Origin of the sequence: Variovorax ureilyticus, from assembly GCF_037889935.1 — a bacterium.
Classification (GTDB): domain Bacteria; phylum Pseudomonadota; class Gammaproteobacteria; order Burkholderiales; family Burkholderiaceae_C; genus Variovorax; species Variovorax ureilyticus.
The window spans coordinates 275,875-388,668 of record NZ_JBBKZU010000004.1; the positions used below are offsets into that span (position 1 = coordinate 275,875).

105 protein-coding genes and 1 riboswitch (2 of these 106 cut by a window edge) are annotated in these 112,794 nt (G+C 64.7%); of the genes, 59 read left to right on the plus strand and 46 right to left on the minus strand.

The window, feature by feature from the left end:
- Positions 1–255, plus strand: the final stretch of a protein-coding gene (locus tag WKW77_RS11515) for an ArsR/SmtB family transcription factor (RefSeq protein WP_340356969.1). Its footprint begins 432 nt before the window's first position; 255 of the gene's 687 nt are visible here — the last part of the coding sequence; its start codon lies beyond the left edge, outside the window; the stop codon is at positions 253–255.
- Between the two features lie 104 nt (positions 256–359).
- Here WKW77_RS11515 and WKW77_RS11520 read toward each other — a convergent pair whose 3' ends face one another.
- The 4 genes from WKW77_RS11520 to WKW77_RS11535 all read right to left on the minus strand — a co-directional run bounded on the left by WKW77_RS11520 (position 360) and on the right by WKW77_RS11535 (position 6,571).
- Complete coding sequence (locus WKW77_RS11520) at positions 360–1,877, minus strand: AMP nucleosidase (RefSeq protein ID WP_340356970.1); 1,518 nt, start codon at positions 1,875–1,877, stop codon at positions 360–362.
- 29 nt (positions 1,878–1,906) lie between these two features.
- Complete coding sequence (gene gorA, locus WKW77_RS11525) at positions 1,907–3,262, minus strand: glutathione-disulfide reductase (RefSeq protein WP_340356971.1); 1,356 nt, start codon at positions 3,260–3,262, stop codon at positions 1,907–1,909.
- Between the two features lie 59 nt (positions 3,263–3,321).
- A complete protein-coding gene (locus WKW77_RS11530) occupies positions 3,322–5,460 on the minus strand; it encodes a DUF6600 domain-containing protein (protein ID WP_340356972.1) in 2,139 nt (712 codons plus the stop codon).
- Positions 5,461–5,608: 148 nt separating this feature from the next.
- Complete coding sequence (locus WKW77_RS11535) at positions 5,609–6,571, minus strand: extracellular catalytic domain type 1 short-chain-length polyhydroxyalkanoate depolymerase (protein WP_340356973.1); 963 nt, start codon at positions 6,569–6,571, stop codon at positions 5,609–5,611.
- 192 nt (positions 6,572–6,763) lie between these two features.
- Here WKW77_RS11535 and WKW77_RS11540 point away from each other — a divergent pair, with 192 nt between their 5' ends.
- Entirely contained in the window at positions 6,764–7,198 is a 435-nt protein-coding gene (locus tag WKW77_RS11540) for a rhodanese-like domain-containing protein (RefSeq protein ID WP_340357158.1), read from the plus strand.
- Here the strand turns inward: WKW77_RS11540 and lysM are convergent.
- Positions 7,195–7,662, minus strand: a complete 468-nt coding sequence (gene lysM / locus WKW77_RS11545) for a peptidoglycan-binding protein LysM (RefSeq protein ID WP_340356974.1) — start codon at positions 7,660–7,662, stop codon at positions 7,195–7,197. The two genes, WKW77_RS11540 and lysM, sit on opposite strands and share 4 nt — an antisense overlap.
- Before the next feature lie 125 nt (positions 7,663–7,787).
- On the opposite strand from lysM, the gene WKW77_RS11550 reads away from it, so the two are divergent.
- Complete coding sequence (locus tag WKW77_RS11550; protein WP_340356975.1) at positions 7,788–8,561, plus strand: type III pantothenate kinase; 774 nt, start codon at positions 7,788–7,790, stop codon at positions 8,559–8,561.
- Positions 8,562–8,626: 65 nt separating this feature from the next.
- Here WKW77_RS11550 and WKW77_RS11555 read toward each other — a convergent pair whose 3' ends face one another.
- Together WKW77_RS11555 and WKW77_RS11560 are read right to left on the minus strand one after the other, a co-directional pair.
- Positions 8,627–9,727: a M14 family metallopeptidase gene (locus WKW77_RS11555; RefSeq protein ID WP_340356976.1), complete on the minus strand. Its 1,101-nt coding sequence runs from the start codon at positions 9,725–9,727 to the stop codon at positions 8,627–8,629.
- Entirely contained in the window at positions 9,724–10,938 is a 1,215-nt protein-coding gene (locus WKW77_RS11560; RefSeq protein WP_340356977.1) for a M20 aminoacylase family protein, read from the minus strand. Before WKW77_RS11560 ends, WKW77_RS11555 begins: the two co-directional genes overlap by 4 nt.
- A gap of 84 nt (positions 10,939–11,022) precedes the next feature.
- On the opposite strand from WKW77_RS11560, the gene argE reads away from it, so the two are divergent.
- Both argE and WKW77_RS11570 read left to right on the plus strand, forming a co-directional pair.
- Complete coding sequence (argE, locus tag WKW77_RS11565; protein WP_340356978.1) at positions 11,023–12,231, plus strand: acetylornithine deacetylase; 1,209 nt, start codon at positions 11,023–11,025, stop codon at positions 12,229–12,231.
- Positions 12,232–12,244: 13 nt separating this feature from the next.
- On the plus strand, positions 12,245–13,468 hold the full coding sequence (locus tag WKW77_RS11570; protein WP_340356979.1) for a DUF445 domain-containing protein: 1,224 nt from the start codon (positions 12,245–12,247) through the stop codon (positions 13,466–13,468).
- 15 nt (positions 13,469–13,483) lie between these two features.
- On the opposite strand, the gene WKW77_RS11575 is transcribed toward WKW77_RS11570, so the two are convergent.
- On the minus strand, positions 13,484–14,605 hold the full coding sequence (locus tag WKW77_RS11575; RefSeq protein WP_340356980.1) for an ABC transporter substrate-binding protein: 1,122 nt from the start codon (positions 14,603–14,605) through the stop codon (positions 13,484–13,486).
- Between the two features lie 75 nt (positions 14,606–14,680).
- On the opposite strand from WKW77_RS11575, the gene WKW77_RS11580 reads away from it, so the two are divergent.
- The 3 genes from WKW77_RS11580 to WKW77_RS11590 are packed head-to-tail and all read left to right on the plus strand — an operon-like array spanning position 14,681 to position 18,187.
- Positions 14,681–16,726, plus strand: coding sequence for a molybdopterin-containing oxidoreductase family protein (locus WKW77_RS11580; protein ID WP_340357159.1), 2,046 nt, complete (start codon positions 14,681–14,683; stop codon positions 16,724–16,726).
- Positions 16,723–17,880 (plus strand): aminopeptidase, encoded by a 1,158-nt coding sequence (locus WKW77_RS11585; RefSeq protein WP_340356981.1) that lies wholly within the window; start codon positions 16,723–16,725, stop codon positions 17,878–17,880. Before WKW77_RS11580 ends, WKW77_RS11585 begins: the two co-directional genes overlap by 4 nt.
- Entirely contained in the window at positions 17,873–18,187 is a 315-nt protein-coding gene (locus WKW77_RS11590) for a polyhydroxyalkanoic acid system family protein (protein WP_340356982.1), read from the plus strand. The genes WKW77_RS11585 and WKW77_RS11590 overlap by 8 nt, the downstream gene beginning before the upstream one ends.
- 21 nt (positions 18,188–18,208) lie before the next feature.
- Here WKW77_RS11590 and WKW77_RS11595 read toward each other — a convergent pair whose 3' ends face one another.
- Positions 18,209–18,463, minus strand: coding sequence for an acyl-CoA-binding protein (locus WKW77_RS11595; protein WP_340356983.1), 255 nt, complete (start codon positions 18,461–18,463; stop codon positions 18,209–18,211).
- 93 nt (positions 18,464–18,556) lie between these two features.
- On the opposite strand from WKW77_RS11595, the gene WKW77_RS11600 reads away from it, so the two are divergent.
- Positions 18,557–19,852: an O-antigen ligase family protein gene (locus tag WKW77_RS11600; RefSeq protein WP_340356984.1), complete on the plus strand. Its 1,296-nt coding sequence runs from the start codon at positions 18,557–18,559 to the stop codon at positions 19,850–19,852.
- Here WKW77_RS11600 and WKW77_RS11605 read toward each other — a convergent pair whose 3' ends face one another.
- The 9 genes from WKW77_RS11605 to WKW77_RS11645 form a co-directional block, all read right to left on the minus strand.
- Positions 19,853–20,770: a polysaccharide deacetylase family protein gene (locus WKW77_RS11605; RefSeq protein WP_340356985.1), complete on the minus strand. Its 918-nt coding sequence runs from the start codon at positions 20,768–20,770 to the stop codon at positions 19,853–19,855. It abuts the gene before it with no gap.
- A 5-nt stretch (positions 20,771–20,775) separates the two neighbouring features.
- On the minus strand, positions 20,776–21,816 hold the full coding sequence (locus WKW77_RS11610) for a bifunctional UDP-4-keto-pentose/UDP-xylose synthase (protein WP_340356986.1): 1,041 nt from the start codon (positions 21,814–21,816) through the stop codon (positions 20,776–20,778).
- Positions 21,817–21,845: 29 nt separating this feature from the next.
- Positions 21,846–22,787, minus strand: coding sequence for a formyltransferase (locus tag WKW77_RS11615; protein ID WP_340356987.1), 942 nt, complete (start codon positions 22,785–22,787; stop codon positions 21,846–21,848).
- A complete protein-coding gene (locus WKW77_RS11620) occupies positions 22,784–23,767 on the minus strand; it encodes a glycosyltransferase (RefSeq protein WP_340356988.1) in 984 nt (327 codons plus the stop codon). Before WKW77_RS11620 ends, WKW77_RS11615 begins: the two co-directional genes overlap by 4 nt.
- Before the next feature lie 18 nt (positions 23,768–23,785).
- Entirely contained in the window at positions 23,786–24,916 is a 1,131-nt protein-coding gene (locus tag WKW77_RS11625; RefSeq protein WP_340356989.1) for a DegT/DnrJ/EryC1/StrS family aminotransferase, read from the minus strand.
- On the minus strand, positions 24,913–26,643 hold the full coding sequence (locus WKW77_RS11630) for a glycosyltransferase family 39 protein (RefSeq protein ID WP_340356990.1): 1,731 nt from the start codon (positions 26,641–26,643) through the stop codon (positions 24,913–24,915). The genes WKW77_RS11625 and WKW77_RS11630 overlap by 4 nt, the downstream gene beginning before the upstream one ends.
- A 130-nt stretch (positions 26,644–26,773) precedes the next feature.
- Positions 26,774–27,604 carry a tetratricopeptide repeat protein gene (locus WKW77_RS11635; RefSeq protein WP_340356991.1) on the minus strand — a complete coding sequence of 277 codons (831 nt, stop codon included), beginning with the start codon at positions 27,602–27,604 and terminating at the stop codon, positions 26,774–26,776.
- 16 nt (positions 27,605–27,620) lie between these two features.
- The gene (locus WKW77_RS11640) at positions 27,621–28,295 is read right to left on the minus strand and encodes a TetR/AcrR family transcriptional regulator (protein ID WP_340356992.1); all 675 of its coding nucleotides are present in this window, start codon (positions 28,293–28,295) and stop codon (positions 27,621–27,623) included.
- A gap of 115 nt (positions 28,296–28,410) precedes the next feature.
- Complete coding sequence (locus tag WKW77_RS11645) at positions 28,411–28,914, minus strand: phasin family protein (RefSeq protein WP_340356993.1); 504 nt, start codon at positions 28,912–28,914, stop codon at positions 28,411–28,413.
- Between the two features lie 376 nt (positions 28,915–29,290).
- Between WKW77_RS11645 and WKW77_RS11650 the strand changes: the two genes are divergently transcribed.
- From WKW77_RS11650 to WKW77_RS11680, 7 genes are all read left to right on the plus strand, one after another.
- Positions 29,291–30,919, plus strand: a complete 1,629-nt coding sequence (locus tag WKW77_RS11650) for a DUF7024 domain-containing protein (protein WP_340356994.1) — start codon at positions 29,291–29,293, stop codon at positions 30,917–30,919.
- A gap of 100 nt (positions 30,920–31,019) precedes the next feature.
- The gene (gene rfbB, locus WKW77_RS11655; protein WP_340356995.1) at positions 31,020–32,096 is read left to right on the plus strand and encodes a dTDP-glucose 4,6-dehydratase; all 1,077 of its coding nucleotides are present in this window, start codon (positions 31,020–31,022) and stop codon (positions 32,094–32,096) included.
- Positions 32,093–32,983: a dTDP-4-dehydrorhamnose reductase gene (rfbD, locus tag WKW77_RS11660; protein WP_340356996.1), complete on the plus strand. Its 891-nt coding sequence runs from the start codon at positions 32,093–32,095 to the stop codon at positions 32,981–32,983. Before rfbB ends, rfbD begins: the two co-directional genes overlap by 4 nt.
- A gap of 20 nt (positions 32,984–33,003) precedes the next feature.
- Positions 33,004–33,891: a glucose-1-phosphate thymidylyltransferase RfbA gene (gene rfbA, locus WKW77_RS11665; RefSeq protein WP_340356997.1), complete on the plus strand. Its 888-nt coding sequence runs from the start codon at positions 33,004–33,006 to the stop codon at positions 33,889–33,891.
- Positions 33,888–34,436: a dTDP-4-dehydrorhamnose 3,5-epimerase gene (rfbC, locus tag WKW77_RS11670; protein ID WP_340356998.1), complete on the plus strand. Its 549-nt coding sequence runs from the start codon at positions 33,888–33,890 to the stop codon at positions 34,434–34,436. Before rfbA ends, rfbC begins: the two co-directional genes overlap by 4 nt.
- A 154-nt stretch (positions 34,437–34,590) precedes the next feature.
- Positions 34,591–36,165: a hypothetical protein gene (locus tag WKW77_RS11675; protein ID WP_340356999.1), complete on the plus strand. Its 1,575-nt coding sequence runs from the start codon at positions 34,591–34,593 to the stop codon at positions 36,163–36,165.
- 138 nt (positions 36,166–36,303) lie between these two features.
- The gene (locus WKW77_RS11680) at positions 36,304–37,293 is read left to right on the plus strand and encodes a glycosyltransferase family 2 protein (RefSeq protein ID WP_340357000.1); all 990 of its coding nucleotides are present in this window, start codon (positions 36,304–36,306) and stop codon (positions 37,291–37,293) included.
- Between the two features lie 16 nt (positions 37,294–37,309).
- On the opposite strand, the gene WKW77_RS11685 is transcribed toward WKW77_RS11680, so the two are convergent.
- The 3 genes from WKW77_RS11685 to gmd (WKW77_RS11695) are packed head-to-tail and all read right to left on the minus strand — an operon-like array spanning position 37,310 to position 40,092.
- Positions 37,310–38,122: a DUF4214 domain-containing protein gene (locus WKW77_RS11685; protein WP_340357001.1), complete on the minus strand. Its 813-nt coding sequence runs from the start codon at positions 38,120–38,122 to the stop codon at positions 37,310–37,312.
- Between the two features lie 51 nt (positions 38,123–38,173).
- On the minus strand, positions 38,174–39,058 hold the full coding sequence (locus tag WKW77_RS11690; RefSeq protein ID WP_340357002.1) for a GDP-mannose 4,6-dehydratase: 885 nt from the start codon (positions 39,056–39,058) through the stop codon (positions 38,174–38,176).
- Complete coding sequence (gene gmd, locus WKW77_RS11695; protein WP_340357003.1) at positions 39,055–40,092, minus strand: GDP-mannose 4,6-dehydratase; 1,038 nt, start codon at positions 40,090–40,092, stop codon at positions 39,055–39,057. Before gmd (WKW77_RS11695) ends, WKW77_RS11690 begins: the two co-directional genes overlap by 4 nt.
- Positions 40,093–40,259: 167 nt before the next feature.
- On the opposite strand from gmd (WKW77_RS11695), the gene WKW77_RS11700 reads away from it, so the two are divergent.
- Entirely contained in the window at positions 40,260–41,342 is a 1,083-nt protein-coding gene (locus WKW77_RS11700; protein ID WP_340357004.1) for an FkbM family methyltransferase, read from the plus strand.
- Here the strand turns inward: WKW77_RS11700 and WKW77_RS11705 are convergent.
- Together WKW77_RS11705 and WKW77_RS11710 are read right to left on the minus strand one after the other, a co-directional pair.
- Positions 41,339–42,808, minus strand: a complete 1,470-nt coding sequence (locus tag WKW77_RS11705) for a glycosyltransferase family 4 protein (protein WP_340357005.1) — start codon at positions 42,806–42,808, stop codon at positions 41,339–41,341. The two genes, WKW77_RS11700 and WKW77_RS11705, sit on opposite strands and share 4 nt — an antisense overlap.
- On the minus strand, positions 42,786–44,036 hold the full coding sequence (locus tag WKW77_RS11710) for a glycosyltransferase family protein (protein WP_340357006.1): 1,251 nt from the start codon (positions 44,034–44,036) through the stop codon (positions 42,786–42,788). Before WKW77_RS11710 ends, WKW77_RS11705 begins: the two co-directional genes overlap by 23 nt.
- A gap of 207 nt (positions 44,037–44,243) precedes the next feature.
- On the opposite strand from WKW77_RS11710, the gene WKW77_RS11715 reads away from it, so the two are divergent.
- Genes WKW77_RS11715 through WKW77_RS11725 form a run of 3 tightly spaced genes read left to right on the plus strand, consistent with a single transcriptional unit; the run spans position 44,244 to position 48,251 of the window.
- Entirely contained in the window at positions 44,244–46,070 is a 1,827-nt protein-coding gene (locus WKW77_RS11715) for a glycosyltransferase family 2 protein (RefSeq protein WP_340357007.1), read from the plus strand.
- Positions 46,071–46,076: 6 nt separating this feature from the next.
- Positions 46,077–47,255 (plus strand): glycosyltransferase family 4 protein, encoded by a 1,179-nt coding sequence (locus WKW77_RS11720; protein WP_340357008.1) that lies wholly within the window; start codon positions 46,077–46,079, stop codon positions 47,253–47,255.
- Positions 47,256–47,294: 39 nt separating this feature from the next.
- Positions 47,295–48,251 (plus strand): GDP-L-fucose synthase family protein, encoded by a 957-nt coding sequence (locus WKW77_RS11725; protein ID WP_340357009.1) that lies wholly within the window; start codon positions 47,295–47,297, stop codon positions 48,249–48,251.
- A gap of 99 nt (positions 48,252–48,350) precedes the next feature.
- Here WKW77_RS11725 and gmd (WKW77_RS11730) read toward each other — a convergent pair whose 3' ends face one another.
- Both gmd (WKW77_RS11730) and WKW77_RS11735 read right to left on the minus strand, forming a co-directional pair.
- Positions 48,351–49,388 carry a GDP-mannose 4,6-dehydratase gene (gene gmd / locus WKW77_RS11730; RefSeq protein WP_340357010.1) on the minus strand — a complete coding sequence of 346 codons (1,038 nt, stop codon included), beginning with the start codon at positions 49,386–49,388 and terminating at the stop codon, positions 48,351–48,353.
- A gap of 57 nt (positions 49,389–49,445) precedes the next feature.
- Positions 49,446–52,526, minus strand: coding sequence for a glycosyltransferase (locus WKW77_RS11735; protein ID WP_340357011.1), 3,081 nt, complete (start codon positions 52,524–52,526; stop codon positions 49,446–49,448).
- A gap of 545 nt (positions 52,527–53,071) precedes the next feature.
- Here WKW77_RS11735 and WKW77_RS11740 point away from each other — a divergent pair.
- A complete protein-coding gene (locus WKW77_RS11740) occupies positions 53,072–55,165 on the plus strand; it encodes a glycosyltransferase family 4 protein (RefSeq protein ID WP_340357012.1) in 2,094 nt (697 codons plus the stop codon).
- A gap of 12 nt (positions 55,166–55,177) precedes the next feature.
- On the opposite strand, the gene WKW77_RS11745 is transcribed toward WKW77_RS11740, so the two are convergent.
- Genes WKW77_RS11745 through WKW77_RS11755 form a run of 3 tightly spaced genes read right to left on the minus strand, consistent with a single transcriptional unit; the run spans position 55,178 to position 58,107 of the window.
- Positions 55,178–55,882, minus strand: a complete 705-nt coding sequence (locus WKW77_RS11745) for an ABC transporter ATP-binding protein (protein ID WP_340357013.1) — start codon at positions 55,880–55,882, stop codon at positions 55,178–55,180.
- A 6-nt stretch (positions 55,883–55,888) separates the two neighbouring features.
- A complete protein-coding gene (locus tag WKW77_RS11750) occupies positions 55,889–56,671 on the minus strand; it encodes an ABC transporter permease (protein WP_340357014.1) in 783 nt (260 codons plus the stop codon).
- Positions 56,672–56,688: 17 nt separating this feature from the next.
- Positions 56,689–58,107, minus strand: a complete 1,419-nt coding sequence (locus WKW77_RS11755) for a mannose-1-phosphate guanylyltransferase/mannose-6-phosphate isomerase (protein WP_340357160.1) — start codon at positions 58,105–58,107, stop codon at positions 56,689–56,691.
- Positions 58,108–58,194: 87 nt separating this feature from the next.
- Between WKW77_RS11755 and WKW77_RS11760 the strand changes: the two genes are divergently transcribed.
- A complete protein-coding gene (locus tag WKW77_RS11760; protein ID WP_340357015.1) occupies positions 58,195–59,250 on the plus strand; it encodes a glycosyltransferase family 2 protein in 1,056 nt (351 codons plus the stop codon).
- A gap of 2 nt (positions 59,251–59,252) precedes the next feature.
- Here WKW77_RS11760 and WKW77_RS11765 read toward each other — a convergent pair whose 3' ends face one another.
- Complete coding sequence (locus WKW77_RS11765; RefSeq protein ID WP_340357016.1) at positions 59,253–60,005, minus strand: glycosyltransferase family 2 protein; 753 nt, start codon at positions 60,003–60,005, stop codon at positions 59,253–59,255.
- Positions 60,006–60,049: 44 nt separating this feature from the next.
- Between WKW77_RS11765 and WKW77_RS11770 the strand changes: the two genes are divergently transcribed.
- Positions 60,050–61,144, plus strand: a complete 1,095-nt coding sequence (locus WKW77_RS11770; RefSeq protein WP_340357017.1) for a glycosyltransferase family 4 protein — start codon at positions 60,050–60,052, stop codon at positions 61,142–61,144.
- A gap of 50 nt (positions 61,145–61,194) precedes the next feature.
- The gene (argB, locus tag WKW77_RS11775; protein ID WP_340357018.1) at positions 61,195–62,088 is read left to right on the plus strand and encodes an acetylglutamate kinase; all 894 of its coding nucleotides are present in this window, start codon (positions 61,195–61,197) and stop codon (positions 62,086–62,088) included.
- A gap of 127 nt (positions 62,089–62,215) precedes the next feature.
- Here argB and galE read toward each other — a convergent pair whose 3' ends face one another.
- Positions 62,216–63,235, minus strand: a complete 1,020-nt coding sequence (gene galE / locus WKW77_RS11780) for a UDP-glucose 4-epimerase GalE (RefSeq protein ID WP_340357019.1) — start codon at positions 63,233–63,235, stop codon at positions 62,216–62,218.
- A gap of 121 nt (positions 63,236–63,356) precedes the next feature.
- Here galE and slmA point away from each other — a divergent pair, with 121 nt between their 5' ends.
- The gene (slmA, locus tag WKW77_RS11785; RefSeq protein WP_340357161.1) at positions 63,357–64,001 is read left to right on the plus strand and encodes a nucleoid occlusion factor SlmA; all 645 of its coding nucleotides are present in this window, start codon (positions 63,357–63,359) and stop codon (positions 63,999–64,001) included.
- A 149-nt stretch (positions 64,002–64,150) separates the two neighbouring features.
- On the opposite strand, the gene WKW77_RS11790 is transcribed toward slmA, so the two are convergent.
- Both WKW77_RS11790 and WKW77_RS11795 read right to left on the minus strand, forming a co-directional pair.
- Complete coding sequence (locus WKW77_RS11790) at positions 64,151–65,446, minus strand: hypothetical protein (RefSeq protein WP_340357020.1); 1,296 nt, start codon at positions 65,444–65,446, stop codon at positions 64,151–64,153.
- A gap of 943 nt (positions 65,447–66,389) precedes the next feature.
- The gene (locus WKW77_RS11795; RefSeq protein WP_340357021.1) at positions 66,390–66,791 is read right to left on the minus strand and encodes a DUF2501 domain-containing protein; all 402 of its coding nucleotides are present in this window, start codon (positions 66,789–66,791) and stop codon (positions 66,390–66,392) included.
- 137 nt (positions 66,792–66,928) lie between these two features.
- Between WKW77_RS11795 and WKW77_RS11800 the strand changes: the two genes are divergently transcribed.
- Positions 66,929–68,290, plus strand: coding sequence for a TAXI family TRAP transporter solute-binding subunit (locus WKW77_RS11800; RefSeq protein ID WP_340357022.1), 1,362 nt, complete (start codon positions 66,929–66,931; stop codon positions 68,288–68,290).
- Positions 68,291–68,354: 64 nt separating this feature from the next.
- Here the strand turns inward: WKW77_RS11800 and WKW77_RS11805 are convergent, their stop codons facing one another.
- From WKW77_RS11805 to WKW77_RS11820, 4 genes are all read right to left on the minus strand, one after another.
- Entirely contained in the window at positions 68,355–68,705 is a 351-nt protein-coding gene (locus WKW77_RS11805) for an alpha/beta hydrolase (RefSeq protein ID WP_340357023.1), read from the minus strand.
- A gap of 248 nt (positions 68,706–68,953) precedes the next feature.
- The gene (locus WKW77_RS11810) at positions 68,954–70,012 is read right to left on the minus strand and encodes a malate/lactate/ureidoglycolate dehydrogenase (RefSeq protein ID WP_340357024.1); all 1,059 of its coding nucleotides are present in this window, start codon (positions 70,010–70,012) and stop codon (positions 68,954–68,956) included.
- Between the two features lie 12 nt (positions 70,013–70,024).
- Positions 70,025–71,551 (minus strand): UxaA family hydrolase, encoded by a 1,527-nt coding sequence (locus tag WKW77_RS11815; protein WP_340357025.1) that lies wholly within the window; start codon positions 71,549–71,551, stop codon positions 70,025–70,027.
- A gap of 82 nt (positions 71,552–71,633) precedes the next feature.
- On the minus strand, positions 71,634–72,335 hold the full coding sequence (locus tag WKW77_RS11820) for a FadR/GntR family transcriptional regulator (protein ID WP_340357026.1): 702 nt from the start codon (positions 72,333–72,335) through the stop codon (positions 71,634–71,636).
- 163 nt (positions 72,336–72,498) lie between these two features.
- On the opposite strand from WKW77_RS11820, the gene WKW77_RS11825 reads away from it, so the two are divergent.
- Positions 72,499–73,233 (plus strand): SDR family oxidoreductase, encoded by a 735-nt coding sequence (locus tag WKW77_RS11825; RefSeq protein WP_340357027.1) that lies wholly within the window; start codon positions 72,499–72,501, stop codon positions 73,231–73,233.
- Here the strand turns inward: WKW77_RS11825 and WKW77_RS11830 are convergent.
- On the minus strand, positions 73,203–74,306 hold the full coding sequence (locus WKW77_RS11830) for an RNA-guided endonuclease InsQ/TnpB family protein (RefSeq protein ID WP_422823175.1): 1,104 nt from the start codon (positions 74,304–74,306) through the stop codon (positions 73,203–73,205). The two genes, WKW77_RS11825 and WKW77_RS11830, sit on opposite strands and share 31 nt — an antisense overlap.
- A gap of 22 nt (positions 74,307–74,328) precedes the next feature.
- Here WKW77_RS11830 and tnpA point away from each other — a divergent pair, with 22 nt between their 5' ends.
- From tnpA to WKW77_RS11845, 3 genes are all read left to right on the plus strand, one after another.
- Positions 74,329–74,745, plus strand: a complete 417-nt coding sequence (gene tnpA / locus WKW77_RS11835; RefSeq protein ID WP_340357029.1) for an IS200/IS605 family transposase — start codon at positions 74,329–74,331, stop codon at positions 74,743–74,745.
- Positions 74,746–74,806: 61 nt separating this feature from the next.
- Positions 74,807–75,553, plus strand: a complete 747-nt coding sequence (locus WKW77_RS11840; protein WP_340357030.1) for an SDR family NAD(P)-dependent oxidoreductase — start codon at positions 74,807–74,809, stop codon at positions 75,551–75,553.
- A gap of 33 nt (positions 75,554–75,586) precedes the next feature.
- Positions 75,587–76,435 carry a fumarylacetoacetate hydrolase family protein gene (locus tag WKW77_RS11845; protein WP_340357031.1) on the plus strand — a complete coding sequence of 283 codons (849 nt, stop codon included), beginning with the start codon at positions 75,587–75,589 and terminating at the stop codon, positions 76,433–76,435.
- Here WKW77_RS11845 and WKW77_RS11850 read toward each other — a convergent pair.
- Positions 76,425–76,733, minus strand: coding sequence for a hypothetical protein (locus WKW77_RS11850; RefSeq protein WP_340357032.1), 309 nt, complete (start codon positions 76,731–76,733; stop codon positions 76,425–76,427). The genes WKW77_RS11845 and WKW77_RS11850 overlap by 11 nt on opposite strands.
- A gap of 66 nt (positions 76,734–76,799) precedes the next feature.
- Positions 76,800–77,030, minus strand: coding sequence for a hypothetical protein (locus WKW77_RS11855; protein ID WP_340357033.1), 231 nt, complete (start codon positions 77,028–77,030; stop codon positions 76,800–76,802).
- 48 nt (positions 77,031–77,078) lie between these two features.
- Between WKW77_RS11855 and WKW77_RS11860 the strand changes: the two genes are divergently transcribed.
- The 13 genes from WKW77_RS11860 to WKW77_RS11920 all read left to right on the plus strand — a co-directional run bounded on the left by WKW77_RS11860 (position 77,079) and on the right by WKW77_RS11920 (position 90,379).
- On the plus strand, positions 77,079–78,449 hold the full coding sequence (locus tag WKW77_RS11860) for an AAA family ATPase (protein ID WP_340357034.1): 1,371 nt from the start codon (positions 77,079–77,081) through the stop codon (positions 78,447–78,449).
- A 6-nt stretch (positions 78,450–78,455) separates the two neighbouring features.
- Positions 78,456–78,977 carry a hypothetical protein gene (locus tag WKW77_RS11865; RefSeq protein ID WP_340357035.1) on the plus strand — a complete coding sequence of 174 codons (522 nt, stop codon included), beginning with the start codon at positions 78,456–78,458 and terminating at the stop codon, positions 78,975–78,977.
- On the plus strand, positions 78,974–79,825 hold the full coding sequence (locus WKW77_RS11870) for a metallophosphoesterase (RefSeq protein WP_340357036.1): 852 nt from the start codon (positions 78,974–78,976) through the stop codon (positions 79,823–79,825). Before WKW77_RS11865 ends, WKW77_RS11870 begins: the two co-directional genes overlap by 4 nt.
- Entirely contained in the window at positions 79,822–80,232 is a 411-nt protein-coding gene (locus tag WKW77_RS11875) for a hypothetical protein (RefSeq protein WP_340357037.1), read from the plus strand. The genes WKW77_RS11870 and WKW77_RS11875 overlap by 4 nt, the downstream gene beginning before the upstream one ends.
- Before the next feature lie 368 nt (positions 80,233–80,600).
- Positions 80,601–81,284, plus strand: a complete 684-nt coding sequence (locus WKW77_RS11880; RefSeq protein ID WP_340357038.1) for a TetR/AcrR family transcriptional regulator — start codon at positions 80,601–80,603, stop codon at positions 81,282–81,284.
- Positions 81,285–81,344: 60 nt separating this feature from the next.
- Positions 81,345–83,141 carry an acyl-CoA dehydrogenase C-terminal domain-containing protein gene (locus WKW77_RS11885; RefSeq protein ID WP_340357039.1) on the plus strand — a complete coding sequence of 599 codons (1,797 nt, stop codon included), beginning with the start codon at positions 81,345–81,347 and terminating at the stop codon, positions 83,139–83,141.
- Positions 83,142–83,146: 5 nt separating this feature from the next.
- Entirely contained in the window at positions 83,147–83,581 is a 435-nt protein-coding gene (locus tag WKW77_RS11890) for a DUF2147 domain-containing protein (RefSeq protein WP_340357040.1), read from the plus strand.
- A gap of 127 nt (positions 83,582–83,708) precedes the next feature.
- Positions 83,709–86,108: a 3-hydroxyacyl-CoA dehydrogenase/enoyl-CoA hydratase family protein gene (locus WKW77_RS11895; protein WP_340357041.1), complete on the plus strand. Its 2,400-nt coding sequence runs from the start codon at positions 83,709–83,711 to the stop codon at positions 86,106–86,108.
- A gap of 11 nt (positions 86,109–86,119) precedes the next feature.
- The gene (locus tag WKW77_RS11900) at positions 86,120–87,319 is read left to right on the plus strand and encodes an acetyl-CoA C-acyltransferase (protein ID WP_340357042.1); all 1,200 of its coding nucleotides are present in this window, start codon (positions 86,120–86,122) and stop codon (positions 87,317–87,319) included.
- 77 nt (positions 87,320–87,396) lie between these two features.
- Positions 87,397–88,230, plus strand: coding sequence for an acyl-CoA thioesterase (locus tag WKW77_RS11905; RefSeq protein ID WP_340357043.1), 834 nt, complete (start codon positions 87,397–87,399; stop codon positions 88,228–88,230).
- A gap of 5 nt (positions 88,231–88,235) precedes the next feature.
- Complete coding sequence (locus tag WKW77_RS11910) at positions 88,236–88,982, plus strand: SDR family oxidoreductase (protein ID WP_340357044.1); 747 nt, start codon at positions 88,236–88,238, stop codon at positions 88,980–88,982.
- 12 nt (positions 88,983–88,994) lie between these two features.
- A complete protein-coding gene (locus tag WKW77_RS11915; RefSeq protein WP_340357045.1) occupies positions 88,995–89,588 on the plus strand; it encodes a 2-hydroxychromene-2-carboxylate isomerase in 594 nt (197 codons plus the stop codon).
- Between the two features lie 26 nt (positions 89,589–89,614).
- On the plus strand, positions 89,615–90,379 hold the full coding sequence (locus WKW77_RS11920) for an enoyl-CoA hydratase (RefSeq protein ID WP_340357046.1): 765 nt from the start codon (positions 89,615–89,617) through the stop codon (positions 90,377–90,379).
- A gap of 109 nt (positions 90,380–90,488) precedes the next feature.
- Here WKW77_RS11920 and WKW77_RS11925 read toward each other — a convergent pair whose 3' ends face one another.
- On the minus strand, positions 90,489–90,911 hold the full coding sequence (locus WKW77_RS11925) for an acyl-CoA thioesterase (RefSeq protein ID WP_340357047.1): 423 nt from the start codon (positions 90,909–90,911) through the stop codon (positions 90,489–90,491).
- Between the two features lie 40 nt (positions 90,912–90,951).
- Here WKW77_RS11925 and WKW77_RS11930 point away from each other — a divergent pair, with 40 nt between their 5' ends.
- Both WKW77_RS11930 and WKW77_RS11935 read left to right on the plus strand, forming a co-directional pair.
- Positions 90,952–92,784, plus strand: coding sequence for an ABCB family ABC transporter ATP-binding protein/permease (locus tag WKW77_RS11930; protein WP_340357048.1), 1,833 nt, complete (start codon positions 90,952–90,954; stop codon positions 92,782–92,784).
- A 19-nt stretch (positions 92,785–92,803) separates the two neighbouring features.
- Positions 92,804–93,742 (plus strand): 2-hydroxyacid dehydrogenase, encoded by a 939-nt coding sequence (locus WKW77_RS11935; protein WP_340357049.1) that lies wholly within the window; start codon positions 92,804–92,806, stop codon positions 93,740–93,742.
- Here WKW77_RS11935 and WKW77_RS11940 read toward each other — a convergent pair.
- The gene (locus WKW77_RS11940; RefSeq protein ID WP_340357050.1) at positions 93,739–95,193 is read right to left on the minus strand and encodes an amidase; all 1,455 of its coding nucleotides are present in this window, start codon (positions 95,191–95,193) and stop codon (positions 93,739–93,741) included. The genes WKW77_RS11935 and WKW77_RS11940 overlap by 4 nt on opposite strands.
- A 38-nt stretch (positions 95,194–95,231) precedes the next feature.
- Between WKW77_RS11940 and WKW77_RS11945 the strand changes: the two genes are divergently transcribed.
- The 5 genes from WKW77_RS11945 to WKW77_RS11965 all read left to right on the plus strand — a co-directional run bounded on the left by WKW77_RS11945 (position 95,232) and on the right by WKW77_RS11965 (position 99,708).
- On the plus strand, positions 95,232–96,206 hold the full coding sequence (locus WKW77_RS11945) for a LysR substrate-binding domain-containing protein (RefSeq protein ID WP_340357051.1): 975 nt from the start codon (positions 95,232–95,234) through the stop codon (positions 96,204–96,206).
- A gap of 349 nt (positions 96,207–96,555) precedes the next feature.
- A complete protein-coding gene (locus WKW77_RS11950; protein WP_340357052.1) occupies positions 96,556–97,458 on the plus strand; it encodes a transporter substrate-binding domain-containing protein in 903 nt (300 codons plus the stop codon).
- 89 nt (positions 97,459–97,547) lie between these two features.
- A complete protein-coding gene (locus WKW77_RS11955; RefSeq protein ID WP_340357053.1) occupies positions 97,548–98,273 on the plus strand; it encodes an amino acid ABC transporter permease in 726 nt (241 codons plus the stop codon).
- A gap of 1 nt (position 98,274) precedes the next feature.
- Positions 98,275–98,940 (plus strand): amino acid ABC transporter permease, encoded by a 666-nt coding sequence (locus WKW77_RS11960; protein WP_340357054.1) that lies wholly within the window; start codon positions 98,275–98,277, stop codon positions 98,938–98,940.
- 30 nt (positions 98,941–98,970) lie between these two features.
- Positions 98,971–99,708, plus strand: coding sequence for an amino acid ABC transporter ATP-binding protein (locus WKW77_RS11965; RefSeq protein WP_340357162.1), 738 nt, complete (start codon positions 98,971–98,973; stop codon positions 99,706–99,708).
- Between the two features lie 139 nt (positions 99,709–99,847).
- Here WKW77_RS11965 and WKW77_RS11970 read toward each other — a convergent pair whose 3' ends face one another.
- Positions 99,848–100,690 carry a GNAT family N-acetyltransferase gene (locus tag WKW77_RS11970; RefSeq protein ID WP_340357055.1) on the minus strand — a complete coding sequence of 281 codons (843 nt, stop codon included), beginning with the start codon at positions 100,688–100,690 and terminating at the stop codon, positions 99,848–99,850.
- 118 nt (positions 100,691–100,808) lie between these two features.
- On the opposite strand from WKW77_RS11970, the gene WKW77_RS11975 reads away from it, so the two are divergent.
- Positions 100,809–101,636 (plus strand): DUF4399 domain-containing protein, encoded by an 828-nt coding sequence (locus WKW77_RS11975; protein WP_340357056.1) that lies wholly within the window; start codon positions 100,809–100,811, stop codon positions 101,634–101,636.
- On the opposite strand, the gene WKW77_RS11980 is transcribed toward WKW77_RS11975, so the two are convergent.
- The 3 genes from WKW77_RS11980 to WKW77_RS11990 form a co-directional block, all read right to left on the minus strand.
- Positions 101,623–102,429 (minus strand): HAD-IIB family hydrolase, encoded by an 807-nt coding sequence (locus tag WKW77_RS11980; protein ID WP_340357163.1) that lies wholly within the window; start codon positions 102,427–102,429, stop codon positions 101,623–101,625. The two genes, WKW77_RS11975 and WKW77_RS11980, sit on opposite strands and share 14 nt — an antisense overlap.
- Positions 102,430–102,461: 32 nt before the next feature.
- Positions 102,462–104,093 carry a peptide chain release factor 3 gene (locus tag WKW77_RS11985; RefSeq protein ID WP_340357057.1) on the minus strand — a complete coding sequence of 544 codons (1,632 nt, stop codon included), beginning with the start codon at positions 104,091–104,093 and terminating at the stop codon, positions 102,462–102,464.
- A 121-nt stretch (positions 104,094–104,214) separates the two neighbouring features.
- The gene (locus WKW77_RS11990; RefSeq protein ID WP_340357058.1) at positions 104,215–105,156 is read right to left on the minus strand and encodes a hypothetical protein; all 942 of its coding nucleotides are present in this window, start codon (positions 105,154–105,156) and stop codon (positions 104,215–104,217) included.
- Between the two features lie 264 nt (positions 105,157–105,420).
- Positions 105,421–105,490, plus strand: a riboswitch (S-adenosyl-L-homocysteine riboswitch).
- Positions 105,491–105,552: 62 nt separating this feature from the next.
- On the opposite strand from WKW77_RS11990, the gene ahcY reads away from it, so the two are divergent.
- Genes ahcY through WKW77_RS12010 form a run of 4 tightly spaced genes read left to right on the plus strand, consistent with a single transcriptional unit; the run spans position 105,553 to position 109,258 of the window.
- Positions 105,553–106,980 (plus strand): adenosylhomocysteinase, encoded by a 1,428-nt coding sequence (ahcY, locus tag WKW77_RS11995; protein WP_340357059.1) that lies wholly within the window; start codon positions 105,553–105,555, stop codon positions 106,978–106,980.
- Positions 106,981–106,999: 19 nt separating this feature from the next.
- Positions 107,000–107,797 (plus strand): TlyA family RNA methyltransferase, encoded by a 798-nt coding sequence (locus tag WKW77_RS12000; protein WP_340357060.1) that lies wholly within the window; start codon positions 107,000–107,002, stop codon positions 107,795–107,797.
- The gene (gene metF, locus WKW77_RS12005; RefSeq protein ID WP_340357164.1) at positions 107,775–108,608 is read left to right on the plus strand and encodes a methylenetetrahydrofolate reductase [NAD(P)H]; all 834 of its coding nucleotides are present in this window, start codon (positions 107,775–107,777) and stop codon (positions 108,606–108,608) included. Before WKW77_RS12000 ends, metF begins: the two co-directional genes overlap by 23 nt.
- Complete coding sequence (locus WKW77_RS12010; RefSeq protein ID WP_340357061.1) at positions 108,605–109,258, plus strand: septal ring lytic transglycosylase RlpA family protein; 654 nt, start codon at positions 108,605–108,607, stop codon at positions 109,256–109,258. Before metF ends, WKW77_RS12010 begins: the two co-directional genes overlap by 4 nt.
- Before the next feature lie 13 nt (positions 109,259–109,271).
- Here the strand turns inward: WKW77_RS12010 and WKW77_RS12015 are convergent, their stop codons facing one another.
- Entirely contained in the window at positions 109,272–110,165 is an 894-nt protein-coding gene (locus tag WKW77_RS12015; protein ID WP_340357062.1) for a 23S rRNA (adenine(2030)-N(6))-methyltransferase RlmJ, read from the minus strand.
- A gap of 195 nt (positions 110,166–110,360) precedes the next feature.
- Here WKW77_RS12015 and rplM point away from each other — a divergent pair, with 195 nt between their 5' ends.
- The 4 genes from rplM to mdtD form a co-directional block, all read left to right on the plus strand.
- On the plus strand, positions 110,361–110,792 hold the full coding sequence (gene rplM / locus WKW77_RS12020) for a 50S ribosomal protein L13 (protein ID WP_340357063.1): 432 nt from the start codon (positions 110,361–110,363) through the stop codon (positions 110,790–110,792).
- Positions 110,793–110,804: 12 nt separating this feature from the next.
- A complete protein-coding gene (gene rpsI / locus WKW77_RS12025) occupies positions 110,805–111,197 on the plus strand; it encodes a 30S ribosomal protein S9 (protein ID WP_340357064.1) in 393 nt (130 codons plus the stop codon).
- A 121-nt stretch (positions 111,198–111,318) separates the two neighbouring features.
- Positions 111,319–111,684 (plus strand): iron-sulfur cluster insertion protein ErpA, encoded by a 366-nt coding sequence (gene erpA / locus WKW77_RS12030; RefSeq protein WP_340357065.1) that lies wholly within the window; start codon positions 111,319–111,321, stop codon positions 111,682–111,684.
- A 79-nt stretch (positions 111,685–111,763) separates the two neighbouring features.
- Positions 111,764–112,794: the 5' portion of a multidrug transporter subunit MdtD gene (mdtD, locus tag WKW77_RS12035; protein ID WP_340357066.1), read on the plus strand. The gene runs 388 nt beyond the window's last position; only the first 1,031 of its 1,419 coding nucleotides appear in the window; its start codon is at positions 111,764–111,766; its stop codon lies off the right edge, out of view.

Here is a 112,794-nt window from a genome sequence, read left to right on the forward strand (position 1 = left end):
GCCCTGACCCCCGAAGGCGCCGTGGCCCTGGAGACCTTGGGCATCGACGTCGACGCCTTGCGCACATCCCGTCGCCGCTTCGCCTGCGCCTGCCTCGACTGGAGCGAAAGGCGCCCGCACCTCGGCGGCGCGCTAGGCGCCGCATGGCTGCAACTCGCACTGCGCCGCGACTGGGTTCGTCAGGCTCTCGACGACCGCGCCCTCTCAGTCACCTCCAAGGCCCAACGAGAAATCCCCGAACTCTTCAAGCCCTGAGCGCGAATGCCAGAGACCCCGTGGAACCGGCTTCGCCGGGCCACCGGGGTCGCCCCCGGAGAGGGGGTGCAGAGCCACACGAAGTGGGCGAGGCTGGGGGAGATCTATTGGAAGGCCACTTCCGCAAAACTCCGCAGCTTGCGGCTATGCAACCGGCTCGACCCCTCCTTGCGCAGCACCTCGATCGCCGCCATGCCGATGCGCAGATGCTGCTCGACGCGCTCGCGGTAGAACTGGTTGGCCATGCCCGGCAGCTTGATCTCGCCATGCAGCGGCTTGTCGCTCACGCACAGCAGCGTGCCGTAGGGCACGCGGAAGCGGAACCCGTTGGCCGCGATGGTGGCGCTTTCCATGTCGAGCGCCACCGCGCGGCTCTGGCTGAAGCGGCGCTGCGGCTGGTTGCCGGGCAGCAGTTCCCAGTTGCGGTTGTCCGTGCTGGCGACCGTGCCGGTGCGCATGATCTTCTTGAGCTCGGTGCCCTGCATGCCGGTGACATCGGCCACCGCCTTTTCGAGCGCGAGCTGGATTTCGGACAGCGCGGGAATCGGCACCCACAACGGAAGCTCTTCGTCGAGCACATGGTCCTCGCGCACGTAAGCGTGCGCCAGCACGTAGTCGCCGAGCTGCTGCCCCTGCCGCAGTCCGGCACAGTGGCCGAGCATCATCCAGGCGTGCGGGCGCAGCACCGCGACGTGGTCGGTGATGGTCTTCGCGTTGGCCGGCCCCACGCCGATGTTGACCATCGTGATGCCGGTGCAGTCCTCGCGCACGAGGTGGTAGCCCGGCATCTGCGGCAGGCGCGAAGGCGGCGTGCCTTGCGTGCCGTCGAGCAGGCTGCCGTACAGCTCGCTCGCGCCGGCAGCGAGCCCCCGGCGCCGCGTGATCACGTTGCCCGGCTCGATGAAGGCGATGTATTCGCTGTTCTCGTCCGCCATCGCCTCGTGGCCGAGACGCACGAATTCGTCGATGTAGAACTGGTAGTTGGTGAAGAGCACGAAGTTCTGGAACCAGTCCGGCGCCGTGCCGCTGTAGTGCCGCAGGCGATGCAGCGAGTAGTCGACCCGCGCGGCGGTGAAGAGCGACAGCGGCTGCGCCTCGCCGGGCTTGGCTTCGAAGGTGCCGTTGGCGATGCCGTCATCCATCGCGCCGAGATCCGGCAGGTCGAACACGTCGCGCATGAGGGCCCGGCGCTCGGCGCTCATGGTGCCTTCGATGTGGTCGTTCTCGGCAAAGGAGAAGTGGATCGGGATCGGCTGCGTGCTGGTGCCGACCTCGAGTTCGACCTGATGGTTCTCGAGCAGCAGCCTGAACTGCTCGCGGTAGTAGCGCTGGAAGAGGTCCGGCCGGGTCAGCGTGGTCTCGAAGCGGCCCGGCCCCGACACGAAGCCGTAGCTCAGCCCCGCGTTGGCCGCGGGGGTCTGCCGCGACGCCGTGTGCGTGTGCACGCGCACGAAGGGGTAGCAGGCCCGCACCCGCCCGGGCAGGCTCTCGCCGGCAACGAAGCGCTGCATCGCGTCGCGCAGATGCTGCAGCCCGCCGGCGTAGATCTGGCGAACCTGTTCGAGGGCAGCGTCCGGGTCGGTGAAGCGAGCAGGCGCGATGAAGGCGGGCATGTAGGGCATCGCAGCATTGTGCAGCGAGCCGATGTCAGTCAGCCGGGCATCGGTTCGCGCATCGTTACGAATTCTTCGGCGACTGTCGGGTGGATGCCGATGGTGCTGTCGAACATCGCCTTGGTGGCGCCCGCGCGAATCGCGACCGCGAAGCCCTGCACCACCTCGCCGGCATCGGGGCCGACCATGTGCAGGCCGACCACGCGGTCGCTCGCGGTATCGACGATCAGCTTCATGAAGGTGCGCTCCTTGCTTCCCGAAATCGTGTGCCGCAGCGCGCGGAATTCGCTGGAAAAGATCGTGACCTCGCCGAACTTCATCCGCGCGCCGGCCTCCGTGTAGCCGCAGGTGCCGACGTTGGGGTGCGTGAACACGGCGGTCGGGGTGAACTCGTAGTCGAGCCGTCGCTTGCCCCGGCCGAAGAGGGTGTCCACCACCACCATGCCCTCGGCCAGCGCCACCGGCGTGAGCTGCTGCCGGGTGGACACATCGCCCACCGCGAAGACCGAGGGCACCGAGGTGCGGTAGTGCGCATCGACGACCACGCTGCCGCGCTGGTCGAGCGTCACGCCCGCCGCTTCGAGGCCCAGGCCCTGCGTGTTTGGCACGCGGCCGGTCGCGAACAGGATGGCGTCGGCTTCCACCCGCTGGCCGCGCGAGAGCAGGGCGCACAGGCCGCCATCGAGGCGGTTGACCATCGTCACTTCGCTGTTGTAGTGGATGTCGATGCCGCTGCGCAGCATCTCGCGCCCGAGGAAATCGCGCACGTCCTCGTCGAAGCCGTTGAGCAGGTGCGCGCCGCGCTGCACCTGCGTGACCTTGGCGCCGAGGCCGTTGAAGATCGAGGCGAACTCGCACGCGATGTAGCCGCCGCCGACGACCACGAGCCGTTTCGGGAAGGGGTCGAGGTCGAACATCGCGTCGGACACCAGCACGTGTTCGCGTCCCGGCAGATCGGGGACGAAGGGCATGCCGCCGGTCGCGACCAGCACGTGCTTCGCGGTGCATCGCCGCTCGCCCGCCTGCACCGTGTGTGCGTCCGCGAGCTGCGCCCAGGCCTGGATCAACGTCACGCCTGCGCCTTCGAGCAGGCTGCGATAGACGCCGTTGAGCCGCTGGATCTCCTGCGCGCGATTGGCCTTCAGGCGGGCCCAGTCGAAGCGCGTTTCGCCCACGCGCCAGCCGTAGCCTGCCGCTTCCTCGAAGGATTCGGCATAGCCGGCTGCGTAGCTGTAGAGCTTCTTGGGAATGCAGCCCACGTTGACGCAGGTGCCGCCGAGCTCGGCGCATTCGGCGAGCGCCACGCGGGCGCCGCGCTGCGCGGCCATGCGCGCCGCGCGCACGCCGCCGCTGCCGCCGCCGATCACGAAAAGGTCGAAGTCGAAGGTGCGCATCGGGAACTCCTTGGTGGCGGGACTTTAGCCCGCCCCGGCACGCCCCGATGCGCGGATCTTCAGGGCCGGTCCGGCTGACCCTGATCCTGGCCCGGACGGCCCGGGCCGCGCGGCCGCGCTTCCTGCGCCTGGCGCATCGCCTGTTGCTGCTGCGCCTGCTGCTGCTGCTGGGCGCGCATGGCGGCCTGCTGTTGCTGCTGCATCTGCTGGGCTTGGGCCTGGGCCGCGCGCTGCTGCATCTCCATCTGCTGGCGCTGCATCTGCATCTGCTGCGCTTGCTGCGCCTGCATGGCTTGAGCGGCTGCGCGCTGCTGGGCCTCTGCCTGCGCACGCTGTGCTTGCTGGACCTGCTGCGCCTGCGCGGCGGCCCGTTGCTGCGCTTCCTGCTGCTGGCGTTGCGCCTGCATGGCTTGCGCGGCGGCGCGCTCCTGTGCCTCCGCCTGCGCTCGTTGCGCCTGCTGAACCTGTTGCGCTTGCTGTGCCTGTTGAGCTTGCATGGCCTGTGCGGCCGCGCGTTGCTGCGCCTCCTGCTGCTGGCGTTGCCCCTGCAAGGCCTGCGCCGCGGCGCGTTGCTGGGCTTCCGCCTGCGCGCGCTGTGCCTGCTGGATCTGCTGCGCCTGTTGCGCTTGCTGGTGCTGTTGTGCCTGCACCGCCTGCGCGGCGGCGCGCTGCTGCGCTTCGAGCATCTGCCGCTGGGCCTGCTGCATCTGCTGCGTTTGGGCCTGCATGGCTTGCGCCGTGGCGCGCTGCTGCATCTCCGTCTGCTGTCGCTGATGCTGCTGTGCCTGCTGGATCTGCAAGGCCTGTTGGAACTGCTGCTGCTGCGCTGCCTGGATCGCCGCCGGCGGAGGTGCTGCCGGCCGGCCGAAGCCGAATCGGCCACCTGGCGACCGGTCGCTGCCACCGTGCGGTGGAATCGGCGCGCCCATGCCGACGGGGACGCCCGCCAGCCGGTCATGCGGGATTTGAACGAAGTCGCGTCGCCCCACCGGGGCGCGCCCGAATGCATCCACCGGCACGATCGTCGTCGCGCCCGGCAACTGCCGGTTGGCGAAGGCGACGTGCGTCGATGGCATGCGCGGGCCGAGCGCTGCGTGGTTGGCGGCGTCGATATAGCGTTGGCTCGCCCGATATCCCGGCCGCCAGGCTTCGCCCGGTGCGAGCGGGAACCAGCCCACACCCTGCCGGCCGCCGCTGATCGCGAGTTGGCCACCGGCGATGCCGCCGCCGACGAATCCCACCAGCGCAGGCGCATACACCGGCCGGGTATGCGGACGGCCCGGGACCCAGCCCCAGCGCGGCCCGATGCGCGCCCAGCGGCCGTAGTGCATGGGCGCGAAACCCCACGGCGCCGCGTCGATCCAGGTCCAGCCCCAGGGGGCGATGTCGACCCACTGCCCGTACTGGTACGGCGCCCAGCCCGCATCCACGTCCCGTGGATACCAGACCTGGCCATAGGTCGGGTCGCTCTGCCAGTCGCCGTAGGCGTCGAGCTGCTGGTAGCCGAGCATGTCGCGCGACACATAGCGCGCCGATGTGGATTGATCGTCGAGGCGATCCCGCTCCGCGACCCAGCGATCGAAGTCGCTCGCACCGCGCGGCGGCGCGCCAGTGTCCTGGGCGAGATTGCGGCCGGACACCGTCAGCTGCTGGTGCGCGTCCAGCCGCATCGATTCGCCGTTCTCTCCGAACAGCGTGACGCCACCGGCCGCGACGGCCACGCGGGTCGTTCCGGCGACCGGGTCGGAGTCGAGGCGCAAGTCGCCGGGCCGTTCGATGATGGTCGCGAGGTTGGCGGTGTCGATCTCGATGCGCTGGCCGGCCAGTTCGTCGCGCACGCGCATCTGCACGTCGCCCTGGGTGGCGGTGACGCGAAGGGTCTGGTCGTCGAGTTCGGACAGGGTGATGGCGGTCTGCTCATCGAGCCGGACCGCGGTCGATCCGACATAGATCTCGGCGCGCGAGTTGCGATCGGTCCACACGCGGTCGCCGGCAATGAGGGGGCGGTTCGGGTCCGCCTGGTACCAGTTGTCGTCGCCTGCCGGCGACACGCTCACGGTGCCTTGCTGGAAGTTGATTCGACCCACACGGCCCGGCGGGTCCTGCTGCGCTGCGGCGTTCAGGCCGACGAAGAGCATGAGAAGCCCCAGCAGCCAGCCGGCTGCGCTGCGTTTGGGGAGGAGACTGCGAGGATTCATGGTGGCGCTCCCTTGGGATCTGGGTGCTCAACGCGCCAGGGCCGCCCGGCGCTGTCGTCTGCACTGCAAACCAAGATGAATATCTCGCGTAGGACGAAACCGTATGTAAGCCCAGTGCGCGCCCGCGCGTGGGCTGAGCCGCAGCGTTTCAGACCGTATTGGCGCTGCGCGGGTGGTCCAGGAAGAAGCGCAGCATCTCGGCGCTCGCGTCGGGTCCCGCCGGATCGGTGAACGAGCCTTCCGGACTTCCGCCGGCCCATGCATGGCCGCCGTCGTGCAGCAGCCAGTGCTCGACGGCCGCACGGCCGCGCGCGTCGGGATAGGTGCGGCGCGTCACGTCGCGGCCGTTGAAGGACTGCGTGCGCGAAGCGCCGGCGCTCGATTCGCCGCCATGCCCCGCCAGCGCGGCGGCGACCACGTGCTCGCCGTTGCGTGGATGGACGACTTGATCGGCATCGCCATGGAACACGATCGTCGGCATCCGGGGGCGCGGGCCCGCGCCGACGCGTCCGGCCTTCATCGCCCCCAGGGCCGATGCGATATCGCTCGCAGCCCCCGCCGGCACGCCGGAATGGATGCCGACCGCGGCGAAGATATCCGGGTACGCGCGCCCGAGGATGTCGGCCATCGCGCCACCCGCCGAAAGACCCGCCACGTAGACGCGCGCCGGATCGACGTCGTGCTGCGACATCACGAATCGGGTGAGCGCCGCGAGCAGTGCCGGCTCGCCGCGATCGCGCTGCTGGTGCTGGGGCTTGAACCAGTTCCAGCAGCGATGCGCGTTGGCGTGCCGCGTCTGCGCCGGGTAGAGCACCAGAAAGCCGTGCGCATGCGCAAGCCGGTTCATCTGCGTGCCGGCCGCGAAGTCGTCCGGGTTCTGGTTGCAGCCGTGCAGCATGAGCACGAGCGGTCGACGCCGGCCCGTATTCCGCTGCGGCACGAAGAGCTTGAAGGCGAGCGAGCGATGCTGGTGCGCGAAGAGGCCGTCGGCCCATTCGTCGCCTGCGGCTTCGTGCGCGACGTCCGGCGCCCGCGACAGGCCCAAGCCGCGAAGCGCCCGTTCGGCAAGGTGGCGCGCACCGTGCACCAGTCGGTCGAGAAACGAATTCACCGCCCCATGCTAGCGGGATTGCATTGCACGAACTGGACGCGCGAATCCTGCGTTCTTGTAGGCGAACATTTGCGACCGCAGGGGTCTTCGTGAACCGGTGAAAATCCAGGCCGAGCGACTGCAGTCGCGTCAGTACCCCTCGAGGATTCAAAGGAACGCATCAAGATGACCAAGCCGGAATCGAACACGCCAATGGCCCATGCACCCGCCGCCGAGCGATTCGGCGTCAAGCCCGCCACAGGCTATGCCGGCGACGTGACGCCCGAGCAGGCCGCGCAGTGGATCGACAGCGGCGAGGGCGTGCTCGTCGATGTGCGTACCGACGCGGAGCGCGAGTGGGTCGGCTATGTGCCCGGCGCCGTCGGCCTGGCATGGAAGCAGTGGCCCGGCATGGCGCTCAACAGTGGCTTCGACGAAGGCGTGCGCGTGTCGGTGCCGGCAGGCAAGAAGGCGTTGATGCTGTGCCGCAGCGGCGTCCGCTCGATCGCCGCCGCCAGGCGCGCGACCGAACTCGGCATCGAGGCCTACAACATTCTCGAAGGCTTCGAAGGCGATCCCGACGAGCAAGGCCAGCGCGGCCGCAAAGGAGGCTGGCGCCTTCGCGGCCTCCCCTGGAAGCAGAACTAGAGCTTCGGGATGCGTAGCTTCTGGCCCGGGTAGATCTTGTCCGGGTGCGTCAGCATGGGCTTGTTGGCCTCGAAGATCGCGTTGTACTTGTTGGCGTCGCCGTAGTACTTCTTCGAGATGGCCGAGAGCGTGTCGCCCTTCACCACGTCGTGGTATTGCGCCGGCTCTGCGGCCGGTGCGGCGAGCTTGTTGTCGACCTGCGTGACGTTCGCCACGTTGCCCGCGGCGAGCGAGGCCTTCTCGCTCGCTTCCTGCGAAGGTGCATCGCCCGACAGCGTCACGACGCCGTTCGCAGCCGCATAGGTCACCGCGAGATTCGTGAGCCCGAGATTCTGGGACTCGATGTAGGTCTTGATCGCCGCGGCCGCGGCCTGCTCAGCATCCGGCGTCGGGGTGGCCGCCTGCGCCGACGAACCGCCGAACAGCTTTTCTCCTGCTTCCTTGATGAAACTCAGCAAACCCATGGTGCGCTCCTTCGGCTGCAGTGGTGAAAACGGGCACTTTAACGGTGGTGCAAGGCAGTGCGACGTAGGCCGGCGCCGGATGTGCAAGCGGCCGTAAACCCGACGCGCAGGCAATAATGCCGCGCATGGCATTCCTTGCGATCGACATCGGCAACACCCGTCTCAAGTGGTCACTCTATGACGCGGCGCGACCCGGCGCCGGTCTGCTGGCCCACGGCGCGGAGTTCCTGGACCACATCGAGCGCCTGGCCGAAGGGCCGTGGGCCGAAATCGAAGCACCCGCGTCGATGCTCGGCTGCGTGGTTGCCGGTGACGCGGTGCGACGACGCGCCGAAGAGCAGGTGGTCGAGCGCTTCGACTGTTCGCCGCGCTGGGTGGTGTCGAGCGCGGCGGAAGCCGGCATCGTCAACGGCTACGACCATCCGACGCGCCTGGGCGCCGATCGCTGGGTCGCGATGATCGGCGCGCGGCATCGCATGCTGTCGCAAGGCCCGGTGCGGCCGATGGTGGTGGTGATGATCGGCACCGCGGTGACGGTCGAAGCGGTCGATGCGAACGGAAAGTTCCTCGGCGGCCTGATCCTTCCGGGCCACGGGATCATGCTGCGCGCGCTCGAATCGGGCACCGCCGGGCTGCATGTGCCTACGGGCGAGGTGCGCGAGTTCCCGACCAATACGAGCGATGCGCTCACCAGCGGCGGCACCTATGCGATCGCGGGCGCGGTCGACCGCATGGTGCAGCACGTCCGCGCGCACTGCCACGCGGAGCCGGCCTGCTACATGACCGGCGGCGCGGGGTGGAAGATGGCCCCGAGCATGAACGGCGAGTTCGAACTGGTCGACAGCCTCATCATGGATGGGCTGCTCGTGATCGCGGAAGAACGGATGCTCCCCGGCTGACAAGGCCCACCCCCAGCCTTCCGGCCCGGCGGAGCCGTTCCGGGGGAGCTCCCGCATCTCGCGTTTCAGGCGTTTGCGGTCAATCCGTCTATCGCCTGGAACATCGACTGCCGGGCCTGGCTGACGATCTGGCCGCGCCAGGCGTCGGTGTCGGTGTAGAAGGCCGAGAGCATCGCGCCGCGGATCGGGTTCGCGAGTTCTTCCGGCGCCTCCGGATGGTTGTGCAGCCAGTGGTCGCCGCGCAATGCGGCCATCACTTCCAGCAGCGGCTGCGTGCCGAATTCGAGCGCCATGCCGGTGTATTCGGCCTTCGGGCACTCTTCGTAGATCGCGCTCCAGTTGAGCCCCGTGAGGAAGGCGGAAGCGGACGAGCCGTCGTAGATCGAGGTCACCGGCGTGCCCGGCGAACCCCACCACGCATCGGCGCGCGCGAAGGCCTGCTTGTCGTCCCGACACGCGAAGATGCGTTCGCCGATGCCGTTGGGCCCGAGGCCGGTGTGGATGTCGATCCATGCGAGGCGGCGTGCGCGCTGGCCGTGCGTGCGCAGCACGTCGCGGAAGGTCTTGTTGCTCCAGGTCGGCGCGATGCCGCCGAAGAACATGCCGTCCTCGAACTGGTATTGCCCGCGCGTGACCGCCGCCTGGTACGCCTGGGCGCCGTTCTGCGCGATCCAGGCCGCGATCGCCGCGTTGTTCTCGTCGGTCGGCGGCCAGGTGTCGGGCAGCAGCAGCGGATGCAGGCTCGCATAGGCTTCGTTCACCGGCAACGGCTGCTCGAAGTCGAAGAAGTTGCGGTTGAGGTCGACGTTCTCGTTGGTCACCCGCCGTCCATGCGAGAAGCCATGCGGGTTGAGCGCGTGGATGTAGAGCACCGCCACCCCCTGGGAGCGTGCCTTCTCGCGCCATTCGTCGTCGTGCAGCGCGAAGACCTGCACGCCGCTGCCGCAATGGCCCTCGACGCCGTGGCAGCCGCTGGTCACGAGCAGCATGTGCTCGGCATTCGGATTACCGTCGAGCGCCACGTCCATCGCGAGTTCTTCTCCGTCGCGGCCCTTCAGCGGATGCACATGCGATCGCACCGCGAGCCCCGCACTCGCGCAGGCCTGCAGGAACTTCTGCCGCGCGAGGAAGTAGCGCGAAGAGAAGGCTTCGCCGATGCCGATCATGCTGCCTTTCCTTCCGATGCCCTGGGCGTATTGAGGAACTGCTCCGCCAGTTGCACCCACATGGTGGCGCCGAGCGGGATGAGGTTGTCGTTGAAGTCGTAGCTCGCGTTGTGCAGCGTGCAGGGGCCGGCGCCGTGGTGCATGTCGCGGTGCATGCCGTCGCCGTTCCCGATGAAGGCGTAGGCGCCGGGCTTGGCCTGCAGCATGAAGGAGAAGTCCTCGGCGGTCATCGCGGGTTCCTGGACCAGCACGTTCTCGGCGCCGACGATACCGGACATCACGCGCCGCGCGAAGTCGGCTTCGGCCGGCGTGTTGATCGTCGGCGGATAGGTGCGGACGAACTCGAAATCCACCTGCGCGCCGTGGGCCGCGCAAATGTTCTCGGCGATCTGCTTCATGCGCGATTCGATGAGGTCGAGCACCTCGATCGTGAAGGTGCGCACCGTGCCGCGCAGCTCGGCGTCGTTCGGCGTCACGGTCGGCGCTTCGCCGGCATGGAACATCGTCACCGAGATCACGCCCGCGTCCACCGGCTTCATGTTTCGCGTGAGGATGGTCTGGAAGGCCTGCACCATCTCGCAGGCGATCGGCACCGGGTCGATGCTGGTGTGCGGCAGCGCTGCATGGCCGCCCTTGCCGCGCACGACGATGTGGAACTGGTTGCTCGATGCCATCACCGGCCCGGGGCTCACCGCGAACTGGCCGGCCTTCATGCCGGGCCAGTTGTGCATTCCGAAGACGGCCTCCATGGGGAACTGCTCGAAGAGCCCCTCCTTGATCATCTCGCGCGCGCCGCCGCCGCCTTCCTCGGCCGGCTGGAAGATCAGGTAGACGGTGCCGTCGAAGTTGCGGTGCTTCGCGAGATGCTGCGCAGCGGCGAGCAGCATCGTGGTGTGGCCGTCGTGGCCGCAGGCGTGCATCTTGCCGTGGTGCTTGCTCGCGTGCGCGAAGGTGTTGAGCTCGGTGACCGGCAGCGCATCCATGTCCGCGCGCAGGCCGACCGCGCGCTCGCTCGTGCCGTTCTTCACGATGCCCACCACCCCGGTGGTGCCCAGACCCCGGTGGATGGGGATGCCCCATTCGGTCAGCTTGGCCGCGACGACGTCGGCGGTGCGGACCTCCTGAAAGCAGAGTTCGGGGTGGGCGTGCAGATCGCGCCGCACCGCGGCCATGCCAGGCGCCTGCGCGACGAGGGAGTCGAGAAGTTTCATGGTTGGGAGTCTAGGCTTTGCCGTCGACGCCCGCAAAGATCGTGCCCTGCCAGACATTCCGGGACTTTCCCGGACAATGCCCTTATGTCGCATGTGCTTTCCACCCGTAGCCTCGAACTCGCGCAGACGCTCGTGCGCATGAACACCGTGAGCAACCACAGCAACCTGGAGCTCGTCGATTTCGTGCGCGATCACCTCGCGGGCCTGGGCGTCCGCAGCCGCCTCACCTACAACGCCGACAAGACCAAGGCCAATCTCTTCGCCACGCTTGGCGCGGGCAAGAAGGCGGGCGTGATCCTCTCGGGCCACACCGACACGGTGCCGTGGGACGGCCAGGCGTGGAGCGTGGACCCACTCTCGGCCATCGTGCAGGACTGGCCGCAGACCGACGCGGATGCCGAGCGCGTCATCGATGAGCCGCGGCTCTACGGGCGCGGGTCGGCCGACATGAAGAGCTTCATCGCGGTGGCGCTCGCCAATGCCGAGCGCTTCATCGAGAGCGAGTCGCCCTTCGCGGTGCACTTTGCCTTCAGCTACGACGAAGAAGTCGGCTGTTTCGGCGTGCGCGAGCTGATCGCCGACATGAAGGACCAGGGCATCAAGCCGCTGGCCTGCATCGTCGGCGAGCCGACGATGATGGTCCCGGCGATCGCGCACAAGGGCGTCTATCGCTTCAAGTGCTGCGTGCGCGGCAAGGAGGCGCATTCCTCGCTCACCCCGCAGTCGGTCAATGCGATCGAGATGGCGGCGCGCGTGATCGGCAAGCTGCGCGACATGGCCGACGGCTTCGAGCGCGACGAGCCGCGCTACGAGGGCTTCGACGTGCCCTTCAGCACCGCGAGCGTGGGCCAGTTCCACGGCGGTATCGCGGACAACGTGGTGCCGCGGGATGCCGAGTTCCGCTACGAGTTTCGCAACCTGCCGACCAGCGACGTGGCGAAGATGCAGAAGGAAGTCGTTGCCTACGCCCAGCGCGCCGAGGTGGCGATGAAGAAGGTCGCGCCCGATGCGGGCTTCCGCTTCGAGCCGATCTGCGAAGTGCCGAGCTTCCTCGGCTCGGCCCACGACGCGGTCACGCGTCTCGCTCAGCGGCTGGCGGGCGAACCGCGCACCACGCTCGTCGGCTTCGGGACCGAAGCGGGCATCTTCAAGAACGCGGGCATCCCGACGGTGGTCTGCGGCCCCGGGAGCATCACGCAGGCACACCAGCCGGACGAGTACGTGACGCTCGAACAACTCGCGCGCTGCGAGGACTTCCTGCGCGGCCTGGCCGCCACGAAGGAGATCCGCTGAGTCCTCCGGCACCATGAAGCGGATCGCCCTCGGCCTGCTCTGCGCCGCCGCGCTGCTCTATGCGGTCGCTACGATGCTCGAAGCCAGGCACCCGGCCTGGGGCTATGTCGCCGCCTTCGCGGAGGCGGCCATGGTGGGCGCGATCGCGGACTGGTTCGCGGTGGTGGCGCTGTTCCGCCATCCGCTGGGCCTTCCGATTCCGCACACCGCGATCATCCCGGCCAACAAGGACCGCATCGGCGCGAAGCTCGCGGGCTTCATCTGCAACAACTTCCTGAGCACGCCGCAGGTGCTCGCGAAGCTCGGGGAATTCGATCCGTCCGCGCGGCTCGCGGACTGGCTCTCGCGGCCGGATCGCGCGGAGAAGCTCGGCGAGCACCTCGTGGCCGCCGCGCGCTACGGGCTCACCGCTTTCGACGATGCCCGGGTGCGCGACTTCCTCGGTCGCATGGCGTCGGCCGGGCTCGCGCAGGTCGACATGTCGCGTCTCGCCGGACAGGCGCTGGACGCCTTGACGGCGGGCGGCCGCCACCAGGCGCTGCTCGACGACGTCCTGGCGCAGGTCGCGCATGTCGTCGAGGGCGACGAAGTGCAGGAGCGCATCACCGAAGCCATCGCCCGCGAGATCAAGGCGCTGCGCTACGTGGGGCTGGACCAGGTGGCGGCGCGGGTGGCGACCCGCAAGATCGTCGACGCGGTCGCGCGCACCATCGGCGAGCTGGCCTCGGACCCGGCGCATCCGCTGCGGCTGCGCTTCGACCAGTTCATGACGGGCTTCGTCGAGCGGCTCAGGAACGATCCGGACTTCCGGCGCCGTGGCGAGGCGATCCGCGAGGAGCTCCTGGCGCATCCCGCGCTGGGCGACTACCTGCACGGCCTGTGGAGCGAACTGCTCGCGTGGCTGCACACCGATCTCGCGAAGGACGACTCCAGCATCCGGCAGCGCATCGTCGCCATGGCCGGCACGCTCGGCGCACGACTCCGCGCCGACGAAGCGATGCGCCGCTGGATCAACGAGCAGATCATGGATGCCGCCCCGCGCGCGATCGAACGCTACCGCGAGGACATCCGCCGCTACATCGTGGAGCGCGTGTCCGAATGGAATGCCGACGAGATGACCGTCGAGCTGGAGCGCAACATTGGCCGCGACCTGCAGTTCATCCGCGTGAACGGCACGCTGGTGGGCGGGCTGGTGGGCCTGGGGATCCACACCGCGACCCAGCTCCTGAAGAGCTGAGCGCGGGACCGATGGTCAGGTCCTGATTTTTCCGTCCGCCGTGATCATCGAGAGCTCGACGAATTTCGACGCCACATGGTTCTTCGGCGAGAACGACACGTCGAATCCGGCGAACTGCTGGCGCTCGATGCTTTCGAGTCCGGCGATCAGCCCTTCGCGCGAGGGCTTGCCGGTCGAACGCCGCAGTCCTTCGACCAGCACCCTCGCGGCGAGGAAGCCCTCGACGCTCGAGAAGTTCGCCTTCGTCGCGCTGTTGCCCTTGCGCACGGCGTCGTTGAACTCGCGCGTGATGCCGTTCGCCGCGTTGTAGGGCGAGGGCACGACCTGCGTGACGACCACGCCGGCGCCCTCCTTGCCGAGCTCGTCCGCCAGCGCCTGCGTGCCGACGAAGGACACGTTGAAGAAGGTGCCGCCGTAGCCCGCCTTGCGCGCCTCGCGGATGAAGGCCGCGCACGACTTGTAGGCGCTCACCTGCACCACCGCATCCGGCTGCGCGGCAACGATGGTCTTGACCGCCGCCGACACGGTGACCGAGTTGCGCTCGACCGTGGCGAGCGCGACCGGCTTCAGGTCGAGCTGCGACAGCGCGAGCGTCACGCCGTCGAGGCCCGCCTTGCCGTAGGCATCGTTCTGATAGAAGACCGCGATCTTCTTGAGGCCGAGGTTCGTGAGCTGCCTGACGATCACCGCGGTCTCGTCGTTGTACGAGGCGCGCAGGTGGAACACGTTGCGCTGGAAGGGCTCGCGCAGCGACATGGCGCCGGTGAAGGGCGCGATGAATGGCACCTTGGCATTCACCGCCTGCGGCAGCGCCGCGAGGCTCGTGGGCGTGCCGATGTAGCCGAACAGCGCGAAGACGTCCTCGTCGATCAGCTTCTTCGTGTTTTCCGCGCAGCGGTCGGGCTCGTAGCCGTCGTCGAGGAACTTGATGACCACACGGCGACCGGCCTGGGCGTTGTACTGGTCGAGAAAGAGCTTTGCCCCTTCGTAGAACTGGATGCCGAGCTGCGCCGCCGGCCCGGTGAACGGTGCGGACTGGCCGAGCACCAGCGGCGCTTCGCTCTGTGCCCGGGCGAACTGGAAGCCGGCGAGCGCCGCGGCGCCGGTGGCGATCGAAAACTGTCTGCGACTCAGCATTTGAAAACCCCTCCGCGCGCTTTCCGGGCGCACAACTTAGACTCGACCGGTTATTGCTGTCTCGGCCTGATTCCCATGTCTTCCCAAACCCGAGTCCTCGGCGCCTGTCCGCACGACTGCCCCGACACCTGCGCGCTCGTCACCACCGTGCAGGACGGCCTCGCCGTCAAGCTGCAGGGCAACGAGGCGCATCGGCACACCGCCGGCGTTCTCTGCACCAAGGTTTCCCGCTACATCGAGCGCAACGACCATCCCGAACGCCTCGTCCAGCCCCTGAAGCGAACCGGTCCGAAGGGCAGCGGCCGCTTCGAGCCGGTGAGTTGGGACGCCGCCCTGGATGACATCGCCGCGCGCCTGAATGTGCTCAGAAGTAACAATCCGGAAAAGATTGTGCCCTACAGTTACGCGGGCACCATGGGTCTTGTGCAGGGGGAGTCGGTGGACCGTCGCTTTTTCCACAAGCTCGGTGCGTCGCTCCTGGACCGGACGATCTGCTCCACCGCTGGCGGTGAGGCCTTAGGTTTTACTTTGGGCGGCAAGGTGGGCATGCGGACGGAGTTCTTCGCGGAATCCAAGCTGATCCTGATCTGGGGCAGCAACTCGATCGCGAGCAATCTGCATTTCTGGCGGCACGCACAGGCGGCCAAGCGCGCCGGGGCGCGGCTCGTGTGCATCGATCCTCGCAAGACCGAAACCGCCGACAAGTGCGACGAGCATGTGGCGCTGCTGCCGGGCACTGATGGCGCGCTGGCGCTGGCTTTGATGCACGAGCTGATCGTGAACGACTGGCTCGATCACGACTACATCGAGCGCTACACCCTCGGCTGGGCGCAACTGCGCGAACGTGCGCTGCAATGGCCGCCGTCGCGCGCGGCCGAGGTCTGCGGCGTGCCGGAGGCACAGATCGTCTCGCTGGCACGCGCCTACGGCACCACGAAGCCGGCCGCGATCCGCCTCAACTACGGCATGCAGCGCGTGCGCGGCGGCGGCAATGCGGCGCGCGCGGTGGCCTGCCTGCCGGCGCTGGTCGGCGCATGGCGCGACCGCGCGGGCGGACTGCTGCTCAGCAGCTCGGGGCTCTTCCCGGTGGATCGCGCGGCCTTGCAGCGGCCCGACCTGCTGGCCGGCCGCAAGCCGCGAACCATCAACATGAGCACCATCGGCGATGCGCTGCTCGATACGGCGAACCCGGTCGAGGCGGTGATCGTCTACAACAGCAATCCGGTGGCGGTCGCGCCGGAGTCGGGCAAGGTGGTGGCGGGTTTCGCGCGGGAAGACCTCTTCACCGTGGTGCTGGAGCAGTTCCAGACCGACACCGCCGACTACGCCGACTACGTGCTGCCCGCCACCACGCAGCTCGAGCACTGGGACATCCATTTCAGCTACGGCCACACCGACGTGGTGCTGAACCGCCCGGCGGTGGCGCCGCGCGGCGAGGCGCGCAGCAACACCTGGGTCTTCCGCGAACTGGCCCGGCGCATGGGCTTCGACGAGCCGTGCTTTTCCGATGACGACGAAACCCTGTGTCGCGCGGCCTTCCCCGCGGACGCTGTCGACTTCGGCGAACTGGAGGCGAACGGCTTCGCCACGCTCAAGCTGCCGGACGCGCCGTACGCGGAAGGCCACTTCCCGACACCTTCGGGCCGCTGCGAATTCTTCAGTGCGCGGCTCGCAGCGATGGGGCAGGACGGCGTGCCGGATCATGTGCCCAACTACGAAGCGAAAGGCAGTTCCAGCGAATTCCCGCTCGCGATGATCTCGCCGCCGGCGCGCAACTTCCTGAATTCGAGCTTCGTCAACGTGCGCAGCCTGCGATCGATCGAAGGCGAGCCGCTGCTTGAAATCAACGAGGCGGACGCCAGCGCACGCGGCATTGCCGACGGCGCGACGGTGCGTGTCTTCAACCAGCGCGGCGAATACCGCGTCCGCGCCGAAGTCTCGCGCCGTGCACGGCCGGGCGTCGTGCATGGCCTCGGCATCTGGTGGCGCAAGCTCGGTCTGGACGGCACCAACGTCAACCAGCTCACCAGCCAGCGGCTGACGGACATCGGACGCGGACCGACCTTCTACGACTGCCTGGTCGAAGTGGAGTCCGTCGCCGACACAGCGGTGCCGACATGAAGCGCGCGCGCTGGGCGATCGCGGTGGGCGCGGCCCTGGCCGGGGTCGCCTTGCTCGCGGGCTGCGCGGACATCCGCTACTACTGGCAATCGGCCAGCGGCCACATGGACCTGATGCGCGCCGCGCGTCCGGTGCCCGAGTGGCTCGAAGACCCGTCCGCGCCCGAGGCGCTCAAGGCCAAGCTCGAACTCGCGCAGCGCATCCGCCGCTATGCGGTGGCTGAACTCGGCCTGCCGGACAACGCGAGCTACAAGGCCTATGCCGACCTGCACCGGCCCGCCGCGCTCTGGAACGTGGTCGCGGCGCCGCCGCATTCGCTCACGCTCAAGACCTGGTGCTTTCCGGTCGCGGGCTGCGTGGGCTATCGCGGCTACTACGACGAAGCCGCCGCTCGTGCAGAGGCCGCGGAGCTGACGGCGCACGGCCTGGAGGTCGCGGTCTATCCCGTGCCGGCCTATTCGACCCTCGGCTGGATGAACTGGGCCGGCGGCGATCCGCTGCTCTCGACTTTCATCGGCTACCCCGAAGGCGAGCTCGCGCGCATCGTGTTCCACGAGCTTGCGCACCAGGTGCTGTACGTGCAGGGCGACACCATGTTCAACGAGTCCTTCGCCACGGCGGTCGAGCGCATCGGCGGCGCACGCTGGCTGAAGACGCAGGCGAGCGAAGCCGCGCGGCTCGAATACGCTCAGTTCGATGCGCGCCGGCAGCAGTTCCGCGCACTGGCGGCGGACACGCGCCGCGCGCTGCAGGAGCTCTATGCCTCCGACGAGGCCAAGGCGCAGGACTGGAAGGCGGTCGATGCCAGGAAGGCTGCCGCGATGGACGAATTCCGCCGCCGTTATGCGGCACTGCGCGCGACGTGGACCGGACCGCGCCAGGGCGCCTACGACGCCTGGGTGGCGCGCGCCAACAATGCGGCCTTCGGCGCGCAGGCGGCCTACGACGACCTCGTTCCGGGCTTCGAAGCGCTGTTCGAGCGCGAAGGCGAGAGCTGGCCTCGCTTCTACGCCGCGGTCAAGGACCTGGCGGCGCAGCCCAAGGCGGGTCGCGATCAGGCGCTGCGCAGGCCGGCGGCCCAGCCGGACGAACTCATGCAAACCCAGTCGCCTTGCTGCAAGCGTGACAACAACAACGGAGATCGAGGTGCCTGACATCCAGATCGAGCGCCACCATCAGCTGGGCCTGCCCGGCGCGCGCGCCGTCGCGCGCAAGCTCATGCAGAAAGTCGAGCAGGATTTCGGAATGGCCTGCACCTACGACGAAGGCGAGGCGCGCGATACGGCCCGATTCGGCCGCGCCGGTGTCGACGGCAGCGTCGAGGTCAGTGCCGACACCTTCCGGCTCGAAGCGACGCTCGGCATGCTGTTTGCGAACTTCAGTGGCGAGATCCAGCAGCGCCTCGCGGCAAGCCTCGACAAGCTGCTTGGCGCGGCGGCGCCGGCGGCGGACGATGCCTGAGACCCGCCGCCCCAAGGCACTTCAGCGCAGCGATTCGATCAGGTCGATGTATTGCTGCTTCGCCTCGTCGGCACTCAGGCCCTTGCGCGAGGTCCAGGCGTCCCACTTGGCGCGCGCGACGATGTCGCTGAAGCTGGGTTTCTTCTCGGTGTTGTCGCCTGCGGTCGCCTGCTTGAAGAGGCCGTAGATCTTGAGCAGCGTCGGATTGTCGGGTCGCTCGGCGAGCAGTTTGGAATTCGCCTGGGCGGCTTCGAAGAGGGCGTTGAGATCGGACATTTCGGCTGGGTTGGCGAAAAGACGTCATCTTAAGTGACGACAACGTTCAAATATCGTGCGGTGCCATAGTCCGCGCGGACAAAAGGTTCATTCATGACGAGAGCGCAAGCCCCTTCCCCTGACATCGAGCGCGCACTGGCCGCCACCGCACCGCGGGCGCGATTCGTGCAGGCCGCCGCGCTGCTGTGGGGCTGCGTGGTCTTCATGCCGGTCGGGCTCAACTACGTTGCGGCGGGGTTGCTGATTCTGGCGCTGCTGACGGCCGGTGGCTTTCGCGAGCGCGCGGCGCGCTGGCAGGGCGATCCGCTGCGCTGGCCGATCCTCGCGTTCGCGGCGTGGGTGCTCGTGGTGCTGGCGCTGCGGCCGCACCATCCCGAGACCGGCCTGAGCCTCTGGCACGACGCGCGCATCGCGGTGACGCTCTCGCTCACGCTCCTGCTGTCGGTCGAGGAGACGGTGTGGGCGCTGCGCGGCTTCCTGCTCGCGGCGGCGTTCGCGGTGGTGGTGATCGTGCTCGGGCACACGGTGGGGCTGCCGCTTCTGCCGATCTGGCACAACGTGCTCGTGATGAAGGGCAACAAGTCGATCAACGACGCGCTGCTGTTCGCCGTGATCGGGTCCTCCGCCGCGGTCTGGGGGCTCGCGCATCTCAACGACACCCGCGACCGTTGGCACTGGGCGGGTCCGGCGTTCGCCGTGACCGTCGTGATGGCGGCGATCGTGACGGTGACCTTGCCCAACCGCACCTCGCTCCTGGCGCTGCTGCTGGCGGTCTTCGCCGCCTGCGTGCACCAGTGGCGCGGCCGTCTGCGGGTGCTGGCGGTGGCGCTGTGCGTCGGCGCGATGGTGGCGGCCGGGCTGGTCTGGCAGGCGCCTTCGGTGCAGGAGAAGTTCACCCTCGGCATTCACGAACTCGAGGCGGCGCAGGCCGGTGCGGTCTCGGAGGGCAGCTGGGTGGTGCGCTTTCACATGTACCGCGAGACGATCGGGATGATGCTCGACGCGCCGCTCGCCGGGTTGGGGCTCGGAAGCTGGACGCCCGAGTGGCACCGGCGCGGGCCGAAGCTGCTGTACGACTACAGCATGCCGCACAACGATTTCCTGTGGCTGGGCGCGGAGACCGGCGTGCCGGGCCTGCTGATCCTCGTCTCGCTGTTCGTCACCGCGCTCGTCATCGCCTGGCGCCGGCGCGACATCACCGGCCGCCTGGCCTTCGTGGCAATGCTGATCCTGCTCGTGGCGACCTGCGTCAACTCGGCGATGCGCGATGCGGCGATCGGGCTGAGCCTGCCGTGGATCGCGTTCCTTTACCTGCACCTCGTGCGCGCGCCCGGCAACCCGTGGGTCGGGGTGCCCCCGGGCAAGTGGGGTGCGCTGCTGCGCGGGTAGTCAGGCAGCTGCGGACTGGAGTGCGCCCTGCACGGCGAGCAGGCCGGATCGGCCCGGCACCGTACCGAGCTCGAGGCGATGGCGCGGCAGCGTCGTGGCGGGCGCGCTGTCGCGCAGCTCGCCCAGGTCGACCAGCGAATGGCCCTGCGCGCGCCAGCCGTCGATGAGCCGCCGGAACACCGGCAGCAGCTTCATGCCTTCGAGTTCGGCATGGAGCGTGTAGACGTGGTCCTGCGTCGCGCCTTCGGTCAGCGCCAGCAGGTGCGTGTGCACGTTGTCGGCGGTGATGCCGTCGATGCCGATGAGTTCGTCCAGCGTCGGCAGCGTGGTCGGGTACTGCGCGGGGCCGAGCACCGTGCCTTGGTCGTCCACGGGCACGAAGGGATGGGTGCCGCGTGTGTCCGATGCGTAGGTGATGCCGAGCACGGCCTCGGCCCGCGCGGCAGCCGCGTTGAACTGCCAGCCGGCCGCACCGTGCAGCCGCGGCGGCGTGCCGAAGATCTCGGCGTGACGGTCGGTGGCGCGGCGCATTTCACGCAGCGCCCAACGCTCGTCGTGCCGCAGGAGGTGGTCCTGCCAGAGGATGTGATCCCAGCAATGCACACCGACCTCGAAGCCTTGGTCGCGAACGCTGCGCAGCACCGCGGCCTCGCGACGGCCGATGTCGGGGCCGGGCAGGAGCACGCCATACATCAGCGTCTTCAGGCCGTAGTGCTCGACCACCGAGGTGCGAGAGACCTTGCTGAGAAAGCCGGGCCGGAACACCCGCGCGATCGCGCGCCCGGTGTGGTCGGGGCCGAGGCTGAAGAGGAAGCTGGCGCCGGCGTCCTTGTCGGCGAGCAGCTTCACCAGCGGGGGGACACCCTCGCGGGTGCCGCGCAGGGTGTCGACGTCGACCTTCAGTGCGATGCGCGGCATCGCGCTCAGGCTTCCAGATCGGCGGCGGCGACGTGGTCGCTGTAGTAGGCGAACAGCGCGCGCAGCGCTTCTTCCATGCCGACCGTGGGCTTCCAGCCGAGATCGGCGATCGTGTTGCGGATGTCCGGTACGCGCTGCAGAACGTCCTGGTAGCCGGCGCCGTAGTAGTCGGCGGCGGCGACGTCGATCAGTTCGACCTTGGACGCTGCGTCGCGGTACTCGGGCAGCGATGCGGCAAGACTCAGCATCATGTTGGCGAGCGCGCGGATGGAGTGGTTGTTCTCGGGGTTGCCGATGTTGTAGATCTTGCCGTCGGCGATGCCGTCCTTGTTGGCGATGATCTTCACCAGCGCGGAGATGCCGTCGTCCACGTAGGTGAAGGCGCGCTGCTGGCTGCCGCCATCCACCAGCCGGATCGGCTCGCCGCGCACGATGTGGCCCAGGAACTGCGTGATCACGCGGCTCGAACCCTCCTTCGGTGCGTGGAGGCTGTCGAGGCCGGGTCCGATCCAGTTGAAGGGGCGGAAGAGCGTGTACTGCAGGCCTTCCTGCTGGCCGTAGCCGTGGATCACGCGGTCCATCAGCTGCTTGGCGCAGGCGTAGATCCAGCGCGGCTTGTTGATCGGGCCGTAGACGAGATTCGTCGCTTCCGGATCGAAGGCCGCGTCGGTCGACATGCCGTAGACCTCGCTGGTCGACGGGAAGACCACGCGCTTCTTGTAGCGCACGCAGTGGCGAATGGTCGGCAGGTTGGCCTCGAAGTCGAGCTCGAACACGCGCAGCGGCTCGCGCACGTAGGTGGCCGGCGTGGCGATGGCGACGAGCGGCAGCACCACGTCGCACTTCTTCACGTGGTATTCGATCCACTCCTTGTTGATGGTGATGTCACCCTCGAAGAAGTGGAAGCGCGGGTTGTCGAGCCACGGTGCGACGCGGTCCGACTGCATGTCCATGCCATGGACCTCCCAGTCGGTGGTTTCCATGATGTGGCGCGTCAGGTGGTGGCCAACGAAGCCGTTGACGCCGAGGATCAGGACTTTGAGCATGTTTGAGTTCCCTGGATAAAAAGCGGGGTTCAGGCGTCGGCCGCGAGCCAACTGCCCAAGGAAAGGGTTTCGAATGCGCGGGCGTCGAGCGGCACGCTGTTGCCATCGCGCCGCGCCGCCAGCACGCGCAAGGCGTGGCCGTCGTCCGCGATCAGCCACAGTGCCGCGCCGTCGTGCCACAGGCGCAGGCCGCGGCCGGGCGCGTCGGGCAGGGTGTCGGTGCGCAAGGTGCGTTCGATGAAGATGCGCTGCCCACCGAAGGACGCGAACGCCGGCGGGTAGGGCGGCGCGACCGCACGCACCAGGTCGTGGATCTGGCGCGCGCTCGCGTGCGGCGGGATGCGCCCGTCTTCCGGCCGCCGCCCGCCGAAGTAGCGGCCCTGCGAGAGGTCCTGCGGACGCTCGACCGCCGTGCCGTCGAGCATGGCCGGCAAAGTGCGCGCGAGCACGATCTCCGCCGCCAGCGTGACCTTGCCGAAGACCTCGTGCGCGGTGTCGTCCGAGAGGATCGGCACCGCGAACTGGTCGACGATCGCGCCGTTGTCGGGCTTCTCAGTCATGCGATGCAGGGTCGCGCCGGTCTCGCGCTCGCCGTGCAGCACCGCCCAGTTCACCGGCGCGCGGCCGCGATAGCGCGGCAGGAGCGAGCCATGCATGTTGAACGCGCCGCGGCTGGGCAAATCCAGCCAGTCGCGCTTGAGCATCTGCCGGTAATAGAACGAGAAGAGGAAGTCGGGCTGCATGGCGCGCGCGGCCTGCAGCAGTTCCGGGTCGTGCGGGTCCGCGGGCGTGACGCAGCGGATGCCGCGCTCCGCCGCCACCGTGACCACGCTGCGGAACCAGATCGTCTCGCCCGGCGAATCGGTGTGCGTCACCACCAGCGGCACGTTCACGCCGGCGTCGAGCAGCACGCGCAGGCAGCGCACGCCGACGTCGTGGTAGGCGAAGACGATGGCGGTCGGTGCGCTCATCGACGGCGCTCCAGCACGGCATTCACCTGGTAGCGGGGCCGCGCCCGCACCTCCTGGTAGATGCGGCCGATGTATTCGCCCAGCAGCCCGATGCCGAACAGCGCCAGGCCGACCAGCAGGAACACCAGCGCGAACAGCGTGAACACGCCGCCCACTTCAGGGCCGAGGAAGAGGCGTCGTCCGGCCAGGATCACGAACAAGACGCCGGACAGCAGCGAAACGATGATCCCCAGCATGGAGAAGGCCTGCAGCGGAACCAGCGAGAACCCGGTGACGAGGTCGAAGTTCAGGCGGATCAGGCTGTACAGCGAATACTTCGATTCCCCGGCGTGGCGCGCCTCGTGGCCGACTTCCACCTCGGTCGGGTTCTTCGAGAACTGGTAGGCCAGCGCGGGGATGAAGGTGTTCATCTCTTCGCACTGGTTGATGAGCTGCACGATGTCGCGGCTGTAGGCCCGCATCATCGAGCCCTGGTCGTTCATCACGATGCCGGTCAAGCGAAAGCGTAGGCGGTTCATCGCGCGCGAGGCCCAGCGGCGCCAGGCGACGTCCTGCCGGTTGCGGCGGACGGTGCCGACGCAGTCGAAGCCCTCGTCCATGGCGGCGAGCAGCAGGCGGATGTCCTCGGGCGGGTTCTGCAGGTCGGCATCGAGCGTAAGGACGCGGTCGCCGAGGCAGTGCTCGAAGCCCGCGAGGATCGCACGGTGCTGGCCGAAGTTGCCGTTCAGCAGGACCACGCGCGTGACGTCGGGCCGGGCCTCGAACTGCTGCGCCAGCAGCGAGGCCGAGCGGTCGCGGCTGCCGTCGTCGATGAAGACGATTTCGTAGTCGATGGCCAGCGCGTCGAGCGCCGGATAGAGCCGGTCGAAGAGCGCGGCCAGGCCGAGCTCCTCGTTGTAGACCGGGATCACGACGCTCAGCGTTGGGTGGTTCGACACGGTGCTGCGCTGGGTGACGGCGGGGTGGGCTGCGTCGTTCATGGTCGTCGTCACCTCCTGTCAGGACAGTGCGGCGGTCACCGTGGCGACCGCGTCGCACACCCGGTCGACGTCGGCGTCGGCCATCGCCGGGAAGAGCGGCAGCGTGATCGTGCGCGCGCCGATGTCCTCGGACACCGGGAAGTCGCCGGCCTTGTGGCCGCGCTGCCGGAAGAGCGAAAAGAGATGCATCGCCGGGTAGTGCACGCCGACGCCGATGCCCTGCGCCTTCATGCCGGCGATGAACTCGCCGCGGCGCGGCGCGAGCCGGGCCGGCAGCAGCGGCTGGAACATGTGCCAGTTGCCGTGGCCCTCGCGGTCCTCCGGAGGCAGGCTGAAGCCGAGGGACGAATCCCAGCGGGCGAAGTAGCGCTCGGCGAGCGCGCGCCGCCGGCGGTTGAAGTCATCGACCTGGCGAAGCTGGCCAAGTCCGATGGCGGCAGCCACATCGGTCAGGTTGGCCTTGCTGCCCCACGCCTCGACCTCCATGCCGCCGTCCGAAAGGCGCGTCACGCCCTGCAGGCGCAGCTTCTCGAACTGCCGCGCTTCTTCCTCGTTGTTGAGCACCAGGCATCCGCCTTCGGAGGTCGTGAAGTTCTTGTTCGCGTGAAAGCTGAACGAAACCAGGTCGCCGAAGCTGCCGATTTCGCGGCCGCCCCAGTGCGCGCCGAAGGACTGCGCCGCATCCTCGATCACGCGCAGGCCGTGCTTCTGCGCGAGGGCGTTGAGCAGGTCGCGGTCGACCGGCAGGCCGGCCAGGTCGACCGGAATCACCGCGCGGGTGCGCGGCGTGATGGCGCGCTGCACCTGGTTCAGGTCGATGTTGCGCGTGACCGGATCAGAGTCGACGAACACTGGCGTCGCGCCGACGGCGAGCACCACATTGGCGGTCGCGACCCAGCTCAGCGGGGTGGTGATGACCTCGTCGCCGGGCCCGATGCCGCACAGCCGCAGCCCGAGTTCGAGCGAGGCGGTGCCGGAGTTGACGAGCCGGACCGGGCGGCCGCCCAGCCGCTCGGAGAGCGCGGCTTCGAGTTCGGCGCATTTGGGGCCGGTCGTGATCCAGCCGGAACGCAGCACATCGCCGACCTCGGCGATCGTGCGCTCGTCGATCGACGGGCGGGTGAAGGGTAGGAAGGGTTGGTTTTTCATTTTTTGAGGACGACGACGCGTCGCTGGTCTTCGAACACGGTGCGCATCGGCAGGCCGCGCTGCTGGAGTTCCAGCCAGGTCGGTTTCGTCATGTAGGCGGCGGCCTGGGGAAGCGATTGCCACGTCGCGGCGAACTCGTCGAGGTTCTTGATCCACCGTTGCGGTTCCACTCTCTGCCCCAGGGCGAATTCGTCTTCGTAGTCGACCAGCACGACATTGCGGCCGAGATAGAACGGCAGCGTCTGGTCGTAGGTGCGGACGGCGAAGACGGGCGTCTCCGGCGTGATGTGCGGTTGCAGCGCCGCGGCCAGCGGCGCGGCGCTCTTGAGCTGGCCATAGGTGTTGTGCGCCTGCATGACCATCGAGCTCGCGACCAGGTGCGCGAGAGCGACGGCCAGGACGGCCGCCGTGACCTTGCGCCGGCCGAGGCACCACCAGGCGATCGCCGCGCCCGCGAGAAAGATCACCGCGCCCAGCCGCGCCGCATCGGCGAGCGGTTGCAGCACCTCGACCGGCGTACTGACGGACGCGAAGCGCGCGGGATCGATCGCCAGGGCGAGCAGCAGGACCCACGCCAGCGCCGGCAGCAGCAGGTGCCAGCGCAGGGTTGACGCAGCGGTGTTGCGCAGCTGCGCGGCCACCAGCAAGGCCAATGCCGGGAACATCGGCAGGATGTAGGAAGGCAGCTTCGAGCCGGACGCGCTGAAGAACAGGAAGATGAAGGCGCACCAGACGAGCAGGATGTCGCGCGTCTTGATCCGCGCGCCATCTTCTTGTGCCGCCGGGTCCTTGCGGAACAGCCACGGCAGGCCGCCGGTCCAGGGCAGCATCCCGCCCAGCAGGAGCGGCACGTAGTACCACCACGCGCCCTCGCGCTGATGGACCTGGGTCAGATACCGTGCGAAGTGCTCGTGGATGAAGAAAAACTCCGCGAAGCTCGGGTTGCGCATGGAGACCAGCACGAACCAGGGTGCCGCGAGCGCGAAGAAGATCGCCAGGCCCGACGCCCAGTGCATGCCCCGCCATAGCCCCATGTCGCGTCGCCACAGGCTGACAACGACCAGCACCGCGCCGGGGATGACGATGCCGACGAGCCCCTTGGTCAGCACGGCGCCGGCCATTGCGGCCCAGGCCAGCCAGATCCAGCGCCGCCGGGAGCGCGGCTCCGGGCTGGCATGGGCCAGCAACACGGCGGACAGCGCAAGCGTGAGGAACAGCGTGAGGCCGGTATCGAGCGTCAGGAAGTGGCTGTTTCCGATGATCCAGGTCATCGACGCGGCGACCGCCAGCGCCCGGATGCCGGCCTCGCGGCCCCAGAGGCGCCCGGCGGTGAAGCCGACGGCCAGCAGCGTGAGGAAGCCCGCCACGCCCGGCCAGAGCCGCGCGGTGAACTCCGACACGCCGAAGCCGAGGAATGCCAGCGCGCCGATCCAGTACTGCAGGACGGGCTTCTCGAAATACAGAAGGCCGTTCAGCCGCGGCGTGACCCAGTCGCCGCTGCGCGCCATTTCGAGCGCGAGCGAGGCGTAGCGGCCTTCGTCGGGGCTGACCAGGGAACGGGTGCCGAGCGTGGCGAACCAGATGAGGCCCAGGACCACGAGAAGCGCGAGCAGGCCCAGCGAAGTCCGTGCGGTGGCACTGCGTGAACCCGGCGTGGCCGGGGAATTCCGTCGGGAGTCAGTCTCGGCGACCGTGGCGCCCAAAGCCTGGTGGGCTATCGTTTTCATGAATCGTTGGCAGGCAGGAAGTCAAAATTGGCGTGTCGAGACGGGACTTTGTCCTGCGAAGCCGCCCCGAAGGTGCCGTATCCGGATGAATCTCAGGTGAACACACCCACGGACCGGCGATTTTGGGGCGTCAGTCCGACAGCCCCGCGCGCGCCAGCTCCACATCCAGGCGCTCGCGCGCATCGGCCGGTTCGAGGCTCGCGGCCTTCTCGTACAGTCGCGTCGCCTCGGCCATGCGCGATTCGCCGTGCAACATCAACAGCCCGCGAGCATATTCCATCAGCGAGCTGGCCGAATGCGGATTCAACTGGAGGCCGCGCTCGAACAGTTCCACCGCCGTTTCTGCACGCACCCCGTAGGTCATGCGGCCGACCAGGCTGCCGACCTTGTCGATGACCTCGGCATGGAAGGCCCCCAGCGCGATATGGGCATCGGCATGGCGCGGCTGCAGCTCGATCACGCGTTCGAGCGCGCCCTTGACCTTCGAGCCCAGGCCCTGGGCCAGCGCGCGCGCCACGCTGATGCCCTGGCTGTAGCGCCCCAGCGCGTAAGCCTGCCAATAGAGCGCCATGCAATCGTCCGGCGCGGCGCCCGCTTGTGCGGCGGCCCGTTCGGCCACCTGCTTGAACAGCGCCAGCCGTACCGCTTCGCGCGGCTCGAGGTAGTTCGCGTAGATCGCGGTGGCCTGATTGGCGAGCGCCAATCCATCGGGACCCTGCCGGAGGGCCAGGGCGACGGCCTGCTCGAATTCCCCGCTGTGATAGAGCGCCCAGCCATCCGCCAACGCACCGGGCGCCGGGGGCGTCACCCATTGGCCGGCATGCAGCCGGTCCCATTTGTCGAGCAGGCTGGCGCCATCGAAACGTGGCGTGTCCTGATAGGGCAGCCGGGTCCACGGCCCGTATGGGAGGCCGCTGCCGGAGGCCTGCACGGCGGTGGGATGGAGATCCGATGGCGTCATTCGGTAAGGAGCGAAGTCAGACCGTGGCGGATTGATCTTCGCCCGAATAGGCGTTGCTGAGTGTCAGCAAATGCCTCCGCTGCTCCGGCGCCAGGTAGGGCGCCAGCAGATGCAGCGTGTGGTGGGCCCCGCGCAGCAGTGCGCCCTGGGCATGCGCGGGCTCTAGCGCCTCGCGGGGGTTGCGCACGTACTCGTAGCTGAGCCAATAGGTGAGCACTACCACCATGCTTTGTGCGAGCGTGTCGACCTCCGGGGCTTCGATGGCCAGATGCCCGGCGCGGCTGAGGCCGGCAAGCAGGGTCCGGATGGCACGCGCTTTATTCTTTAGTACTAATTGAAACTGCGTTTCGAGGTGCCGGTTCTTGCTCAGGAGATCGTTGAGGTCGCGGTAGAGGAAGCGATAGCGCCAGATCAGCTCGAACAGGCTGTGCATGAAGAACCACGCATCCTCGACGTCGTTCACGCCTTCGCTGGCATGCAGCAATTCGTTGAGCTCGGTCTCGTAGGCCTCGTAGAGCCGGTTGATCAGCTCGTCCTTGGCGGGGTAGTGGTAGTAGAGATTGCCGGGGCTGATACTGAGTTCGCCGGCCACGAGCGTCGTCGACACGTTCGGCTCCCCGAAGCGGTTGAACAGATCAAGCGCGGCTTCGAGGATCCGTTGTGCAGTGCGGCGTGGCGCTTTCTTGGCCATGTCGTAGCCCCGGGGGTTGTCTCTGGCGGACTCTAGCGCAAGTCCTCGATGACGGGGCATGGATTCGCGACCGATCGCGCGGCGGCAGCGCGTCGTCAGGGCGAGGTCAGCCCGTTCAGCCGCCGGCGGACTTATGGCGCTGCGAGGGCTTGGATGCGGTATCGGCGGCCTTGCGTGTCGCCGTCTTGCGTGCTGCCGCGCGCGCGGGCTTGGCCGTGCCGCCCTGCCGCCGCAATTCGGCTTCGAGGGCTTCGACACGCGCCTGGAGCGCGGCCACCTCCTGCGCCGACGGCATGCCCAGCTTTTCGAGAGCGCGCGCGACGCGGTCCTCGAAGATGTTCTCGAGCTTGCCCCAGCCGCCGGCCGCCCGGGTGCCGAACTCGCTGGCGAAACCCGCCATGCGCGCCTGCGCCTGGGCCAGCGTTTCCTCGGCGGCCTGCTGTGTTCGCTTCTGCACGCCGACGCCGTCCTTCACGAGCGCCTCGAAGGCCTTGCTGCCTTCCTGCTGCATCTTGGCGAAGGCGCCGAGGCCGGCGAGCCAGATCTGCTGGGCGGAGTCCTTGATGCGGTCGGTGGCTGCGGACGCGGCGTCTTCGCTGCTTTGGGATGGCTTTTCCATGGACGGATCTCCGGATGTGAATGAATCGAATGTAGAGCACCCGCATTCGGGTTTTTAGGGCGGCGTGCCCAACCCTCAGATGCGATGTTGCAGGAGCAGATGGATGTCATCGCGCATGGCGTCCATGCGGGTGCCGACGACCTTCTGTATCTGTGTCCAGCCGAAACTGATGGCAATCCGCTTTCCAAAGCGCACCTTGGCAGATGTCCTACACGAGGCCGGGATTTCGACGTACGACAATTAAGCCTGACCGGTGTCTGACCTCTAAGGCCACCAAGTGCACGCCGTGAATTGAAAAGTATTCAGCGTCCTGTGCTCGCGGTGCCTCGCCCCACGCAAAGAATTGATGAATTTTCGTTTTCGCCGAGTCGTCTTCATGGATGACTTTTTTCGTACGTCCGACAACGGACTGTCTTCTCACCCTGCCAATCGTCAGTTCCTGCGCAAGTTGTTCGAATCGGCTGCAATTCGATTGGGTCTTGCCTGCGATGACGCATTTGCTTCGAGCGACGGCGGCACGATCGACGTCGCGGCCGCAATGGAGGCGCTGTCGCTGCCGCGCTCCGTCGACGGCTGGGCCCAGGCAACGATCGCCGACCTGTCGGCCGGCGGCCGGGCGGGTCGATTCCCGGAACTGGATTCGCGATGCCTCGTGATCGGGTGGGGAATGCCACCCTCGCTGCTGAACTACATCGACGGGCGCGGGGCCGTATTCATCGATCTCGAGATTGATCCGATTCGTTTCACGCAGCATCTCAGGTTCTGTGCACGGACCAATGACCGGGCGACGGAAGAGGCGCTTCGCAAGCTCCGTATCGACGATGGACACGCCTGGAACGACGCGGCAGCGCTGATGGGCTACTTTGCTCGTCGAGGCGGACGGAGCCTGTTCGACGCGAGTGTCAGTGTCGGCCTGTTCGTCGGCCAGACGTCCTTGGACCTGGCGCTTGTCGAGAAAGGTAAGCTTGCGCGCCCCGTGGATGCGATCGATCGTGTACGGGAGCTAGCGAAAGGTGTCGATTTGCTTGTCATCAAGCGACACCCGTACGAGCCCGGAGGTGCGCATCTGGAGGAACTCGTGCGCGGCGTTCCGAATACGCTGTGGACGAACGAGAACATCTACGCATTGCTGTGTGCCGACAATCTGCGCTTTGTCTGCGGCTTGTCTTCTGGCGCACTGCGCGAAGCAGAGTACTTTCTGAAGCCGGTCCGATATCTGATCGACGCAGATCGAAACAATCCGAAGCGACTGCCGCAAAGCTGTTCCCCTTGGTACTCCGTGCCGGCAACGATCGCATCGATGCAGACGATGACCGAGATTTGCGCGTCGCACGGATACCTCCATCGTGCGCTTCGCGCCTTCTTGCCGAGACCAGCCGAGCCCGCAGGGTCGACCGGCACGTTCAGGGAGGACACACTGGATCACGCGTTCGGCTTCAGGTGGGGCCTGGACGGTGCCCAGCGGGGCCTGCCGGAGTTGCCGCGTCTTCGGCTTGATCGCGACCAGGACCCTTCCGACGGGATGCCTGCGACAGCATGGCTTGGCGAAGGCTGGTCGACTCCGGAACCCTGGGGGGTTTGGTCGGATGGTGAACTTGCTTCCTTCATCGTCCTGCTCGAGGAGCCGATCGATGCGTCGGTTCACGCGGAGATTCAGCTGGCGGGTCATCTGTTCATACCGACCCACGGACAATCTCCCGACATCCTGGTTAGCGTGGACGGCGGGCCGCCTCTGCATCCCCTGATTCGAAAAACTGGGGCGGCTGATGACGAAACCGTCGACTTGAGTTTGACCTTGCCGACAGGCGGCCCTCGAAACGTGCTGATGATCGATCTGCATATCCGGAATCCGACGAGCCCGCTGGAGGCTGGCATGAGCGTAGATGCTCGTCGCCTGGGGTTCGGGTTGCGCCGGTTGCGAATCGGGAAGCGCGCCGCGCAATGCCCGGCACGCGCCGGAACGCGCGCGGCCCGCCGGACCATGCCCGTCGGTCAGGAAGCCTGACCGCTCCCGTGGCGCTGGCGGCGGGCCGCGCCTTTCACGATGGGATAATCCGGCGGCGCCGCCGACAGCGGCTCCTTTCAGTCCATCTACGGGGAATCCCATGCTTTTGGTCACCGGCGGCGCCGGTTTCATCGGCGCCAATTTCGTGCTCGACTGGTTGGCCCAGAGCGCCGAAGCGGTCGTCAATCTCGACAAACTAACCTACGCCGGCAATCTCCAGACGCTGGAATCCCTGAGCGGCAATCCAGGCCACGTCTTTGTTCAAGGTGACATCGGCGACAGCGCACTCGTCGACCGCCTGCTGGCGGAGCATCGCCCGCGCGCCGTGGTCAACTTCGCCGCCGAGTCGCATGTGGACCGATCGATTCACGGCCCGGAGGATTTCGTGCAGACCAATGTGGTCGGCACCTTCCGGCTGCTCGAGTCGGTCCGGGGCTACTGGAGCGCACTGCCGACGGACCAGAAGGCCGCATTCCGCTTTCTCCACGTCTCGACCGACGAAGTCTATGGCTCGCTTGGTGCGGCAGACCCGGCGTTCACCGAAGAAAACAAGTTCGAACCCAATAGCCCCTACTCCGCGAGCAAGGCGGCGAGCGACCATCTGGTGCGCGCCTGGCGCCACACCTATAGCCTGCCCGTGCTGACGACCAATTGCTCGAACAACTACGGGCCCTTCCATTTTCCCGAGAAGCTCATCCCGCTGATGATCGTGAATGCACTCGCCGGCAAGCCGCTGCCGGTGTACGGCGACGGCATGCAGGTGCGCGACTGGCTCTACGTCAAGGATCACTGCAGCGCGATCCGGCGCGTGCTCGAGTCCGGCCGGCTCGGCGAGACCTACAACGTCGGCGGCTGGAACGAGAAGCCCAACATCGAGATCGTGAACACCATTTGCGCATTGCTCGATGAGCTGCGCCCGCGGGCCGACGGCAAGAGCTACCGCGAGCAAATCACCTTCGTCACCGACCGTCCCGGTCACGATCGCCGCTACGCCATCGACGCGCGCAAGCTCGAACGCGAGCTGGGCTGGAAGCCCGCCGAAACCTTCGACACCGGCATCCGCAAGACCGTCGAGTGGTATCTCGCCAATGGCGAATGGGTGCGCAACGTGCAAAGCGGTGCCTACCGCGAATGGGTGCAGAAGCAGTACGGCGCGCCCGCGAAGGCGGCGGCATGAAGCTCTTGCTGCTCGGCAAGGGCGGTCAGGTCGGGTGGGAGCTGCAGCGCAGCCTCGCGCCGCTTGGCGAACTGGTGGCGCTCGACTTCGACAGTACGGAGCTGCATTCCGATTTCTCACGGCCCGAGCGGCTGGCCGCCACGGTTCTTTCGGTGCGGCCGGATGTCATCGTCAATGCGGCAGCGCACACGGCCGTCGACAAGGCGGAGAGCGAAGTCGAACTCGCGCACACGCTGAATGCCACCGCGCCCGGTATCGTCGCGGCGGCCGCGCAGCAGGTCGGTGCGCTGATGGTTCATTACTCGACGGACTATGTCTTCGACGGCAGCGGAAGCACGCCATGGAAGGAAGACGACCCGACCGGTCCGCTCAGCGTGTACGGGCGCACCAAGCTCGAAGGCGAGAAGCTGGTGGCCGCGAACTGCGCGCAACACCTGATCTTCCGCACGAGCTGGGTCTACGCCGCGCGTGGCGGCAACTTTGCCAAGACCATGCTTCGCCTGGCCAGGGAGCGCGATCGCCTCACCGTCATCGACGACCAGTACGGCGCACCCACGGGGGCCGAATTGCTGGCCGACGTGACGGCGCATGCCATCCGCGAGACCCTGCGCGATCCAGCCAAGGCGGGGCTCTATCACCTCGTCGCGGGCGGGGAGACGACATGGCATGGCTACGCGCGCTTCGTGCTCGAACAGGCACGCGCCGCGGGCATCGACCTCAAGGCCTCGCCGGAGACGGTCGATCCGGTTCCCACGAGCGCCTTCCCGACGCCCGCGACCCGGCCGCACAACTCGCGCCTGGACACGCGCAAGCTTCAGTCGACCTTCGGCCTCGTGCTGCCGCATTGGCAGACCGGCGTGACGCGCATGCTGCGCGAAACACTCTGACTTAGGAGCTACAGAAGAACATGACGCAACGCAAGGGCATCATCCTCGCCGGCGGCTCCGGTACGCGGCTGCATCCGGCGACGCTGGCCATCAGCAAGCAACTGCTGCCGATCTACGACAAGCCGATGATCTACTACCCGCTGAGCACGCTCATGCTCGGCGGCATGCGCGACATCCTCGTCATCAGCACGCCGCAGGACACGCCGCGATTCCAGCAACTGCTGGGCGACGGCAGCCAGTGGGGGATCAATATCCAGTACGCCGTGCAGCCGAGCCCGGATGGCCTGGCGCAGGCCTTCATCATCGGCGACAAGTTCATCGGCAACGCGCCGAGCGCGCTGGTGCTCGGCGACAACATCTTCTACGGGCACGATTTCGTCCACCTGTTGTCCGATGCGGATGCGAAGCAGGTTGGGGCGACCGTGTTCGCCTATCACGTGCAGGACCCTGAGCGCTATGGCGTCGTGGACTTCGATGCCGAGGGCAAGGCCAGCAGCATCGAGGAAAAGCCGGTCAAGCCGAAGAGCAGCTATGCCGTGACGGGGTTGTACTTCTATGACAACCAGGTCGTCGATATTGCCAAGGGGATCAAGCCCAGCGCGCGAGGAGAATTGGAGATCACGGATGTGAACCAGGCCTACCTGGACCGCGGGACGCTGAATGTTCAGATCATGCAGCGTGGCTATGCGTGGCTCGATACGGGGACGCACGACAGCCTCATGGAAGCCGGGCAGTTCATTGCGACGCTGGAGCATCGGCAGGGGCTCAAGATTGCGTGTCCGGAGGAGGTGGCGTGGCGGCACGGTTTCATCACCAGCGAGCAGCTGCAGGCGCTGGCCAGTCCGCTGGAGAAGAGTGGGTATGGCAAGTACCTCAATCACTTGCTGAGCGACGAGGTGCGCTCATGAAAGTAACGCCGACCGAAATCCCCGAAGTGCTCGTGCTCGAACCCAGAGTATTCCGGGACGCACGGGGCTTTTTCTTCGAGAGCTTCAATCAGAAGGCGTTCGACGAGGCCGTTGGCCGGCATGTCGACTTCGTACAGGACAACCATTCGCGTTCGACCAAGGGCGTGCTGCGAGGCTTGCACTACCAGGTCCAGCAGCCTCAGGGGAAGCTGGTGCGCGTCGTGCGCGGAGCTGTTTTCGATGTCGCGGTGGATATTCGCAAGTCCTCACCGACGTTCGGCAGATGGGTCGGCGTTGAGCTCAGCGAAGAGAACCAAAAACAACTCTGGGTTCCAGCTGAATTTGCCCACGGATTTCTCGTGCTCACCGAGAACGCGGACTTTCTATATAAAGCAACAAATTACTATGCCCCTGCGCACGAAAGATCGCTCCTTTGGTGCGATGAGACAATTGGCATTGAATGGCCAGACGTTGGTCGAACCATCGTCCTCGCTGATAAAGATAGGAGGGGCGTGCCCTTGTCTGAAGCTGAGGTCTTCTTCTAGTCAGAATCCTGCGGCATAAGACGAGCGGGGCGTTCAGAACGCGCAACTGCGCGCGTAGCTGACCAAAATACAAGCATAAAGTGGTCCAGGTCTTGGGCCGTCACAAAGGGTTATTTTGCTTAGCAAACCGGAAGCGAACAGCGCGAAATTTGAATTGAAGGATTTCTTCGTGCCGGGCGAGCGCGACTGGGGTCGAATTTTCGGGGTGGCATGGCTGCTCGTGGTCGCCGCTTTGTCGTACTGGTTCGTATATCAACGAGGCCAGGATCAAAATTGGGATCTTTTAAATTACCATTACTACGCGGGATATTTCCTGCTGCACGGCAGGTTTGACAAGGATATTGCGGCGGCGGGTTTGCAGGGATTTTTGAATCCAGTCGCAAATGTCCTTTCCTATTTTGCGCTGTCAAGTTTTCGATTCCCAAAGAGCGCTTGGTTCATTCTTTCCGTTCAGTTACTTTCTCTTCCTTTGTTGATGCTCATCACAAGGAAGATTGCCCGTGATCTGGGTTATTTGAGATTTGGATGGTCTGAATTCCTTGCGCTTTCGCTGGGAGTGATTGCGCCTCTTTGGTGGAGCGAGTTGGGGACCACATTTTTCTCTTCGACTACGACTCCATTAGTTTTCTTGGGGCTGTACCTTGGTTTGCGGTTTTTCGAGAAGGAGACCGGGGTTTCGGTGCTGATATCTTCTGGCGTGTTTTTTGGCATTTCTGTTGGTCTTAAGATGACCAATCTGCCTTTTGCCATCGGATTCTGGGTGGCTCTAACAATCGTTTCCGTTGGGTTGGAAGTTTCTCGTGTATCTGCTCGACTGACAGCATTTGGTGGCGGCCTGTTCTTGGGGTTCTTGGCAACCGCGTGGTGGAATCTTTACCTGCTTTATCAGTGGAAGAGTCCTGTCTTTCCGCTTTACAATACGATATTCAGATCGCCATACTATGAGGCGACAAATTATCAGGACCCAAGATGGCGATTCGGGTCGATGTGGGAGTTCTTCAGATTTATAGTTGAGTCGTCGCTTGGGACTTCAAAGACATCTGAAGTAGCATTTTCAGATCCTCGCTTAGCGGTCGCCTTGGTGATGCTGATTGCGATAATCTTTGCCAGAAGAAAATTCCCGATCGGCAAGGAGGCATCCGTCTTTTCGTTTTTCTTTTTAATTAGTTTTGCCATCTGGTCTCTCATGTTCGCCTACCAGCGCTACATTATTCCGTTGGAGTTGCTGTTCGGCCCATTGATTTTAGTCTGGGCCTCGCAGTTGACCTCCAATCGAGTTCGGGTTGCGCAAATATTGGCCGGATGTGTCATTTTGGCTGTTGCTCTTGTAAGAGTGCCAGATTGGGGGCACCTTCGGAATCCGATGGATCTGCCGAACTCCTTCGACTTGCGCCTGCCGGAAAAGATTTCTTCTACGCCAGCCAACTATTTGGTTTATGGCGTGCCAAATTCATTCATCTTGCCGTTTTTGCATAAAGATAGCAACTTCTACAAGATCGATTTCTCGGGGAAAACTGAGGGCATGATTCGGGATAGAATACGGAGGGAGAGCCAATATCCGTTGCGAATCTTGACGAATCAGTCTGTGGCCTCGTCAATTCCTGAGAGATTGTCGCGATTCGGGTATGTTCCGAGTCAAACGAATCTGGATTGCTCATCGTTTGAGTCGGGTTCTGATCGGTTTGTAGTGTGCGAAGTAACGAGTGCCATTCAGGCGGGTCGAAATTGATAAGATTTGGTTGGTACTCGTGCTGCAATCGGACAATTGATTCTTTTTGATAGTGCCCGATTGCGAACGTGGATGTTCGCGATTCGGTTTTCAGGCGGATCCCAATCGACTGGGTCACGTTGAGATGATTGTTTTCTAATGAAATCGAAAGAATTTTCCCCTCGGGTATATCGTGGAAATCACGTTGCATTGGTAGTGCCTTGCTACAATGAAGAAGCAACGATTGCGGAGGTGATTCGCTCCTTTCGCGGCGCAATGCCAAGTATTGATATCTATGTGTTTGACAATCATTCGAATGACAGAACGTCAGAGATTGCGAAAAACGAAGGTGCGAGCGTTATTTCCGTTTCTCTGCGAGGCAAGGGCAATGTTGTGCGGCGCATGTTTGCAGACGTTGATGCTGATATTTATGTGATGGTTGACGGAGACGCAACGTACGATGCCGCTTCTGTTCATTCGATGGTAGATAAACTACTGGACGAGCGCCTTGATATGGTCGTCGGTTGCCGGGAAACCGCGGTTGCCCAATCTGCGCTCGCGTATCGACGAGGGCATCAGTGGGGTAATCGAATGCTTACAGAAAGCGTGGCGAAAATATTTGGTGGTGCGTTTACGGACATGTTGTCGGGCTATAGGGTATTTTCCCGTCGCTATGCAAAATCTTTTCCTGCGCTATCTCATGGATTTGAGATTGAAACTGAACTCACTGTGCATGCGCTGGAACTAAGGATGCCCTACGGCGAGGTGGCCACTTCGTACGGTTCGCGGCCTGAAGGCTCGGAAAGCAAGCTGTCCACCTATCGGGACGGGTTCAAAATTAGTTTGACAATCGCCCGGCTTTATATAAGCGAACGTCCCCTGGCATTTTTTGGAATCTGCGCTGCATTTTTTTCAGCACTTTCAGTGCTATTGTCAATTCCGATATTCATTGAATATCTTGAGCATGGACTGGTGCCCAGGCTGCCAACGGCGGTTTTAAGTGCGGCATTGATGCTTATGGCAATGCTTTCAGTCTCTTGTGGCCTTGTCCTCGACAATGTCACGCGGGGAAGACGGGAAGTGAAGCGACTGATATATCTGGCGACAGGCTCCGGATCGCCCTTTTCGAAGCAGTCTGAAAGTGCGTAACCAGCGTCGCGTGGGGCTATCCAAGCAATGCAGCCTTGAGCTGGCTCAGCGCCTGTCGAACCGTCGGCCGGTTTTGGACGGGCTCCAGAACCCGCTGTCCGTCGTTGGTAAGGCGCCGGTCAGCTGAGACATGGCCTAGCAGATAAAAGGGCATCTCGCGCAGGATCTGGGCCTCTTCGCTGGCCTCCAGATCACGAATTACCTGCTCGCGAGACATTCCAGCTCGCATTGCTTGGACGAAGTGGTTCAGGCCGTCAGGATCAGCAGCTCTTCCGAGCACGCGAAAGTAAGCGCTGAACACGTACTCCCTCGGGTCTTGCAGTACTTGCGTTTTGCGCGCATGCACGTCGAAGCACCAGCCATGAGCAACGTCTGCCCGACAAATCTGTAGGCCAACGTCATTGAGATGCTTCTCGAGGACGGAAGCGGTGAAGCCTGCGAGATGATAGTCGCCTGTATAGGCTTGGGTGCCGTACATCAGATGAATGACCTTAGCGGCCTCTTCCGCCGGTCGGTTCTGCGGCTGAGCGAGCATTCGGAACATCAGTTCAAGGCTGGGCACCCGAACCTGAATGACGCCATCAGGAGCAAGTAGTCTCGCCCACTCGGTAAGTGCCACATCAACCTTGTGGCGCTCTACATGTTCGAGCACGTCCTGTGCGACGATTTCTGTGAACTCTCCGCTAGGGAGCATTCCCAAGCTAGTGACGTCGGCTACCAAATCTGGGTCGTGACGCTCGTGCAGGTCGACGTTCAGGTAGCCCGGGCGAACGTCGTAACCGCAGCCCAGATTCAGGCGCGTTGGGTAGGTTCCCTTGGCAATACTCATATGGTCTCCGACTCGAGAATATGAAAAGATGGCGAGCGCTACCTAACAAGGTTAGCGCATACGCTTCGCGGTCGCACGCACGTCGTAGAGGACGCTCGAAAGAGTTTCCTCCAGCGTTGGCAAACGCCAAGGGTGTCCCGTACTGCCCATGAGGTCTTCAAGCTTTTGCGGGTTGCCGCATAGCTGGTGGACCTCGTTCGGCCGAACAAAGCTTGGGTCAACGCATACGTTGATACCGTGGCCGACAATGCGTTCGAAGGTCGAGATGACGTTCTGGAGGCTGTGCATCCGGCCGGAGCAGACGTTGTAAATCTCACCAGGCGCACCTTGCTCGAGCAGGAACAGGTATGCATCACATACGCTTCGGACGTCGTTGAACTCCCGTTCCACGTGCAGATTGCCCAATGCTACTGATGAAGCTCGCTTGGCAAAATGTCTGGCGAGTTTGGGGATCAAGAACGCTTCATCCTGGCCCGGACCCGTGTAGTTGAATGGCCGAGTGATCACCAGTCCAAGGCGACTCATATAGTTTTGCGCCATGTACTCCATGGCCACCTTGCTCATCGCATAGTGATTGACTGGCGCGAGCGGCTGATTCTCCGAGATCGGCGAAAGCGAGCAGTTGCCGTATACATTGGCGCTGCTCGCAAGCAGCGTCTTGACCGGCGGGATCGCGAGGCTTGCCAGCGCATCGAGCAGATTGGTTGTGCCCAGAACGTTTACGGCGTAGAAGGCCTGCTCGTGCGCGTGACCCACGAAGGCGATGCCCGCAAGGTGCACGACGTAGTCGGGTTGCACGGCCTGCATTTCCTGTCGCAACGCGTCGGCGTCCAGCAGGTTGGCGCGCAGCGGAATCACTTCGTAGCCCTGAGCTTCCGCTTGCGTGCGGAAGGGCCGGCCCGTGAATCCATCAGCGCCGGTCAGCAGAAGCTTCAAAACGAGAGCCCTTGCTTGTTGCGTCGCAGGTCTGCCTCTACCATCATCTGGCAGAGTTGCTCCAGGGTCGTCTGGGGTGCCCAGCCCAGCTTGGCCATTGCTTTGGCCGGGTTTCCAATGAGCAGGTCGACTTCGGCTGGGCGATAAAACTTGGGATTGATGCGCATCACGGTTTTTCCCGATGCCAAGTCGATCGCGGTTTCGGATTCGCCGCCACCCCGGAATTCGACCTCGATGCCTGCCCCCTTGAAGGCCATCTTGACGAAGTCGCGCACCGTCTCTGTGCGATTGGTGGCCAGGACAAACGTGTCCGGCTCGTCAGCTTGGAGCATGCGCCACATGCCTTCCACGTATTCCTTCGCAAATCCCCAGTCGCGCTTAGCATCCAGGTTGCCTAGCTCCAGCACATCCAGCTTGCCCAGTTTGATCTTGGCCACACTGTCGGTGATCTTGCGGGTGACGAATTCGCGGCCACGGAGCGGACTTTCGTGATTGAAGAGGATGCCGCTACTGCCGAAGATGTCGTAGCTCTCTCGGTAGTTCACAGTTATCCAATGCGCGTAGAGCTTGGCCACCCCGTAAGGACTGCGAGGATAGAACGGGGTGTCCTCCGTCTGTGGAATGGACTGAACCTTGCCAAACATTTCTGACGTGCTGGCTTGGTAGAAGCGAATCTTCGGGTTGACGAGGCGAATGGCCTCAAGCAGGTGCAGGGCGCCGATCGCTGTGATCTGGGCCGTGGTGGTGGGCTGATCGAAGCTCACTCCCACGAAGCTCTGGGCGGCAAGGTTGTAGACCTCGTCGGGCTCCGCATCCTTGATGAGATTCAGGGAGCTTCCGAGATCGGTCAGGTCGTACTCCACCAAGTGCAACTTGGGGTGGTTCTGGATGCCCAACTCCTCGATTCGCCAGAAGTTGACGGAACTGGTGCGGCGATACGTGCCGAAGACCTCGTACCCCTTGGCAATGAGGAGTTCAGCCAAGTAGGCCCCGTCCTGCCCGGAAATACCTGTCACTATCGCTCTTTTGGTCATTTGGTGTTTGCTTGGTTGTCTAATCAGAGGGGCGAAGATCCTGCCCACGTCGAGGCGACATTTTGCCAGCCTCGGCTATCGGTGGCGCGACGCGCGCCCAGCACGGCCCGTCTTTCCTGTCAGATGCGGCCCTTCGGCGATAGATCCCTGTTCATTCACAATCAAGCATGAGCTTCGTTTCCTACGCACAAAACTTTGAAGATGTGATGCTCTGGCGCGCCCTCCGGCATGTGCAAGGAGGGTTCTACATCGATATTGGCGCCCAGTCGCCCGACCTTGATTCGGTCACGCGCGCTTTCAGCGAATCAGGGTGGAGGGGGATCAATGTCGAGCCGCATCCTGGCTACTACGCCGAGCTCGTCAATCGGCGGCCACGCGACATCAATCTGCGATGCGCCTTGGGCGAAGCGCTTGGCACTGCAACGATCAATCTGGTTGGAGCGACTGGCTTGTCGACGCTGGACAAGTCGATTGCCGATCGACATTTTGATGCTGGGCATGGGATCGAACAGATCGAAGTGGAAGTGGAGACGCTGAGCGGAGTCTGGGACAGACATGTGCCGTCCGGCCAACCGGTCCATTTCCTCAAAGTGGACGTGGAGGGCTTCGAGCTTCAGGTCCTTCGGGGCAACGACTGGACCAGGCACCGGCCCTGGATCGTCGTCGTCGAAGCGACCCTGCCCAACTCCCAGACGGAATCGTTCTCTGAATGGGAACCGCATTTGACCAGTGCGCAATTCGAGTTCGCCTATGCGGACGGACTCAACCGCTACTACGTTGCGCAGGAACAGGCGCAACTCAGGAACGCCTTTCGCTATCCGCCGAACGTGTTCGACAACTTTGTCGTGGCGCCATTGGAGTCGGCTCGCCACGAGCTGAGGCGGCTGGAGTCCACCCTTGCGTCGACTACAACGCGTGTGTCCGGACTCGAGTCGTCGTTACAGACGAGCCAGGACGAGTTGTCGCGCAGTCAGTCGCAACTGGCCGTGCGTGACCTGAGGCTGCAAGAAATCGAGGCCTGTCTGGATCAGGTCACTGTCCGCGCCGAGACGGCTGAATCCGGCCTGAGGGATGCGCGCAACGACATCGGTCGGATGCAGAGCAGCTTGATGGACGCGCGCAATGAGATCGGCAGGCTGCAGAGCGAATTGGGCGAGCTACGCAACTCCAGATCCTGGCGCTTGACCGCGCCGCTTCGACTTGTTGGACGTCACTTGCGCCGCTTCGTGAGCGACTCGTCCGCTCGCTAACTGGCGGCGAGGGCTGGGCGTGCAACTCCTGAGTCGCTGCATTCGCGCATGCCTTCAATTGCCGCGATCATCTGATCGGCCGTGGTCTCCCAGGACGTGAGCCGGTACTGGGTGGCGATGCGTTGCTCCATGTTGCGCAGTGCCGCTGGGTCGGAACAATACAGTTGTATCTTCTCGGCCCATTGTGGTACATCCCAAGGGTCGACATAGTCGATGATTCCACCGGCGATTTCGGGGATGGAGGCAGCGTTGGAGGCAAGGCAGAATTTTCCGTAAGCCAGGCTTTCGGCGACGGGCAGCCCCCACCCCTCGTAGAGTGACGGATAGAGCGTGAACAGGCAGCGTCTGTAAAGCGTGACCAGATCCGCGTCGCTCACGTGATCAAGTATCACGATCTTGCCGTCGACTCTTGGATCATTCCGAAGAGAATAGATGAAATCATCGACCCGCCAGCCGATCATGCCGACCAACACGAGTTTCGGCACGTCGAAGCCGGATTCAATGAGCCGCAAATACGCCCTGTATAGGGACTCGTGATTCTTCCGGATCTCGATCGTCGACACGGCGAGCAGGAAAGGCGCATCCAGAAGCTTCGCCACCTCCGGTGAGGGCTTGCCGCCGTCCGTGGCGGGCAGCGCGTCGCCGAGCCGCACGACGGACATGGGTGGGCGTGGAGCGCCCACGTGCTCGAGGAATGCTTCCAGATCGCGTGCGGTGCATTCCGAATTGCAGATGATCCTGTCCGCTGTCCAGCCCATCGTGGCGAAGTAAGCCGAGAACAGGTCGAACTTGCCGCGTTGGTAGTAGTGCGGGAACTTCACCGGGATGATGTCGTGGGCGAAGTTGATGACCCTCAGGCCGGTCCGTTTCTTTTCGCGGTACAGCACATCCATCTTCTCGCCGTGATCCCAGTCCAGCCCCATGGTCAGGTAGATGTCGCCGCGCTGGAACCGGACCAGTGGACGGCACGGGTGGCGGAGTGACTCGGGGGCAGGCGCACTCCCGCGCGTGGATGGCGCCGCACTGGCCGCTCGAGTCGCCTTCAACTCGTGGTAGCCGTAGGCCAGAGTGCGGCGTAAGGCGATCAAGTAGCTGCGAACTGCTGACTGCCATGCACGCGGGAGCCGGTTCAGTGTCGCGAGGGCCACCCGGCGCAGAAAGCGCTCGGTCCGCCTTGCCAGCCCCACAGGGGTAGTCGGCTCATTCGACTGGCTGAGTGCGGGCACAATCGATGAGTTGACGGTCGCCGAACTCGCGCTCCAGTCTCGCCCGAGCACCTTCCATGCTTCCTGAACACCCAATTCAACGAACTGACCCACGGACTGGTCGAAGACGCAGATGCGAACGCGGTCCTTGAGTTTGGTGAGCAACCACCGGCAGCATTCCTGTTCGACCCGGACGACACCCACCGCTGAACGTGTCCAATGGAGTGACGTTGTGAAATCAAACCAGATCAGTTGTTCCATGGGCATGAAGCGACGATTCTTTGAATAGTTGGGCCGGCATGGCCGACAGGGCGGACTCCCAAAGCAAACGCTTCCGGGCGACCAGATCGGCGTCGCTCAGTTTGGCGCGGCCGCTGTGGAGCAACTCCACCAGACGCGCTCGGAATCGGACCGGATCCGCTTCCACGTATACGGAGGGTTCATCAATGTATTCCTCATAGCCGCGAAAGGCTGTGGGCGTACCCAGCACATGGGCACCCGTGAGTAGTGCTTCGGCCGTCTTGATGTTCGAGCCGCCGCCGGCAGTGATTGGAAGGATGAATACATGCGCAAAGCGACGCATCGCCGCGATCCCGATGTCGTCCACGATGCCGAGCCGCAATGTGCGGGCATTGTTGATGCCGGACCACCTTCTGTAGGCCTTGGTACGCTCGATCACCTCCGTCACGCCGCCCGCGATGACGAGCTTTCGGTCCGGAGGCAGGAACGCCATTGACTGCCCCATCACGGTCGAAAAGCCGACGGCATTGGGAAGATGTCCGCTGCTGATGAATACCGCAAAAGGGTCCGAAGGCAGGACGGGACGCCAATCTTCGGTCGCACGCTCAGACACGGTGGAATACGAGGTGCCATTCTTGGCGAGCACACAATCGTTTCGGTCACTGATGACGTTGAGCGTGTTCCGGTCGGATTCCGACACGGCGAACACGTGACTTGCCTTTCGGGCGATGTCGCGTTCGAGTTCGAACACCTCTTTGCCGTACTGTTCGACAGTCCCTGCAGGTGCGCCGAGTTCCTGCAATATCTGCCGCTTCATCTCATGCTCGATGTTCTGGGAGGAGTAGATGATCCGAGGGCGGGGCTCGTCAGGGCCAAGCTGCGACAGGCACTCGCGGACGAGCGGCCAGACATACAGCAGGTCGATCTGAATGTAGTCGTACCGGCCGGCGCGAATGCGCTTGAGCAGCGAGCATCGGGCCAACTCGTTGTTGGCAATGTGCATGCCCCACACGTAGTCATAGAGAGCCTGCTCGTGTTCCTGCAGAGTGCGTCCACCGAGTTCCCCAGGAAGTTGCAGGTCCGTGTCGGCACGTTGCGTATATGCCCCCTCGGGGAAGATCCCAACGTAGTCCACGTCGATACCCGCCTTCTTGTATATCTCATAGATGTGGCGGGTTCTGAGTTGACCGCCATGCCGCGGCTCGACAAGGGGGTATGTGGCCGATAGAAGAACTTTCATCGATGGCATCTAGGTCTTGTGCAAATCTCGGCGGGTGGTTCGGCGGTGGTTCATGTCGCTGGCATTCTACGGACGCCAAGTGTGCGGTCTCTGGAGTTGACACCCTAGGGGGAGCACGCCAAGCAAACACCGAGGTCAGTTTGCAGCGTGGTGTTCGGAAGGGCTCACGTAGAATTCACGAGGACCTGACACCGTCGGAGTGGGAAAGTAGGACAGATGAATGAACACAAGCCTCGACTGGTGTTGAGCATGGACGTGCTGGTGCGCGCGGAGCACGACGATCCCGTCCGGGGTTGTGGTGTCCTCTATGCCGATCTCGCACGATCAGGTTGCTTCGACGTCGAGTTCGAAGCCAGCCATGAATGCGCGCAACTCGCCGACGAGTACTTGCGTGACCATGGCATCCGTGGAGCGTCGACTGCTCCTCGGCCCAGGCAAGGCGGTCAGACGGTCATCGTCGCGCAACCGGCAGGCGTCGTGCCAGAGCCATGGCGCAGCGATCCTTTTGTGATCCGCGCTCACATAATTTACGGCTCGCTTGCATTTGCGTCGGGCGGGAATGTCGACAAGAACGATCATGAGTCGCGCGCTTCCATGTTGGCAAGCTTGGATGTGAGGACAGTAGTCGTCGTCCCGACGCAGCAAGTCAAGGACGACCTGCTGCGTCTACGACCGGAGCTCAGTCCCGCGCAGGTGTCGATTGTTACGCTGGGCGCCACGCAAGCTCCCGTCTCGAGCCCCCGCGTGTCGTCGTTGACAGACGCCTTGCTGGATGCCGATCGACGTTTCCGGTCGCGACCAGTGTCTTTGCTGTGGCAATACCCTGGCGAGGTGCCTGCAGACCCTGACGCCCCGGCAAGCTTTCTCGGTTTTCGCAATGGAGCTGCAGGGCCGGCCTTCGGCATGTCGTTGCAGGATCACGCGCGGCAGAAGCCTGTGTGGACGGATGTCCTGCCCGCGTCTGGCACGATTGACCGCCCCGAAGGCGGTTTGCGCACCAAGGGCCTGGTCAAGTCCGGCACTCCCGATCTTCCGCTTGTGAGCTACGTCACGGTGGTGCGCAACAACGTCGCTACGCTAGGTCGCGCGATCGAGAGTGTTCAGCGCCAGAGCTATCCAAACGTCGAACACATCGTGCTGGATGGTGCTTCGACCGACGGCACGGTCGAGCTGATTCTTCGTCACGCCGATCGCCTGGACTACTTTGTGTCAGAGCCCGACCGCGGGCTGTATGACGCCATCAACAAGGCGGTTCCATTGGCGCGCGGGCAGCTGATCTGCGTCCTCAATTCCGACGATTGGCTCGAGCCTCACGCAGCCGAGATTGCCGTGCGCCGAATGCATAAGCGTACGCAAGGCGCGGCCTTGTTGGCGACTGGTGCGGTCATCTACAACCTGGCAGAGGAAGTCGAAGTCGAGTGGCCGCCCATGTTCGTCCATCCCGGCAGCTACTTCGCTTGCGCCAATATCTGCCACAACGGTGTGTACGCAACGAGACTGGCCTACGAGCGATCGGGGCTCTACGACGCCACGTTCCGCATCGCCGCCGACTTCAAGTGGGTCATGGCGTGCGTGGACGCGGGTGTGGATTTCATCTACACGCGCGAGGTAGCCGTCAACTATTCGCTTGGCGGTACCTCAGGCGATGCAGGTGGGCACAGTCGAGAATGCCAACGTGTCGTGGCCGAGCGCTTTCCCTTTCTGTCCAGGCGCGAGGTCAACGGTTTATATGACAGCTATTTCTTGTTCGGACATCAACCTCACGATGTGCTCGATCGGCCGCACGAGCCATTGACCGCACTCCTGCGCCGGCTCTTTTTCCAGCACACCCAGCAACGTGATTTTCAATTAGCGCTGACCTGGGCGGCGATGACCAAGCTCGAGCATCCGGCGGATCGGTGCCCATTGCCTGCACTGGCCGAGCAGTCGACAGGAATTCCTTCGGTGCGTCGCTCAGCCAAGGACCTCGTCAAGGGTCTCCTATTCCGTTATCCACGCTTGTACCGGGTCGCGCTCAGTGGTTACGCTAGGTTGCGGAGGTAAATAGGCATGGCCCGAATCGCCTATGTGGATCACTCCTACCACCACACGACGAGATCAACCAACTTTCTGCGCGACATGCTTCGCCGACGCGGACACGAGGTACAGGACTTCTGGGACGAAGGCTGGAGGGGCGGACGCCCAGTGAATTGGGCTGAGGTGCAGCATCATGACGTGGTTGTCATGTTCCAGTCATACTGCGCGCCCGGCCGTGCGGCGTTCCGGCAAGTTCACCCGAACGTCGTTTACATCCCTATGCTGGACCAGTTCGGAATCTGGCAGGGGCCCACGGTCAATCAAGCCGAGTTCTGGTCGCCGTTCCAGGGCTCCAAGGTGTTGAACTTCTCCAGCGCATTGCATTGCCTGACCACTGGATTCGGCATCGCGAGCCATTGGGCGCGCTTCTATCAACCTGTTGAGCCGGTCGTGGCCCCCGCTTCAGAGGGACTGCGTGGCTTCTTCTGGCTTCGGCGTCAAGACCAAATCAACTGGGCGTTGCTGCGTCAGCTGATCGAAGGCAGTCGTTTTGACGGCTTCCACCTTCACCTTGCCGGTGATCCCGGTGCGCCTGAGCCTCAACTGCCATCGGACGCCGACTTCGCCCGGCATAACATCACCGTCTCGACCTGGTTCGAGAACCGTAGAGAACTCACGGCGTTAGTTGAGCGTGCCAACGTGTACTTTGCGCCACGGATGGAGGAGGGCATTGGTCAGTCCTTCCTGGAAGCCATGGCGCGAGGCAAATGTGTTGTGGCGCCCAATCAGGGGACCATGAACGAGTACATCCTGTCTGGCGTGAACGGACTGCTTTACGAGCATCACGCACCCCGTCCGCTCGACTTCTCCAACGTCGAGCGCTTGGGGGCCTGCGCCCGTGACAGCGTGATAGAGGGACACGCAAGATGGATGGCGGCGGAAGAGGGCATCGTGGATTTCATCCTGAAGCCCAGCGAGAAGTTGTATGTGGGCAAATACCAGCACACATTCCCTGCTCTGACTACTGACGGCTCTGGAAGTCCGAATGAAGTCCGGGCATCCGAGGTCTTGCCCGCTGCTGCTGCTGTGCCATTGGGTACCACGCTGCGCGCGCTGGCGAATCGCTACGCTATGTTTCGGGTCACGCGGCCGATATGGCACCCTTTGTTGAGACTGGCGCGTCAGGTGCGTCGGTCGCTGAATCGAACCTAGCTGACCCAGCGCCGACGGCGCTCACTCAAAAGCATCAAGATGACTCAGAAGAAGATTTTCGTTGCAGGCCATCGTGGACTGGTCGGCACGGCCGTTACCGAAGCCCTCAAGGAGGAGGCCCGCTACGGTGTGGTGACACGCACTCACGCTGAATTAGACCTCGAGGACTCTCGGGCCACACGCCAATTCTTTCTGGACGAGCGTCCCGACATGGTTGTGATGTGTGCCGCCAAAGTGGGTGGCATTCTGGCCAACAACAACCTTCCGGTGGATTTTCTCCACCAGAATTTGCGAATCCAACTCAGCGTGTTCGACGCTGCCCATGAGGCTGGCGTAAAGCGCATGATCTTTCTCGGCTCTTCGTGCATCTATCCGCGCGACTGCCCCCAGCCGATCAGAGAGGACTACCTCCTGACAGGGCCACTAGAAGCCACGAATCGGCCCTACGCGCTAGCCAAGATCGCAGGCGTGGAGTCGTGCTGGTCCTTCAACCGCCAGTATGGAACCCGGTATCTCGCGCTCATGCCGACCAATATGTATGGTCCGGGTGATAACTATCACCCTGAACACTCTCACGTGCTGCCGGCGCTTATCAGGCGATTTCACGAAGCCAAGATCAAGGGCGAACCGTCGGTGGTCGTATGGGGCTCTGGCAGGCCGCGACGAGAGTTCATGTATTCGCAGGACCTCGGCGACGCAATCCGTTTCTTGCTCGAGCTTCCCGACGAGCAATTCGCGACGTTGACGGGGCCCGATGTCGCGCCGCTGATCAATGTCGGCGTGGGTGAAGACGTCACGATCCGGGAGGTAGCCGAACTGGTGAGGGCAACCGTCGGGTACCAGGGCGAGCTGAAGCTCGACGCCACCAAGCCCGACGGTACGCCACGCAAGTTGCTCGATGTGGGCCGGCTGGCGGCCCTGGGGTGGAAGGCGAAGACCGCGCTCGATGAGGGTCTGCGCCGCGCCTATAAGGACTTTCTTCAACACCATGCTTGAAAGGCTCTTCTACGTCATGTGAGAAGGCGAGGAGGCCCGATGCCTCTTCGTGCTAAAGCCAACCTTGGGCGGATACATAGCGCCCTGCTCAAGGAAGACTCAGAACGAGTGACCTTCGGCGTTCCGTCGCAGATCGGCCTCAACCATCATCGCGCACAGCTGCTCAAGCGTCGTCTTTGGCTCCCAGCCCAGCTTTTCCTTGGCACGAGCAGGGTTGCCGATGAGCAGATCGACCTCGGCGGGCCGATAGAACCTGGGATTGACTCGAATCAGCGTCTCGCCGGTCTTGTTGTTGATCCCGACCTCGTCCTGCTCGGCGCCTTCGAAGCGCACTTCATACCCCGCCGCCTTGAAGGCCATGTTGACGAACTGGCGAACGGTCTCGGTACGGTTGGTGGCCAGAACAAAACTGTCGGCCTCCTTGGCCTGCAGCATGCGCCACATGCCTTCGACGTACTCCTTGGCGTAGCCCCAGTCACGTTGCGCACCGAGATTGCCCAACTCCAGCACGTCGAGCTTGCCGAGCTTGATCTTCGCGACCGAGTCGGTGATCTTGCGCGTCACGAACTCGCGACCGCGCAGCGGGCTCTCGTGATTGAAGAGGATGCCGCTGCAGCCGAAGATGCCATAGCTCTCGCGGTAGTTGATCGTCATCCAGTGCGCGAACAGCTTGGAGACGCCATAGGGGCTTCGCGGGTAGAAAGGCGTGTCCTCGACCTGCGGAATTGCCTGCACCTTGCCGAACATCTCCGAGGTGGAAGCCTGGTAGAAGCGGATCTGGGGGTTGGTCAGGCGAATGGCCTCGAGCAGGTGCAGCGCGCCCATGCCCGTGATCTGTGCCGTGGCATCCGGTTGGTTGAAGCTCGCGGCCACGAAGCTCTGTGCGGCGAGGTTGTAGACCTCGTCGGGCGCGGCCTCCTTCATCAGTGTCAGCGAACTGCCGAGATCGGTCAGGTCGTACTCGACCAGGTGGAGATCGGGATGGTGCTGGATGCCCAACTCCTCAATCCGCCAGAAATTGACCGAACTCGTTCGACGGTACGCTCCGTAGACAACGTAGCCCTTGGCGAGCAAAAGCTCGGCCAGATAGGCGCCATCCTGGCCGGTGATACCTGTAACGACAGCACGCTTTTTCATGGATATCCGATACGTCGCGAGGGGCGGTTAGCCGGGGGCGGTCTGGGCACATCGATTTCAGCGATCGCGTGCAACCTCAAGCTTTTGCACTCTGCTGCCAAGCAGGGGGTGGCATTCTCTCAGATTGCGGATGGCCACCTCGATTTCGGCGAGCACCTCCAGCAATTGCGGATGGGGTTCGGCACTGCCTGCCGCGTACGGTTCTGCAAGGCGAGTGGGATGAAGATCGGATTCGACAAACTCGACATGGACACCAGCTTGGCGCAGTTGGCGAAAGTACTCGCGTTGCTCGGGCGCTCGCTGGAACTGCATATGGAGTCCCACGAAAAGGTCGCCTCGTCGGTAGTCCAGGGGGGCGTCTTGAAGCGCAGCGACCGGACACCCCAGAAGGCCCAGCATGAACTTCCGGGCATATCGATAGCCTGGCTTGCCGGGCTGCGCATAGACCGGTTCGATCCGGTAGCCCGCTGGCGGGGCCTCCAGAAGCGCTCGCAGCGACGCTTCGCCCGCCCATTGCGTATCCACGCTTGGGGCGCCATGAGCAAGCCCCGAAACATCCACGAACAGTTGACGCATCGGACCAGGAGTCGGAAGCGTCAACGTCATTGCCCGCGCAAGTTGGACGGCTTCCTCGCCTTCGATGGGCCCGTCTGAGGCGCAGATGGACTCGATCAACGCGTCGCGGCCCTCGGAGGCGCGTGCGGCAAACCTCTCGATGGCATCTGCATAGCCGCAGGCGCACGCCTCCGGGGCATGCTGGGATGCAATGGCTTGTCGTCCGCGCGCCCCCAATGCGAGTCGCTCGGATCGGTTGCGCCACAAGCGTTCCAGTGTGTGGACAAGCTGCGCGTCGGTGAATTGGTCCGGCAATATCGCCACGGCTTCGGGGGGTAGCGATGCCATGGAGCCATTGGCATTCACGACTGTTGGGAGTCCGCGGCTCATCGCGTCCAGCACCGTTCCGGATGTCTCGCCGCGGGAATTGGCGCGCAGTTGCACCGCTAGATCTGCCGCGGCCAGGTAGCGATGAAACACCTCGATGTTGGCCCACCCGGTGATCTTGATACGGGGATTCTTGGTCGCCGCGATCTGCCAGTCCATTTCGACGCTGTAGGGCGGGGCGCCCTTCGCGCCGACAAACACGAGGTGGCAGTGCGGATCGTTTGCAAGCGGCGACGCCAGCCAGGCATCGAGGAGGCGCTTGTTGAGTTTCGTCGGACCCAGCAGGCCGAACTCGCACACCAGGAAGTCATCGGGGCCGAGTCCCAGTTCGCGGCGCGCGTTGGCTCGCCCGGCATCGTCGCGTTGAGCCAGGACGCGCAGGTGCGGTACCAGCGCCCACTCGTTCGGAACAGATTCGCCGAACCACTGTCTTGCGAGGTCCATGGAATAGCGCGAATGGACAATCACGCCTTGCGCCTGTGTGATGACGCCAAGGCTGCAAGGATATTTATCGGCGACTTCGGTGGTGACCTCCGCTGCGAAGCGCTCCGCAACGGCAAGGTAGCCGTGCGACTCATACAGCGCCTCTGTCCACGCAAACTCTTGATTCAGGCGCAGTTCCTTGAATAGGTACGCACCGCTCAGGTAGAAGTCATGCAGGACGACAGTTCCAGGGATCTCCGCCAGCAGTTCGAACATGTGCTGGTGGAACTCGGAATTCCCGAAGTGGTAGAGCACCCGATCAAACTCTGAATGGTTCTTGCAGAACCAATCGATGCTTCGCAGCGGAAAGCTGGCACCCAGCAGCGAATCGCCAACTCTCGTCAGGTCGGTGATCAACTCGATGTCGTAGTGCTGTGCGAGTTCCGGCAGAAGTTCCGCGCTGTAGCTCGCAATGCCGCTGCGTTCCGGCGGCAACGGAGAAACGTAGGCCAGTCTTGGGCGAAGCCGGCGATATCCGGGTGCTTGCGGCTGCTGACGCTTGCCGGCTGCGCGCAGTTGTTCCAATCCGTCTAGCGCCCGCTGCGCGGACACCTCCCAGCTGAACTTCTCGGCTTGCTGACGGCCATGCTCGATGAGCATCGATCTGAATTCCTGGTCGGTCAGCGCTTGGGTGATCTTGCTTGCAATGGCTGCATCGTCCCGAGGGTCGAACATCGCTTCCGGCAATCCGATGACTTCGGGAACGCTCGATGTATTCGCGCCGATCACGACGGCGCCGCAGCGCATGGCTTCTAGCGCAGGCAAGCCGAAGCCTTCATGCCAGGAGGGGAAGACGAAGAGGGTGCACAGGTTGTAGAGCTCGACGAGGTCCTGGTCCGGCACGAATCCGGTGACGACGAGTTCGCCGTCACGAAGTCCCTGCTTTCGTGCCAACTCGAGAAGCGCCTTCCGATCTTCTGGCCGGGCGGAGCAGACGATGGCCAGTTGATGCGCGCTGCGCACTTCGATGGGCAGCATCCCAAAGGCCCGGATCAAACCCTCGATGTTCTTGCGAAGGTCGATGCCGCCCGTGTACATGACGAATTGCTTGTCCAGCGCATATTGCGTCCGCAGTGCCTGCCTGCGCTCCTTGGGTACTTCGATTGCCCTGAAGTGCTCATCCGCGGCGGTCGAGACGTTGATGCAGCGATTCGGATCGAGTCCGAGATGATCGATGCCCTCTCGACGGGATGATTCGGAAATCGCAAGCCACATGTCCGCGCGACGTAGCGCTCCGATCTTGCGCATGTACCAACTCTTGACGGTCGGGTCGTCCAGATAAGGGCGCGCGTTGATCAGCGGGATGAGGTCATACAAGGTGACCGCAGTGGGGACCGTGAGGAAGTTCCCGATGCTCGTGACGGCGGCATCGCCGAGTCCTTCGAAAAGGCTGGCAATGAAGACCACGTCCGGCTGGAGGCTTGCAAGAAATGCCTCGTACATCTTCTCCTGTGCTCTCTTGAAGCCAGGGCTGGATGCAGGCGCGTGAGGTGCGGATTGCCACACCCGGAAGTTCTCGTGCGGAACGAACGCGCCGAGTCGTTCCTTGATCTGGTCGATGGTGTCCGGAAACTGCCCGTTTAGCGCCAGGACGATCTCGTGCTCACCCCTCAATCGAACCATGGCTTGGGTGAGTGAGGACGTGTAGCGGCCAATGCCGCGCGTGGCACTTGAGGTCGATTGCGCGCCCTGAAGGTCAATGACGATCCGCATCGAGGTCCCTTGTGCTGAGCTGGCGCGTGAGGCGACAGAAAATATTCTGAGCGGCGGGTGACAGGTCCGGTGGACCTGAACCTCTCGGCCTTCTCAAGTTTCTGTATCTCGGTTGAGGCCACTCTTCCATCATCGTGCCTAGGCGCTTGTGCAGCGGGGGCACGAGCCGAAGTGACCAAAGGGTTGCGCGCTTGAGGCGAGGCCGGCTCTCGAGGTGGTTCGCTGTGCGACGGAGGATCTCTCTTGCGCGGCGTTTGAGGCCGCTGGCGATACGCCCATCCTTGTAGGCCTCCGAGGCGCGACGCAGGGCATCCTTTAGTTTTCCAGGGGGAGGGGCAGTCATGGCAGGCTGTCTTGTCGTGTTGTCGAGCTCTGCGATACGTGGGGTCTCCAGCAAGAGCGTGCGGCCAAGCGGCGATCGATTCTAAATGGGTCCGCAGGGGGCTCGTAACCACGACTAAACTCGCCCAACCCTCGATCCCCCGACTGATGACAAGCTTCGCTACCCCCTTGAGTCAACGGTACCCGGACAACCGGAGGGCGCAATGCAGTTGAAGTCCTCATGGCGGTTGCTGCAGCGCGTCCGCGGTCGGCTGCGTCGTGCTGCTGCCGAGGCCGAGGCCAGGGCAGGACTGGCGCCTTTCGTGAAAAAGGAGCAGGGGCGGGTCGCATTGCGTCTGAGCGGTGCGCCAGTCGCACCGGCGGAATCGCTGGATCTCTTCGACGACGACAAGGTGTCGCGCGCGGCCGGCTTGTCGAAGGCCGAGATACTCTGGTCTCCCATCGCGCCGCAGGATGTGGTGGATCATGGGTCCGCTGCTCGCTTCTGCATCGATACGTGGCGCAAGCGCGAAGACCTTCGAGAGAGATTTCCGGCCGGACTGAGCGGGGGCCGGGAAGGGGTGTCCGGCTGGTTTCGCGAGGTGGGGCCTGTCGAACTCGGCCTGTCCGATGCCGCAATCGTTCATGTTCTCGATGCGCTGAAATCCGGCGTGGGTGATCGCGCGAGGCAGGCGTACCTCGCCAATGTCGCATTGGTCTCCGTGCTGCCACAGGGTCTGACCCCGGCGGGGATGCACGATCTCTTTCGGTGGTTCATGCAATCCGGGCGCAGGCAATCGGACTTGCGCCTCGAGGAAATCTGGTGGCTCTTCCTGCAGGCCCAGCACGACCCGCGTAGAGAACTAATGCTGGCCTACTCATTTGCGCCCGCTTGGCAGCAGCAACACCGGGACGGTCTTACGGTGTTCGGTCGTGAAGCCTTCGCGGCCTGGTTCTGCGCGGAGTACGGCGCGGCCGGGTCTTGGACGCACCCGAGTTCCTGGCCCGACTGGCATGGGGCGGTCGATCAGATTCGCATCGGCTACTGGGCGCGAAGCGCCTGGCGCTCCCGTCACCCGGATGCGCTCTGCGACAAGGTCGCCGCACGCGCGCTGCTGGCCTGGCTCACGTCTGCGGAAGCCGAACTGCCCGAGGCCGCGCAAACCTGGTGCAGCAACCTCGATGCCGACGTCGTGTCCACTGAGCTTGTGAAAGTCGGCCTTAACGTCATCGGCCACTTCTGCTACCCCTCCGGCCTTCGCGTTTCGGTCGAATCGATGGTCGAGGGCCTGGAGGCCGTCGGCGTGTCGACTTCGCTGCGCGACGTCCGTACGGACGCGAAGGACGACCCGCACCATGTCGAGTTCCGCGGCGCCGAATGCCACGACATGACCGTGATACACGTCCAGCCCGAGCCGTTCTTCGACCAGGCCTACCGGCGCGCGGATCTTTTCGAGCGCGAGCCTCGGCCCTACCGGATCGCCTATTGGTACTGGGAGTTCGACTCCATTCCGGAGTCCTGGGTCGCGCACGCAAACCAGGTCGACGAAGTCTGGGCGGCGACCGAGTTCGTGGCCCGCGGATTGCGCGAACGGCTTTCCATTCCCGTGCGCACGCTGTTCCCCGGCGTCAAGCTCGCGCCGTTCGAGCGCAGGAGCCGCACTTATTTCGGCCTGAGCGACGGGCCATTCACCTTCCTCTTCACCTTCCACATGGTGAGCGTGATGGAGCGCAAGAACCCGCTGGGCCTCATCGAATCGTTCAAGAAGGCATTCCGACCAGAAGACGCGGTGCGGCTCGTTCTCAAGACCTCGTTCGGCGAGCGCTTTCCGGCACAGATGGCGGAGCTTCGCGAGGCCGCCGCAGGCGCGAACATCACCGTGATCGACCAGGTCTACAGTCCCGACGAGGTGCTGTCCCTGATGGACGCCTGCGACGCTTACGTCTCGCTCCACCGGAGCGAAGGCCTGGGGCTGACGATGGCCGAGGCGATGTTGATGGGCAAGCCGGTGATCGCGACCAACTTCTCTGGCAACGTCGACTTCATGAACGAAGGCAACAGCCTGCTCGTGCCTTATGAACTCGTGAAACTCGGCAAGCCGATTCCGCCCTATGGGGCCGATCTGGAATGGGCGGACCCGTCCGCCGATGAGGCGGCCAGGCTCATGAGGCGCCTGTACGAAAACCAGGAATGGGCCCGGGAACTCGGCGCTCGCGCCAAGGCGAGCGCTGAAGCCAACCTCTCGCTTCCGGCCGCGGGCGCGCGGATTGCGGCCCGGCTGGAGGAAATCAGGGCGCTGCGCCGCCCGGCGCCCTGATCCGCATCCGCGTCACGAGGTCGACACGATGCGGCCGTGCTCGAGGTGAATGACGCGATTGCATTCCTTGGCGATGAGCTCGGGCGAGTGCGATGCGAGCACCAGAATGCCGGACTTCGAGACGACGTCCTTCATGCGCTGCTCCGCCTTGTGCGTGAACTCCGCGTCGCCCACCGAAAGCCATTCGTCCATCAGCAGGATGTCTGCTTCGACGCTGGTGGAGATGGAGAAGGCCAGCCGCATCAGCATCCCGGTCGAATAGGTGCGCACGGGCATGTTGACGTACTCGCCGAGCCCGCTGAACTCGCAGATATCCTCCGTGAGCGAATCGATCTTCTTCTTGCTCATGCCCATCACCAGGCCCCTGAGCATGATGTTCTCGATGCCGGTGGCGTCGGGCTCGATGCCCAGCGAGGGGTCGATCAGGCTCGCGATGGTGCCCTGGCGCACGAACTCGCCCGCCGAGGGTTCATAGACACCGGCAAGCGTGCGAAGCAAGGTCGACTTGCCCGCGCCGTTGTGCCCGACGAGGCCAAGGCGATCGCCGCTCTTGAGCTCGAGATTGATGCCGCTCAATGCCTGCACCACGTTGACGCCCGTTTCCTTGCCGAATCGGCCGCCGGTGACGGACGCCGCCAACGTCTTCTTGAATGACGCGGCGCCCGCTCCGTAAATGGGGAAGTTGACCGCGACGTCTTTGAGGGAAATGAGTGCCATGCTTTTTTACAGCCAATAAACGACCCGGCGCCGGTACTTCGAGAAGAGCATGCTGGCAAGGACGAGGTTGACCGCCGTCCAGCCGAAGATCCCCCACCAGTTGTGGGCGTCGGAGACGTTGCCCATCAGCGGCGCGCGCAGGAGGTCGAGCATCTGGGCGAGCGGGTTGTACAGGATGTAGTGCCCTCGTCCGGGCAGCGTTTCAGGCAGCCAGAAGACCGGCGTCAGGAACATCAGCATCTGCATCACGCTGGTGACGATCTGGGTGATGTCGCGAAAGCGCGTGCAGACCAGGCCCAGCATCAGCCCGAGCGCCTGCGCATTCAGCATGAGCAGCAGGAAAGCCGGCACGAACAGCAGCGCATGCCACGAGAGGGAGATGCCGGCCCAAAGCGCGACGGGAACGTAGATGACGATCTGGTGGGCGAACTGGATCAGGTTGCGCGCCATGCTTCGCCAGACGAACAGGCTGATCGGAAAGTAGCCCTGCTTGAGATAGTTTCCGGAGCCGACGAACGCGTTGCACGAGTCGTTCACCATGCTGGAGAGGAAGTTCCAGAAGATGATGCCGAGCGCCAGATGAGGGAAGAACTTCGACAGCTCGGTGCCGAACAGTGCGCTGTAGAGCGGCCCCATGCCCCCGATCATCGCCGCCATGCTGAGGGTCAGCCACAGCGGGCCGAGCATGGAGCGGCGGTAGCGCAGGACGATGTCGAACCAGGCCAGCGTCCACCAGATGTCGGTGCGGCGGGTTCCTTCCCACCAGTCGCCCCAGGCAGTGCGGTGCAAATTGGAATGTGCTTGACTCATGCGCGTCCGTACGTGTCGGCGAGACGCACGATGTCGTCTTCGCCGAGGTAAACGCCGCATTGGACTTCGATCAGGACCAGTTCGTCCTTGCCAATGTTGGTCAATCGATGCCTTTCCTTGAGCGGGATATAGCGGTACTCCCCGGGAAGCGTCTTGTGCTCGACATCGCCGATCTGAACAATGGCCGTGCCCTGCACCACCACCCAATGCTCAGCTCGCTGATGGTGGTACTGCAGTGACAGCGATTCACCCGGCTTGACGGTTATGCGCTTGACCTTGTACCCGTCCTCTTCCTTCAGGGACGCGTAGGTGCCCCAGGGACGATGGACGACCGCGGGCAGGTTCACCGTCTCATGCTTACGGTCCTTCAGGGTGTCGACGACCGCCTTGACCTTCTGGGCGCTGTCCTTGTGCGCAACGAGCAGCGCATCGGGCGTATCGACGATCACGAGATCGCGCACGCCCAGCGTGGCGACCACCTTCGGCCCATGGCTCTCGACCTGCACGTGCGTGCCGGTGGTGTCGATCGCGACCACGTCGTGTGGCATGGTGTTGCCGCTCGCATCGGAACTGTGCGCTTTCGCGACCGATGGCCATGACCCCACGTCGCTCCACGGGAACTTGGCAGGCACGACGTGGACGTTGCCGGCGCGCTCCATGACCGCGTAGTCGATGCTGATGTCGGGCTGCAGCCCGAAAGCATGCGTGTCGAAACGCACGACGTTGCCCTCGATCTGCGACGAGTCCAGCGCGTGACGGGCTGCCGCAAGGAGTTCGGGCGCATATTGCTCGAAGGCTGACACGATCGCGTCCGCGGTGAAGCAGAACATGCCGCTGTTCCAGTAATAGCGGCCGGTGGCTAGATACTCCTGGGCGGTCTGGAGATCGGGCTTCTCGACGAAACGGATGGCGGGCTGGCTTTCGCGCGACACGTGCGCGACTTCGATATAGCCGAACCCCGTTTCCGGCCCCGTGGGGCTAATTCCGAAGACGACCAGCGATCCTTTGGCAGCCAGCCGAAACGCCTGACTGGCGCTGGCGACGAAGGCTTCGACGTCCGGGACCAGGTGGTCGGCAGAGAGGACGAGCATCACCGTGTCGCCACCGAACTTCCTGGTGCATTCCAATGCGGCAAGTGCGATGGCGGGGCCCGTGTTGCGACCCTTGGGCTCTAGGAGGAGCGTGGCGTCCGGCGCATCCGGCATCTGCCGCAGCACGTCCTTGGTGAGGAACAGATGGTCCTGATTGGTCACGACCATCAGGTCGCCAGTTCCGCAGGCTTGTCCGCGCTCGATAGCTTGCTGGAGCAGTGTCGTTCCGCCGAGCTTCATGAAAGGCTTCGGGAAAGCCTGTCGGGAAAGCGGCCAGAGCCTGGACCCGGAGCCTCCCGAGAGAACCACAGAAAGCACGCGCATCTTATTCCTATAGGGGTTTGCAAGGGCCGCGATTTTACCGGTGAGCCAGGATTCGCCCGATCTCGCCTGTCGCGGGGCGCGAGGATAATGCCTCGCCCGCGCGCGCTCTTTTCCGGTATTCCAAGGCACCTCTTGAGTCCCATTCCCGATCCTCCCTTGTCCGTCTCGGTGGCTCTTTGCACCTACAACGGGGCGCGATTCATCCGCGAGCAGGTTCTCAGCATCTGCCAGCAAACCCGTCCGCCCGATGAGATCGTGATCTCGGACGATGCTTCGAGCGACGGGTGTGTCGAGATCGCGCGACAGACCGTCGCGGCGTGCAACAGCGAGCGCTCCGGGGGCTCCATCGCCCTGCGCGTCCTCGCGAACGCCACGGCGCTGCGCGTCACGAAGAATTTCGAGCAGGCGGTGCGGGCCTGCAGCGGCGATCTGATCGCGCTCTGCGACCAGGACGATGTCTGGGTGCCCGATCGGCTGGAACGCATGGTGGCGGAATTCGAGCGTCGGCCTGATCTGCTGCTTCTGCACTCTGACGCCCGTCTGGTGGATGCAGAGCGCAGGGACCTTGGCCAGTCGCTCTTCCATGCGCTCGAGGTCGTGCCCATCGAACTCGAGCGTGTTCATGGCGGCAGGGCATTCGACGTGCTTCTGCGCAGGAACCTGGTGACAGGTGCCACGACCCTCTTTCGCCGCCGCCTGCTCGACGAGGCGCTGCCGTTTCCTGTCGAATGGCTGCACGATGAATGGCTCGGAATCATTGCGTCGGCCATCGGGCGCGTCGATCTGCTGGAAGATCAGCTGATCGAATACCGCCAGCACGACACCAACCAGGTCGGTGCGAGTCGTGATGCCTTTCTCGACAAGGTCCGCAAGGCCATCGGCTCGCGGGGCGACATCCATGTCAAGCGCGCCTACAAGGCGGAGCTTCTTCTCGCGCGCCTGCTCGAGCTGAAAGAGAAGGTGTCGGCGGAGACCATCGAGAAGACCCGATTGAAGCTCCAGCACCAGCGTTATCGCGCCGCATTGCCGGCGTCGCGGGTTGCGCGGTGCGCGCCGATGCTGCGCGAAATCATGACCGGCCGCTACGACCGCTTCGGCCGCGGCTTTCGCGGCATCGTTCGCGACTTTTTCGAAGCGCCTTGACCTCAGGCCGGCGGCAGCCGGCGATAGCGCCAGAAGGCCGGGGACGTCCACACTTTCAGCAGGCTCGTGAGATGCCAGTAGAGGTGCCGCTTGCTTCGGTGGCTGGCGCGCTGCGCGTCGTGCCGGGCCTGTAGGTCTTCTGCGATCTGGAGGCGCCAGCCGGCCAGGCGAAGCCGGGCGCAGATGTCGAAATCCTCGCCGTACATGAAGAACCGTTCGTCGAAGCCTTGAATCTCCCGATAGGCGTTCGACCGGAAAAGCATGAAGAGGCCCGGAATCCACGCGGGCACGGCGGGGCGGACGTACCCGGGACGCTTGCGCGAGACGATCTCGAGCGGCGTGATGATCGCGCGGTGCTGCTCGGGCACCGTCCTGCCCGGTTCCAGAATCCGCGGTGCCAGCAAGCCGCTGTCGGCACGCGCCTGCGACACGAGCGGGCCGAGCACGTCGGCATCGAAGCGGATATCCGGGTTGAGCACCAGGAACCACGGCGTGGTACAGCGCTCGAAGGCCTGGTTGTGGTTGGCGCCGAAGCCCTTGGGCGACGGGTTCTCGATCCGCTCGACGTCGAACCCCCATTGCATTCCCGACAGCAGGTCGGTTTCGGGGATGTTGATCGTGAGCACGACCTTGGCGATCCGGCCGCCGCTGAACCGATCGAGCTGATCCATCAGCGGGCGTATCAGATCGAGCTGGCCGTGGCTCACGATCGACACGGTGATGGGCGGGGTCAGGGTGGGGGGCGGCGTCGGCATGGTCTAATTTCGCCCGGGAATTCTAGGGTTCCCGCCCCATACCCATGATTGCATTGATCGTCATCAGCTTTGTCATCTCCGCCCTGGGCGTGCAGATCTTCATGCGGCGCGCGCGCCGGCACGCTCGGCGCTACGGGGCCGACATGCCGCAGCGCTTTCACAAGGGGCATGTGCCGCGCCTCGGCGGCGCGGGCATCCTGATGGGAATGGGCGTGGCGTGGCTGGTCGCCGGGATTCCCTCCGATCCCTTCAACGTGTCGTGGCCGCTCAAGACCTCGCTTCTCACGCTGCTGTGCATCTCGCCGGCGGTGCTCGGCGGCATCATCGAGGACGTGACGCAGCAGGTCGCCGTGCGCTACCGGCTCAGCCTCACGATCGGTTGCGCGCTCGTGGTGTGCTGGGTGCTCAACATCGGCGTGTACCGTACCGGCCTTTCGACGCTCGACGGCTGGCTGCAGGCGATGCCCTACGTGGCACTGTTGATCGCGGCGCTGGCCATCGGCGGCCTGCCGCATGCGTTCAACATCATCGACGGCTACAACGGCCTCGCGGGCACCGTGGCCGTGCTGGTGTGCCTCGCGATCTCGCACGTGGCGCTGCAGGTCGGCGACCGGCAGCTCGCGGCGATGGTGATCTGCCTGATGGGCGCCACGGTGGGTTTCCTGATGTGGAACTACCCCCGCGGCAAGATATTCGCGGGCGACGGCGGCGCCTATGTCTGGGGCATGGTGATCGCGATCGCGGCGGTCACGCTGGTGCAGCGGCACCGTGTCGTTTCGCCGTGGTTCCCGATGCTGCTGCTGATCTATCCGGTGTGGGAGACGGTGTTCTCCATCTACCGGAAGGTCGCGCGCGGCCAGTCGCCGGGCATGGCGGATGCCTTGCACTTCCACCAGTTGATCTTCCGTCGCATCGTCCGCGTGGCCTTTGCGGACGACGAGGCGCGCCAGCTGCTCGCGCGCAACAACCGGACGTCGCCGTACCTGTGGATCTTCGCCGCGCTGACGGTGGTGCCGGCGGTGCTGTTCTGGAACAACACCCCCGTGCTGGTCGCCTTCTGCATCCTGTTCATCGCGACCTACGTGTCCGCCTATCTCATGATCGTGCGCTTCAAGGTTCCGCGCTGGCTGCGGCCTTGAGTTCCGCGCCACAATTCGCGAATCCGGACTTCGTCTTTCCACTGCCCACCATGACCGATTCCGTCATCAATATCTCTCCGCGCGACAAGGCCGAAATCCTGGCCCAGGCGCTGCCGTACATCCGCAAGTTCCACGGCAAGACCATCGTCATCAAGTACGGCGGCAACGCCATGACAGATCCCGAACTGCAGGCTGACTTCGCGGAAGATGTGGTGCTGCTCAAGCTCGTGGGCATGAATCCGGTGGTGGTGCATGGCGGCGGCCCGCAGATCGAGGCGGCGCTCAACCGGCTCGGCAAGAAGGGCCACTTCATCCAGGGCATGCGCGTCACGGACTCCGAAACCATGGAAGTCGTCGAGTGGGTGCTGGCCGGCGAAGTGCAGCAGGACATCGTGGGCCTCATCAACCAGGCTGGCGGCAAGGCAGTGGGATTGACCGGCCGCGACGGCGGCCTGATCCGCGCGCAGAAGCTGAAAATGGCCGACCGCAACGATCCCAACCTGCACCATGACGTGGGCCAGGTCGGCGACATCGTCTCGATCGACCCGAGCGTGGTGAAGGCGCTGCAGGACGACGCCTTCATCCCGGTCGTCAGCCCGATCGGCTTCGGCGAGGAGAACGAGAGCTACAACATCAACGCCGATGTCGTGGCCGGCAAGCTGGCCACGGTGCTCAAGGCCGAGAAGCTGATGATGCTCACCAACACGCCCGGCGTGCTCGACAAGAACGGCAATCTGCTGACCAACCTGAGCGCGCGCGAGATCGACGAACTCTTTGCCGACGGCACGATCTCCGGCGGCATGCTGCCGAAGATCGAAGGTGCGCTCGATGCGGCCAAGAGCGGCGTCAATGCGGTGCACATCATCGATGGCCGCGTGCCGCACGCGATGCTCCTGGAGATCCTGACCGAGCAGGCGTTCGGCACGATGATTCGGGCGAGGTAGGCTCGCCCCCAGGCTGCGCGCACTTCGTGTCGCTTCGCCAACCCCCTACCGGGGGCCACACCAGCGGCCCGGCAAAGCCGGTTCCGCGGCGTGTCTGGAACAGGCGTCGCTTCGCTCGCCCTTGGGTTCAGCTTTGGTAGCCGTTCGGATTGGCTTGCTGCCAGCGCCAGCTGTCGGCGCACATCTGGTCCAGGCCGCGGCGGGCGCGCCAGCCGAGGAGATCCTGGGCCAGCGAGGGGTCAGCCCAGTAGGCGGGAACATCGCCGGGCCGGCGGGGGCCGATTTCGTACTTCAGCGGCCGGCCGCTGACGCGCTCGAAGGCCTTCACCACATCGAGGACCGATGCGCCCTCGCCGGTGCCGAGGTTGACCTTGAGCAGGCCGGGCTGCTTTTCCGCGTGCAGCAGTGCAGCCACATGGCCTTCGGCGAGGTCCATCACATGCACGTAGTCGCGCACGCCAGTGCCGTCGGCGGTCGGGTAGTCGCCGCCGTGCACGGCGAGCTTTTCCCGCAGTCCGACTGCGACCTGGCACACGAACGGCATGAGGTTGTTGGGTTTGCCCTGCGGGTGCTCGCCAATCAGGCCGCTTTCGTGGGCGCCGACCGGATTGAAATAGCGCAGCAGCGCCACGCTCCAATCGGGGTGGGCGAGTTGCAGGTCGGACAGGGCCTGCTCGACCATCAGCTTCGACCATCCGTACGGATTGGCCGGGCGCAGCGCCGCGTTCTCGGGAATCGGCGAACGCTCGGGGTCGCCGTAGACGGTGGCCGATGACGAGAAGATCAGCGTCCGCACCCCGGCGGCCTGCATCGCAGCCGCGAGCACCAGGGTGCCGTTGACGTTGTTGTCGTAGTAGGTGACCGGGTCGGCCACGGAGTCGCCCACCGCTTTGAGCCCCGCGAAGTGGATGACGCCGCTGATGCGCAGGTCGCGGAACACCCTGTCGAGCAGGGCCCGGTCGCGAACGTCGCCTTCGATGAATTGCGGCTTCTTTCCCGTGATCCGTTCCAGCCGGTCGAGCACCCGCACGTCGCTGTTGACGAGGTTGTCCAGGATTGCCGGCGTATAGCCCGCCTGCGCCAGGGCCACGCAGGTATGGCTGCCGATGAAGCCGGCGCCGCCGGTGACAAGAATGGTTGCGCTCATCGAATTCGATCCTGGTCGATTGAAAAGATGTGTCGATTCTGCGCGACAAGCAGGGCTTGTCCGGTTGGCAGCCGCTAACAGCCGTGTGCGAGAATCATTTTTTTACATTTTGCGCGTGCCCATGCAGAACGACGAGCCCAGCGCCGTTGGCGCCCCCAGCACCTCAGACCCGGTGGCCGCACCGATGCGAAAGCGGCCCAAGCCGGGAGAAAGGCGCGTGCAGATTCTCCAGGCCTTGGCGTCCATGCTCGAGCAGCCGGGCGCCGAACGCGTGACCACCGCGGCGCTGGCCGCCCGACTGGAAGTGAGCGAGGCCGCGCTTTACCGGCACTTCGCGAGCAAGGCGCAAATGTTCGAGGGGCTGATCGACTTCATCGAGCAGAGCGTGTTCACCCTCGTCAACCAGATCGTCGAGCGCGAAGGCGCGGGCCGCGACCAGGCTGCGCGCATCGTCGCGATGGTGGTGCAGTTCGCCGAGAAGAATCCGGGCATGACCCGCGTGATGGTGGGCGATGCGCTGGTGTTCGAGAACGAGCGGCTGCAAAACCGCATGAACCAGTTCTTCGACAAGATTGAGGCGACGCTGCGCCAGACTCTGCGCGATGCCGCGTCGGGCGAAGGCTCGGCCACGCCCACCGTCGACGCCCAGGTGCGGGCTTCCGCGCTCACCGCCTTCGTGGTGGGGCGACTTCAGCGCTTCGCGCGCTCAGGGTTCCGGCGCGCGCCCTCGGAGAACTTGGATGCGGCGGTTGCGCTGATGCTCTGAGTGCAGCCTCGCGTTCGCAAGCTCGCCCACCGTCTCAATTGATAGTGAAGCCGTGACGTGCCGAGAGGTCGGTGCTGCAACCGCAGCGGCATGCACCTTCATCTCGTTCAAGTCGGTCTCGTCGCAGTCTTTCTCTTGCGGCCAGATATCTACCTTGGTGTTGGCATTGACAAACCATCGCTCGGGGCCACGGGTCCTGATGCCTGCTCGGTTCCCTGTTCGACTTGCTCGCTCTGCTTCTGGGTATCAGCCGCCCGCGGCGCAAATCGCCCACCTCTGCGAAACGCGTGCTCCGGTCCGGCGTAGTGCTTTAAAGAACGTCGACGCTTCATATAGTGCCCCATGAGCATTGCGGCCACTTCCGGGTCGAACGTTGCTTTGATGTTCGCCGCGGCCGTCGAGCGGGTGTCATACAACGAATAGAGCCGCCCGTCTTCGAACATGAGCTCGCAAGCCGTGGTCAGGGCTTTGCGACAGCCGTCGTAGAGCCGCTTGAAAGTTTGATCACTGCCCCCAGCCAAGTAAGCCTGCACATTGTGCAGGTGTCCGTCCACCGCACCAATCCGGCGGGGGTGGACCGCGATATCGCGCCAAGCCAGACCCGCGTTGTGCAGTTCCCAGGCACGCAGGCGCCGAAGCGACTCAAACGCAATCTCGTTGGCAGGGTCCGTACGCGCTTCGGCCTCGTCGAAGAACGCGAAATTTCGCGCGACCAGTGTCATGTCGCATTCGGCGGCCTTGAGGACCGCGGTGACGCTGCCGGGGTCCGCCTCGGCCATTGCCGCCAGATCCGCCTCGGCGCGAGTGAGCAAGCGCTGGGGAATATGAGCCCAGGCGATCGGGGGCTGCTTCTTGAGCTTCGCGTTGGGCAGGCGCAGGATTCCCCGCTCACGGTCCTGCCAGTACGCGTTCTCCCATTCGCCCGGACGCGCGCCCGTTGCGAGACCGGCGATGAGCCAGGTCGTGGTCTTGGCCGCCCAATCTTGTTTGGAGCGGTTGGCCGAGAGCAGCCCGTCGAGGATGGGCTTGAGGTCGGCCTCCGGAATGAATCGGGCGCTCTCCCGTGAGCGCCGCGAGATCACGTCGGCGATCTTGTCCTTGGACCGGCTCAGGCGCGGATTGAAGTCGCGCACAGCCTCCAAGCCCTCACTGCGATCTTGATCATGAAAGTCGTAGTCGGGCTGATTCAGTGCCCAAACGATTGCTGACCGGTAGACGCACTTGGTTCCTATAGCGAGAGTCGGATCAGTATCCAGGTCGTTAAGGATCTGGGTCGGCGTGACATCGGCGGGTTCGACCCCGAGCGCGAGGGCCGTCCGTGTCTGAAGCATGCGGTAGCACCGCTGGTATTTGGTTGCCGTCTTGTCCGACACGGGTATGACCGCTTTGGCATACCAGACACTCAGTTGTTGCGTAGGAGATGATGGGTAATTTGAAATGCTCATTCGTCAAATATTGGAAGGTGAGGATTACGGGCAGCCTCGCCAAGAACGCGTTCGGAGAAGGCGGGGCCCCCAACAAGCACGACGCCTGCGGAGCCTCATTCTCGGTAGAAGAATCTTCGCGTTGACAAATGTTTTCGGCCGGCATCGCGAAAAGTCGGCCATCAGTGGTCTCCCACCCAAATGGCTAAGAACTGCGAAGTATTTTGGATACAAATCGGGTATTAACCGGCGAAGAGTCGCAGCTCTTCGCAATTAGACCGGGGAATGTCGCGGCAGTCGGCGACTTCTACTCCGCGACCGGTTCAATATCAACCAAACCGGTAATTGCGAAGAATCCTGATTTCGTCGCAGTTCGGCTCGTTTTTTTGATCAATGGTGGACGCTCGGTGTCCAAGCGCATCGCAGTCGTCAACTGCGACGAGTTGCGACTTTTCGCAGTAGGCTCTGCAGAATCATGTGACATTCAATTGCGATGGGTTGCTACTCTTCGCAATGCCTGTTGAGGCGCGGGCAGTCACGACGCCGATCCGAAAAACAATCCTTCGCAATCTGGGAGAACTCGTTTGCAGTCGATCGTGTCGTCACCTCGATCGACGAGTGGCGGATTGCGTCATTGTTCTCATTGGGTGTCTTGTGTTCGCCCGGATGGGCCCGGGAGGGTTGCGCGCACCCTGCAGTGAGATGCGGCTCAACTCGTTCACGTACACAGTGGATGTCCAGTCCGACGCATACCGCGACGACAACCATACAGACGATGAGCGCGCGGGATGCGTGACTACGACTATCGGTCCATCAAAGGGCTGGTTCAGCCACCGGTTGACAAAGGGGAGTGTGCACAAACTTTACAGGCCCACATCCCTCTCTCAGGGGCGGTGCTCGGATACGCCAAGTACTATCCGGGCGCTGGACTCGGCTTGTGAAGCTACCTGCTAGGAGTCCTTTGTTAGATCATCGATTTGGCTTGGTTCAGGACGAAGTCGCAGGCCTTCTTGGTGAGCTCGGCCTTGAGCCCGCCGCCGGTCAGGTCCATCTTCTTGCCGTCGCTGCTGGTCAGGATTCCCTTCGACCCATCCACATACCCCGCGTCGGAAGCCGGCTGGCCGCCGGGAATCTTGCCCATGAGTTGATCCTTGATCGACGAGGCGCTTGCGCCGCTGAGGTAGTTGTTCTTCAGGCAGTACTCCAGCACGCCCGCGGCGTTGCCGAGACTGCCCGACGCCATCGATCCGGCGCCCGGACTCGCGCCTCCGGCGAGCCCCTTGAGTGCGTCGAGGCCCTGCGCGTGCGCGCAACCGAGCGCGCCGATCAAGGCCAGTGCCAGACCCTGTCGCGTGAAGCGGTTCATTCGTACCTCCTTGAAATCGAAAGACGCGCGAAGCCTAGCGCAACCCCGGGGCGGGTCCGCGACGACATTGCAACAGTTCGTGGGCAGAATGCAGAGATCCCAACGCGAGTGTCTGATGACGCATGAAGACTCCGGCAATGCCAACGCTGCCCACGGGCCGACGACTCGTCTTCTGGCTGGCGTTGGTCGCCGCGCTCGTCGTGGCGATCTGGCTCGTCGTGCGCTACCTGAGCCCGTTGCCGCCGCGCATGCTCGTGATGAGCACCGGCGCCACCGATGGCGCCTACCACCGTTTCGGCCTGCGCTATCAGGAGTTGCTGAAGGCCGAAGGCATCCGGCTGGAATTGAGGCCGTCCAGCGGTGGCGTTGAAAACCTGCAGCGGCTCAACGACGGCACGGTCGAGGTGGCGCTCGTGCAGGGCGGCACCGGCGTCCTCGCGCTCGACCCCGATGCAACGGTCGATTCGACGCCGCTGCGCTCGCTGGCCACGGTGGCCTTCGAGCCGGTCTGGATCTTCACGCGCACGCTCGACGTGTCCAAGGGACTCGAAGCGTTGGCGGGCAAGCGCATCGCAGTGGGCGTCGCGGGCAGCGGCAACTACCAGGTCGCGCACCAGTTGCTGGCCGTCTACGGCATCACCGTGCCGGACGGACAGCAGGGCACGGCCGACGGCACGACCTTCGTGAGCTCTGGCGGCCTTGCAGCCGCCGACCAGCTGGCAAAGGGCGAGGTGGATGCGGTGATCATCATCGCGGCGCCGCAGGCGCCGGCCGTGCAGAGGCTGCTTGCCGATCCGGCCGTGCGGCTGGCATCGCTCGATCACGTCGAGGGTCTTGCGCGCCGCTATCCGTACTTCCGGCCGGTCAGCCTGAAGCGAGGCTCCGTCAATCCGAAGCTCGACCTGCCCGCGCAAGACATCAGTCTGCTGGCGACGACGGCCAATCTCGTGGTGCGCGATGAATTGCATCCGGCGTTGGCCTATCTGCTGCTCGAAGCCGCGCGGCAGGTGCATCGGCAGCCCAGCCTCATCAATCGGCCGGACGATTTCCCGAGTCCGCAAGGGACCGACTTCCCCTTGTCGGACCAGGCCGATCGGTACTTCAAGCATGGCCGGCCGTTCCTGCAGAACTACCTGCCGTTCTGGGCCGCCAACTACGTGCAGCGGCTGCTTCTGCTCGTGGTGCCGCTGGTGGCAATTCTGGTGCCGCTCGGGCGCGTGCTGCCGGGAGTCATCGGCTGGCGACGCCGCAGCCGGCTGTACCGGCGCTACGGCGAACTGAAGTTTCTCGAACAGGATCTCGCGTCGCGCAAGCTCGACGCCGCAGAGCGCAGCCAGGCGCTGTCACGGCTCGACCACATCGAGGAAGAGATCATCGGGACCAAGTTCCCGCTGGACTTCTCGGACCGGGTCTACACGCTGCGTCAGCACGTGGACTATGTCCGCGCGCAGTTGAACCGGCAGATGGAAGCCGCCGACGATCGCCGCGACGCGCGGTGAGCGCACATGAAAAAAGCCGGAGCCGCATCGCTGCGGTTCCGGCTTTTCATTGCCCCGGTATGGATTACAGGGCGGCTTGGCGGGTGAACGACACCTTCGGCTTGCTGTACGCCGCAGGCACCTGGTCGCGGTAGAACGCGCGGCGATCGAGGCTTTGCAGCGGGTTGTGCGCGGCTGCGACAGCCTGTTCACGCACGGCGGTGCGATCGGTCGTCGAGGCGACGGCTTCCACGCCGGCGTCGGCGGCATCGCCGTAAGCGTTGCCGGCGCGAGCGGCAGCCACGGCGCCAGTTTGAACTTCGGCGCGGCTGTTCGCGCTGGTCAGGGGATGGACGCCGTCATAGGTTTCGGCGTTGGCGCCAGCGACGGCCAGGAGGGAGAGAGCAGCCGCTGCGAGGATCTTCGAGGTGTTCATGTCAGGTTTTCCTTGAATGCGTTTGGACGATTCCGAACCGGTCGCGGGGTGTGTCGCCATCCTTCTGGAGGCCACAGCGCTCAGTGCCTGTTCGCCCAGATCAGCGTGTTGGCTGGTCCGTGGAATGAAGTTTGCGCGCATTTGCTAGGTAAAAACCCTCAGAAAAAGAAGCGCGGCGTCACCAAATTGGAAACAATCGCCCGTCGCGCCGGCGATGCTGCGGGGCGCGCAAACGCATCGCAAACCCGTCAGGCGACGGGGACACCGACCTTTTTGCCCGCCTCGACGATTTCGCTCCAGGTCGCGTCATCGAGCCAGATTCCGTCGTGCTCGCGGGCCGCACGGGCTTTGCGCTCGGGTTCGCCGGCAATCTGTACCGAATCGAAACCGGCGCCCGGCGGGCTCTGCCGCAGCCACTCGATGAAGGACGTGGCCTCCTGCTCGAAGGCGGCCTGTGTGCCGAGCTTCGCGGGATCGATGAGGACGGTGAGCATCCCGTTGAGCACGGTGCGCGCCGCGTCGGCCGGCCGATGCCATGTGCCGCCGCCCGTCAGCGCGCCGCCGAGCAGTTCGCAGGCCACCGCCATGCCATAGCCCTTGTGCTCGCCGAAGGTCATGAGCGCACCGAAAAGCCCATTGCTCTGAGGCACCACGACCACGCCCGGGTCGGTGGTCGGCGCGCCGTGCTCGTCGATGAGGTAGCCGGCGGGCACCCGTTCGCCCTTGTTGTGCGCCACGCGCATCTTGCCTTGCGCCACGCGGCTGGTCGCGAAGTCGAGGATGAAAGGCTCCGCACCCGCGAGCGGCACGCCGATGCAGCAGGGGTTGGTGCCGAAGCGCCCGTCGCCGCCGCCCCACGGCGCGACCACCGGCCGCGACAACACGTTGACGAAGTGCATCGACACCAGCCCTTGCGCGGTCGCCATCTCGGCGAAATGCCCGATCCGCCCCAGGTGATGCGATTCGGCGAGCGAGACGATGCAACTGCCGTGCTCCTTCGCGCGTGCGATGCCGAGTTCCATCGCCTGCACGCCGACGATCTGCCCGTAGCCGTGCTGCCCGTCGAGCGCGAGCATCGCGCCCGCATCGAGCCTGACCTTCACCGATGCATTCGGCTTGAGGCCGCCTTCGGCCACTGCATCGACATAGCGCGGCACCATGCCGACCCCGTGCGAATCGTGCCCGCTCAGGTTGGCCAGCACGAGGTTGGATGCGACTTGCTCGGCCTCGGCGGGGGAACTGCCGGCGGCCTGGACGATGGCTGCGACCTGCTTTCGCAGCGTGGACGCCTGAATGGTTCTGGACATGAGGTCTCTTTCTTACATGACTGCGCCAACTTGCCACGGCACGAATTCGTTCTGGCCATAGCCGTGCTTCTCGCTCTTCGAGGCCTCGCCCGAGGCCGTTGCGAGCACGAGATCGAAGATGCGCTGGCCCATCTCCTGGATCGACACCGTGCCCTCGACGATCTCGCCGCAGTTGATGTCCATGTCCTCTTCCTGCCGCTGCCAGAGCGCCGAGTTGGTCGCGAGCTTGAGCGAAGGCGAAGGCGCGCAGCCGTAGGCGGAGCCGCGGCCGGTGGTGAAGCAGATCATGTTCGCGCCGCCTGCCACCTGCCCGGTGGCGCTGACCGGGTCGTAGCCCGGCGTGTCCATGTAGACGAAGCCGTGCGCAGTCACCGGCTCGGCGTATTCGTAGACCGCTTCGAGGTTGCTGGTGCCGCCCTTGGCGACCGCGCCCAGCGACTTCTCGAGGATGGTCGTGAGCCCGCCGGCCTTGTTGCCTGGCGACGGGTTGTTGTTCATCTCGCCTTCGTTGATGGCGGTGTAGTGCTCCCACCAGCGGATGCGGTCGACGAGCTTTTCGCCGACCTCCCGGCGCACCGCGCGGCGCGTCAGCAGGTGCTCGGCGCCGTACACCTCCGGCGTTTCGGACAGGATCGCGGTGCCGCCATGCGCCACCAGGAGATCCACCGCCGCACCCAGGGCAGGATTGGCGCTGATGCCCGAATAGCCGTCCGAGCCCCCGCACTGCAGCCCGATCGTGATGTGCGACGCACTGCAGGGTTCCCGCTCCACTGCATTGGCGCGCGGCAGCATCTCGTTGATCAGAGCGATGCCTTTCTCGACGGTCTTGCGGGTGCCGCCGGTGTCCTGGATGTTGAAGACGCGCAGGTTCTCGCCTTCCTGGAGGTTGCCGGTCGCGAGCCATGCATTGATCTGGTTCGCCTCGCAGCCCAGCCCGACGACGAGCACGGCCGCGAAGTTGGCATGTGTCGCATAGCCGGTCAGGGTACGTTCGAGAATCTGCATGCCGAGCCCGCCGGCGTCCATGCCGCAGCCGGTCCCGTGCGTGAGGGCCACCACGCCATCGACATTCGGGAAGTCCGCGAGCGCTGCCGGGTTGGTCTTGCGCGAGAAGTGGTCCGCGATCGCGCGGGCTGCCGTTGCGGAACAGTTGACGCTGGTCAGCACGCCGATGTAGTTGCGCGTCGCCACGCGGCCGTCCGCACGTCGGATGCCCATGAAGCTGGCTTCGCGTCGCGCGGGCGGCGTCTTGACGTCGGCGCCGAAGGCGTAGTCGCGGTCGAAGTGGCCCTTGTCCGGCCCCATGTCGAGGTTGTGCGTGTGCACGTGTTCGCCAGCCGCGATCGGCCGGCTCGCGAAGCCGATGATCTGGTTGTAGCGCCGCACCGGTTCGCCCTGCGCGATCGCACGCACTGCGATCTTGTGGCCCGGCGGGATCAGCCCGCGTGCGGTCACGCCTTCGACGGGCGTGCCGCCGAGCAACTGCCCGCGCGCGATCACGACGTCGTCGGCGGGATGGAGGCGGATAAAGGGGTTCATGGGTTTTGTCCTTTTGTCATTCCGATGGGCTGCCTGCATTGCAGCCGGCCGGCTACACGAAGTGAGCAAGCAACGGGGGTGGTCATCTCGCCTTTCGCCAGCTCGCGCTGAACCGCTGGTGCGACCTGTCCATGTGCTCGTGCATGGCGCGGCGCGCGGCGTCCGCATCGCGGGCCGCAATGGCGTCGCGGATCGCTTCGTGCTCGGCGATCGCGCTGCGCCACGACTTCACGGTTTCGAAGTAGCCGCCGAGCCTCGTGAAGATCGGGCCCTTGCGCGAATCCCAGAAGGCCTGCACCGTCTCGGAGAGCACCACGTTGCCGCAGGCATCGACGATCGCGAGGTGGAAGGCCCGGTCGCCTTCGAGCGGCATGACGTTGCGGTCGGCCATGTCGCGCATGGCATCGATCGCGCGCGTCATCGCGTCGACGTCCCTGCGCTTGCCAAGCGTCGCCGCGAGCGCGGCGGTCTCGCCCTCGATCACGCGACGCGCGCGAATGAGTTCGAGCGGACCCCATTCCGCGGCGGCGACGGGCTCGGCGGCGCGATGCGAACGGTCGAGCACGTAGACGCCCGAGCCCGTCCGCACTTCGACCCAGCCTTCGACCTCCAGCGCGATGAGTGCTTCGCGTACCGAGGGGCGGCTCACGCCGAGCTGGTTGGAGAGATCCCGCTCGGCCGGCAGACGGTCGCCGGCCGCGAACTCGCCTGCCGCGATCAGCGCGCGAAGCTGGTCTGCGATCTGCCGGTAGAGGCGACGGGGCTCGACGGTCTGGAGAGGCACGGCGGGGGCGTGTGAATGGCGCTATAGGGTTGTCCCTGAATTGGACAAGTGGTCAGGCCAATTCAGAATACGGAGCCGATCGGACGGCAGCCATCGGGCGAAACCCTGAAGGCTTCGCTCGCTGCGGCAGAACGCCATTCGACAGCTTCAACGAGGACACTCCATGAGACTCCAGGGCAAGACCGCGCTCGTGACCGCGGCCGGGCAGGGCATAGGCCACGCGAGCGCGCTCTCACTCGCATCCGAAGGCGCGCAGGTCTGGGCAACCGATGTGAACGAGAAACTGCTGGAGCGCTTTGCCGGCATCGCCAACATCCACGCCGCGAAGCTCGATGTGCTCGACAAGGACGCGATCGACGCCTTCGTCAAGGGCGTTCCCGCGCTCGACGTGCTCTTCAACTGCGCGGGCGTGGTGCACAACGGCGCGGCGCTGCAGGCGAGCGACGACGACCTCGACTTCGCCTTCCACCTCAACGTGCGCGCGCAGTTCCGCATGATCAAGGCGGTGCTGCCGGGCATGCTCGCGAAGGGGCAGGGCAGCATCATCAATATGGCCAGCGTGTGCTCGAGCATCAAGGGGCTGCCCAACCGCTGCGTGTACGGCACCACCAAGGCGGCCGTCATCGGATTGACCAAGAGCATCGCGGCGGACTACGTGGCGCAGGGCATCCGCTGCAACGCGGTGTGCCCGGGCACGGTCGATACGCCGTCGCTCTCCGACCGCATCAACGCAAATGCCGATCCGGTGGAAGCGCGCAAGGCCTTCATCGCGAGGCAGCCGATGGGTCGTCTCGCACAGGCGGAAGAGATCGCTCCGCTGATCGTTTTCCTCGCGAGCGACGAATCACAGTTCGTCACCGGGCAGGCCTACTCGGTCGACGGCGGCATCACCATTTGACATACTCCACCGCCCCAATGGACGGGGATTCCCTCTACAGGGGTTCCATGTCCGGAACCGCGCAACAAGATATTTCTGGCGGCGTTGACGTCGCGGTCGTGCTCCACACCGCAGCCACAGGTCCAGTTGCGCTCATTCAGTCCCGCACGCCCTTTCGGACCGGCGACTACGCCGCATGCGTTGCAGGTCTGGGTACTCCATGCCTCGTTGACTTCCTCGTAGCCCGCGCCATGCGCAATCGCCTTGTACGCGAGCATTTGCCGGAAGGACGACCACGATGCGTCCAAGACGCTCTTTGCCAACGTGGTCTTGGCAAGTTTTGCGGACGACACATTGCCGATCGCGACGTAGTCAAACTCACGCATGATGCGTGTCGAGAGCTTGTGCAGAAAGTCGCGTCGGCTGTTGGCGATCTTTGCGTGCACGCTGGCCGCTTGGCGCTTCTTGCCCGCGCGCTGGGCGGTAGCGAGCTTTTCCTCGAGTTGGCGCAAATGCGCCGGATTGTTGATCTTCTCGCCGGTGGACAGGGTGGCGAAGTCTTTCAGGCCCAAATCAATACCTACACCGTTGAGGAACTCCCGCATCTGCCCGTTAGGCACTTCGATGCACACGTTCAAGAACCAATTGCCGCGTGCATCTTGCGCGAAGTTCGTGCCGTCCTTGATCTTGGCGCCCGGGGGCAGCGTCCGACTCTTGAAGACCTTGAACTCGCGGCCGTGGAAGTGGAAGCCTTCGGGCGTTTCCTTGACGTCGCGACCTTTCATGGGTACCCAGCCCAGCGATTTGCTGCGACTCCGGTAGCGCAGGAATGGACGCTTCTTCTGGCTGCGCGACTTGGCATATTGCTCGCACACCGCGTTGACGGTGCCGGAGTGCAAGCCAAGTTCCTTTCCGCTTCCGGTGGTGAGTTTGTTCAGATCGAACCCGGTGAGCCAGCGCCGGCCAAAGCGCAGAGCATCCTTTTGCCGGTCGTTGCAGTAGTTGAAGACGAAATTTACAACTCGAGCCTGCTTGGAAAGCAGGCCTGTCAACGACTTGACCCGATAGCGGTAAACGACCAGCATGCGGGTCATTGTAAAGGATTGGTCTGCTCTGATGTCAGTTCAAGAATTGCGCAGGGAAAGGCACTCGGTTTCGAGGCTCGTCATACATTTGGTCTGCATGACAAAGTATCGGCGCAAAGTGTTCGACGGCGAGGCGCTTACCTGGCTGCAGGGACATTTCGCCAAAGTCTGCACGGCAATGGGCGCGCAGCTCATCGCGTGCAAGGGAGAGTCGGATCACATCCACCTTCTGATCGAATACCCGCCCAAGCATTCCGTGTCGGTGCTGGTCAATGCGCTCAAGGGCACATCGAGCCGCTTGCTGCGCATAGACTGCCCCGAGGTTGCCCAGCGCTACCGGAAAGGTACGCTTTGGTCACCGTCCTACTTTGTGGTCAGCGCCAGCGGTGCGCCGCTGGAGGCTATCAAGCAATACGTCGACGGCCAGCGCGCCAGTTCAACCCCTTGAACACCGCGCTTGACGCTGACCCCCACCTTCGTCTGAAGGCCAAGGTTTCTAGGAGTTTTCGATGAACCAGCTCGACTTCTCCGGCCGGCATGCCGTCATTACCGGCGGTGCGACCGGACTCGGGTACGGCATTGCGCAGCGCCTGTTGGCTTCGGGCGGTAGCGTGACCATCTGGGACAGCAACGGCGAGGCGGCGACCAAAGCAGCGTGGTCGCTGGGCGCGAAGGCTTTCGCACTAACGGTCGACGTGACCCAGCAGCCTTCGGTTGCCAAGGCGGTCGCGGCCACGCTGGCGCAGGCTGGGCGCATTGACGCGCTCGTCAATAGCGCCGGCATCACCGGGCCGAACACCTGGCTCTGGGACTATCCGGTCGATGCGTGGCGGCAGGTGATGGATGTGAATCTGAACGGGCCCTTCATCTGCTGCCGCGAGGTCGTCGGCCAGATGCGCTCGCAAGGCTATGGCCGCATCGTCAACATCGCCTCGGTCGCAGGCAAGGACGGCAACCCCAACGCCAGCGCCTACAGCGCCAGCAAGGCGGGCCTGATCGCGCTCACCAAGTCGCTCGGCAAGGAACTCGCCGACACGGGCGTGCGCGTCAATTGCGTGACGCCTGCCGCGGTGAAGACCGCGATCTTCGACCAGATGACTCCGGACCACATCGCCTTCATGCTGTCGAAAATCCCGATGGGGCGCTTTGGCAAGATCGAGGAGATCGCCGCGATGGTCGCCTGGCTCTGCACGGAAGAATGCTCATTCTCGACTGGCGCCGTGTTCGACCTCTCGGGCGGCCGCTCCACTTACTGACACTGACATCAAGCACAAAGAAAGGACAGACTGATGAAACTCGTTCGCTATGGCAACCCGGGCAAGGAGAAGCCGGGCCTCATCGATGGTGACGGCAAGCTGCGCGACTTGAGCGCGGTGGTCAAGGACATCGGACCCGAGCAGCTCAGCGACGCCGCGCTTGCCAAGCTGCGCAAGGTCAAGGTCGACAAGCTCCCGCTGGTCAAGGGCAAGCCGCGCTACGGCTCGCCGGTGGCGAACGTCGGCAAGTTCATCGCCATCGGCCTCAACTACGCGGACCACGCAGCGGAATCGGGACTGCCCATTCCCGCCGAGCCGGTGGTCTTCATGAAGGCGACGAGTTGCATCCAGGGCCCGGACGATCCGGTCATGTTGCCCAAGGGCTCGGTCAAGAGCGACTGGGAAGTCGAGCTCGGCGTGGTGATCGGTGCGCGCGCCCGTTATGTGTCGCAGAAGGATGCGCTGAACTGCGTCGCCGGCTACTGCGTCGTCAACGACGTGAGCGAGCGCGAATACCAGATCGAACGCGGCGGCACATGGGACAAGGGCAAGGGCTGCGACACCTTCGGCCCGATCGGCCCCTGGTTGGTCACGCGTGACGACGTGCCCAATCCTCAGAAGCTCTCGATGTGGCTCGACCTCAACGGCAAGCGCATGCAGACGGGCAACACGAAGACGATGATCTTCAACGTCGCCAGGATCGTGAGCTACCTGAGCCAGTTCATGACGCTGATGCCCGGCGACGTCATCACCACCGGCACGCCGCCCGGCGTGGGCCTCGGCATGAAGCCGCCGCTGTACCTGAAGAAGGGCGACGTGATGACGCTCGGCATCGAAGGCCTGGGCGAGCAGCGGCAGGAAGTGATTCCGTTCAAGCTCTGAACGGCACGTCAGTGATCTTTGCCAGGCGGCCGGCTCGGGCCGCCGACAGCGAAGCGCTCTGATCGAGACGTTTTTCGAGCTGCGCGATGCGCGCCAGGAGCGTGTCGTCCCGCTCGGCGTTGCGCGCCATGTGCGTGTTGTCCTGCGTCTGGAGGAAGTTGCGCAGTTCGATGAATCGCGATGCTTCCGCCTTGTCGCCCAGGTCGCGCTGGGCCTGCATCTCCCTGGCATGGCGACGGGTTTCGAAAGGAGTCGAGCCCTGCAGGAAGATCACGTAGGCGAAGAAGAGCCCCAACACGGGCCGGCGCGGCAAGCTGTGCCCAGTTCAGCGCGACGAGCACGGCCATCGACTCGGTGACCCCAATCATTTGTGTTGGCCCATCGCGACACGCGCACTTGCGGATGAACCGATGCGGCTCTTAAGATGCGTCCATCCTTCAAGACTTTTTGAAATCGACATGCTGAACCACGCAATCACCACAGAGCGCGCCGCCATCGGCATGCGCGTGGGCGCGTGCATGTCGATGGGCTCGCGCATCTCGGAACGAAATTCGAAGCAGGTAGTGATCGCACGCCCACCGATGTCCAACTTCATTTCCCAGTCTTAAGGAGCTGATCCATCCGGCTCCGCCAGGAGCCCAGAATGGTCAGCAAGAAGAAGCCCAACAGGATCCCGCCAGGTTACGGTGTCCACCGGAACGCAGTCGGTCCGGAAGCTCTCCCCAAGGATGTTCATCTCCTCGTGCCGGCGGTGCTGGTCGAGCAGCTGGAGCTCGAAGCTCTCGAGAGAGAACGACTGGAGTACGAGGAAGCGGCTCGTGCTCGCGCCGCAGCCGATGCCGCGTACAAGGCGAGGCGACTGAGCGAGGAGGAAAGGATCAAGGCGGAGAATGCCGCCAAGCCATCACCTCCGCCGGCACATCGACCTTCCTTGACGCCGTACCAGGCTGCGCTGGCATTGACGGTGCCCGACGAACTACCGCCTGCACCAGCTGACAGTGTTGCCGTGTTCGATTGGCAGGCCGCACGCGAACGCTTCGATGCGCTAAAGAACAACCCTGCGAGCGGCGACAAGGATGTCGTGGCGCGAGACCTGCGGCACTTCGCCAAGGCCATGGCTGAAGGACCCTGGCGCTCAATCGCTCGGCCACCGGCCTGGCGCGAGGATCTTGCGCGGCTGGTTTCGGAGATGCCGAACTTCGCTCCCGTCGTCGAAGCGATCGGGCGCGCGCTTGCGCTCGCGGACCTGACGGGGCGGCCGCCGGTGCTCCCGCCGATCTTGTTGCTTGGCGCACCCGGCGTCGGCAAGACGCATTTCACGCACCAGCTGGCGGAGGTTCTCCAGACCGCGATCCATCGGCAGGCCTTTGACAACCCCCAGTCGAACTCGGGCTTGCGAGGCTCGGAGCGACATTGGGGTAACACGGCGGTCGGCGCGCTGTGGGAGCTCATCGTGCTCGGCAAACAGGCAAATCCGATCGTCTTGCTGGATGAGATCGACAAGGGCGCCCAGGGCAGCAACAACTACCGCCCTGTTGATGCGTTGCTCACCCTGCTCGAGCCGGTCACGGCCTCCAAGGTGAAGGACATGAGCGCGGATTTCGAGTTCGACGCGAGTTACGTGATCTATGTGGCGACGGCCAACGACGCGGAACGCATCAGCGCGCCCGTGCGCTCTCGTTTTCTCGAGTTCTTCATCGAGGAGCCCGACATCGACGGCCGCCTGGTGCTGGCCCACAGCATCTTCCAGGCGACGCTGGAGCGTACGGTGCCGGTCGAGAGCGTCCGCGCGACTTTCGCGCGTCCGACAAACCTGCAGATCTGCCGGCTGGCGTGGCTGACGCCGCGCCAGATCCGCATGGCCTGCGAGCGTGCGTTGGGGGCGGCCGCCTATAAGGGCCGTCGTCACTTCGAGGACGCGGATTTCGAAGTGCCAGCGGGCCGTGCGGCGGGCCCCCCGAAGCCGAAGGGGGACGGCGGCGACGAGATCTCGGTGTTTGTGGTCAGGAGCTGAATTGACATGAACGACGTCACGCCAGAGACCCTGCAGGCCCGCTTCCCCTACATGTTCCCGCTCGAAGGGGAGGAGCGTCGCCGCGCTTACACATTCTTCCGCGGGTGGCTCCCGCCCTTGGCCGAGGCCTGCGAAGACGTCGATGCGCTCCTCGGCGTGGACAAGCGCGGCTTCCACTGGACGAGGGTGCGGGAGAAGTTGGGCTCGCCCCGCCTCGCCTATCTGATGGAGGGCAAGGGACGCGTTGCGGTCAACATCCATCGGCCGACTGAGGTGCATCGTTTCGAATGCGCGGCTGCTGAGGGACATGATCCAGTCGCCCTCGCGATCAACGAACTCGTCCTGCAGCTCGAGGTGAAGCTTAGAAACCTGTGCATCGTCGGCGGTGCGCCGTCAGAGATCAACAACGACCAGGGTCCTTGGGCATCGCTATGCCCCGAGCATCGTGCGGACACATTCGAGGAGGGCCACCGGGACTGGAAGTGCTCAATCTGGAAATCCGCTAGTGATTGGGGTTTGGCGAAATGAAACTACTGATCCTCTCCGACCTGCATCTGGAGTTCGCACCGTTCGAGCTACCGGATGGCTTGGACTTCGATGTAGCGATTCTGGCCGGCGACATTCATTCCCCTGCGGTCAAAGCCGCTCGTTGGGCTGGCGACGTCGCACGCTTTGGCGGCAAGCCAGTGGTTTACGTCCCGGGCAACCATGAGTTCTACGACACTCGAATGGACCAAGCGCTCGCGGAGACGCGCGCGGCGGCCTTGTCCCTCGGCGTCCATCTTCTTGATGGCGACCAAGTCGTGATCGATGGGGTGCGCTTCCTCGGCGCGACGCTTTGGACGGATTTGGAGCTCGAAATTGACACGCCAGGCGGCCGGCGCAGCGACGCCTCTGTGAGCATGAGGATGGCAACCAACCTCATGAACGACTACGCCCTAATTCGAGCTGCCGATGAATTCGCAGAGCCCGATACCTGGCGTGCTCGCGATGGGCGGAAGCTCAAGGCCGCGGACACGCGCCGCATTCACCTCAGGCAGCGCAAATTGCTGACCGACATGCTCTCGGAGCCGTTTGAAGGACCCACTGTCGTCGTTACGCACCATGCTCCGCATCGCGGCTCGCTTGCCGAGCGATACGCGCAGGACTGGGTATCGGCCGCTTTCGTGAGCGAGCTACCTGAGGCGTTCTTCGACGTGCCTGTGCTCTGGGTGCACGGTCACATGCATCAGAGCTTTGACTATCGAGTGGGCTGTTGCCGCGTCGTTTGCAACCCCCGCGGCTACGTCAACTGGAGCGGCAGGACGGAAAACAGCAACTTCGATCCGGGCTTGGTGCTCCATGTGCCAGATCGGAAGGACGGACGTCGGACATGACCAAGGATATCTACGCGACAGCCGCTCAGGCGGCGGCCTTGCTCCGAGAAGGGCAGAAGTACCGTCGTGAGCGCTTGCGGGCGGCGGATATGGTCACGGTCGAGGAGGCTGGGTTGATCATGGGTGTAGAGGGCTCGACGATCGCGGCTTGGATTAGTGGCGGCCAGTGCATCGGGTTTGATGACCCGGACGGCGTAGTGAGGGTGCCTCGATGGCAGTTCGAGGCTTCGGCTTGGTCCTCTATTCGGCGGATCGGCCAATCTCTGGGTACGCGGAATTGCTGGCAGATCCTCGACTTTCTCGAGACCCCGACGCCGGCGCTCGGCGGCTTGACACCGCGAGTGGCTCTCGAACAAGGAGTGCCGGTTGCGCGCGTCCTGGCGGTTGCAACGGCCCACGCGCATTGATTGACCATGAAGCTTTGATTCTTTCGGACCTGCACGCTGAATTCGACCTTCGAGGTTCCGAAGGGACTGGACTCCGATGTGGCGATCTTGGCTGGCGACGTGGTCGGCCGGGTCGCCTATCTGCACGCTGGATGCGTCACCGCGCGCGATTCGGCTTCCTGGGCTGCACGTTGTGGACGGACTTCTGCGAATCGACAGTCCTCGCCATGGGACCTCTTTCGAAAAGACAAAGCTGTCTTTGTCGGCGCGGGGTGGCAGAAGTTCCGCGGCCCGGAAAAACCTAGCGCGATCAAAGGTCTTTCGGCTTTCTGATGGGAGAAAAGTCCTGCAAAATAGAACGATCGTTCGTTTTATTTCCTGACCGCTCGATGTCCCCACGTCCCGCCTCCGCCAAAACGGCCCGCGCGCCCCAGAAGGGCCAGCAGACCAAGGCCGTCATCATCGATGCGGCCCTGAATCTTGCCGCGCAGATCGGCCTCGAAGGACTGTCGATCGGCGCGATCGCCGAGGTCACGCAGATGAGCAAGTCGGGCGTCTTCGCCCACTTCGGCTCGCGCGAGGAACTCCAGATCTCGGTGGTGCGTGAATATCACGCCCGCTTCGAGCAGGAGGTGTTCTATCCGGCACTCGAAGCACCGCGTGGCCTGCCCCGCCTACGCGCCTTGTTCGCGAACTGGATGAAGCGCACCTCGGCCGAGATCGACTCCGGCTGCATCTATATCAGCGGTGCGGTCGAGTTCGACGACCGGCCCGGTCCGGTGCGCGACGCGCTCGCCGATTCCGTGAACACCTGGCTGGCCGCGATGTACCGCGCCGTGGTGCAGGCCAAGGCCGAAGGCCATCTTCGCGAGGATGCCGACGAGAAGCAGATCGCCTTCGAGATCCACGCGCTCATCCTCGCCTTGCACTATGAGGCGCGCTTCCTGCGCTCACCCGAATCGCTGGCCCGCGCCAATGCCGGGTTCGACAACATCCTTGCGCGCTCCGCATCGCCCGACGCGCCCGGCGTCGTTGCCGACCCGACGGACCGTCGTCTGAAGACCGTCCGCTGAGCGCGGCGGTCTGAACCCGTTTCCTTCTCTTTTCAAAATTTCACTTCCGGAGATCTCCACATGCCCGCCTACACCCCGCCTCTTCGCGACATGCAGTTCGTGATGCACGAGGTCCTGAATGTCACGGAGGAGCTCAAGGCCATCCCCCGGCATGCCGAAGTCGATGTCGACACCATCAACGCGGTGCTGGAAGAAGGCGGCAAGTTCGCGTCCGAAGTCACCTTCCCGCTCAACATCAGCGGCGACGAGGAAGGCTGCATCCTCGACAGGACCACGCATGAAGTGAAGACGCCCAAGGGCTTCAAGGAAGCCTACGCGCAGTACATCGAAGGCGGCTGGGCGGCGCTGTCGTGCGATCCGGCTTTCGGCGGCCAGGGCCTGCCCTTCGTCGTGAACCAGCAGTTCTACGAGATGCTGAACTCGGCCAACCAGGCGTGGACGATGTATCCGGGCCTCTCGCACGGCGCGTACGAAGCCCTCGCCGCGCACGGCACCGACGAGCAGAAGAAGACCTACCTTCCCAAGCTCACCACGGGCGAGTGGACCGGCACCATGTGCCTGACCGAACCCCATTGCGGCACCGATCTCGGCATGTTGCGCACCAAGGCCGAACCGCAGGCCGACGGCACCTACAAGCTGACCGGCAACAAGATCTTCATCTCGGCCGGCGAGCACGACATGGCCGAGAACATCATCCACCTGGTGCTCGCGCGCCTGCCGGATGCGCCGAAGGGCAGCAAGGGCATCAGCCTGTTCGTGGTGCCGAAGTTCAACGTCAAGGCCGACGGCTCGCTCGGCAGCCGCAACGGCATCTACTGCGGCGGCCTGGAGCACAAGATGGGCATCCACGGCAACGCGACCGCGCAGATGGTGCTCGAAGGCGCCGTCGGTACGCTGGTCGGCGAGGCCAACAAGGGCCTGGCCGCGATGTTCGTCATGATGAACGCCGCGCGCCTCGGCGTCGGCAACCAGTCGCTGGGCCTGACCGAAGTCGCCTTCCAGAATGCGCTGGCCTACGCCAAGGACCGCATCCAGATGCGCTCGCTGTCGGGCGTGAAGGCCAAGGACAAGGAAGCCGATCCGATCATCGTGCACCCTGACGTGCGCAAGATGCTGATGACCGCCAAGGCCTATGCCGAAGGCGGCCGCGCGCTCGCGTCGCTGTGCGCGCTGCTGCTCGACAAGGAACACGGCCACCCCGACGAGAAGGTACGCAAGGACAGCGGCGAACTCGTCGCGCTGCTCACGCCGATCGTGAAGGCCTTCATCACCGACAACGGCCACATCTCGACCAACGCCTGCATGCAGGTCTTCGGCGGCCACGGCTTCGTCAAGGAATGGGGCATGGAGCAGTTCGTGCGCGACAACCGCATCAACATGATCTATGAGGGCACGAACACCATCCAGTCGCTCGACCTGCTGGGCCGCAAGGTGCTGGGCAACAACGGCGCGACGCTGAAGAAATTCGGCAAGCTCGTCGGCAAGCTGGTGGAAGAAGAAGGCGTGAACGAGAAGATGAGCGAGTTCATCACCCCGATCGCGATCCTCGGCGACCAGCTCACCAAGTTCACGACCGAGATCGGCTTCAAGGGCTTCCAGAACCCCGATGAAGTCGGCGCGGCCGCCGTCGATTACCTGCGCGTTGCGGGTCACTTCGTGTTCGGTTATCTCTTCGCCCTGATGGCGCGCACCGCGTTGCGCCAGATCGCGGCCGGCAACACCGACCCGTTCTACCAAGCCAAGCTGCAGACCGCGCGCTTCTACTTTGCGAAGCTGTTCCCCGAGACCGCGACGCTGATGCGCACCGCACGCGCCGGGGCCGCCCCGCTGATGAACACCGACGCAGCCCTCGCCTGAACGCCATGAAGTCCTTGCTCGCATCGATCCTCCTCGTCGCCGGCAGCGCGTCGGCGATGGCGCAGATGAGCCCCGTGGGCCTCTGGCGCAGCGTCGACGACAAGACCGGCGAATCGAAGGCCGAGATCCGGATCGCCGAGTCGGCCGGCGGCTTGCAGGGCCGCATCGAGAAGACGCTCCGCAAGGATGCGAAGCCCGATGCGGCGTGCGATGAATGCACCGACGACCGCAAGGGCAAGCCGATGGTCGGCCTCGACATCATCCGCGGCGGCAAGAAGGCCGAGGGCAAGGACGTCTGGGAAGGCGGAAAGATCCTCGATCCCGAGAACGGCAAGGAATACCGCGCGAGCTTCACGCCGATCGACGGCGGCAAGAAGCTCGAAGTGCGCGGCTACCTCGGTCCCTTGTGGCGCACCCAAACCTGGAGCCGCATGCCTTGATCCTCCCCCGTTGCTTGCTCACTTCGTGTAGCCGCCTCCCCTCTCAAGGGGGCAACCCCGGTGGCCCGGCAAAGCCGGTTCCACGGGGTTCCTCGAATCAATCAGAACTCTTTCAATAGGCCCTGTTATGTCCAGATTCCAAGTGAAAAAGGTCGCTGTGCTCGGCGCCGGCGTGATGGGCGCGCAGATCGCGGCGCATCTCGTCAACGTGCGCGTGCCGGTCGTGCTGTTCGACCTGCCCGCGAAAGAAGGCCCGAAGAACGGCATCGTGAGCCGCGCGATCGACAACCTCAAGAAGCTCAAGCCCGCGCCGCTCGGCGACGTGGCCGACGCTGCGCTGATCGAGCAGGCCAACTACGAAGACGATCTCGCCAAGCTCGGCGAATGCGACCTGGTGATCGAAGCGATCGCCGAGCGCATGGACTGGAAGCTCGATCTCTACAAGAAGATCGCGCCACACGTCGCCAAGCATGCGATCCTGGCCTCGAACACCTCGGGCCTGTCGATCACCAAACTGAGCGAGGCGCTGCCGGAGTCGCTCAAGCCGCGCTTCTGCGGCATCCACTTCTTCAACCCGCCGCGCTACATGTTCCTGGTCGAGCTGATCAACACGCCGACCACCGAAGCGCAGGTGCTCGACCAGCTCGAAGCCTTCGTGACCAGCACGCTCGGCAAGGGCGTGGTTCGCGCGCACGACACGCCCAACTTCATCGCCAACCGCGTCGGCATCGCCGGCATGCTGGCCACGTTGAAGGAAGTCGAGAAGTTCGGCCTCACGCCCGATGTGGTGGACGACCTCACCGGCAAGAAGCTCGGCCGCGCCAGCTCGGGCACCTTCCGCACCGCGGACGTGGTGGGCCTGGACACCATGGCGCACGTCATCAAGACGCTGCAGGACAACCTCGACGAGAAGAGCGATCCGTTCTATGCGAACTTCGCGACGCCGCCGGTGCTCGCCAAGCTGCTCGAACTGGGCAACCTCGGCCAGAAGACCAAGGCCGGCTTCTTCAAGAAGGCAGGGCGCGACATCCTGCGCTTCGATCTCGCGAAGGGCGACTACGTGCCTTCGGGCGAGAAGGCCGACGAGGTCTACGGCCGCATGCTCAAGAAGCCGGCCGGCGAACGCCTGAAGCTGCTGCGCGAGAGCGAAGGCGCGCAAGGGCAGTTCCTGTGGGCGATCCTGCGCGACAGCTTCCACTACGCGGCGGTGCATCTGGCGACCATCGCCGAGAGCGCACGCGACATCGATTTCGCGATGCGCTGGGGCTTCGGCATGAAGCAGGGCCCGTTCGAGCTCTGGCAGGAAGCCGGCTGGAAGCAGGTCGCGACCTGGATCCAGGAAGACATCGCGAGCGGCAAGGCGCTGTCGAACGCGCCGCTGCCGAAGTGGGTCTTCGAAGGCCCGGTGGCGGAAGCCGGTGGCGTGCACACGCCGCAAGGCTCGTGGAGCGCATCGGCCAACGTCTTCGTGCCGCAGCGCCGCCTGCCGGTGCATGAGCGCCAGCTCTTCCCCGAGAGCGTGCTCGGCGCCAACGCGCCCGACGCGAACAAGGCCGGCACCACGATCCAGGACGAAGGCGACGTGCGCGTCTGGACGCTCGACGGCGAAGTGCTGATCGCGAGCATCCATTCGAAGATGCACGCCATCAGCCCCGACGTGGCCGAAGGTCTTTCGGCGGCGGTCGATCTGGCGGAGAAGGACTACAAGGGCCTCGTGATCTGGTCGCCTGACGAGATGTTCTCGGTCGGTGCTGACCTGCAGGCGATGCTGCCGGCTTTCGTCGTCGCCGGAATCGGTGCGGTCGAAGGTGCGGAAGAAGAGCTTCAGAAGGTCATGCTCAAGATCCGCTACGCCAACGTGCCGGTGATCTCCGCCGTGCGCGGCATGGCGCTGGGCGGCGGCTGCGAACTCGCGATCCATTCCGCGAAGCGCGTCGCGGCGATGGAAAGCTACATCGGCCTCGTCGAAGTCGGCGTGGGCCTGATCCCCGGCGCCGGGGGCCTGACCTACATCGCACGGCGCGCCGCCGAGAACGCCGCTGCGTCGACGGGCACCGACATCCTGCCTTTCCTGACCGAAGGCTTCACCGCCGCCGCGATGGCGAAGGTGGGCACCGGTGCGCTCGATTCGAAGAAGCTCGGCTACCTGCTGGACAGCGACGTGATCGTGCCGAACAAGGACGAACTGCTCTACGTCGCACTGCAGCAGGTCAGGTCGATGGCCGATGCCGGCTGGCGCCCGCCGCTGCGCCGGCCCTTCAAGGTTGCGGGCCGCAGCGGCGCCGCGACCATCAAGGGCCAGCTCGTGAACATGCGCGACGGCGGCTTCATCAGCCAGCACGACTTCCACATCGCGAGCCTGATCGCAGAAGTCGTCACCGGCGGTGACGTCGACGCCGGGTCGCTGGTCACGGAAGAATATTTGATGACGCTCGAGCGCAAGGCCTTCTGCTCGCTCATCGTGCATCCCAAGACGCAAGAGCGAATCATGGGGATGCTCAGCACTGGCAAGCCCGTGCGCAACTAAGGACACACACCATGAGCAAGCAAATTCAAGACGCCTACATCGTCTCCGCGACCCGCACGCCGATCGGCAAGTCGCATCGCGGCTACTTCCGCAACTACCGCCCGGACGACCTGCTAGCGACCACGTTGAAGTCGGCGCTCGCGGCGGTGCCAAACCTCGACCCGAAGGTCATCGAGGACATCATCTGCGGCTGCGCGATCCCCGAAGCGCAGCAGGGCCTGAACGTCGCGCGCATCGGTGCGGTGCTCGCGGGCCTGCCGACCAGCGTCGGCGGCATCACGGTGAACCGCTTCTGCGCCTCGGGCCTTTCTGCAGTGCAGATGGCGGCCGATCGCATCCGCGTGGGCGAAGCCGAAGTGATGATCGCGGCCGGCGTGGAGAGCATGAGCATGGTGCCGATGATGGGCAACTCGCCCTCGCTGTCGCCTTCGATCTTCGAGCGCGACGGCGACGTGGGCATCGCCTACGGCATGGGCCTCACCGCCGAGAAGGTCGCGCAGCAATGGAAGGTGAGCCGCGAGGCGCAGGACGCATTCGCGCTGCAATCGCACCAGCGCGCACTCGCCGCGCAGCAGGCCGGCGAGTTTGCCGCCGAGATCACGCCGATCGAAGTGACGGACCGCATCCCCAATCTGGAGACGGGTGAAGTCATCGCCAGGACACGCACCGTCAAGCTCGACGAAGGCGCGCGCCCCGACACCACGATCGAAGGCCTCGCCAAGCTGCGCACCGTGTTCGCCGCGCGCGGCACCGTCACGGCCGGCAACAGCTCGCAGACCTCGGACGGCGCGGGCGCGCTGATCATCGCGAGCGAGAAGGCCTGCAAGCAGTTCGACCTGAAGCCGCTCGCGCGCTTCGTGAGCTTCGCGAGCAAGGGCGTGCCGCCGCACATCATGGGCATCGGCCCGATCGAGGCGATCCCGGCCGCGCTGCGTTACGCGGGTTTGTCGCAGGACCAGATCGACTGGTTCGAACTCAACGAAGCCTTCGCCGCGCAGTCGCTCGCCGTGATGAACACGCTGGGGCTCGATCCGGCGAAGGTCAATCCGATGGGTGGCGCGATCGCCCTGGGCCATCCGCTGGGTGCGACGGGCGCGATCCGCTCGGCCACCGTGGTCCATGCCCTGCAGCGCAAGAAGCTCAAGTACGGCATGGTCACGATGTGCGTGGGCATGGGGCAGGGCGCCGCAGGAATCTTCGAGCGCGTCTGATCCTTCAGGGTTTGTGAGCAGGCGCGGCGTCTCCAAGACGACTGCGCCGCTCTTTGTCACGGAGGCACACTGGCGCCATGAAGACGACACATCCCCTCGACAAGACCCTCGCGCTGGTGCACAGCGACATCCGGGCGGGGCATTTCACCGGCACCATGGGCCAGGACTACTGGAACATGGTCGGCCCCTTCGGCGGCACGACGGCGGCGATCATGCTGCAGTCGGTGCTGAAGCATCCCGACCTGCTCGGCGATCCGGTGGCGCTGACCGTGAACTACGCCGCTGCGATCGGTCCCGGCGCGTTCGAGGTCCAGGCGATTCCGGTCCGCACCAACCGCTCGACGCAACACTGGACCATCGCCATGTCGCAGGCGGATGCGGATGGACATCTGCAGGTGACGACCACCGGCACCGTGGTCACGGCCGTGCGCCGCGAAACCTGGAGCGCGAACGATCTGCCGATGCCCGACGTTCCGTCGCCCGAAGCGGTAGCGCGCCTCTCGATCGGGCCGCGCGGTGTCGCCTGGCTGCAGCGCTACGAGATGCGTCCGGTCAGCGGCACCATTCCGACGCAATGGGACGGCAGCGGCGACCATAGCGAAACGCTGATGTGGCTGCGCGACGACCCGTCGCGCGCGCTGGACTTCGCATCGCTCGCCGCGCTGAGCGACACCTTCTATCCGCGCGTGTGGCTGCGCCGCGCCACGCCGGTGCCGATCGGCACCGTGTCAATCACGACCTACTTCCACACCGACGCATCGCTGCTGCACGAAATCGGCACGGGCTACCTGCTCGGCCGCGCGACCGGGCAGCAGTTCCGCAACGGCTACTTTGACCAGGCGGCGCAGCTGTGGAGCGAATCCGGCACGCTGCTCGCGACCAGCAACCAGATCGTCTACTTCAAGGAGTGAGCGACATGGCATCCACCAAGGCTGCATTGATTGTCGGCGCCGGCGACGCGACCGGTGGTGCGATCGCCCGCCGGTTCGCACGCGGGGGCTATGCCACCTGCGTCACGCGTCGCACGCTGGAGAAGCTCCAGCCGCTGGTCGCGCAGATCGCGTCCGAAGGCGGCCGGGCGCATGCCTTCGCCAGCGATGCGCGCAAGGAAGAGGAAGTCGTCGCGCTGGTCGAGCAGATCGAATCCACGGTCGGGCCGATCGAAGTGCTGGTGTTCAACATCGGCGCCAACGTGCCGGAGAGCATCCTGACCGAAACCGCACGCAAATACTTCAAGGTGTGGGAGATGGCCTGCTTCTCCGGCTTCCTCAATGGGCGCGAAGTGGCCAGGCGAATGGTGGCGCGCGAACTGCCCGAGGGCGAGCACCGCGGCACCATCATCTTCACCGGCGCGACCGCGTCGCTGCGCGGCGGCGCGAACTTCGGCGCGTTCTCCGGCGCGAAGATGGCCCTGCGGGCACTGGCGCAGAGCATGGCGCGGGAACTCGGCCCGCGCGGCATCCACGTCGCGCACTCCATCATCGACGGCGCGATCGACACCGAATTCATCCGCACCAATTTCCCCGAGCGCTATGCATTGAAGGCGCAGGATGGCATCCTCAACCCCGAGCACATCGCCGATGCCTACTGGATGCTGCATTCGCAGCCGCGCGATGCCTGGACCCATGAGCTCGACCTGCGGCCGTGGTCCGAGAAGTTCTGAGGAGACGAGTCCATGACGAAACCGGTCGAGTTCTACTTCGACTTCGGAAGCCCCGCTTCCTACCTCGCCTACACCCAACTGCCGCGCCTCTGTGCCGAGGCGGGCGCTGAACTGGTCTGGAAGCCGATGCTGCTCGGCGGCGTGTTCCAGGCGACCGGCAATCACTCGCCGGCGACGATCCCTGCCAAGGGGCCGTACATGATGAAGGACCTCGCGCGCTTCGCGCGGCGCTACGGCGTGCCTTTCCAGTTCAACCCGCACTTCCCTATCAACACGCTGCTGCTGATGCGCGGCGCCGTGGGCATGCAGATGCACGAACCCGCTCGTTTCGCCGCCTACGTCGACGCGATCTACCGCGCCATGTGGGTGCAGCCGCGCAACCTCAACGATCCGGCGACCGTCGGTGCGGTGCTGCAGGAAGCCGGCTTCGATGCCGCGAAAATGCTGGCCCTGGCCAACGCCCAGGACGTGAAGGACCGCCTCAAGGCGGCCACGCAGGAAGCGGTGGAGCGCGGCGTGTTCGGCGCGCCCACCATGTTCGTCGGCCAGCAGATGTTCTGGGGCCAGGACCGGCTCGATTTCGTGCGCGAGGCGCTCGACGCCTGATCGCGCTTTTTTAGCAAGGACACACCATGAGCGACATCCTCGTCCACACCGAAGCCGGTGTGATGACCATCACCTTCAACCGCCTCGACAAGAAGAACTCGATCACGAGTGCGATGTACGCCGAACTCGCCGATGCGCTGGCAAAGGCCGAGCAGGGCAGCGCGGTGCGGACCGTGCTGATCCAGGGCGACGCCACGATCTTCAGTGCCGGCAACGACATCGGCGACTTCCTCAATGCACCGCCTTCCACGCAGGAATCGCCGGTGTTCCGCTTCCTGCGCGGCATCGCGGGCTTCCCGAAGCCGATCGTCGCGGCGGTCTGCGGACCGGCGGTGGGTATCGGCACCACGCTGCTGTTCCACTGCGACCTCGTCTATGCGGGCGACAACGCGGCGTTCTCCATGCCTTTCGTGAACCTGGGCCTCTGTCCCGAAGCGGCGTCGAGCCTGCTGGTGCCGCAGATGTTCGGCTATCACCGTGCGGCCGAGGCACTGCTGCTGGGCGACCCCTTCATGGCCGAAGCTGCGCTCGAGATCGGCTTCGTCAACCGCGTGGTGCCGCCGACCGAGTGCAACGCCATCGCCCAGGCGCAGGCGCGCAAGCTGGCAGCCAAGCCGCTGACCGCATTGGTCGAGACCAAGCGTCTGATGAAGAAATCGCAGCAATCCGCCGTGCTGGAGCGCATGGGCGAGGAAGGCCAGAGCTTCGGCCGCATGCTGCGCGAACCGGCTGCGCGTGAGGCCTTCACCGCCTTCATGGAAAAGCGCAAGCCAGACTTCTCGAAACTTTGAGCTCGCCCCCAGGCTGCGCGCACTTCGTGTCGCTTCGCCAACCCCCGACCGGGGGCAACACCAGCGGCCCGGCAAAGCCGGTTCCGCGGTGTTTCCCGCAAGAGAAGGATCAGCTCTGGGCTACCGGTCTCGGGCGCCCGTTGTCGTCGATCGCGACGTAGGTGAAGGTGGCCTCGGTCACCTTGATGTACTCGCCCTGCGAGTGGAAGCGTTCGGCGAACACCTCGACCGTGACCGTGATCGAGGTGCGCCCGATCTTCACCAGCTTCGAGTAGAACGACAGGATGTCGCCCAGCCGCACCGGCTGCTTGAAAATGAACTCATTGACGGCGACCGTCGCCATGCGACCCTTGGCGTGGCGCGCCGGAATCACGGAGCCGGCCAGGTCGCACTGCGCCATGACCCAGCCGCCGAAGATGTCGCCGTTGGCATTGCAGTCGGCCGGCATCGGGATGACCTTCAGCACCAACTCCATGTCGGCGGGCAGGCTCTTGAGAGTGGCGGCCACATTGGCACTGGGAGAAGCGGACATGGGCACAATCTCGTGAAACAAACATCCACGATTGTCTCCCATGCGCCGCAGTGGCGAAGCCATTTCATCCCCTCATCACGTATCGGCCGGCGAGCCCGCGCGGAGCGACCGCTCCGACTGGGCGACGCTTCGCAGGCTGTTTCCCTATCTCTGGCAGTACAAGTGGCGTGTGCTCGCGGCGCTGGCCTTCATGGTCGGCGCCAAGGTCGCGAACGTCGGCGTGCCGGTGCTGCTCAAGAACCTGGTCGATGCGATGTCGATCAAGCCGGGCAGCGCGGCGGCGCTGCTGGTGGTGCCGATCGGGCTGCTGCTGGCCTACGGGCTGCTGCGGCTTTCGACATCGGTCTTCAATGAGCTGCGCGAACTGGTCTTCGCCAAGGCGACCGAAGGTGCGGCGCGCCGCATCTCGCTGGAGGTGTTTCGCCACCTGCATTCGCTGAGCCTGCGCTTTCACCTGGAGCGACAGACCGGCGGCATGACCCGCGACATCGAGCGAGGCACGCGCGGCGTGCATTCGCTGATCTCGATGTCGCTCTACAGCATCGTGCCGACGATCATCGAACTGACGCTGGTGCTCACCGTGCTCGGGGTGAAGTTCGATGCGGCCTTCGTCTGGATCACGCTGGCGGCGCTGGTGTTCTACATCACCTTCACCGTGACGGTGACCGAGTGGCGCACGCAGTTCCGCAAGACGATGAACGAGCTCGACACGATGGCGCAGAGCCGCGCCGTCGATTCGCTGCTCAATTACGAGACGGTCAAGTACTTCAACAACGAGGACTTCGAAGCCAGCCGCTACGACGCGAGCCTCGAGCGCTACCGCCGCGCGGCGGTGAAGAGCCAGACCACGCTGAGCCTGCTCAATGCGGGCCAACAGGTAGTCATCGCGATCAGCCTCGTCGCCATGCTCTATCGGGCGACGCAGGGCGTGGTCGACGGGCGCATGACGCTGGGCGATCTCGTGATGGTCAATGCCTTCATGATCCAGCTCTACATCCCGCTGAACTTCCTCGGAGTGATCTACCGCGAGATCAAGCAGAGCCTGACCGACCTCGACAAGATGTTCGTGCTGCTCGAAAAGGACCGCGAGGTGCGCGATGCCCCCGGCGCGCGTCCGCTGGCGGGCATGGATTCGACGGTGCGCTTCGAGGACGTGAGCTTCCACTATGAGGCCGCGCGGCCGATCCTGAAGAACGTGAGCTTCGAGATTCCTGCGGGCAAGACCGTCGCGGTCGTCGGGCCCTCGGGCTCCGGAAAATCCACGCTGGCGCGGCTGCTCTATCGCTTCTATGACGTCCAGCAGGGCCGCATCACCATCGGTGGCGAGGACATCCGCAAGGTGACTCAGGCGAGCGTGCGGCAGGCGATTGGCATCGTGCCGCAGGACACGGTGCTCTTCAACGACACCATCGAGTTCAACATCGCCTACGGCCGCCCGGGCGCCAGCCGCGCGGAAGTCGAAGAGGCCGCGCGCGCCGCGAGGATCCACGAGTTCATCGCGCACACGCCCAAGGGCTACGACACGATGGTCGGCGAGCGCGGACTCAAGCTCTCGGGCGGCGAGAAGCAGCGCGTGGCGATCGCGCGAACGCTGCTCAAGAACCCGCCCATCGTGATCTTCGACGAGGCGACTTCGGCGCTGGACTCGGCCAACGAGCGCGCGATCCAGTCCGAACTCAAGAGCGCGGCGCGCAACAAGACCACGCTGGTGATCGCGCACCGGCTGTCGACGGTCGTCGATGCGCACGAGATTCTCGTGTTGGAGAGCGGCGTGATCGTCGAGCGCGGCACGCACGCCGGCCTGCTCGCCCGCCAGGGCAAGTACGCGCAGATGTGGAGATTGCAGAAGCTCGAGGCCGAGCCCGTGCTTTGATTCCTTGAGGAGTTGCTGAATGTCAGGGAAGATTCCCCTTTTGGTCCTGAACAGTCTTTCAAGCGCGCACCAGGCGCGGATCGCGGCGGTCTACGAGATGACCTACGCACCCACGCCAGCCGAGCGCGCGGCGGCGATCGCCGCGCACGGCGCGACCTACCGCGCGGTGCTGACCATCGGCGTCATCGGCCTCACACCCGAAGAGATGGCGGCGATGCCGCGGCTCGAACTGGTGTGCGCGATGGGCGCGGGCTATGAACGCATCGCGGTGGATGCGGCGCGTTCGCGCGGCATCGTGGTCGCGAACGGCGCCGGCACCAACGACGACTGCGTGGCGGACCATGCCTTCGGCCTGCTGATCGGCATCGTGCGGCGCCTCCGCACGCTCGATCGCCTGTGCCGCGACGGGGTCTGGCGCGAAGAGATTCTGCAGCCGCCGAATGTTTCGGGCAAGAAGCTCGGCATCCTCGGGCTCGGCACCATCGGGCAGAAGATCGCCAAGCGCGCTGCGGGTTTCGACATGCCGGTCGGCTATCACAACCGCAAACCGCGCGAAGGCTCGCCGCATCGCTATTTCGACAATCTGGATGCGCTGGCCGAGTGGGCCGACGTGCTGGTCGTGGCGACGCCGGGCGGATCGGGCACGCAGCATCTCGTCAATGCCAAGGTGCTCGATGCGATCGGCCCGGAGGGCTATCTGGTGAACATCTCGCGCGGCAGCGTCGTCGATACCGAGGCACTGGCGCAGGCGCTGCGGTCAGGCCGCATCGCCGGAGCGGGGCTCGATGTGTACGAGAGCGAGCCCAAGCGCCCCGAGCCGCTGATCGGCCTCGACAACGTGCTGCTCACGCCGCACATGGCCGGCTGGTCGCCCGAGGCCACGCAGGCGTCGGTGAACCGCTTCATGGAAAACGCCGAAGGGCACTTCGCTGGCCGCGGCGTGGTCTCGCCGGTCTAGGCCGGCAGTCCGTCGAGCGCTGGCGGGCGAAGGTCGCGCCAGCCGCAGGCCTTGTCGTAGGCGTCGCCGAGCCGCAGCACCGCGAGATCGCTGTGAATCGGCCCCGCCAGTTGGAGACCCATCGGCAGGCCGCCGTCGCCGAAGCCCGCGCGCAGGTTCAGCGTGGGCACGCCGGCGAGCGTGAACGGCGTGACGATCTCCATCCAGCGGTGGTACGTGTCGCTCGCCACCTCGCCGACCTTGTCGGGCCACGGCAACTGCGCATCGAAGGGAAAGACCTGCGCCGTCGGTGCGACCACGAAGTCGAAGCTCTCGAACGCCCGCACGAAGGCGCGAAAGACATTCGAGCGGTGCACCGACGCCCGATAGATGGCAGCCGCGTCGAGCTTCAGGCTCTGCGCGACCTCCCATTGCGCCTCGGGCTTGAGCCGCTTGCGCAGCGCCGGATCGGCATACACCGCGCCCAGCTTGCCGCCCACCAGCATCTGCCGCAGGTGCAGCCAGGCGGACCAGTTCTGTTCGCGCGGCACATCGAGTTCGCACGCATCGACGATGCAGCCGAGATCGCTGAAGATCGCCAACGCGGGCTCGCACAGTTCGCGCACGCCAGGTGCCAGGGGCAGGTCCGGCCAGATGCTGCCGAGCCAGCCGATGCGCAGGCCCTTCACGTCCCCTTCGAGCCGCAGCGAATCGGGCGAGGGCAGGCCGTCCGCCAGCGAGAGTGGCACCCGACGGTCGAAGCCCGCCTGCACCGCCAGCAGCCGCGCGGCGTCCTCCACCGTGCGGGCCATGGGGCCTTCGCAGCCCAGTTGCTGCAAGAACAGCTCCTCGTCCGGCGAACCCGGCACGCGGCCCCGGGAGGGACGAAAGCCGATCACATTGTTGAAGGCGGCCGGATTGCGCAGCGATCCCATCATGTCGCTGCCGTCGGCCACCGGCAGCATGCCGAGCGCCAGCGCCACCGCGGCGCCGCCGCTGCTGCCGCCGGCGCTCTTCGTCGGGTCGAATGCGTTCAGCGTGGTGCCGAACACGGTGTTGTAGGTGTGCGAGCCGAGACCGAATTCAGGCGTGTTCGTCTTGCCGATCACGATGGCGCCGGCGCCTCGTGCGCGGGCGACGTGCAGGCTGTCCGCGCGTGCCGGCGTGCGCGGGGCGAGCGGCGAGCCCATCGAGGTCGGCAGCCCGGCCGCGTGGCTCAGGTCCTTCACCGCGAGCGGGAATCCGTGCATCCACCCCAGGCGCTCGCCGCGTGCGAGCTGCGCATCGCGCTCGTCGGCTTCGGCCAGCGACTGCGCCGCATCGCGCAGGGAAACAATCGCGTTGAACCGCGGATTGAGGGCCTCGATCCGTGCCAGCGTGGCGGTCATCAGCTCGCGGCACGACACCTCACGCATGGCGATGCGGCGTGACAGGGTGGTGGCGTCGAGGGCAAGCAAGTCGGCAGCGCGCATGGCCGGAGTATGTCGCAGCGCTCGCATAATCGGCGTTCATGGAAACCAAGTGGCTTGAAGACTTCGTCAGCCTTGCCGAGACGCGCAGTTTCAGCCGCTCGGCCCAGTTGCGTCACGTGACGCAGCCGGCCTTTTCGAGGCGCATCCAGGCGCTCGAAGGCTGGGCCGGCACCGATCTGGTCGACCGCAGCTCCTACCCGACGCGCCTGACGCCGGCGGGCCAGACGCTCTACGGCCAGGCCATCGAGATGCTTCAGGCGCTGCAGAGCACGCGCGCCATGCTGCGGGGCCATTCGGCCGCGGCACAGGACGTGATCGAGTTCGCCGTTCCGCACACGCTGGCCTTCACCTTCTTCCCGTCGTGGGTGACGAGCCTGCGCGAGCAGTTCGGGCCGATGAAGAGCCGGCTCATTGCTTTGAACGTGCACGACGCGGTGCTGCGGCTGGTCGAAGGCAGCTGCGACCTGCTCATCGCGTATCACCATCCCTCCCAGCCGCTGCCGCTGGACGCCAACCGCTACGAGATGGTGAGCCTCGGCGAGGAAGTCGTGGCGCCGTGGGTCAAGCCCGATGCCGATGGCGCCCCGCGCTTCCGGCTTCCGGGGCGCGCCGGCCAGCCGCTGCCGTACCTGGGCTATGCGCCCGGGGCGTACCTCGGGCGCGTGGTCGACCAGTTGCTCAGGGAGTCGGGCACCGCGATCCACCTGGACCGCGTGTACGAAACCGACATGGCCGAGGGGCTCAAGGTCATGGCACTGGAAGGACATGGCATCGCCTTCCTGCCGCAAAGCGCGGTGCGCAAGGAAGCCCGCGCCCGCACGCTGGTGAGCGCGCTGCCGCCGGAGATCGACCGCCTCGAAGCGACCATGGAGATCCGCGCGTACCGCGAGCGCCCGGCCGCGTCGGCCAAGGGTGCGAGCCGCGCGGGCAAGGGCGAGTCCGCGCCCGCGCAGACCAAGGGCACGGTCGAAGCGCTGTGGGCCTACCTCGTCCAGACGCAGCCGGCCCGCTGAGCGCTTTTCGTTCCGCGCTCGTTTGTGCGTTGCACAAATCTATGTAGACGCGGCATGCCGTGCATTGCATACGGCATTGGCGTGCACGACTCGTCTTGCTTAAAGTTCGCGCCAGTCCGCTGTCGCACTGGCCCGTGTGCGGGGAGGCGATCTTGCAAGCAGGTCGACGCACCGGGCACAAAGGCTGCTTGATGAGCATGGGCCGGATGTTTCGCATCGCTCATGTGGGACGCTTCTGCACGCGGAATGCGCCCACTTCGGTGCGTGAATGCACCGGGTTCGTCCCGGTTTGCCACAGAATGTGAATGTCTAGAATCCCGACCTACCTTTCAGTCACTCAGGAGTCCCTATGAAGAAGCAGGTATTGGCATTGGCCGTCTTGGCGCTGGCCACGAGCGCAGCGTTCGCACAGGCCAATGACACCCTCGCCAAGATCAAAGCGAGCGGCAGCGTCACCATGGGCGTACGCGATTCGTCCGGCGCGTTGGCCTTCACCATTGGCGACGGCAAGTACGTCGGCTTCCATACCGAAATGTCCGAGCGCATTCTTGCCGACATCCAGAAGCAGCTCGCTCTGCCCAAGCTCGAGATCAAGCGTCAGCTGGTGACGTCGCAGAACCGGATCCCGCTGGTGCAGAACGGCACCGTGGACCTCGAGTGCGGCTCCACCACCAACAACACCGCGCGCCAGAAGGACGTGTCCTTCGCCGTGACCACCTACGTCGAAGAAGTGCGTATCGCGGTCAAGGCCGATTCGGGCATCAGCTCGATCAAGGACCTGAACAACAAGACGGTGGCCACGACCACCGGCACGACCTCCGTGCAGACCTTGCGCAAGAACGAGCGCGCGCAAGGCATCGACTTCAAGGAAGTCATGGGCAAGGACCACGCCGACAGCTTCCTGCTGCTCGAATCCGGCCGTGCCGACGCCTTCGTGATGGATGGCCAGATCCTCGCCGGCAACATTGCCAAGTCGAAGAATCCGTCCGGCTTCAAGATCGTCGGCGAGCCGCTGTCGATCGAGCCCATCGCCTGCATGGTGCGCAAGGACGACCCGGCTTTCCTGAAGGCAGTGGACGACAGCATCAAGCGCCAGATCTCCGACGGCTCGCTGGCCAAGCTCTACGACAAGTGGTTCATGCAGCCGATCCCCCCGACCAACACCAAGGTCGGCCTGCCGCTGTCGGAAGCGACCAAGGCAGCATGGGCCAGCCCCAACAACCGGCCGATGGAAGACTTCAACAAGAAGTGATCGGCATGGCCTGACAGCAAACGCCCGCCCTTTGCGGCGGGCGTTTGTTTTCGGAATTCAACTAACCAACAACGATTGAGGAGGTCCCGATGGGGAATTGGGATTGGCAGGTCTTCCTGCAGGATCCGGGAGGAAAGATCCCGACCTATTGGCAATGGCTGCTCTCGGCCTGGGGATGGACGATTTCGGTGGCCCTGAGTGCCCTGGTGGTCGCGCTGGTTCTCGGCTCGGTCGTCGGGGTGATCCGGACCTTGCCGAACAGCCCGATGTGGGTCCGCCTCGGCAATGCCTGGGTCGAGTTGTTCCGCAACATCCCGCTCCTGGTCCAGATCTTCCTCTGGTATCACGTGGTGCCGGCATTGTTCCCGGTGATGCGCGACGTGCCGCCCTTCATCCTCGTGGTGCTGGCGCTGGGCTTCTTCACTTCGGCGCGGATCGCCGAGCAACTGCGCTCGGGCATCCAGGCGCTGCCGCGCGGCCAGCGCTATGCGGGCATGGCGGTGGGCTTCACCACGGCGCAGTACTACCGCTACGTCATCCTGCCGATGGCCTACCGGATCATCATTCCGCCGCTGACCAGCGAGTCGATGAACATCTTCAAGAACTCGTCCGTGGCCTTCGCGGTGTCGATCGCCGAGATGACGCAGTTCGCGATGCAGGCCGGCGAGGAAACCGCGCGGCCGATGGAGATGTACCTGGCGGTCACGGTGCTCTACGTGATCTCGGCTTTCGCGATCAACCGCATCATGGCCGCCGTCGAGAAGAGAACGCGGGTACCGGGCTTCATTGCCTCCGCCGGCGGGGGAGGACACTGACATGAACCTCGATCTCACCCTTCTCAACTGGAGCGTCATCTCGGGTTTCCTGCTGAAGGGCCTGTACTTCAGCCTGTTCCTGACCGTGGTGGCCACCCTGGGCGGCATCTTCTTCGGCACGCTGCTCGCACTGATGCGCCTGTCGGGCAAGAAGTGGCTGGACGCGCCCGCGGCCATCTACGTCAACGGCATGCGCAGCATTCCGCTGGTGATGGTGATCCTGTGGTTCTTCCTGCTGGTGCCCTTCATCATCGGTCGCCCGATCGGCGCCGAAGTGTCGGCCGTCATCACCTTCATCGCCTTCGAGGCGGCCTATTTCAGCGAGATCATGCGCGCGGGCATCCAGTCGATCCCGCGCGGCCAGGTCTTCGCGGGGCAGGCGATGGGCATGACCTACAAGCAGAACATGACGCTCGTCGTGCTGCCGCAGGCCTTCCGCAACATGCTGCCGGTTCTGCTGACGCAGACCATCATCCTGTTCCAGGACACGTCGCTGGTGTATGCCATCGGCGCCTACGACCTGCTCAAGGGCTTCGAGACGGCCGGCAAGAACTTCGGCCGTCCCATCGAGGCCTACCTGATGGCGGCGGTGCTGTACTTCATCATCTGCTACGCGCTGTCGTACTTCGTCAAGCGTCTTCACAAGAAGATCGCCATCATTCGCTGAACACCGAAAGGGAAAGTCATGGCCGAGAACATGATCGAAATCAAGAACGTTTCCAAGTGGTACGGGCCCGTGCAGGTGCTCAATGACTGCTCGGTGAGCATCGCCAAGGGCGATGTGGTGGTGGTGTGCGGACCGTCCGGTTCGGGCAAGTCCACGCTGATCAAGACCGTGAATGCGCTGGAGCCCATCCAGAAGGGCGAGATCACGGTCAACGGCGTGCGGGTCAGCGACCCCAAGACCGACCTGCCGAAGCTGCGCTCGAAGGTCGGCATGGTGTTCCAGCACTTCGAGCTGTTCCCGCACCTGTCGGTGACCGAGAACCTCACGATCGCGCAGGTCAAGGTGCTCGGCCGCAGCCTGGACGAGGCCAAGACCCGGGGCCTGAAGATGCTCGACCGCGTGGGCCTGATGGCGCACAAGGACAAGTTCCCCGGCCAGCTCTCCGGCGGCCAGCAGCAGCGCGTGGCAATTGCGCGTGCGCTGTCGATGGACCCGATCGTGATGCTGTTCGACGAGCCGACATCCGCGCTCGACCCCGAGATGGTGGGCGAAGTGCTCGACGTGATGGTGTCGCTGGCCAAGGAAGGCATGACGATGATGGTCGTCACCCACGAAATGGGCTTCGCGCGCAAGGTCGCGAGCCGCGTGATCTTCATCGACGTCGGCGGGCGCATCCTCGAGGACTGCTCGAAGGACGAGTTCTTCGGCCACCCGGAGAACCGTCAGCCGCGCACGAAGGACTTCCTCAACAAGATCCTGCAGCACTGAGATCGCCCCCAGGCTGCGCGCACTTCGTGTCGCTTCGCCAACCCCCGGCCGGGGCGGTGCCTGCAGACCGGCCAAGCCGGATCTGCGGCACCTCTGGCATTGAAAGGAGCCCCGCGATGCGGGGCTCTTGTCTTGGGCGCTAGCCGAGTTCGAAGGTGGTGATGCCGTAGACCCTCTCCAGTTCGCAGGCCGGCGCCGGGCCCGCATACATGCGGGCGGTCTCGAACACGCTTTGCATGCCGTGCGCTTCGGCCAGCGTCACCGCATCGGCGTTGGGCAGCGGAACGTCGAGGTAGACCGTGTCACCGGCCGGCACGCTGGCGCACAGTGCATCGAAGAGTGCGTTCGCAACCTCGGGGCTTTCTGCGATGAGCGGGCCGATCTTGCGCCCCTCGCGGCATCGCCGGATCACGCCCCAGCCCGCGAGCCGGCCCTGGTCCGTCCACGCGAGGCCGGTCGATTCGGGCATCGCGATCCAGCCGCGGAGAAAGGCCTCGCGGGACGCGGGGAACACGCGGCGGTCGTCGGCGCAAAGCACATCGAAATCGATCGTGGAGAGAGGCGCGATCTGCATGGCCTTGCCAAGGCTCCCCCGTGCGATGCCGGCGAAACGTGCGTTGTTCCACGCGAGTTCGAATCCGCTGCGCCGGTAGTTGTCCTGCTGCGCCGGCACGCCGTCCAGACCGACGACGTGCCCTTTGAGCCGCGCCATGCCGGCCTTCCAGAGCCGCATCCCGATACCGCGGCCGCGCCAGGTCGGCGCAACGATGTACAGGCCGATGAAGCCGAACTTTCCCCCATACGACACGGCGCTGATGAAGCCCACGGGCAGGCCTTCGTGTTCGGCCACGAGAAAGCTCTCCGGATCCGCGGCGTGGAAGCAGCGCGCGTCGTGCAGGCCGGGATTCCAGCCTTCGCGCGCCGCAGCGTCGATCGCGAGTTGGATCTCGTCGCCTCGCAGTGTCCGGATTGCAACGTCCATGGGTGCATTGTTCCGAGTGAAGGGCCTATGGTGTGACCGAATTTCCAGATCGAGGTTTTGAGTTGCAACTTAATGAGTAACTCAATGACACAATTTGCCGACTTCTGGAGGAGTTGGGATGTTCAAAGGAATTCGCCGTACAGCCGGCATGGGGGTGTCTCTGGCCTTGGCTGCGCTGGGGTCCGCCACCGCGTTCGCGCAGACCAATCCACCGGCGGAGGCGGTCGAAGCCGTCACGCATCCGTGGGTGGTGCCGCCGCCGAACTGGTCGCCCGAGGCCTACTTCACGAACCTCAAGGACGGCGCCACGCTGGAGTCGCCCTTCGTCGCGCGATTCGGTCTGTCGATGCGCGGCATCGTTCCGGCCGGCAAGACGGCGGGCACCGCGGGGCATCACCACCTCTTGATCGATCAGCCGCTGCCGCTCGATTTCACGAAGCCGCTGCCGTTCACCGAGCACTACGTCCACTTCGGCAAGGGCCAGATGGAAGCGGTGGTGAACCTGCCGCCCGGCACCTACACGATGCGGCTGGTGCTGGCGGACCAGGGCCACATTCCGTACTTCGTCTACAGCAAGCCGCTCAAGTTCACGGTGAGCAAGCAGAACGCGGGCGTGACGGCGGCCAGCCTGCAGGGAGCGCCCCGCGTCGAGGTGCTGAGTCCGGCCGATCGCGCGACGGTGCAGACGCCGCTGCGCGTGCAGATGCATGCGACGGGCTACAACATCTCGCACGCCGGGCCCAGGGTGCAGGACACCGGCCACTTCCGCCTCGTGCTGGAGCGGGCCGGCCAGAAGGCCGAAATCATCGACCTCGACGGCGGACAGACGGAGTTGTGGCTCAACCCGCCGAAGGGCGACTACAGCGCCAGGCTCGAACTCATGAGCAACGCCGCAACCGGCAACGTGGTGGCGCGCGCCAGGACGGTGGCCTTCACCGTGCGGTGAGGAGACCTTTCGCGGCGAGCACGGCACGGGCCGCTTCCGCGAAGCCCGCGCCGCGTTCGTGCGTGGCGACGTACCGCGGCAGGTGCGGCAGCGCGGCTTCGAAGCGGCGGACGTTGGCCACGCCGATGCTGTGCGCGAAGTGCTCGAACATCAGCGCGTCGTTGGTCGAGTCGCCGACGTAGACCCAGCGGTCCATTTCGCCTTCGAGCGTGCGATCCCAGAGTTCGCGCACGATCCATCGCGCGCCGGCGAGCTTGTTGTGATCGCCGTACCAGCCATTGACATGGATGCTGCTGACGGTGGCGTGCATGCCTTCGCTGCGCATCAAGGCGACGACGTCCGCGATCGTCTTGTCGCCGAGCTGGGTGAACTCGCTGTGGTCGACCGCGATGTCGCATTCGCGGCCCGCCGAATCGGTGGCGCGGCGCGCGCCGGGGATGCTCTTCTCGATGCGTTCGAGCACCGCCTGCATGCGCGCGAAGTTGCGCTCGCGTGTAGGCGCGTCCTGTTGATAGCGCTTTTCGAGGCGGCCGCCGTGGGTCGGCACGAGCGCCACCGCGCCGTTCTCGGCCACGATCGCATCGATCGGCCAGGCTGCTGCAAAGGGCTCGCTCCAGCCGACCGGGCGGCCGGTCACCGCCACCACGTGCAGCCCGGCGGCCTTCAGTGCGGCCATGGCGTCCAGCGCATCGGGCGTGATCGCGCCTTCGGTGGTCAGGGTGTCGTCGATGTCGGTGAAGACGCCGACCAGCCCCTGCCTGGCCTGGAGCGGCCAGTTCGCGAGCGGCTGCATCAGCCGCTCCCGGGCATCGGCGGGGGGCGTGCTCATCCGCCGGCGGACTGCAATGCCAGGCCGGCGTGCTCGCGCAGCGGATGGAAGTGGATCTTCGGGAAGCGCTCCTGCGCCAGCCGCACGTCGTACGGCGAGGTGCAGAGGAAAGCCAATGTGTCGGCGGCATCGCGCGACATGCGCTGCGGATAGGCATCGACGAAGGTGCGCAGCTCCGCGGGCGTGTCGGCGGTGATCCAGCGGGCGCCGGTGTACTGGCAGCCTTCGAGGCGGATGTCCGCGTCGTACTCGGTCTTCAGGCGGTGCTGGACGACTTCGAACTGGAGCTGGCCGACCGCACCGAGCAGCATCGGCCCGCCGATCTCGGGCCGGAAGACCTGGATCGCGCCTTCCTCGCCGAGCTGGGCAAGCCCCTGCTGGAGCTGCTTGGTCCGCAGCGGGTTCTTGAGGATGACCGTCATGAAGAGCTCGGGCGCGAAGAAGGGCAGGCCGGTGAACTGCAGCGAGGCGCCGTCGGTGATCGTGTCGCCGAGCTGCACGCCGCCGTGCGTGGTGAAGCCGACGATGTCGCCCGCGTAGGCTTCCTCGACCGCCTCGCGCCGCTGGCTCATGAAGGTCACGACGCTGGTCGGGCGCAGCTCCTTGCTGGTGCGCTGCACCTTGAGCTTCATGCCCGGCGTGTAGCGGCCGGAGGCCATGCGCACGAACGCGATGCGGTCGCGGTGGTTGGCGTCCATGTTGGCCTGCACCTTGAAGACCACCCCGGCGAAGTCCTTGTCGTCCGGCTGGATTTCCTTGGTCACCGGTTGGCGGTTGACCAGCGTGGTGCTCACGCGCGGCTGCGGCGGCGGTGCCAGGTCGACCAGCGCATCGAGCACTTCCATGACGCCGAAGTTGTTGACGCCGGAGCCGAAGAACACAGGCGTCTGCTTGCCGGCGAGGAAGGCCTCGCGGTCCCACTCCGGCGACGCACCGGTGGCCAGCTCCATGCTCTCCGTCGCGGTGTCGAATTCATGGCCGAAGCGCTTCTGCAGCTGTTCGCGATCGGTCAGGGGGATGGTCTCGAAGTCCTGCGGCAGGCGTTCGCTGCCCGACTCGAACACCGTCATCGCCTGCGTGCGCAGGTTGATGATCCCGCCGAACGATTTGCCCTGGCCCACGGGCCAGGTCATCGGCACGCACGGCATGCCGAGTTCGCGCTCGATCTCGTCGAGCAGCTCCAGCGGCTCGCGCACTTCGCGGTCCATCTTGTTGACGAAGGTGAGGATCGGCGTGTCGCGCTGACGGCAGACCTCGATCAGCCGGCGCGTCTGCGCTTCGACGCCGTTGGCCGCGTCGATCACCATCAGCGCCGAATCGACCGCGGTCAGCACCCGGTAGGTGTCTTCGGAGAAGTCCTTGTGGCCGGGCGTGTCGAGCAGGTTGATGACGTGGTCGCGATACGCCATCTGCATCACCGAGGACGCCACCGAGATGCCGCGCTGCTTCTCGATTTCCATCCAGTCCGAGGTCGCGTGGCGCGACGCCTTGCGTGCCTTGACCGAGCCCGCGATCTGGATCGCGCCGGAGAACAGCAGCAGCTTTTCCGTCAGCGTGGTCTTGCCCGCGTCAGGGTGGGAAATGATCGCGAACGTACGGCGACGACGGGTTTCGGAGGCAAATGTCATGGAGGTGAACGCGGTGCGCGCTCACGGGCGCGGCCTGCAGGCAAAACCGGCAATTTTAACGATCGGACCGGAAACGGGGCATCCTGCCGCGCGGCGCTTCGGCGGGGCGAGGTCCCGCGGCCTATGTGCTCTGGATGAGCCTCCGGGCACGCTTCGAGACGACATGGCGTCCGCGCTCCAGAACATCGTGCGCGCCAAAATAGATCAGGCGCTCGGAAAGCGTCGACGTCAGCAACCGATAGTGCCGCCAGAGTTTGCGCAGTGGCATGTACGGTTTGACCTGGAAGGTGGCCCAGTGGATGACCGGCCGGTACGTGCCGGGCGTCACGTTGCTCGCGTCGACCGCCGCCGGGTCCAGGTCGGTTTGCAGCCCATGGGCCCAGAACCCGGTGGGCTTTCCGAGGGCATCGGTGAGGCTGACACGCTTGACGCCGGATTTGTCGACGCAGTAGTTGATGAACGGCTGATCCATGCCTTCCTGCCAGCATTCGGACTTGTGCTGTGCCAGTTCCCGTGCCCAGGTGCGCGCCTCGTCGATCGAGAAGAGCCCCTTCACGCCGGCAAAGAAGCCCGCGTTGAACGCGGCGGTCTTGTACTTGTGCTGCATGAGGGAGCGCAGCGGATCGCGGGGATAGCAGTAGTCCAGATCGCCTCCGCCTTCGTACAGGACGACCTGTCCCATGGATCGGATCGCGGTGTCGTAGATCTCGACCGGAGCGAGGCAGATCGTGTCCGCATCGAGATATGCGAATCGCTCGTAGGGGCCGTCGAGAAAGCAGGCCATCTTCCGGAACATCTTCTGCACGTTGCGGGACTCCGGAGCCAGGGTCTTTCCAATCTGGTCGTAGGTCTCGAAATCCGAGTCTTCCAGGATCTCGACGCCGTGTTCCTGGCAGAGCTGCCGCGTTTTGCTCAGCCGCTCGTCGTAGGGGACGAGGTGCACGTTCGCATGTGGACTCCAGCGACGAATGCTCGGAATCATGGCTCTCAGCCATTCGATGGCGCCATCGTTTCCGAGCACATACAGGCCGAATCTGTCCTCTCTGGCTTTCTGGTCCTTCATGGACGAATTCTGCGTGCGTCGCCAGGACGCCTCAGGCGGCCGGGGCGGAACCCACCTTGCCGGTGCCGGCTTTGCGAAGCAAGGGCTCGACAGGAGGCGATGGGATATCGTCCAAAGGTTTGCCTGCCGCCGGGTCGCGCGGCGCCGCCGCAATGACGCAAGAAGCAATGCCGGGCGGCGTCGAGGCGCGGGCGTCAACGGGTCCAGGACGATCCGGAAACCGCTGCTGGCAGCGTTCCGGCGGCACGCGGTAAAATCCGCCGCTTATCCGAGGAGCGTTGCAGCGCCGTCAGGCGTGAGGCTCGGACCCACATCGCAACCACGCTCACCCGCTCGTCTCGCGGTGAGTCCTTCCCCGAACGCAGTGGCATCTTTCAAACTTGTTTTGGAGCCGACATGAGCGCCGTTCTCAAACCCACCGCCGATCAGGCGATCGCCGACATTTCCCTCGCCGCCTGGGGCCGCAAGGAAATCCGCATTGCCGAAACCGAAATGCCCGGCCTGATGGCCATCCGCGAAGAATTCGCCAAGAGCCAGCCACTGAAGGGCGCGCGCATCACCGGCTCGCTGCACATGACGATCCAGACCGCGGTGCTGATCGAAACGCTGCAGGCCCTGGGCGCCAACGTGCGCTGGGCTTCGTGCAACATCTTCTCGACGCAGGACCACGCTGCCGCCGCCATCGCCGCCAACGGCACGCCGGTGTTCGCGGTCAAGGGCGAGTCGCTCGAAGACTACTGGGACTACACCCATCGCATCTTCGACTTCGGCGCCAAGGGTTCGGCCGGCGAAGGCCCCAACATGATCCTCGACGACGGCGGCGATGCGACGCTGCTCATGCACCTGGGCCAACGCGCCGAGAAGGACCAGAGCGTCCTGGCCAATCCGACGAGCGAAGAAGAGCGCATCCTCTATGCGGCGATCAAGGCCAAGCTGGCGGTCGACTCGACCTGGTACACCCGCAAGTCGGCCGAGATCATCGGCGTGACGGAAGAAACCACGACCGGCGTTCACCGCCTGAACGAAATGAGCGCCAAGGGCACGCTGCTGTTCCGCGCGATCAATGTCAACGACTCGGTCACCAAGAGCAAGTTCGACAACCTCTACGGCTGCCGCGAATCGCTGGTGGACGGCATCAAGCGCGCCACCGACGTGATGGTCGCCGGCAAGATCGCCTGCGTGGCCGGCTACGGCGACGTGGGCAAGGGCTCGGCCCAGGCACTGCGCGCCCTGAGCGCACAGGTGTGGGTCACCGAGATCGACCCGATCAACGCGCTGCAGGCCGCGATGGAAGGCTACAAGGTCGTCACGATGGAATACGCGGCCGACAAGGCCGACATCTTCGTGACCACCACCGGCAACCGCGACGTGATCCGCCACGAGCACATGGCCGCCATGAAGGACCAGGCGATCGTCTGCAACATCGGCCACTTCGACAACGAGATCGATGTCGCCTCGCTCGAGAAGTACGAGTGGGAAGAGATCAAGCCGCAGGTCGACCACATCACCTTCCCGGACGGCAAGAAGATCATCCTGCTGGCCAAGGGCCGCCTCGTGAACCTGGGCTGCGGCACGGGCCACCCGAGCTTCGTGATGTCCTCGTCGTTCGCGAACCAGACCATCGCGCAGATCGAGCTTTTCACCAAGCCTGACGCGTACCAGGCCGGCAAGGTCTACGTGCTGCCCAAGCACCTCGACGAGAAGGTCGCGCGCCTGCATCTGAAGAAGGTCGGCGCGATGCTGACCGAACTCACCGACGCGCAGGCCGCCTACATCGGCGTCGACAAGAACGGCCCTTACAAGCCGGACACGTACCGCTACTGAGCGGGGCGGGCGTAGCGTTTTGCGCGCCGATCAGTTGCTCGTCGAACGCGGCCTCGCTGCGTCACGCTCGCAGGCAGTGCGCCTCATCGCGGGTGGACTGCGCTGGCGCGATGGCGCCGATTGGCGCACCGTCGCGAAGAACGGCGACGATGTGCCGGCGTCGGCCGAGCTCGAATTGCTCGACGCCTCGGAGGCACGCTATGTCTCGCGGGGCGGGCTGAAGCTCGAAGGTGCGTTGGCGTCCACCGGCGTCGATCCCAAGGGCAAGCGATGCCTCGACGTCGGGCAATCGACGGGGGGCTTCACCGACTGCCTGTTGCAGAAGGGCGCGGCGCACGTGATCGGCGTGGACGTAGGCCACGGCCAATTGCATCCGCGCTTGCGGACCGATGCCCGCGTGACGGCGGTCGAGGGGGTCAATGCCCGATCGCTCGCTCGTGACGCGTGGGCCTCGCGGTCGCCCGCAGATTCGGGCTTCGACCTTATCGTTGGCGATCTGTCCTTCATCTCGCTGACCCTCGTGCTTCCATCGCTGGCGCCGCTGCTCGAGCGCGGTGGCGATCTCCTCATGCTCGTCAAGCCACAGTTCGAATTGCAGCCGGGCCAGATCGGCAAGGGCGGCATCGTTCGCGATCCAGCGCTCTACGGCGTGGTCGAACAACGCCTGCGCGATGCCTGTGCATCGCTGGGCCTGCGCGTCGTGCAGTGGCTCGACAGCCCGATCGTGGGTGGCGATGGCAATCGAGAGTTTTTCATTCATGCCATTCATGCCGATGGCGAACCAGGAGCCGGCCGTGCGCCTTCCGCTCAGCTTTGAATTCTTTCCCCCCAAGACGCCCGAAGGCGCGGCCAAGCTGCGCAATGTGCGGCAGCAGCTCTATGCGATGGAGCCCGAGTTCTGCTCGGTTACCTACGGCGCCGGCGGTTCCACGCACGACGGGACTTTCGGCACCGTGCGCGAGATCCTCGGCGAAGGCGTCTCCGCCGCCTGCCATTTCTCGTGCATCGGCGCGACGAAGGAGACGGTGCGCACGCAATTGGCCGAACTGAAGGCCATGGGCGTCAAGCGCCTCGTCGCTCTGCGCGGCGACCTGCCGAGCGGCTACGGCATCGGCGGCGAGTTCCTTTATGCGAGCGATCTCGTCGCCTTCATCCGCGCCGAGACCGGACGCGATTTTCACATCGAGGTCGCGTGCTATCCCGAGGTGCATCCGCAGGCGAAGTCGCCCGAGGCCGATCTGCAGGCCTTCGCCGCCAAGGTGCGCGCGGGCGCTGATTCGGCCATCACGCAATATTTCTTCAGCCCCGAGGCGTACTGGCGCTTCGTCGATGAGGCGCGCGCGCAGGGCATCGACACGCCGATCGTGCCGGGCATCATGCCGATCACCAGTTCGACGCAGCTCATGCGCTTCTCGGACGCCTGCGGCGCGGAGATCCCGCGTTGGATCCGCCTGCGGCTGCAGAGCTTCGGCGACGACACGGCGTCGATCAAGTCCTTCGGGCTCGATGTGGTGGCCGCGCTGTGCGAGCGGCTGCGCGATGGCGGCGCGCCGGCGCTGCACTTCTACACGATGAATCAGTCGGTGGCGACGCTGGGCGTGCTGGAGCGCCTCGACTGGAGCGCATGAGGTCGGGCGTCCGTCTCGCGAGGCTCGTCGCGACAGCAGCGGTGGCCGTGCTGCTCGCCGCCTGCTCGACGGCGCCCACCGAGGGTTCGGGGGACGGCAAGCCCCGCGGGCTGCGTCCGCTAGTCAAGCAGCCGGCGCTCCCGCCCGGCGCACCGCCTCGGTCGCAGGTGCCCTCGGTGCGCTACGACCTCGCGGTGTCGGGCGCCGGCGAGCTGGACGACGGCCTGCCGGAGGACCCCAATCGCGAGATCTTCGAGCGCGGCGGCGCGTCGTGGTACGGCATCCAGTTCCACCAGCGCAAGACGGCGAGCGGCGAGCGGTTCGACATGACCGCGTTCACTGCCGCGCACAAGACCCTGCCTTTCAACACCCGCGTGTGCGTGCGCAGTCTGGTGAACGGCCGCGAGGTACTGGTCCGCATCAATGATCGGGGGCCCTATACCGCGGGGCGAATCATCGACCTGAGCCGTGCCGCGGCCGACGCCATCGGGCTCGTGGGTCTTGGCATCAAGCAGGTCGCCCTGTCGGTCGTCGACAAGGAGGACCGTTGCGCGGGCGCCGCGGTCGGGGAGCCCGATTCGCCGTCGCAGGACGTGCAGGAGACGCCGGCCCGGCCGGCGCGCAAGGTGGCCCCGCGCAAGCGGCGCTGAACCAGTCGCCTGCTCAGCCGCCGCCGTCGACCGAGAACGCGGCGTTGCGATCCTGCGCGAGCAGTTCCGCCATCTGGGGCAGCGCGGCCTGCAGTTGGGCTTTCAGCGTATAGGGTGGGTTGATGAGGAACATCCCGCTCGCGGGCAGGCCGGGCCTGTGCTTGGCGCCGGAAGAATCCGTCACGATCTTGCTCGACTTGACCGTGAGCGTCGCGTGCAGCCACGGCTTGCCGGCCTTGGTCGCGAGCGTCTTGAGCCGTCGCGGCAAGTCGTGTGCTTCGGGGCGCGGGATGATCGGGTACCAGATCGCGTAGGTTCCGGTGGCGAAGCGTTTGAGCGCCCCCGTGACGAAGTCGAGCACGCGCGTGTAGTCGCTCTTGATCTCGTAGCTCGGATCGCACAGCACCAGCGCCCGGCGCGAAGGGGGCGGCAGGAACTTGGTCGCGCTGCCGAATCCATCTTCCCGCAGCACCGCGATCTGGCGCCCCGCGTCGAGCTGGGCGATGTTGGCGTCGAGCGAGCGGGCATCCGTCGGATGCAGCTCGAACAGCTTGAGCTTGTCTTGATCGCGCAGCAGGTGGTGCGTGATGAACGGCGAGCCCGGGTAGATCCGCGCGTCGCCCTTGGGGTTGAAGTCCCGGACGACCTCGACGTAGCGCGCCAGCGCATCGGCGAGCGGCACGCTGGCGTCGGGACGCGCAAACAGCCGCTGCACGCCGTCGACGGCTTCGCCGCTCGTGCCCGCGTAGTCGCCGTCGAGCCGGTAGAGTCCGGCGCCGGCGTGCGTGTCGACCACGGTCAGGGGGGCGTCTTTCTCGAGCAGGTAGTCGAGCGTGGCAATCAGCACCGTGTGCTTGAGCACGTCGGCGTGGTTGCCGGCGTGGAATGCGTGGCGGTAGCTGAACATCCCTCGATGGTAACCACCCGTCGGGCCCGGAGCCGGCCGATTGCGGCACGGAGGCTATTTTTCGTATAATGGCGGGCTTCGCAGCGTTTTAGTGGCCCCGCGGCGAGGTATCTTCACCCACCTAAGAGATTCCCAAAAGAGGAATTCCGACCGTGGAAAAGGGTCCGCCAAACCCTCTTTTCAAAGAGAAAACTCATGACCAAGACGTTCAGCGCCAAGCCCGCTGACGTGAAGCACGAGTGGTTTGTGATTGACGCGACCGACAAGGTCCTCGGACGAGTAGCCAGCGAAGTTGCTCTCCGTCTGCGCGGCAAACACAAGGCCATCTATACGCCTCACGTCGATACCGGTGACTTCATCGTCATCATCAACGCATCGCAACTGCGTGTCACCGGCGCCAAGCCGCTTGACAAGGTGTACTACCGTCACTCGGGCTATCCGGGCGGCATCACGGCCACCAGCTTCCGCGACATGCAAGCCAAGCACCCCGGCCGCGCGCTGGAGAAGGCCGTCAAGGGCATGCTGCCCAAGGGCCCGCTCGGCTACGCAATGATCAAGAAACTCAAGGTGTACGGTGGCGCAGAGCACCCGCATACCGCCCAACAGCCCAAAGTGCTGGAACTGTAAGGAGCCTTGAGAATGATTGGTGAATGGAACAATGGCACCGGCCGTCGCAAATCCAGCGTCGCCCGCGTGTTTCTGAAAAAGGGCACCGGCAAGATCACGGTGAACGGCAAGGACATCCAGGATTTCTTTGGCCGCGAAACGTCGATCATGATCGCCAAGCAGCCGCTCTACCTGACCAACAACGTCGAAACCTTCGACATCCAGGTCAACGTGGCGGGCGGTGGCGAGTCGGGCCAGGCCGGCGCAACGCGCCATGGCATCACCCGCGCGCTGATCGACTACGACGCGACGCTCAAGCCGGTGCTGAGCCAAGCTGGCTTCGTCACCCGCGATGCGCGTGAAGTCGAGCGTAAGAAGGTCGGCCTGCACTCCGCACGTCGCCGCAAGCAGTTCTCGAAGCGCTGATCCAAGGCGTTTTTGGGCTTACCGCCCGAACTGTCAAAAGAGCCGCCTTCGGGCGGCTTTTTGCTGGTTGAAGTAGCATTCGATTATTCGGCCGCATCCCGGCCGCACAGGAGTTCTCTCGATGAGTGCCGTTGCAGAAAATGTTCGAACCCAGATGCCCGACCCGATCGTCTTCACCGACAGCGCGGCGGCCAAGGTGGCCGACCTGATCGCCGAAGAAGGCAATCCCGACCTCAAGCTGCGCGTGTTCGTGCAGGGTGGCGGTTGTTCCGGGTTCCAGTATGGTTTCACGTTCGATGAAATCACCAACGAAGACGATACGACGATGACCAAGAATGGCGTGTCGCTCCTGATCGATGCGATGAGCTACCAATACCTCGTCGGCGCCGAAATCGACTACAAGGAAGATCTCCAGGGCGCGCAGTTCGTGATCAAGAACCCGAACGCGACCAGCACCTGCGGCTGCGGATCCAGCTTCTCGGCTTGATGCCGTCGGCAACCCGGTGCCTTTTGTCAAAGCCGCCTTCGGGCGGCTTTTTGCTGCGCGTCTCTGTCTGAGCTGACCCATGGCGATCTCCGAATCTCCGCCCAAGAGGCTGCTGTGGCTTGTGGCTGTCGGCTTTTTCATGCAGACGCTCGATGCGACGATCATCAACACGGCGTTGCCGGCCATGGCCGCGAGCCTCGGCGAAAGCCCGCTGCGCATGCAATCCGTGGTCGTGGCCTATGCCTTGACGATGGCGATGCTGATTCCGGCTTCAGGATGGCTGGCGGATCGCTTCGGAACCCGCCGCGTCTTCTTCTTCGCCATCATCCTTTTCGTCGCTGGATCGGTGTTATGCGCCATGTCCCGCGACATCAGGCAGCTGGTGGCTGCGCGTGTCATCCAGGGCTTGGGCGGCGCGCTCCTGCTGCCGGTGGGACGTCTCGCGCTACTGCGCTCGGTGCCGCGCGCCGAGTTCCTGGCTGCGATGAGCTTCGTGGCTATCCCCGGCCTGGTCGGGCCTCTGCTTGGCCCGACGCTCGGCGGATGGCTGGTGCAATACGCCTCGTGGCATTGGATCTTCCTGATCAACGTGCCGGTCGGGCTCGTCGGCTGCGTCGCGACGCTGCGCATCATGCCGGACTTGCGCCTGACCGGGCAGCGCAGCTTCGATGGCATCGGCTACGCGCTGCTCGCCTTCGGCATGGTCGCCATCTCGCTGGCAATCGATGGTGTCTCAGGGCTTGGTCTGCGCCAGGCCGGCGTGCTGGTTTTGCTCGTCTTTGGATTTGCAGGCATCACCGCGTACTGGCTGCATGCAGTGAGGCGGCCCTATCCGCTGTTCGAGCCGGCGCTGTTCGGCATTCCCACGCTGAGCATCGGTTTGCTCGGCAATCTCTTTTGCCGCCTGGGAAGCGGTTGCATGCCCTTCCTGGTTCCCTTGCTGCTTCAGGTATCGATGGGCTACTCGCCCCTGCATGCCGGGCTGATGATGCTGCCCATCGCCCTCGCGGGCATGAGCATGAAGCGCTTCGCCACGCCCTTGATCCGGCGGAACGGCTATCGCCGGGTGCTGGTGATCAACACATCGCTCGTCGGCCTGTCGATGGCGAG

Coding starts and splice junctions, on each gene's coding strand:
- gmd (WP_340357010.1), bottom strand. CDS start 49,388: ATGAAAAAGCGTGCTGTCGTTACAGGTATCACCGGCCAGGATGGCGCC.
- WKW77_RS11600 (WP_340356984.1), top strand. CDS start 18,557: ATGACGAGAGCGCAAGCCCCTTCCCCTGACATCGAGCGCGCACTGGCC.
- WKW77_RS11960 (WP_340357054.1), top strand. CDS start 98,275: ATGAACCTCGATCTCACCCTTCTCAACTGGAGCGTCATCTCGGGTTTC.
- WKW77_RS11855 (WP_340357033.1), bottom strand. CDS start 77,030: ATGAAGTTGGACATCGGTGGGCGTGCGATCACTACCTGCTTCGAATTT.
- WKW77_RS11930 (WP_340357048.1), top strand. CDS start 90,952: ATGCGCCGCAGTGGCGAAGCCATTTCATCCCCTCATCACGTATCGGCC.
- WKW77_RS11910 (WP_340357044.1), top strand. CDS start 88,236: ATGGCATCCACCAAGGCTGCATTGATTGTCGGCGCCGGCGACGCGACC.
- tnpA (WP_340357029.1), top strand. CDS start 74,329: ATGTCAGTTCAAGAATTGCGCAGGGAAAGGCACTCGGTTTCGAGGCTC.
- WKW77_RS11700 (WP_340357004.1), top strand. CDS start 40,260: ATGAGCTTCGTTTCCTACGCACAAAACTTTGAAGATGTGATGCTCTGG.
- WKW77_RS11940 (WP_340357050.1), bottom strand. CDS start 95,193: ATGCGCGCTGCCGACTTGCTTGCCCTCGACGCCACCACCCTGTCACGC.
- WKW77_RS11845 (WP_340357031.1), top strand. CDS start 75,587: ATGAAACTCGTTCGCTATGGCAACCCGGGCAAGGAGAAGCCGGGCCTC.
- WKW77_RS11920 (WP_340357046.1), top strand. CDS start 89,615: ATGAGCGACATCCTCGTCCACACCGAAGCCGGTGTGATGACCATCACC.
- WKW77_RS11765 (WP_340357016.1), bottom strand. CDS start 60,005: ATGCCGACGCCGCCCCCCACCCTGACCCCGCCCATCACCGTGTCGATC.
- WKW77_RS11965 (WP_340357162.1), top strand. CDS start 98,971: ATGATCGAAATCAAGAACGTTTCCAAGTGGTACGGGCCCGTGCAGGTG.
- lysM (WP_340356974.1), bottom strand. CDS start 7,662: ATGGGTTTGCTGAGTTTCATCAAGGAAGCAGGAGAAAAGCTGTTCGGC.
- WKW77_RS11725 (WP_340357009.1), top strand. CDS start 47,295: ATGACTCAGAAGAAGATTTTCGTTGCAGGCCATCGTGGACTGGTCGGC.
- WKW77_RS11620 (WP_340356988.1), bottom strand. CDS start 23,767: ATGAACGACGCAGCCCACCCCGCCGTCACCCAGCGCAGCACCGTGTCG.
- WKW77_RS11805 (WP_340357023.1), bottom strand. CDS start 68,705: ATGAACACCTCGAAGATCCTCGCAGCGGCTGCTCTCTCCCTCCTGGCC.
- WKW77_RS11760 (WP_340357015.1), top strand. CDS start 58,195: ATGCCTCGCCCGCGCGCGCTCTTTTCCGGTATTCCAAGGCACCTCTTG.
- WKW77_RS11530 (WP_340356972.1), bottom strand. CDS start 5,460: ATGAATCCTCGCAGTCTCCTCCCCAAACGCAGCGCAGCCGGCTGGCTG.
- WKW77_RS11990 (WP_340357058.1), bottom strand. CDS start 105,156: ATGAAGGACCAGAAAGCCAGAGAGGACAGATTCGGCCTGTATGTGCTC.
- WKW77_RS11645 (WP_340356993.1), bottom strand. CDS start 28,914: ATGGAAAAGCCATCCCAAAGCAGCGAAGACGCCGCGTCCGCAGCCACC.
- WKW77_RS11570 (WP_340356979.1), top strand. CDS start 12,245: ATGAAGCGGATCGCCCTCGGCCTGCTCTGCGCCGCCGCGCTGCTCTAT.
- rfbA (WP_340356997.1), top strand. CDS start 33,004: ATGACGCAACGCAAGGGCATCATCCTCGCCGGCGGCTCCGGTACGCGG.
- WKW77_RS11800 (WP_340357022.1), top strand. CDS start 66,929: ATGCCAACGCTGCCCACGGGCCGACGACTCGTCTTCTGGCTGGCGTTG.
- WKW77_RS11705 (WP_340357005.1), bottom strand. CDS start 42,808: ATGGAACAACTGATCTGGTTTGATTTCACAACGTCACTCCATTGGACA.
- WKW77_RS11680 (WP_340357000.1), top strand. CDS start 36,304: ATGAAATCGAAAGAATTTTCCCCTCGGGTATATCGTGGAAATCACGTT.
- WKW77_RS11580 (WP_340357159.1), top strand. CDS start 14,681: ATGTCTTCCCAAACCCGAGTCCTCGGCGCCTGTCCGCACGACTGCCCC.
- WKW77_RS11755 (WP_340357160.1), bottom strand. CDS start 58,107: ATGCGCGTGCTTTCTGTGGTTCTCTCGGGAGGCTCCGGGTCCAGGCTC.
- WKW77_RS12015 (WP_340357062.1), bottom strand. CDS start 110,165: ATGTTCAGCTACCGCCACGCATTCCACGCCGGCAACCACGCCGACGTG.
- erpA (WP_340357065.1), top strand. CDS start 111,319: ATGAGTGCCGTTGCAGAAAATGTTCGAACCCAGATGCCCGACCCGATC.
- WKW77_RS11955 (WP_340357053.1), top strand. CDS start 97,548: ATGGGGAATTGGGATTGGCAGGTCTTCCTGCAGGATCCGGGAGGAAAG.
- gmd (WP_340357003.1), bottom strand. CDS start 40,092: ATGACCAAAAGAGCGATAGTGACAGGTATTTCCGGGCAGGACGGGGCC.
- WKW77_RS11970 (WP_340357055.1), bottom strand. CDS start 100,690: ATGGACGTTGCAATCCGGACACTGCGAGGCGACGAGATCCAACTCGCG.
- WKW77_RS11795 (WP_340357021.1), bottom strand. CDS start 66,791: ATGAACCGCTTCACGCGACAGGGTCTGGCACTGGCCTTGATCGGCGCG.
- argB (WP_340357018.1), top strand. CDS start 61,195: ATGACCGATTCCGTCATCAATATCTCTCCGCGCGACAAGGCCGAAATC.
- WKW77_RS11980 (WP_340357163.1), bottom strand. CDS start 102,429: ATGCAGCCGCTCGCGAACTGGCCGCTCCAGGCCAGGCAGGGGCTGGTC.
- WKW77_RS11595 (WP_340356983.1), bottom strand. CDS start 18,463: ATGTCCGATCTCAACGCCCTCTTCGAAGCCGCCCAGGCGAATTCCAAA.
- WKW77_RS11710 (WP_340357006.1), bottom strand. CDS start 44,036: ATGCCATCGATGAAAGTTCTTCTATCGGCCACATACCCCCTTGTCGAG.
- WKW77_RS11735 (WP_340357011.1), bottom strand. CDS start 52,526: ATGCGGATCGTCATTGACCTTCAGGGCGCGCAATCGACCTCAAGTGCC.
- WKW77_RS11895 (WP_340357041.1), top strand. CDS start 83,709: ATGTCCAGATTCCAAGTGAAAAAGGTCGCTGTGCTCGGCGCCGGCGTG.
- WKW77_RS11555 (WP_340356976.1), bottom strand. CDS start 9,727: ATGATCGGCATCGGCGAAGCCTTCTCTTCGCGCTACTTCCTCGCGCGG.
- WKW77_RS11540 (WP_340357158.1), top strand. CDS start 6,764: ATGGCCCATGCACCCGCCGCCGAGCGATTCGGCGTCAAGCCCGCCACA.
- WKW77_RS11890 (WP_340357040.1), top strand. CDS start 83,147: ATGAAGTCCTTGCTCGCATCGATCCTCCTCGTCGCCGGCAGCGCGTCG.
- WKW77_RS11830 (WP_422823175.1), bottom strand. CDS start 74,306: ATGACCCGCATGCTGGTCGTTTACCGCTATCGGGTCAAGTCGTTGACA.
- WKW77_RS11905 (WP_340357043.1), top strand. CDS start 87,397: ATGAAGACGACACATCCCCTCGACAAGACCCTCGCGCTGGTGCACAGC.
- WKW77_RS11520 (WP_340356970.1), bottom strand. CDS start 1,877: ATGCCCTACATGCCCGCCTTCATCGCGCCTGCTCGCTTCACCGACCCG.
- WKW77_RS11635 (WP_340356991.1), bottom strand. CDS start 27,604: ATGACGCCATCGGATCTCCATCCCACCGCCGTGCAGGCCTCCGGCAGC.
- WKW77_RS11605 (WP_340356985.1), bottom strand. CDS start 20,770: ATGCCGCGCATCGCACTGAAGGTCGACGTCGACACCCTGCGCGGCACC.
- WKW77_RS11790 (WP_340357020.1), bottom strand. CDS start 65,446: ATGAGCATTTCAAATTACCCATCATCTCCTACGCAACAACTGAGTGTC.
- WKW77_RS11770 (WP_340357017.1), top strand. CDS start 60,050: ATGATTGCATTGATCGTCATCAGCTTTGTCATCTCCGCCCTGGGCGTG.
- WKW77_RS11945 (WP_340357051.1), top strand. CDS start 95,232: ATGGAAACCAAGTGGCTTGAAGACTTCGTCAGCCTTGCCGAGACGCGC.
- rfbD (WP_340356996.1), top strand. CDS start 32,093: ATGAAGCTCTTGCTGCTCGGCAAGGGCGGTCAGGTCGGGTGGGAGCTG.
- rfbC (WP_340356998.1), top strand. CDS start 33,888: ATGAAAGTAACGCCGACCGAAATCCCCGAAGTGCTCGTGCTCGAACCC.
- WKW77_RS11865 (WP_340357035.1), top strand. CDS start 78,456: ATGAACGACGTCACGCCAGAGACCCTGCAGGCCCGCTTCCCCTACATG.
- WKW77_RS11825 (WP_340357027.1), top strand. CDS start 72,499: ATGAGACTCCAGGGCAAGACCGCGCTCGTGACCGCGGCCGGGCAGGGC.
- WKW77_RS11875 (WP_340357037.1), top strand. CDS start 79,822: ATGACCAAGGATATCTACGCGACAGCCGCTCAGGCGGCGGCCTTGCTC.
- WKW77_RS11640 (WP_340356992.1), bottom strand. CDS start 28,295: ATGGCCAAGAAAGCGCCACGCCGCACTGCACAACGGATCCTCGAAGCC.
- WKW77_RS11575 (WP_340356980.1), bottom strand. CDS start 14,605: ATGCTGAGTCGCAGACAGTTTTCGATCGCCACCGGCGCCGCGGCGCTC.
- rplM (WP_340357063.1), top strand. CDS start 110,361: ATGACCAAGACGTTCAGCGCCAAGCCCGCTGACGTGAAGCACGAGTGG.
- WKW77_RS11900 (WP_340357042.1), top strand. CDS start 86,120: ATGAGCAAGCAAATTCAAGACGCCTACATCGTCTCCGCGACCCGCACG.
- WKW77_RS11985 (WP_340357057.1), bottom strand. CDS start 104,093: ATGACATTTGCCTCCGAAACCCGTCGTCGCCGTACGTTCGCGATCATT.
- WKW77_RS11925 (WP_340357047.1), bottom strand. CDS start 90,911: ATGTCCGCTTCTCCCAGTGCCAATGTGGCCGCCACTCTCAAGAGCCTG.
- rfbB (WP_340356995.1), top strand. CDS start 31,020: ATGCTTTTGGTCACCGGCGGCGCCGGTTTCATCGGCGCCAATTTCGTG.
- WKW77_RS11950 (WP_340357052.1), top strand. CDS start 96,556: ATGAAGAAGCAGGTATTGGCATTGGCCGTCTTGGCGCTGGCCACGAGC.
- WKW77_RS11630 (WP_340356990.1), bottom strand. CDS start 26,643: ATGAAAACGATAGCCCACCAGGCTTTGGGCGCCACGGTCGCCGAGACT.
- WKW77_RS11880 (WP_340357038.1), top strand. CDS start 80,601: ATGTCCCCACGTCCCGCCTCCGCCAAAACGGCCCGCGCGCCCCAGAAG.
- WKW77_RS11975 (WP_340357056.1), top strand. CDS start 100,809: ATGTTCAAAGGAATTCGCCGTACAGCCGGCATGGGGGTGTCTCTGGCC.
- WKW77_RS11610 (WP_340356986.1), bottom strand. CDS start 21,816: ATGCTCAAAGTCCTGATCCTCGGCGTCAACGGCTTCGTTGGCCACCAC.
- gorA (WP_340356971.1), bottom strand. CDS start 3,262: ATGCGCACCTTCGACTTCGACCTTTTCGTGATCGGCGGCGGCAGCGGC.
- rpsI (WP_340357064.1), top strand. CDS start 110,805: ATGATTGGTGAATGGAACAATGGCACCGGCCGTCGCAAATCCAGCGTC.
- WKW77_RS11860 (WP_340357034.1), top strand. CDS start 77,079: ATGGTCAGCAAGAAGAAGCCCAACAGGATCCCGCCAGGTTACGGTGTC.
- WKW77_RS11870 (WP_340357036.1), top strand. CDS start 78,974: ATGAAACTACTGATCCTCTCCGACCTGCATCTGGAGTTCGCACCGTTC.
- slmA (WP_340357161.1), top strand. CDS start 63,357: ATGCAGAACGACGAGCCCAGCGCCGTTGGCGCCCCCAGCACCTCAGAC.
- WKW77_RS11810 (WP_340357024.1), bottom strand. CDS start 70,012: ATGTCCAGAACCATTCAGGCGTCCACGCTGCGAAAGCAGGTCGCAGCC.
- WKW77_RS11740 (WP_340357012.1), top strand. CDS start 53,072: ATGCAGTTGAAGTCCTCATGGCGGTTGCTGCAGCGCGTCCGCGGTCGG.
- WKW77_RS11915 (WP_340357045.1), top strand. CDS start 88,995: ATGACGAAACCGGTCGAGTTCTACTTCGACTTCGGAAGCCCCGCTTCC.
- WKW77_RS11560 (WP_340356977.1), bottom strand. CDS start 10,938: ATGAAACTTCTCGACTCCCTCGTCGCGCAGGCGCCTGGCATGGCCGCG.
- WKW77_RS11715 (WP_340357007.1), top strand. CDS start 44,244: ATGAATGAACACAAGCCTCGACTGGTGTTGAGCATGGACGTGCTGGTG.
- WKW77_RS11885 (WP_340357039.1), top strand. CDS start 81,345: ATGCCCGCCTACACCCCGCCTCTTCGCGACATGCAGTTCGTGATGCAC.
- WKW77_RS11815 (WP_340357025.1), bottom strand. CDS start 71,551: ATGAACCCCTTTATCCGCCTCCATCCCGCCGACGACGTCGTGATCGCG.
- WKW77_RS11650 (WP_340356994.1), top strand. CDS start 29,291: ATGGATGACTTTTTTCGTACGTCCGACAACGGACTGTCTTCTCACCCT.
- galE (WP_340357019.1), bottom strand. CDS start 63,235: ATGAGCGCAACCATTCTTGTCACCGGCGGCGCCGGCTTCATCGGCAGC.
- WKW77_RS11840 (WP_340357030.1), top strand. CDS start 74,807: ATGAACCAGCTCGACTTCTCCGGCCGGCATGCCGTCATTACCGGCGGT.
- WKW77_RS11745 (WP_340357013.1), bottom strand. CDS start 55,882: ATGGCACTCATTTCCCTCAAAGACGTCGCGGTCAACTTCCCCATTTAC.
- WKW77_RS11585 (WP_340356981.1), top strand. CDS start 16,723: ATGAAGCGCGCGCGCTGGGCGATCGCGGTGGGCGCGGCCCTGGCCGGG.
- WKW77_RS11625 (WP_340356989.1), bottom strand. CDS start 24,916: ATGAAAAACCAACCCTTCCTACCCTTCACCCGCCCGTCGATCGACGAG.
- WKW77_RS12010 (WP_340357061.1), top strand. CDS start 108,605: ATGAGGTCGGGCGTCCGTCTCGCGAGGCTCGTCGCGACAGCAGCGGTG.
- WKW77_RS11720 (WP_340357008.1), top strand. CDS start 46,077: ATGGCCCGAATCGCCTATGTGGATCACTCCTACCACCACACGACGAGA.
- ahcY (WP_340357059.1), top strand. CDS start 105,553: ATGAGCGCCGTTCTCAAACCCACCGCCGATCAGGCGATCGCCGACATT.
- WKW77_RS11550 (WP_340356975.1), top strand. CDS start 7,788: ATGGCATTCCTTGCGATCGACATCGGCAACACCCGTCTCAAGTGGTCA.
- argE (WP_340356978.1), top strand. CDS start 11,023: ATGTCGCATGTGCTTTCCACCCGTAGCCTCGAACTCGCGCAGACGCTC.
- WKW77_RS11685 (WP_340357001.1), bottom strand. CDS start 38,122: ATGAGTATTGCCAAGGGAACCTACCCAACGCGCCTGAATCTGGGCTGC.
- WKW77_RS11935 (WP_340357049.1), top strand. CDS start 92,804: ATGTCAGGGAAGATTCCCCTTTTGGTCCTGAACAGTCTTTCAAGCGCG.
- WKW77_RS11615 (WP_340356987.1), bottom strand. CDS start 22,787: ATGAGCGCACCGACCGCCATCGTCTTCGCCTACCACGACGTCGGCGTG.